Origin of the sequence: Streptomyces sp. RG80 (assembly GCF_040446465.1) — a bacterium.
Classification (GTDB): Bacteria; Actinomycetota; Actinomycetes; order Streptomycetales; family Streptomycetaceae; genus Streptomyces.
The window spans coordinates 395,464-507,138 of sequence record NZ_JBEAAJ010000001.1 but is presented as its reverse complement, the minus strand read 5'-3'; the positions used below and the strand labels follow the sequence as shown (position 1 = coordinate 507,138).

Below are 111,675 nucleotides of genomic sequence, written 5' to 3'. Positions count from 1 at the left end.
CGGGAGGACGCGGGACGGGCGCTGGTCCGGGGGTACGCGGAGGCCTGCCGGGCGGTCGCGGGCGGCTGACGGGGCATCCCGCTCGCCCCGCACCGGGACTGTCTACGATCACCGCATGAGCGCGTGGAACAAGGCCCTGGACGCCGCGGGGATCCGGGAGCCGGAGTTGCGGGACGACTACGGCGCCCAGCGGCGGCTGGTGGCGCGTTTCCGACGCAGTTCGTATCTGGCGGCCCGGGTGCTGCTGCCTCGCCCGATGCTGCCGCACGCCGTCGCCGCGACGGCGGTGATGCACCACGGGGACGACCTCCTGGACACCGGTCCGAAGGAGCAGCGGGTCGCGGCCTGGGCGTCCTGGGAGCAGCGGGTGCGCAAGGTGCGGGCCACGGGGGTGGGCGACGATCCGCTGACCCGCGCGCTGGCGCACACCCTCACCGCGTACCCCCGGCTGGGTACGACGGTGGAGGAGTATCTGGCCACCGCCGAGGCCGAGTTGGAGTTCGCCGGCTTCGCCACCGAGGCCGATTTCCAGAGCTACCTGGACGCCTACTCACTGCCCGCCTTCATGCTGGTCGGCGAGTTGCTGGCGCCGGAGGCCGACGACGGTCGGTACCGGGCGATGTGCCGGACGCTCATCGAGGGCAGCCAGCGGCTGGACTTCGTCAACGACCTCGCGGAGGACCTTCCGGAGGGGCGGCTGGGCATCCCGGCCGAGACGCTGGAGCGGTTCTCGGTCACGGAGGCGGAGTTGCGGGCGGGTCATGAGTCGCCGGGTCTGCGCGCACTGGTGGACCACCAGGTCCGTGCCGCCCGCGGCGCCCTGGAGGCGGCACGCGAACTCCCCGCCCTCGCAGCGCCCTCGGGCCGCGCCCTGGTGAGCGCGGTCATCGAGATCGAACTCCTCACCGCGGACGCGGCGGCGGCACGGGGAGCGGGACTGCTGCGCGGTTCGGCGAGCCCGTCACCGGTGGGCCTGCTGCGGGCGCTGCGCGATGCCCGCAGGCGGCGCCTGACCACCTTCTGAAGGCGGCCCCCTCTACGACGATCCCACCTGCGAGGACGCCGAGTTCGTGGTCGGGGCGCTCCGGGCGGGGCGAGCGCCGAATCGCTACGGTTGGCGGTATGGCCGAACTGCCCGACTGGATGCGTCCGCCGCGCGAGGAAGGCTGGTTCGCGGAGGACCTGGACCGCCTCGCGGAGGCGCCGCGCCACACCGAGGTGGTCGACGGCTATCTCGTCTTCATGCTGTGGCCGCGGCCGTGGTGGCACAGTCGGCTGGTCACCGAGCTCGCTGTCGCCCTCATGGCGCAGGCGCCGGCCGGTGTCAGGGTCGGCGGTGAGATGACCGTAAGGCTGGACGAGCGAAACCGGCCGGAGCCGGATCTGGGACGAGGTCCAGCTCGTCGTCGAGGTCGTCTCCCCGGAGTCCGCCCACCGGGACCGTACGGTCAAACTCCGTAAGTACGCGGAGGGCGGCATCCCGCACCACTGGCGCGTCGAGGCCGAGAGCGGCGCCCCGGTCGTCCACGTCTACGAACTCGACAAGCTCACCCCGGCGCGTATGTCGGGGTGAGCCGTCGGTCGGGCTTCGGGGTCAGACGTTGAAGCGGAACTCCACGACGTCGCCGTCCTGCATGACGTACTCCTTGCCCTCCATGCGGGCCTTGCCCTTCGCGCGGGCCTCGGCGACCGAGCCGGTCTCGACGAGGTCGGCGAAGGAGATGACCTCGGCCTTGATGAAGCCCTTCTGGAAGTCGGTGTGGATGACACCGGCCGCCTCGGGGGCCGTGGCGCCCTTCTTGATGGTCCAGGCGCGGGACTCCTTGGGGCCTGCCGTGAGGTAGGTCTGGAGGCCGAGGGTGTTGAAGCCGACGCGGGCGAGGGTGGCGAGGCCGGGCTCCTCGGCGCCGACCGACTCCAGGAGCTCCATGGCGTCCTCCTCGTCGAGCTCGGCGAGGTCCTGCTCCAGCTTGGCGTTGAGGAAGATCGCCTCGGCGGGGGCGACCAGGGCGCGCTGCTCCTCCTTGAAGTCGTCGTCCACCAGCTCGTCCTCGTCCACGTTGAAGACGTAGAGGAAGGGCTTGGTGGTGAGGAGGTGCAGGTCGTGCAGGAGTTCCTCGTTGCCGGAGCCCTGGACGATGCCCGCGGAGAACAGGGTGTCGCCCTTCTCCAGGATCTCCTTGGCCGCCTCGACCGCGGCGACCTTCGGCGCGATGTCCTTCTTGATGCGCGACTCCTTCTGGAGGCGCGGGAGGACCTTCTCGATGGTCTGGAGGTCGGCGAGGATCAGCTCGGTGTTGATCGTCTCGATGTCGTCCTTGGGCGAGACCTTGCCGTCGACGTGGACGACGTTCTCGTCCTTGAAGGCACGGATGACCTGGCAGATCGCGTCGGACTCGCGGATGTTCGCGAGGAACTTGTTGCCCAGGCCCTCGCCCTCGGAGGCGCCGCGCACGATGCCCGCGATGTCGACGAAGTCGACGGTCGCCGGGAGGATCCGCTGCGAGGAGAAGATTTCGGCCAGCTTGGTCAGACGCGCGTCCGGGACGCCCACCACGCCGACGTTCGGCTCGATCGTGGCGAACGGGTAGTTGGCCGCGAGCACGTCGTTCTTGGTCAGGGCGTTGAACAGGGTCGACTTGCCGACATTCGGCAGACCGACGATTCCGATCGTGAGCGACACGTTGCGACTTCCCGTACGTGAGAGGAGGAGGACGAGGCGGTGGACTGCGAGGGCAGGGCCTGCCCTGGGGGCCGATCCACCAGTCTACGGCGTGCCCGGCCCCGCCCTCTCGACGCGTCGAACACTTGGCCAAGCTCCGCTCGTCGGCGTGTCTGAGGGCCGATTCTGCACATAAACCGACCTAAGTTGGTCCAGTGGAGCAACACAGGACCCGACCCCCGCACCCGCGAGCACGACGCGAGACGCCTTCCCTGCCCCCGCAGGCGGCCCGCGGCGGGCGCCGTCCGGCGGCCGTACGACGGCCCGCTCCCCCGGTCGTGCAGGCCGTCCGCCGCTTCCCCGACCCCCGGCTCACCGGGCTCGGCGGCGGACTGTTCTGCGGCGCGGCGATGTTCCTGCTCGGCTCCCTCGACGCCCTGCTGTTCGGATCGTCCCTGACGGCCTACGGCGTGCTGTTCCTGCCGGTCTGTGTGCTGACCGCGGTCTGGGTGCGGCGGGGCGACCTGGCGACCGCACCGGTGGTCGTGCCGATCGCCTTCGCCGTGGGACTCCTGCCGATCGCCGACGGCGAGGGGTTCGGCAGCCGCCTGATGGGCCTGGTGACGGCCCTCGCCACCCAGGCCGGATGGCTGTACGGCGGAACGCTGGTCACCGGTCTGATCGTGACCGTGCGCAGGATCCGGCTGCTGAACCGACGCCGCCGGGCGAACCGCCGACCCGTCTGAGCTGCTCCTTCTGGGCTACTCCTTCGCCGCCCGCATCGCCGCCCCCACGATCCCCGCGTTGTTCTGGAGCTGCGCCGGGACGATCTCGGCCTTGATGCCCTCGATGTGGTGCAGGAACTTCTGTGACTTGCGGCTGACGCCGCCGCCGATGATGAACAGCTCCGGCGAGAAGAGCATCTCGACGTGGGCGAGGTACTTCTGGACGCGGTGCGCCCACTGCTCCCACGACAGCTCGCCGTCCTCCTTGGCCTTGCTGGAGGCGCGCTTCTCCGCGTCGTGGCCGTGCAGCTCCAGGTGGCCCAGCTCGGTGTTGGGGACCAGGACGCCGTCGACGAACAGGGCGCTGCCGATGCCGGTGCCGAAGGTCAGCAGGAAGACGGTGCCTCTGCGGCCGTGACCGGCGCCGAACTCCATCTCGGCGACGCCCGCCGCGTCCGCGTCGTTGACCACCGTCACCGGCAGGCCGCCGAGCCGCTCGCTGAACAACGCGCGCGCGTCCGTGTCGATCCAGCCCTTGTCCACGTTGGCCGCCGTACGGATCGTGGACCCGCCGGTGACCACGCCCGGGAAGGTGAGCCCGACCGGCCCCGTCCAGCCGAAGTGGTCGACGACCTCCTTCACGCCGTCCGCCACCGCGTCCGGCGTCGCCGGGTGCGGGGTGAGCACCTTGCAGCGCTCCTGGGCGAGGTCGCCTCTGGCCAGGTCCACCGGGGCGCCCTTGATCCCGGATCCGCCGATGTCCACACCGAAGATCTGCATGGCTCTACGTTACGACGGACGACTGACAGTCACTCGGCCGAGGTGCCCTTACGCCCCGCGACCAGCGCCGCGGCCTCCTCGCGCAGATCGCGGCGGAGCTCCTTGGGCAGCGAGAAGGTGATGGACTCCTCGGCCGTCTTCACCGTCTCGACGTCCCCGTAGCCGCGCTCGGCCAGCCACTCCAGGACGCCTTCGACCAGGACGTCCGGGACCGAGGCGCCGGAGGTCAGACCGACCGTGGTGACGCCCTCCAGCCAGGCCTCGTCGATCTCGTCGGCGAAGTCGACCAGGTGGGCGGCGGGGGCGCCGGCGTCCAGGGCGACCTCGACCATGCGGATCGAGTTGGAGGAGTTCTTGGAGCCGACGACGATGACCAGCTGGGCGTCCTCCGCCAGCTTCTTCACCGCGATCTGGCGGTTCTGCGTGGCGTAGCAGATGTCGTCGCTGGGCGGCGAGATCAGGCCCGGGAACTTGTTCTTGAGGGCGTCGACCGTCTCCATGGTCTCGTCGACGGAGAGCGTGGTCTGGGAGAGCCAGACGACCTTGGACGGGTCGCGCACCTCGACCTTGGCGACGTCCTCGGGTCCGTCGACCAGCGTGATGTGGTCGGGGGCCTCGCCGGAGGTGCCGATGACCTCCTCGTGGCCCTCGTGCCCGATCAGGAGGATGTCGTAGTCCTCCTTGGCGAAGCGGACGGCTTCCTTGTGGACCTTGGTGACCAACGGGCAGGTCGCGTCGATGGTGGCGAGCTTCCCGCGCGCGGCCTCCTCGTGGACGACCGGGGCGACGCCGTGCGCGGAGAACATCACGATGTTCCCCTCGGGGACCTCCTCCGTCCGCTCGACGAAGATGGCGCCCTTCTTCTCCAGGGTCTGCACGACGTACTTGTTGTGGACGATCTCGTGCCGGACGTACACCGGAGCGCCGTACTGCTCCAGGGCTTTCTCGACGGCGATCACGGCGCGGTCCACACCCGCGCAGTAGCCCCGGGGGGCGGCGAGCAGGACACGGCGGCCAGGCGAAGCAGTCATGCGTCCCATCGTAAGGCCGCGCCGGACGGGTCAAAGATCGCGTAGTTGGCGAGACTGGCCGGGAAGTGTGAAGGGCGGGGAACCGGCGACGGCAGACGACAGATGAAGCACCGGCGGAGGCATCGATGTCCGAGACCGAGACGACGACCAGGACCGCCGAACCGGGCCATGACCTGCGGCGCAGCCTCGGATTCCGGGATCTGGTGGTCTACGGGCTGCTTTTCATCGCCCCCATGGCGCCCGTCGGCGTGTTCGGCGCGCTCGACGCCCGGTCGCACGGCGCGGTCGCGCTGGTGTACGTCGTCGCCACGGTCGCGATGGCGTTCACCGCTTTCAGCTACGCGCAGATGGTGCGGGTCGTCCCGCGCGCGGGCTCGGTGTACGCCTACGCGCGCGTGGCGCTCGGCAAGGAGGTGGGGTTCGTCGCGGGCTGGATGGCGATGCTGGACTACCTCCTCATCCCGGCGGTCGCCTACCTCTTCTCCGGCATCGCGATGAACGCGCTGGTCCCGGAGGTCTCGCGGTGGGTGTGGACGACGGTCGCGGTGGTCGTCACGACCCTGCTGAACCTGTGGGGGGTGCGGGCCGCGGCCCGGGTCGGCTTCCTGGTGCTGGCGATGGAGATCGTGGTCCTGCTGGTGTTCATGGTCTCCGCGGTCGTCGTCCTCGCCCGCGACGGTGCCCAGCGGGGCTGGCTGTCGCCGCTGTCGGGGGACGGCACGCAGGGGGCGTTCGCGCTGTCGGCGGTGCTCGGGGCGGTGTCGATCGCGGTGCTGTCGTATCTCGGCTTCGACGCGATCGCCTCCTTCGCGGAGGAGGTGACCGGCGGCTCGGCGAAGGTGGCGCGGGCGGTGCTGTTCTGTCTCGCACTGGCGGGTGTGCTGTTCGTGGCGCAGACCTACCTGGTGGCGCTGCTGGAACCGACGTCGTCGGCGGAGCTGGCGGCGCATCCCGAGAAGCAGGGGTCCGCCTTCTACGACGCCGTGGACGTGTCGGTCGGGACCTGGCTGCACGACCTGGTGGCGGTGAGCAAGGCGATCGGCGCGGCGTTCGCGGCGCTGGCGGGACAGGCCGCGGCGGGCCGGCTGCTGTTCGCGATGGGGCGCGACCGGCGGCTGCCGCGGGCGCTGTCGAGGACCGACTCCGGGGTGCCGCGCGTGGCGTTGCTCTGCGCGGCCGTGATCACGCTGGTGGCGGCGGTCTGGGCGGCCCGGCGGGACGACGGGATGGACCACCTGGTGTCGGTGGTCGACATCGGCGCGCTGACGGCCTTCACGTTGCTGCACGCGAGCGTGGTCGGGTGGTTCGCGGTGCGGCGGCGGGGTGGGCCGGTGAGCTGGTGGCGGCATGTGCTGGTGCCGGTGGCGGGGGCGGCGATCACGGTCGCGGTGATCGTGGAGGCGTCGGGGGCGGCGCAGGTGGTGGGGGCGGTGTGGTTCGTGATCGGACTCGCGGTCCTGCTGGGGCAGCGCGGCCGGGCGGAGGTCGCAGGGTGACCGGCGGACGTGGGCCGCATTGTCACAACCGGCCACTACGCTCGGCGCATGGCTCTCAACACGTCCGCGGAAACGCCGCTGCCCGTCGGTGAGGTCTCCCGGCTGATCGGGGGGTGGATCGACCGCCTCGGCGCGGTGTGGGTGGAGGGTCAGATCACCCAGCTCTCCCGCCGCCCGGGCGCCGGTGTGGTCTTCCTGACGCTGCGCGACCCGTCGTACGACATCTCCGTGAGCGTCACCTGCTACCGGCAGGTGTTCGACGCCGTCGCCGATGTGGTGAGCGAGGGTGCGCGGGTCGTGGTGCTCGCGAAGCCGGAGTGGTACGCGCCGCGGGGGCAGTTGTCGTTGCGGGCCGCCGAGATAAAGCCCGTGGGGGTGGGTGAACTGCTCGCCCGGCTCGAGCAGTTGAAGAAGGCGCTGGCCGCCGAGGGGCTCTTCGCGCCCGAGCGGAAGAAAGCGTTGCCGTTCCTGCCGCAGCTGATCGGCCTTGTCTGCGGGCGGGCCTCCGCCGCCGAGCGGGACGTGCTGGAGAACGCCCGGCACCGCTGGCCCGCCGTCCGCTTCGAGGTGCGCAACGTGGCGGTGCAGGGCGTGCACGCGGTGCCCCAGGTCGTACAGGCCGTCAAGGAGCTCGACGAGAACGACGACGTCGATGTGATCATCGTGGCCCGCGGCGGCGGCAGCGTCGAGGATCTGCTGCCCTTCTCCGACGAGCAGCTCGTGCGGACCGTCGCCTCCTGCCGTACGCCCGTGGTCTCCGCGATCGGGCACGAGCCGGACAACCCGCTGCTCGACCATGTCGCCGACCTGCGCGCCTCCACGCCGACCGACGCCGCCAAGAAGGTGGTGCCGGACGTGGGCGAGGAGTACGAGCGGGTGCGGATGCTGCGGGACCGGGCCCGGCGGTGCGTGGAGGGGTTCATCGAGCGGGAGGAGCGGGGGCTCGCCCACGCGCTCGCCCGGCCCTCGATAGAGGATCCGCACCGGATGATCGACGAGCGGGCCGACCATGTCGCCTCGCTGGTGGAGCGTTCGCGCCGCACCCTCGGCCATCTCCTGGACCGCGCCGACTCCGAACTGACGCACACGCACGCGCGCGTGGTCGCCCTCTCCCCCGCCGCGACTCTGAAGCGGGGATACGCCGTGCTCCAGAAGGCCGACGGGCACGTCGTACGGGATCCGGCGGAGGTCAGCGGCGACGAGGTGCTGCGGGCGCGGGTCTCCGAGGGCGAGTTCCGCGTGACCGTCGATGTCCGAGCCGATGCTTAGGGTGGGCGCATGACCAGCAAGGTGGATGAGGCGCTCGGGTACGAGCAGGCGCGGGACGAGCTGATCGACGTCGTACGACGGCTGGAGGCCGGTGGTACGACGCTGGAGGAGTCCCTCGCGCTCTGGGAGCGGGGCGAGGAGCTGGCCAAGGTGTGCCGGCGGTGGCTGGAGGGGGCGCGGGCGCGGCTGGACGCGGCGCTGGCCGAGGAGGCCGGGGACGAGGCGGCGGCGGAAGAGTCCGACTCCGAGTGACGGACTGCGGTGATCTGTGAAGCGGGTCACCACGCTCCGCTTATTGTTGAAGCTTCAACCTATGCCGCGTACAGTCATGTGTGTCAGCCGATCCGGCACCCGGATTCGACGTACGTCCCCCGAGAAGGTTCACGCATGTCTCTCGTCCTTGACCCCGCCGCCCAGAACCTCCTGTTCCGCGAGGCCCACACCGCGAACGCCTTCACCGACGAGCCGGTGACCGAGGAGCAGGTGCAGGCGATCTACGACCTGGTCAAGTTCGGCCCGACGGCCTTCAACCAGACCCCCCTGCGCATCACGCTGGTCCGTTCCGCCGAGGCCCGTGAGCGTCTGGTGCGGCACATGGCCGAGGGCAACCAGGCCAAGACGGCCGCCGCCCCGCTGGTCGCGATCCTCTCCGCGGACAACGAGTTCCACGAGGAGCTGCCGACCCTCTTCCCGGCCTTCCCCCAGGCCAAGGACGTGTTCTTCAGCGAGCGCCCCGCCCGTGAGGCCGCCGCCGGCATGAACGCCGCCCTCCAGGCCGCGTACTTCATCATCGGCGTCCGCGCCGCCGGTCTGGCCGCCGGCCCGATGACCGGCGTCGACTTCGAGGGCGTCCGCAAGGAGTTCCTCGACGGCGACCACACCCCGCTGATGGTCGTCAACATCGGCAAGCCGGGCGACGGCGCCTCCCACCCGCGCTCCCCGCGCCTCGCCTACGACGAGGTCGTCACCACGGTCTGAGCGAACCGGACACAGGAGAAGGGCCCCCGTGATCGGGGCCCTTCTCCTGTGTCCGGAGGTCCCGGGCGCCGAGGGCACCTAAGGCACCGGGGTGCTCACTTCGCCTGGAGGGCCTTCGCCATCTGCGTCAGCTGGGCGTACGAGCCCGTGCCCGCCACGACGGTCGTCGCACCGTCGGCCTGGTGGACGAGCGCGTCGTAGCGGCCGCCGGTGTAGCGCGTCCAGGTCCGGTCGCCGATCTTCTCGGTGGTGTCGGTCTTCTCGCCGCCCTGGCTGGCCTCGTCGATGAACTCGGCGGCCGGCTCATGGGTCGACTGCTCGATCTGGACGTAGTCGTCGCCGGAGAGGTGGAAGCCCAGATGCCAGGCGTCGGAGTCGGCCGCGTCGAACCGGACCGAGGTGGCCTTCCAGGTGTCGGGCAGCCCCACCGGCGCCAGCACGGGATAGGAGGCGGCACGTCGGGCGGTGAGCAGCTCGACACGGTAGTCGACCCGCTTGACCTCCTGAGGGGAGTCGTCGTGCGGGATGAAGAGGTAGATGACCCCCGCCGCGAGGCTGATCAGGCCCAGCGAGAGAACCATGTCCCGGACCGTCTTCTGCTTACCGTTCGAACCTGCCACGCCCCTATCGTCGCAGGTGCCCTGGTCCGCTCATCCGTGGGGTCCCCTGCTCATTTTGTCTGCCTGACGATAGAGTCGACGGCATCACCCTCATCCGGCCGTCGTCGTATCAGAAAGGTGCGCCTCGATGACCGAGCATCATCATCTGCCGTCCGAACTCGAAGTCCCCAGTGAAGCCCCCGACCGCAACCTCGCCCTCGAACTCGTCCGGGTGACCGAAGCCGCCGCCATGGCCGCGGGCCGCTGGGTCGGGCGCGGCGAGAAGAACGGCGCCGACGGTGCCGCGGTGCGCGCCATGCGGACCCTCGTCTCCACCGTGTCGATGAACGGCGTGGTCGTCATCGGCGAGGGCGAGAAGGACGAGGCCCCGATGCTCTTCAACGGGGAGCAGGTCGGCGACGGCACCGGGCCCGAGTGCGACATCGCCGTCGACCCGATCGACGGTACGACCCTGACCGCCAAGGGCATGCCGAACGCGATCGCCGTACTGGCGGCCGCGGACCGCGGGTCGATGTTCGACCCCTCCGCCGTGTTCTACATGGACAAGCTGGTCACCGGCCCCGAGGCCGCCGACTTCGTCGACATCAACGCGCCGGTGTCCGTGAACATCCGGCGGGTCGCCAAGGCGAAGCGGTCCACGCCGGAGGACGTGACCGTGGTCATCCTCGACCGGCCCCGGCACGAGGGCATCATCCAGGAGATCCGCGAGGCGGGTGCGCGCATCAAGCTGATCTCCGACGGTGACGTGGCGGGTGCCGTGTACGCGCTGCGCGAGGGCACCGGCGTCGACATGCTGCTGGGTATCGGCGGTACGCCGGAGGGGATCATCTCCGCCTGCGCCGTGAAGTGCCTCGGCGGCACGATCCAGGGCAAGTTGTGGCCCAAGGACGCGGAGGAGCGGCAGCGGGCGATCGACGCGGGGCACGATCTGGACCGCGTGCTGATGACCGACGACCTGGTGTCGGGGGACAACGTGTTCTTCGTCGCCACGGGGATCACCGACGGTGAGTTGCTGCGGGGTGTGCGGTACCGGTCGGAGACGGCCACGACGGATTCGATCGTGATGCGGTCGAAGTCGGGGACGGTGCGCAGGATCGAGTCCGAGCATCGGTTGAGCAAGCTGCGGGCCTACAGCGCGATTGACTTCGATCGCGCCAAATAGCTCGGGGGCTTAGGAGCGTTGGCGACTGCGGGTGCGTTGTGGCTTGTCGCGCCCACGCGGCGGAGCCGCAAATCGACACAGCCCCGCGCCCCTGACTGTCGGTCCGCGTTCCCCCTACTCAAAAGGGCGCCCCCGGTGCGGTGGGGGCGCCCCTTTTGGTTGGTTGGTTGGTCAGCCGGCCTGGGCTATGCGGGCCGCCCTGGCCGCCTTCTGGAGTTCCATGTCGCGGCGCCTGCGGCGGGCGAGGACCACGCGGCGTTCCGCTGCGGTGAGGCCGCCCCAGACGCCGTAGGGCTCGGGTTGCAGGAGTGCGTGTTCGCGGCACTCGACCATGACCGGACAGCGGGCACACACGCGCTTGGCGGCTTCCTCGCGGGAGAGCCGGGCCGCGGTGGGCTCCTTGGAAGGGGCGAAGAACAGTCCGGCCTCGTCGCGCCGGCACACCGCCTCGGTGTGCCAAGGCGCGTCTTGGTCCCTGTCTCGCACTGGCACCCGCTGAGCCGGAACAGCAGCTACTTGCAGGGACGAATGCGGCGGTTGCAGCACGGTCTACTCCTGACGACGGCTTCGCGAGCGAGAGACGATGCAGCAAGCCCTACCCGCTGTGCGCGCGCCTATGCACTGAGTCCCGAACCGCTGGATTCCGGGTGGTCCCGTGCTGGGATGTGAGTGGAACGGATCGCTTCGCATCCGGTCCGATTCACAACCGTCAACGATCCAGATGCTTGCGCAAACTCTTGTCGACCTTGTGCTGAACCCGATCGAGAATGTCCGCGACGAGCTTGCCCCGCTTCGGCCTTCCCTCGATGTTGCCCAGCACGGCCCAGCCGTCGACGTAGACCACCGGAGCCGCGGGGTCGTCCGAGTCCAGGGTGTGCACCTCGAAGTTGCCGAGGACGCCGCCGCCGGTGCCACGCAGCGAGACGTTCTCCGGGACGCGCACCTCGACGTTGCCGAAGACCGAGATCGCCTTGATCACGACCTGCTGGTACTCGAAGAGGGCCTCGCTGAGGTCTATCTCGACCGAGCCGAAGATCGCGTACGCGTGGATACGGCGACCCGCGCGCCAGCGGCCCCTGCGGACGGCGCTGCTGAACACCGCCACCACGTTCTCGTCGGGGTCGATCGGGACGGCGCCGTCGGTGGGGCGACTGGGGGCCGAGGGCGCCCGGCGGGGCTGGTGGGCGGCGGGCAGGTCCCGGATGAAGGCGTCCAGCTCGCCGACCGTCTTGGCGGCCAGCACCCCCTCGACCCGCTCGGCGTGCTCGTCGGCGGTGAGACGGCCCTCGGCCAGGGCCTCGCGCAGAATGTCGGCGACACGGTCGCGGTCGGCGTCCGAGGCGCGCAGCTCGGTGGTGGCAGCGGGCGGGGTCTGCTTCTCAAGGTCCACGGCAGCAGCGTACCCAAACGCGATAGATCGCGACTAGGCCCTGTGGACAACCGACCCTGTGGACAACCAACTGAGCCTTACCTCACAAGCTCCCGGCCTCGGACAGGTTCTACGCTGGGGAGGCTCGCCAACGGAGGCGGGTCGCCGTCTGCCGAGTGAGGAATGGGCTGAGATGCCTGAGTTCGCGTACACCGATCTGCTCCCCATGGGAGAGGACACCACCCCGTACCGGCTGGTGACCTCCGAGGGTGTCTCCACCTTCGAGGCCGACGGGCGGACGTTCCTCAAGGTCGAGCCGGAGGCGCTGCGCAAGCTCGCCGAAGAGGCGATCCACGACATCCAGCACTACCTGCGCCCGGCCCACCTCGCGCAGCTGCGCCGGATCATCGACGACCCCGAGGCGTCGAGCAACGACAAGTTCGTCGCGCTGGATCTGCTGAAGAACGCGAACATCGCCGCGGCGGGCGTGCTGCCGATGTGCCAGGACACCGGCACCGCGATCGTCATGGGCAAGCGCGGACAGAACGTCCTCACCGAGGGCGGTGACGAGTCGGCGCTGTCGAAGGGCATCTACGACGCGTACCTGAACCTCAACCTGCGCTACTCGCAGATGGCCCCGCTGACGATGTGGGACGAGAAGAACACCGGGTCCAACCTGCCGGCCCAGATCGAGCTGTACGCCACCGACGGCGGCGCCTACAAGTTCCTCTTCATGGCCAAGGGCGGTGGCTCGGCCAACAAGTCGTTCCTCTACCAGGAGACGAAGGCCGTCCTGAACGAGGCCTCCATGATGAAGTTCCTGGAGGAGAAGATCCGTTCGCTCGGTACGGCCGCGTGCCCGCCGTACCACCTGGCGATCGTGGTCGGCGGTACGAGCGCCGAGTACGCCCTCAAGACCGCGAAGTACGCCTCCGCGCACTACCTCGACGAGATCCCGGCGGAGGGCTCCGAGCTGGGCCACGGTTTCCGGGACAAGGAGCTGGAGGAGAAGGTCTTCGAGCTGACGCAGAAGATCGGGATCGGCGCGCAGTTCGGCGGCAAGTACTTCTGCCACGACGTGCGCGTGGTCCGCCTCCCCCGCCACGGTGCGTCCTGCCCGGTCGCCATCGCCGTCTCCTGCTCGGCGGACCGCCAGGCGGTGGCCAAGATCACGGCCGAGGGTGTCTTCCTGGAGCAGCTGGAGACGGACCCGGCGCGGTTCCTGCCGGAGACGACGGACGAGCACCTGGACGAGTCGTCGGACGTGGTGAAGATCGACCTCAACCAGCCGATGGACACGATCCTCGCCGAGCTGACGAAGTACCCGGTCAAGACGCGGCTGTCGCTGTCCGGCCCGCTGGTCGTGGCCCGTGACATCGCGCACGCCAAGATCAAGGAGCGTCTGGACGCGGGCGAGGAGATGCCGCAGTACCTCAAGGACCACCCGGTGTACTACGCCGGCCCGGCCAAGACCCCCGAGGGCTACGCCTCCGGCTCCTTCGGCCCGACCACGGCCGGCCGCATGGACTCCTACGTCGAGCAGTTCCAGGCGGCGGGCGGCTCCAAGGTGATGCTGGCCAAGGGCAACCGGTCCGCCCAGGTCACCAAGGCGTGCGACACCCACGGCGGCTTCTACCTCGGCTCCATCGGCGGCCCCGCCGCCCGCCTCGCCCAGGACTGCATCAAGAAGGTCGAGGTCGTCGAGTACGAGGAGCTCGGCATGGAGGCCGTCTGGAAGATCGAGGTCGAGGACTTCCCGGCGTTCATCGTCGTCGACGACAAGGGCAACGACTTCTTCCAGGACCCGGCTCCGGCGCCTACGTTCACGTCGATTCCGGTGCGGGGCCCCGGGCTGGCGTAGCGCCTCTGGTGCGGCGGGGCCGGATCTCGCCCCGCCGCTGGTAGTTCCCGTCGCCCCCTGCCCGCCCGGTGAGCCGAGCCGCCGTTCGGCGCAGTTCCCGGAACATCGCGGCGCCCCCGATCGCTGTACAGGGCATGAGCGACTACCGCATCGAGCACGACTCCATGGGCGAGGTCCGCGTCCCCGCCGAAGCCAAGTGGCGGGCACAGACGCAGCGTGCCGTCGAGAACTTCCCCATCTCGGGGCAACGCATCGAGCGTGCCCATATCGAGGCGCTCGCGCGGATCAAGGGGGCCGCGGCGACGGTGAACGCGGAGTTGGGGGTGCTCGACAAGGACATCGCCGAGGCCGTGCGGGACGCGGCCGCGGAGGTCGCTCAGGGGGACTGGGACGAGCACTTCCCGATCGACGTGTTCCAGACCGGGTCCGGGACCTCGTCCAACATGAACACCAACGAGGTCATCGCCACGCTGGCGACCGAGCGGCTCGGCCGGGACGTGCATCCCAACGACCACGTCAACGCCTCGCAGTCGTCCAATGATGTCTTTCCGTCCTCCATCCACATCGCCGCCACCGCCGCCGTCACCCGGGATCTGATCCCCGCGCTCGAGCATCTCGCCGACTCCCTCTCCCGCAAGTCCGAGGAGTTCGCCGATGTCGTGAAGTCCGGGCGGACCCATCTCATGGACGCCACCCCGGTGACCCTGGGGCAGGAGTTCGGCGGGTACGCCGCCCAGGTGCGGTACGGGATCGAGCGGCTCCAGGCCTCCCTCCCCCGGCTCGCCGAGCTGCCCCTCGGCGGCACCGCCGTCGGGACCGGGATCAACACGCCGCCCGGGTTCTCCGCCGCCGTCATCGCGGAGGTGGCCCGCGCCACCGGGCTGCCGCTGACCGAGGCCAGGGACCACTTCGAGGCTCAGGGGGCGCGGGACGGCATCGTCGAGACCAGTGGGCAGCTGCGGACCATCGCGGTCGGGCTGACCAAGATCGCCAACGATCTGCGGTGGATGGCCTCCGGGCCGCGCACCGGGCTCGCCGAGATCTCGCTCCCCGATCTTCAGCCGGGTTCGTCGATCATGCCCGGCAAGGTCAACCCGGTCATTCCGGAGGCCGTCCTCATGGTCGCGGCGCAGGTCGTCGGGAACGACGCGACCGTCGCCACCGCCGGAGCCGCCGGCAACTTCGAGCTCAACGTGATGCTGCCGGTCATCGCCAAGAACGTCCTGGAGTCCGTTCGGCTGCTCGCCAACGTCTCGCGGCTCCTCGCCGACCGGACCGTCGACGGGATCGTCGCGCACCGCGAACGCGCGCGCGAGTACGCCGAGTCGTCACCCTCCGTGGTCACGCCGCTGAACAAGTACATCGGCTACGAGGAGGCCGCCAAGGTCGCCAAGAAGGCTCTCGCGGAGCGGAAGACCATTCGTCAAGTCGTCGTGGAAGGCGGGTACATCGAGCGTGGGAACCTGACCGCCGAGCAGCTCGACGAAGCGCTGGATGTCCTGCGTATGACGCGTCCGTAACCATTGTCGTCCCGGGCGCGAACCGTGACGCGCACCGCAGCGTCGTATGCCCATGGCACCTAATATCTGTGCATGGCAGACGGTGGAGCGGTGAGAGCGGTGAAAGCTGGTACGTCGACGTCCTTCTGGGAGCCCGGGAGTCAGATCCTGTGGCGGTACCGGGAGAACGGCGGCGCGCGCTTCCACATCGCACGCCCTGTGACCGTCGTCCGGGACGATCACGACCTGCTGGCCGTGTGGATGGCCCCCGGCACCGAGTGTGTGAAGCCGGTGCTCGCCGACGGCACCTCGGTGCACGCGGAGCCGCTGGAGACCCGGTACACCAAACCGCGCACCGTGCTGCGCGACCACTGGTTCGGCACCGGTGTGCTGAAGCTGGCGCGACCGGGCGAGCCGTGGTCGGTGTGGCTGTTCTGGGAATCGGGCTGGCTGTTCAAGAACTGGTACGTGAACCTGGAGGAGCCGCTGGTCCGTTGGGACGGCGGGGTCGACTCCGAGGACCACTTCCTGGACATCTGCGTGTACCCGGACCGCAGTTGGGACTGGCGGGACGAGGACGAGTTCGCGCAGGCCCAGCGGGACGGGCTGATGGACGCCGCGCGGGCCGAACAGGTGCGCCAGGCGGGGCGTTCCGCGGTGGAGGTGATCCGCGCCTGGGGCCCGCCGTACTCGGATGGCTGGCAGCACTGGCGCCCGGATCCGTCCTGGTCGGTACCGTTGCTGCCGGAGGACTGGGACCGCACTCCCGCGCATGTGTCCTCATGAGACCCTTGATGCGCCCCCGGGCAACAAACGTAGGATCGTCCTCCGCAAGAGCGCGCGGCGGCAACTGGCGGAGCGTGCATCGAGCTTGACCATTCGTCACCGAGGGGCGGCAGGACGTGAGCGAGGGGTACGAGGGCAACACCGGCACGAAAGCCAGACGGCCCGCCGGTGGCACAGGAACAGCCTCTGACCACGCGGGAATTCCGTTCCTGGGGCACGTATACCGGGTATCGGCATTTCGGCGGGACGAACTGGGCGCGCGGCGCTCAGCCCCCAACGGACGGATTCGACACGCGTGACGGAGCAGCCCATCTCCTTCGAGCGCCCCCAGCCGGGCGCCGACCCCGCGGACCCTCGCGGGGCGCTCCTGCGTGCCTCCACGCCCCCGCACAGCGCCTTACCGGCACAGGCCCGGGCCGGTGAGACACCGCCCTCCGGGTCCGACACCACGACACCGTCCACGCCCTCGATGCCTGCGACACCTTCGATGCCCGCGATGCCCGCGACCCCTTCGCCCGGCGGCGATTCCGAGCACTCCCAGCCCACCGTCGCCGCCGAGCCGGACACCCACCGGCCGCGTCCGGTGCCCGAGGGTGTCCCCGGTCCGCCGGAAGCCGCGTCCGACGGCCCCGAACGGCGTACCGGGCAGGGCCTGACGCCGGGCCGGCCCACGCCCATGCGGCGGGACGGCGACCGGCTGCGGTTCGTCGGCGCCGCCACCCGGCGGATCGCGCGCGGCATCGACCTCGACGAGATCGTGATGGGGCTGTGCCGGGCGACCGTGCCGACGTTCTCGGACGCGATCCTGGTCTACCTCCGCGACCCGCTGCCGGTCGGCGACGAACGCCCCACCGGCCCGCTGGTGCTGCGGCTGCGCCGCACGGACCGGATACCGGAGGAGCGGGACACCGAGGGCGGTTTCGCCACGCCCGCACTCCAGCCGGAGCCGACCGAACTGACCGAACTGGCGGCCGTCACCGCCGAACTGTGCGAGGTGCGCACCGGCGGTGCGCTCGCCGAGGTGCTGCGCGGTGTCCGCCCGGTCTTCACGGACTCCCCGGCGGCCCACGCGGCGCTGCCGGAACTCCTCGGCGAGGGCGGCGAGTTGATCGTCCCCGGCGGCCGGCGCGCCATCCTCGCCCCGCTGCGCGGCCGGCGCCGGGTGATCGGCGCCGCGCTGTTCCTGCGCCGCCCGGAGCGCATCGCGTTCGAGCCGGACGACCTCCTGGTCGCCGCCCAGCTCGCCACGCACAGCGCGCTCGGCATCGACAAGGCCGTGCTGTACGGCCGTGAGGCGTACATCGCCGACGAGCTCCAGCGCACCATGCTGCCGGAGACCCTGCCGCGTCCGACGGGTGTCCGGCTGGCCTCGCGCTATCTGCCGGCCGCCGAGACTGCGCGGGTCGGCGGCGACTGGTACGACGCGATTCCGCTGCCGGGCAGCCGGGTGGCGCTGGTCGTCGGTGACGTCATGGGGCACTCCATGACCTCGGCCGCGATCATGGGCCAGCTGCGGACCACGGCCCAGACCCTCGCGGGCCTCGACCTGCCTCCCCAGGAGGTCCTGCACCACCTCGACGAGCAGGCCCAGCGCCTCGGCACCGACCGCATGGCGACCTGCCTGTACGCCGTCTACGACCCGGTGTCGCATCGGATCACGATCGCCAACGCCGGCCATCCGCCGCCCGTCCTGCTCCACCTGGGCGGCCGGGCCGAGGTCCTCCGGGTGCCTCCGGGCGCCCCGATCGGTGTCGGCGGCGTGGACTTCGAGGCCGTGGAACTGGACGCGCCCGCCGGAGCGACCCTGCTGCTGTACACGGACGGGCTCGTCGAGTCCCGGCTGCGGGACGTGTGGAGCGGCATAGAGCAACTGCGCGAGAAGCTCGCCGCGACCGCGCAGCTGACCGGGCCGGATCATCCGCCGCCGCTGGAGGCGCTGTGCGACGAGGTGCTCGACATGCTCGGTCCCGGCGACCGGGACGACGACATCGCGCTGCTCGCCGCCCGCTTCGAGGGCATCGCGCCCAGTGATGTGGCGTACTGGTTCCTGGAGCCCGAGGACGCGGCACCCGGGCGGGCCCGGCGGCTGGCCCGGCGTGCCCTGTCCCGGTGGGGACTGGAGGAAATGAGCGACTCCGTCGAGCTGTTGGTCAGCGAGGTCGTCACCAACGCCGTGCGGTACGCCTCGCGGCCGGTAACCCTGCGGCTGCTGCGCACCGATGTGCTGCGCTGCGAAGTCGGGGACGACGTACCGCAGTTGCCGCGGCTGCGGCAGGCCCGGGCCACCGACGAGGGCGGGCGGGGGCTGTACCTCGTCAACAAGCTCGCCCGGCGGTGGGGGGCGACCCGGCTGAGCACCGGCAAGGTCGTCTGGTTCGAGTTGAACCGGAACTGAAGGGCACAACCGAAGGACACAGAAGGGGCGCCCGGCTTCTGCCGGGCGCCCCTCTCCTTACTGCTCGTTCGCCGGGTCCACCGGATCCTCCGGGATGTCATCCGTCGGTGGCTTCGTCGTCGGGGTCTGGGACGGTGTCTGGGACGGAGTCTGCGACGGCGTCTGGGACGGGGTCTGCGAGGGCGTCTGCGACGGTGTCTTGGACGGCGTCTGCGAAGGCGTCTGCGACGGTGTCTTGGACGGCGTCTGCGACGGCGTCTGCGACGGGGTGAAGCTCGGTTCGACCGCGGCGCCCTGGTCGGTGTCCAGGTCGAACTCGGCAGACGTGGACGTCACTCCGAACATGTACGCCGCCCAGATCTCCGCCGGGAAGCCACCGCCGTTGACGCGGGGCTCGCCGCCGGCGCCGTACATCTTGGCCTGTCCGCCGACCTTGTACTTCTCGCCGAACAGGCCCACCGAGGTGACCAGGTCCGGGGTGTAACCCGTGAACCAGGCCGACTTGTTGTCGTCGGAGGTACCCGTCTTGCCCGCGACCTCCTGGCCGTCCCGCGCGGAGTTGTCGCGCACCGACCGCTTGGCCGTACCGTCGTCGACCACGCCGGTCAGCACCGAGGTCACCGTGTCGGCGGTCTCGCGGCTGATGACCTGCTCGCCGATCGGGTCGGGCATCTCGACCTCGCTGCCGTTGCGCTCGGCCGACTTGATGATGGTCGGGGTGACCTTCTTGCCGTGGTTGTCGAGGGTGGCGTAGACGCCGGCCATCTGGATCGGGCTCGCCCCCATGGTGCCCAGGGTGTAGGCGGGCAGCGCCTTCAGGTCCGCGGTGTCCATGCCGAGGTCGGTGGCCGTCTCGAGGACCTTGTCCATGCCGACATCGACGCCCATCTGCGCGAAGACGGAGTTGATGGACTTGTTCATCGCCGTCTGGACGGTGACGGGGCCGTAGTCGGTGTCGTCCTCGTTCTCCGGGGCGAAGGCGATGTCGCTGCCCTTGACCGGACGCTTGCTGGTGCCGTCGTAGACCGTGCGCGCGCCGATCTTCTTGCCGTCCTGCGTCTCGGCCTCGTGCTCCAGGGCGGCGGCCAGGATGACCGGCTTGAAGGTGGACGCGGGCTGGTAGTCGGTGCGGTTGGCGTTGCTGAAGTAGTGCGTGGTGTAGTCCGCGCCGCCGTACAGGGCGACGATCTTCCCCGTCTTGGGGTCGACGGAGGCGGCGCCGGCCTGGATGTTCTTGTCGACCTTGCGCTTGTCCGGGTCCAGTTGCTCGGTCAGCTGGGTCTTGACGGCCTTCTCCAGCTGCTTCTGCTTCTTCTTGTCGATGTTCAGGGTGATGGTCCAGCCACCCCGGTCGACCTGGGCCTCCGCGTCGTCCTTGGAGAGGCCGTCCTGGTCCATCAGCTGCTGCACGAGCTGCTGCTTGGCGAGCTTGACGAAGTAGCCCTTCTGACCCTTGAGGCCGGACTCGGCCTGGGGCTCCTCCGGGACCGGGAACTCCATGTCCGCTCGCGTGGAGGCGTCCAGCCAGCCTTCCTCGACCATGTTGTCCAGGACGTAGTTCCAGCGGGCCTTCACGAGCTTCTTGCCGGTGGGCGAGGCGGCCGTCCAGTCGTACTGGCTCGGTGCCTGGAGCACCGCGGCGAGGTAGGCGCCCTGCGCGACGGAGAGCTTCTCGGCGTCGACGCGGTAGTAGGCCTGCGCGGCGGCCTGGATGCCGTAGGCGGTCCGGCCGTAGTAGCTGGTGTTGATGTAGCCGGCGAGGATGTCGTCCTTGGACGTCTGGCGGTCCACCTTGAGGGAGATCACCAGCTCCCTGAGCTTGCGGGTGACCGTCTGGTCCTGGGTGAGGTAGTAGTTCTTGACGTACTGCTGGGTGATCGTCGAGCCACCCTGCTTGCCCTTGCCCGAAAGGGTGTTGAGCAGACCTCGGGCGGTGCCCTTCAGGTCGATGCCGGAGTCCTCGTAGAAGGACTTGTTCTCGGCGGCGACAAAGGTGAGCTGGACCTTCTTGGGGATCTTGGCCAGGTCCACGACCTCACGGTTGACCTTGCCGTCGGTGACCAGGACCGAGCCGTCGCTGTACTTGAAGGTGTTGGTCTGGAGCTGGGCCTGAGCGTTGCCCTCGGGGACCTGCACCATCATGTACAGCACGATGAAGGCGCCGATGCCGAGCAGGCAGGCGCCGAGGAACGTGCCGAGGATCTTCTTCCAGGTGAAGAGCCGGCGTATGAAGCTCTTGCTGCCGCCACCGGAAGCACCGGTCGCCCCGGCCGCTCCGGAGGCCCCGCTCGTCCTGGAGACCGCGGCCGCCCTCGACGAACGGCCCTTGGGTGCGGCGCGGCGACCGCCGCGCTGGCGCGCTCGTCTTTCTTCCGCTCGTCCCATGGGCCCGTTCCGCTCCGCTTCGTTCATGTGTGCTCATCCGTCACACAGGTTCGCCGCTCAGGTCAGCTCAGAAAGCTAACACCGGGAGATGTGACAAAGGGCTGCCGATCCGGTCTTTTGCGGACGTGACAATCAGCACCCGTTCCTATGGAACCGACGTACGAGGGCTGTCCAAGGTTGCCCTGAGAGGTTAAAGTGATATCACTTAGCTAGACCAAAGCTATGCCGTACGAGACGGGGGACCCCCATGACCACACACGACGACACCATCGCCGACGTACCCGAGATGCCCGCCCCGCGGGTCCGCGAGTTCACCGCGCACAGCATCGGCGGCGGACTCGCGCTGCTGCTCGGACTGCTGGGGCTGTTCGCCGGCGCCGGGATGATCGTGGCCGCCACGGCGGTCTCGGCGACCGGCGGGAAGGCCGCGCTGATCGTCGGCGGGATCCTGGTCGCTCTCGCCGCGTTCCTCGCGATGTGCGGGCTGAACACGGTGGCGCCGGGCGAGGCCCGGGTCGTCCAGCTCTTCGGGCGCTACCGGGGAACGATCCGGCAGGACGGGCTGCGCTGGGTGAACCCCTTCACCTCGCGCACGAAGATCTCCACCCGGGTGCGCAACCACGAGACGGCCGTCCTGAAGGTCAACGACGCCTACGGCAACCCGATCGAGCTCGCCGCGGTCGTGGTGTGGCGGATCGAGGACACCGCGCAGGCCACCTTCGAGGTGGACGACTACCTCGAGTTCGTCTCCACCCAGACCGAGGCGGCCGTCCGGCACATCGCCATCGAGTACCCCTACGACGCCCATGACGAGGGCGGCCTCTCGCTGCGCGGCAACGCCGAGGAAATCACCGAGAAGCTCGCGCTGGAGCTGCACGCGCGCGTGGAGGCGGCCGGCGTGGAGATCATCGAGTCCCGCTTCACGCACCTCGCGTACGCTCCCGAGATCGCCTCGGCGATGCTCCAGCGCCAGCAGGCCGGCGCGATCGTCGCGGCCCGGCGGCAGATCGTGGACGGAGCGGTCGGGATGGTCGAGGCGGCGCTGGCCCGGATCAGCGAGCAGGACATCGTGGAACTGGACGACGAGCGCAAGGCGGCGATGGTGTCGAACCTGATGGTGGTGCTCTGCGGGGACCGCGCGGCGCAGCCCGTCCTGAACACCGGGACCCTCTACCAGTGACGGATTCGACGCAGGAGCCCGCGCCGAAGCGGCGGCCGCAGCAGCAGCGCAAGCAGGTGCTGCTGCGGCTGGACCCCTCGGTGTACGAGGCGCTGGCGCGCTGGGCCGGGGACGAGCTGCGGTCGGCGAACGCGCAGATCGAGTTCCTGCTCAGGAAGGCCCTGGCGGACGCGGGCCGGCTGCCCGGCGAGGCCCGGCCGATCCCGCGGCGCGGGCGGCCCCCGGTGGATCCGGAAGCCTGAGATCCCGTGTAGCAGAACCGTGACAATCGGCCCCGACCTGCGGCTCGTCACCCACCCACGCGATCTACACACTCGGCGTATACATGCCGGGTATACACCGCGTGTACAGTCCTCCCCATGTCCATCGGTCACACCCTTTTGGGACTCCTGGAGTCCGGGCCCCGCCACGGCTACGACCTGAAGCGGGCCTTCGACGAGAAGTTCGGTCACGACCGGCCCCTGCACTACGGCCAGGTCTACTCGACGATGTCCCGCCTGCTGAAGAACGGGCTCGTCGAGGTCGACGGCATCGAGGCCGGCGGCGGTCCGGAGCGCAAGCGGTACGCCATCACCGAGGCCGGCATCACCGACGTACAGCAGTGGCTGGCCACGCCGGAGAAGCCCGAGCCGTATCTCCAGTCGACGCTGTACACGAAGGTCGTCCTCGCGCTGCTGACGCACCGGAACGCGGCGGACATCCTCGACACCCAGCGCTCCGAGCATCTGCGGATGATGCGGATCCTCACCGACCGCAAGCGCAAGGGCGATCTCGCCGACCAGCTCATCTGCGACCACGCCCTCTTCCATCTCGAGGCCGATCTGCGGTGGCTGGAACTGACCGCCGCGCGTCTCGACAAGCTCGCCCAGGTGGTGACCGCATGACTCCCGCAGGCTCCCTGCTCGTGGCCGACGACCTGCGCAAGGCGTACGGCCCGACCCTGGCGCTCGACGGCGCCCAGTTCTCCATCCACCCCGGCGAGGTCGTCGCCGTCATGGGCCCCTCCGGGTCCGGCAAGTCGACCCTGCTGCACTGTCTCGCCGGGATCGTGACGCCCGACTCGGGCTCGATCGTCTACAACGGGCAGGAGATGGCGACGATGAACGACGCCCAGCGCAGTGCGCTGCGGCGGAGCGAGTTCGGGTTCGTCTTCCAGTTCGGCCAGCTCGTCCCGGAGTTGACCTGTGTGGAGAACGTCGCCCTGCCGCTGCGGCTGAACGGCACCTCCCGCAAGGAGGCCGAGAAGACCGCGCTCGGCTGGATGGAGCGGCTCGAGGTCGACGACCTGCGGAAGAAGCGGCCCGGCGAGGTGTCCGGCGGTCAGGGGCAACGCGTCGCCGTGGCACGGTCGTTGGTGACCAGTCCCCGCATGCTGTTCGCGGACGAGCCCACCGGCGCGCTCGACTCGCTCAACGGCGAGCGCGTGATGGAACTGCTCACCGACGCCGCCCGGTCCACCAACGCGGCCGTCGTGCTGGTCACGCACGAGGCACGGGTGGCCGCCTACTCCGACCGCGAGATCGTCGTACGGGACGGCAAGTCCCGGGACATGGAGCGGGTCGTATGAGGCAGTGGGCACGGGACCTGGGCATGGGGGTCCGATTCGCGTTCGCGGGGGGACGCGAGGGCTGGATCCGGGTCCTGCTGACGGCCGTCGGGGTGGGGCTCGGGGTGGCGCTGCTGCTCCTGACGACCGCCATCCCGAACGCGCTGGCGACGCGCGACCAGCGGGAAGAGGCCCGCAGCGACATGTCGTTCAGCGCCGAACCGATGAAGAAGGCCGACAACACCCTGCTCATCGGGTATGCCACCACGACCTACCACGGCAAGAGCGTGCGAGGCCGGGCGCTGGAGCCCGAGGGATCCAAGGCACCTCTGCCGCCGGGGGTCTCCGACTTCCCCGCACCGGGCGAGATGGTGGTCTCCCCCGCGCTGAAGAGGCTCCTGGACTCCGACGACGGGAAGGTGCTGCGGGAGCGGCTGCCGGACCGGATCGTCGGGACCATCGGGGAGAGCGGACTGATCGGCTCGGCCGAACTCTCCTTCTACCGTGGCGCCGAGGGACTCGAACCGCAGATCAACGGCGCCAACGTGGACCGCATCAAGCGGTTCGGGACCCCGGACCAGGACCAGAGCTCGGAGCCGCTGGATCCCGTACTGCTCCTGCTGATCCTCGTCGTCTTCGCGGTGCTGCTGACGCCCGTCGCCGTCTTCATCGCGGCGGCCGTGCGGTTCGGCGGCGAGCGGCGCGACCGGCGGCTCGCGGCCCTCAGGCTGGTGGGCTCCGACGCCCGGATGACCCGGCGGGTCGCGGCGGGCGAGGCGATGGCCGGGGCCCTGGTGGGCCTGGTCCTGGGCGCCGGGTTCTTCATGGCCGGGCGGCAGGTCGCGGGCTCCGTGGAGGTGTTCGACTACAGCTTCTTCCCGAGCTATCTCAACCCCTCGCCCCTGCTGGCCCTGCTGGTCGCCGTCGCGGTGCCCGCGGCCGCCGTGCTGGTCACGCAGTTCGCGCTGCGCGGTGTCGTCATCGAGCCGCTCGGCGTGGTGCGTACCGCGAAGCCGTCGCGGCGCCGGCTGTGGTGGCGGCTGCTGCTGCCGGTGGGCGGTCTCGCGATGCTGTACCCGATGATCGGCCAGGGCCGTGACAGCGGGAACTTCAACCAGTACCTCACCGTCGGCGGCGTCATGCTGCTGCTGGTCGGTGTGACCGCGCTGCTGCCCTGGGTCGTCGAGGCGGTCGTCTCCCGGCTCGGCGCGGGCCCGGTGGCCTGGCAACTCGCCGTCCGCAGGCTTCAGTTGAGCAGCGGCACGGCGGCCCGGATGGTCAACGGCATCGCGGTGGCGGTGGCCGGCGCGATCGCCCTGCAGATGCTGTTCGCCGGCGTCGACGGCCAGTACACGGAGCGGAAGGCCGAGGACACCGCGGGGTCCCAGATGGCCATCATGCTGCCCTCGGGCAGCTCGGCCGCCGCCGTCGAGAAGAAGTTCGCGCAGACCCGTGGCGTCGAGCTGGTCTACGACCTCGCCGACGGCTACCTCAGCAACGCCCGCGTCGAACCCGAGCACTTCGCCCCCGTGTCCGTCGGTTCCTGCGCGTCCCTGCGCAAGGTCGCCAAGCTCTCCTCCTGCCGTGACGGCGACGCGTTCATCCTGAAGGCCGGCGACTACGCCTATGACACGGACAAGCTGATCAAGGCCGGCGCCCGGGTCTGGTTCGAGGACTCCGACGACGACAAGACGACCAAGCCGCTCGCCTGGACCGTCCCGAAGGACCTCACGACCGTCCAGAGCACCGAGGACTCGACCAGGGTCGGCCGTGCCGGCCTGCTGATGACTCGGGCGGCACTGCCCTCGGGAGCCGACCGGCTGCTCACCCCGGAGCTGTATCTGAGGCTCGACGCATCGGAGCCGGAGGCCCTCGAGTACGTCCGCAACACGGCGGCGCGCATCAACCCGTACGAGGAGCCCATCACGTTCGCGTCCAGCGTGCGCGACAAGAACTACGCCGCCATCCGCGGCGGCCTGTTCGTCGGCGCCACCTGCGTCCTGATGCTGATCGGGGCGAGCCTGCTGGTCTCCCAGCTGGAGCAGCTGCGCGAACGCAAGAAGCTGCTGTCGTCCCTGATCGCCTTCGGCACCCGGCGCTCCACGCTGAGCCTGTCGGTGCTGTGGCAGACGGCGATCCCGGTCGGACTCGGGCTGTTGCTGGCGTCGACGGTGGGACTGACGCTCGGCGTGGTCCTGCTGAAGATGACGGACACCCCGGTGTCCGTGGACTGGGCGAGCGTGCTGTCGATGACGGGCGCGGGCGCCGCGGTCGTCCTGGTGGTGACGGTGCTCAGCCTGCCGCCGCTGCTGCGGCTGATGCGACCGGACGGACTGCGCACGGAGTAGTCGTACGACGGTGAGGGCCCCTCCGGATCAGGAGGGGCCCTCTGTCATGTGCTCAGAGGCTGTACTCCCGTACCACCCGCCGCACTTGGGCGAAGAGCATGCCCACGTTCACCGACTTGCGGCACACGACCACGGCCACCACGTCCTGTTGCTCGGTCAGCCGTACGAACAGGTGCGTGAGGTTCTCGCTGTTGACGAGGATCTCCTGGAAGAAGTGGTTGTCGCTGCTGTTCCCGCGACGCTCCTTGAAGACGTCCTCGATCATCACCACCGTCCGCCCCTGGAAGAGGTCGAGCGTCGCGCCCGCCAGCAGGTCCAGCACCTCCGGCGGATGGTTCTCGACGGTCTCGTAGGAGAGCAGCATGCCGGTGGACATGTCGACGACGCCCGAGGCGACGCAGTCGGGGGCATCGGTACGCAATGACTTGACCAGGCCCATCACCTGGTCGGAGAAACCGGGGGTCATACGCTTCGTCGCCATCCCTTCAGACTCCTTCCGCTGCCTTGTGCGTGAGGATCGAGCCGATACGGTCGAGAGCGGGCTGGGTCGCCCGGTGCAGTCGGTCGACATCCATGCCCTCGTCGCCGAGGACGACCATCAGGGCGGTGTCGCCGACCGCGTAGAAGGCCGCGCAGCCGTGACTGCCGTACGTCACGGTCTGGCGCAGGGTGCCGCGGTCGGTGGCTTGGGCGGTGCGGCGGGCGAGCCCGAGGCCGGCCGCGGCGAGGGCGGCGAGGCCCTCCGGGTCGATGGAGTCGGCGGTGTCGGCGGCGATGAGCAGTCCGTCGGCGGCGGCGAGCGCGGTGTCGGTGATGCCGGTCACCTGTTCGCGCAGTCCTCGCATTTCCAGTGCCAGGGCTTCATGATCCATGTATTCAACTCCCCAATTTCTGTTCACATCTGTTCGGCTTCGTCATTTCGGGGCTCCGTTTCGCATCCGAAAGAATCCGCCGGGTTTACGGCGGGGCAGGGTGCCGGGGACGAGTGGGGGCGCGGCGGGGGGCGTCGGTTCGCGCTGCCGGACGCCCTGACCGTCGGGAAAGGGACGGACCGGGATCGGGGTGGGCTCGTCGCCGCATTCCAGGAGCCCCTCGTCGAGCATCCGGGCCATCTCGACGGTGACGGTGTAGACGCCACGTCCGGTGCGGAAGGCCAGGTCGCGGGCGGTGCTGCGGCCGTCGGCCTGGGTGAGCAGGTCGCGCTGGAGCGCGGTGACGGGGCCGGAGTCCGGCAGTGGGACCGGGGTGGGGCGTTCCCGGTCGGGGTGGACCGGGCGGGGCAGCGCGGCCAGGGCGGTGAGCCGTCGCAGGGCGTCCTGCAACAGCCGCCTCGGGGCCTCGCCCACGGCGACCGTGGCGAACGGCTCGGCCTCGGCCACGCGCTCACAGCCGTGCACCCGGCCGGCCAGGATGGCGAAGGCCGCGTCGTGCAGCGCCATCACGCAGACGACCCTGAGCTGGGCGGCACCGGCGTAACCCCGGGCGATCAGCCCGGCCGCGGGCCAGCGCGCGCCGCCCGACTCCCGTACCAGGGCGGCCCACTCCTCGCCGCTGACCCGGCCGGAGCGCAGCAGCAGCGCCTCGGGGCCGGGGGCGCCGGGGCTCTCGGCGCCGACGACCAGCCCGCCGCGCAGATGGAGGGTGCCGCCGGGGGCTCCGGTCACCCTCAGTTCCCCGGTGAACTCCTCGCTCCCGCACAGGGCCAGGGCGCGCGCCAGCAGGTCGTGTCCGACCCGGTCGAGGTCGAGGGAGTCGCGAAGGCCCGCCATCACTCCCCCTGGCATTTCGCACATACGCCTGGCGCGTAGCACTGAGGGGGGTATGTGTATCAGCCGCGGGGCATATCCCGGCCGGGTTATTCCGAGCTGCTCCGACCTGACGGAATTTGAATCGTAGAGCCGTTCAATTCGCTTTGTTCGGTGGCCATTTGAACGATTTCGAGACGACCGTGGCTATGCCTGCTTGTCCGGCGCCGGCGGCTCCACCGGGGCCACGTCGACCGCCGTGGCACCCCTCGGCCGCGGCGACTGCTTCAGCGCCTGTTCCCGGGAGTACGACCGCAGATAGCCGACCACGGTGTTGGTGACGGCGACCAGCGGCACCGCCACCACCGCGCCGCCGATCCCCGCGATCATGCCGCCCGCGGCGACCGACAGGACCACGGCGAGGGGGTGCACCCGGACCGCCCGGCCCAGGATGAAGGGCTGGAGGATGTGGCCCTCGATCTGCTGCACCGCCAGGACGACGACCAGGGACATGACGGCCGTGAACACGCCCTGCGTCACCAGTGCGACCACCACCGCCAGCGCGCCCGAGACCACCGCGCCGACGAGCGGGATGAAGGCGAACAGGAAGATGAAGACCGCCAGCGGAACGGCCATCGGGACACCCAGGAAGTAGATGCCGAGGCCGATGAAGATGGCGTCGATCAGAGCCACTATCACCGTGCCGCGCACATAGGCGGTCAGCGTCCGCCAGGCCCGCGGCCCCGCACCGGCGACGCCCGGCCGCGCCGCCGCCGGCACCAGCTTCAGCGTCCACTCCCAGATGCGCTTGCCGTCGTAGAGCAGGAACAGCGTGGAGAACGCGGCGAGCAGGATGCCCGTCAGCGCCTCGACCACCACCGTCACGCCTTCCAGACCGGCCGACGTGATCTGGTCCGTGTTCGCCCCGATCGCGTCCCGCAGGTTCTCGGCGATGTCGTTGATCTGCTTGTCCGTGACATGGAAGGGGCTGTTGAGCAGCCAGTTCCGCAGTTCGTCGATGCCGTCCTGGACCTGGTCGGAGACGTTGTCGATGTTCTCCATGACCTGCCAGGTCACGAACCAGCCGATCAGCCCCATCACGACGAAGCCCAGGATCGCGGTGAGCGCGGTCGCGAGGCCCCGCGGGAAGCCGAAGCGCCGCAGCCACGCCACCGTCGGCTGGAGCAGCGCGGTGATCAGCAGGGCGGCCACGAAGGCGAGTACGACGAGTTGTACGGCGCTGATGACCCGCATGAGGACCCAGACCGTGCCCGCCAGCACCAGCAGCCGCCAGCCGGCCTCGGCGGCGACCCGCATGCCCCACGGCACAGCCTGCGCGGGGTCGGGGCGGGGTACAGGCTCGGGGACCACGTCATCGACGGGCGGCGGGGGCTCCTCGGGAGGCTCGGCCTCCTCGCGCTCCGCCTCCGCACGGCGCTCGTCCCACCGCTCTCCCACCTCGGTCAGTCCGTGGCCGAGCCGACCGAGCCACCCAGGCACTCGCGACATGATCCGTATCCGTCCCTTTCCCCCGTCTTTCCCCACCACTCTCCCCTGGAGCCTGTGAGTCGTCCGTCAGACCGTACAACAGGCGAAAGCCCCTCACCGTAGGACGGTGAGGGGCTGCGCGAGGTTGAGCGGCGGCCGGGGCCTGAGGCTCTAGTACCAGTGGTTGGCCTGCCAGAACGACCAGGCCTCGCACGGGCTGCCGTAGCGGCTGTCCATGTAGTTGAGGCCCCACTTGATCTGGGTGGCGGGGTTGGTCCGCCAGTCGTCCCCGACCGAGGACATCTTCGAACCCGGCAGTGCCTGGAAGAGGCCGTAGGCGCCGGAGGAGGGGTTGACCGCGGTGTACTTCCAGCTGGACTCGTGGTCCACGATGTTGCTGAAGCACTGGAACTGGGCGCTGGGCACCATCTGGCGTGCCATCGCCTGGATCTGTGCGATGGAGTACGAGCTCTGGACGGGGAAGCTGGAGGCGTCCCGGGAGGCCGCGGTCTTGGCCTCGGCGCGCTCCTTGGCTTCCTTCGCCGCCTTCTCGGCCTGTTCCTTCTTCTCGACGGCCGACTGGGCGGCGGCCTTGCGAGCCGATTCCTCGGCGTCCTTCTTGGCGCTCGCGTCGGCGGCGATGGCCTGGACATTGGCCTGCTGCGTCAGGGACGCGGTCTGCACCTGGGCCTGCTGGCCCGCGGGTATGTCCGCGAGGAGCGTCGAATCGGCAACTGCCGCCTCGGCGTCGTTCGTCTGCGCGGTGCTGCCCGAGGCAACGCCGACGACGCTTCCGACAGCGGTGACCGCGGTGGCAGAGGCCACTGCGAATCCCCGGACCGAAATCGGACTCACACGGTTTCCTTCCAGCATCGCCCGCTTCGGTGACCCTGGCGGACGCAATCTTGCCCCTTGGCGCTGGCCTCCCAACTGCGGGTCACGGGAAGCACGGGCCCGGTGGGCAACTCCCGTGAGGGAGGCGCCGCGTGTAGCTCGGGCGGCATACGACGTCGACTATGGAGTTGAAGCTGGTGTTGCTGTGGTGCCGTACCGCTGGGGGTACAGGTGTGTCGTATGCGGGGCCTGACAGGAGTGAGACTCTGCCGTAACCCGACGCCGGGTGGCAATTCTGAGTTGCGTGTGAAAGCTCACACCTCGTTTGTCCCAGGTGATTTCAGGAAACCCGCACACGCCAAGGCGCCGCCCGGCTAGGCTCACTGGCTTTCCGGACGGCGCCAACTACTGCGTAACCCCTGTGAAGTTGGACGAGAGGGTCAGATCTGACCGTCCTCCAGCATTTCGGTCACAAGGGCGGCGATCTGGGACCTCTCGGACCGCGTCAGCGTGACGTGGGCGAAGAGCGGATGCCCCTTCAGCTTCTCCACGACGGCGACGACACCGTCGTAGCGCCCGACCCGCAGATTGTCCCGCTGGGCCACGTCATGGGTGAGCACCACCCGCGAATTGGCGCCAATTCGGGACAGAACGGTGAGAAGTACATTCCGTTCCAGCGACTGGGCCTCGTCCACGATCACGAACGCGTCGTGCAGCGAGCGGCCGCGGATATGGGTGAGGGGCAGGACCTCGAGCATCCCGCGCGCGGTGACCTCCTCGATGACCTCGCGGCTGGTGACGGCGGACAGCGTGTCGAAGACCGCCTGCGCCCAGGGGCTCATCTTCTCGGCCTCGGAGCCCGGCAGATAGCCCAGCTCCTGCCCGCCCACCGCGTACAGCGGACGGAAGACCATGACCTTCTGGTGCTGGCGGCGCTCCAGGACCGCCTCGAGCCCCGCGCACAGCGCGAGCGCCGACTTGCCGGTGCCGGCCCGGCCGCCCATCGAGACGATGCCGATGTCCGGGTCGAGCAGGATGTCCAGCGCGATGCGCTGCTCCGCGCTGCGCCCCTTGATGCCGAACGCCTCCCGATCACCGCGCACCAGGCGGATGTTGCCCTCGGGACTGACCCGCCCCAGCGCCTTGCCGCGCTCGGACTGGATCGTCAGACCCGTGTGCACGGGCAGGTCGGCGGCCTCGGGGACGTGGACATGGCCTTCCTCGAAGAGGATGTCCACCTGTTCGCCCGGCAGGGTCAGTTCGGACATTCCGGTCCAGCCGGAGGAGTCCGTGATGGCGAGCTCGGCGCGGTACTCCTCGGCGAGGAGCCCGACCGAGGACGCCTTGATCCTGAGCGGGAGGTCCTTCGACACGACGGTGACGTCGAACCCCTCGGCCTGCAGGTTGCGGGCGACCGCGAGGATGCGGGAGTCGTTGTCCCCCAGGCGGTAGCCGCTGGGCAGCACGCTGGGGTCCGAGTGATTGAGCTCGACACGGACGGTTCCGCCGAGTTCCCCGATCGGGAGGGGGGCGTCGAGGCGACCGAACCGGACCCGGAACTCGTCGAGCAGCCTGAGGGCCTGCCGGGCGAAGTAGCCGAGTTCGGGATGGTGCCGCTTGGCCTCCAACTCCGTCACCACGACGATCGGGAGCACGACCTCGTGCTCGTCGAAGCGGCTCAGGGCGTTCGGATCGGCCAGCAGAACGCTGGTGTCGAGAACATAGGTGCGCCGGTCTGGCATACGGCGCTTTGTGCTGGTCACCACGGAAGGACGTACCCCCTCGGATGAGGTCGGGGAGCGACGGAGTGGAGCTGGACCGGTCGACGGCCCGATTGCACGGGCCGGAAACCGGCCCTCCACTGCTTCTTCCGTGCTGGAACCGCACGGTCGAGCTGGTGCAAAGGGCCTCCCGGGCGAACGGCTCCGGTGCCGCCCGCTGAGATCCGACACCCGTGGTTCGGGTGTCGACCTGCTTGGCTTATGCCCTCGAACATGCGCCGCCATGCCCCTGCGGATGACGGCGCGCTGGTGAACTCCTTGTTACTTCCGCCCCAAACGGGGTACGCGGGCGGTTTTCTCAGCCGCCGAAACGCCGGTGGCGCGCCGCGTAGTCACGCATGGCGCGCAGGAAGTCGACCTTCCGGAAGGCCGGCCAGAAGACCTCACAGAAGTAGTACTCCGAGTGCGCCGTCTGCCACAGCATGAATCCGGACAGCCGCTGTTCACCGCTGGTGCGGATGACGAGGTCGGGGTGGGGCTGGTCGCCGGTGTAGAGATGACGGCCGATCGCGTCGATGGTGACGGAATCGGCGAGCTCCTCCAGCGAGGTGCCCTTGTCGGCGGCGTCGAGCATCATCGACCGCATGGCGTCCACGATCTCCTGACGACCGCCGTAGCCGATGGCGAGGTTGACGAGTATCCCGTCGATATGGGCGGTGGCCTCCTCCGCCTCCTTCAGCGCCATCCGCATCGGCGAGGGCAGCAGGTCGGGCGTGCCGACGTGGTGCACCCGCCAGCGGCCGTCCGCGGCGAGCGTGCGGACGACGTCCTCGATGATGCCCAGCAGCGGGCCGAGTTCATCCTGGGGCCGGTCGAAGTTGTCCGTCGACAGCAGCCAGAGGGTGACGACCTCGACGTCGGTCTCGGAGCACCAGCCGAGGAACTCCTCGATCTTCTCGGCACCCGCGCGGTGACCGTGCACGGTGGTGGCCTTCGCGGCCTTCGCCCAGCGGCGGTTGCCGTCCATGATGACGCCGATGTGCTTGGGCACCTGAGCGTGGTCCAGGTGGCCTTCCACCCGGCGTGCGTACAACCTGACCAGCAGGCCGCGCAGCTTGTCGCGCAGGTTCACGTTCTTGTCAGCCCCTCCGTACGGTGCGGTCCCCGCGGGCGGAAGCCTACCGCTGTGGTGGAGGGGGACTTGAGCGCGGGTCGAGGGGCTGGGGTTGTGGCTGGTCGGGTGGCCGGGGTCGCGGGAGAGGGCGGCGGGGCGGGGCGTGGACGGTGCGGCGACCGGCCGGATGCACGGGCGGCTCGTTCATGGAGCCGGGCGGGCGACTCGCCAGGGGCTGATCCGGCGACTGGTCCGGCAGCCGGCCGCGGGCACAAAAAAACGGGCCGGTCCGTGGGGGGGAGACGGACCGGCCCGAGGGGGGGTTTCCACCATAACCCTTCGTAAGTGATGCTGCGTGCATCGGCGTGCCACAACTACTCTCCGGAGTCGGGCGGCGACGGGCCGAGGGCGGGGGAACGGCCCGTTCAAGGGGGATTCATGGCCGGAACACGGCGGATTCCCTGGGCATTCGGGTGGCATCCACGGAGAACCGGAGGATTCGGTACGGCGTGAGGGTTGCTCGGCGACTTGCTCTCGCATCCCCCGCATGGGTGACCCCGGCCGAGAGCCCCCGCTTGACGCGATGAGCTGGGAAGGCACGGCACCGCGCGGCCCCCTCCACCGCGCGGTACCACCCCGCGCAGCTTTGCTGACGCGAATTGCCTTGGTCTGAACTTACGTGAGAGCAGGGTAAGAAGCGAGCCAATGGTGATAACGATGTGGAAACCTCGTGAATCCCATGGATGCGAAGGGGGAATGGGGAGCTGATGCGCCGATTGCCCGATTTGCACGAAGCCAGGATTCTTCACCTAGCGGCGGCATAGAGGTCAATATCTGACCTCATTCGGGCCTAGCGTCGGCTCATGACGGTGAGAATCACATGGACCGAGGCAAGCGCACGCCGACTCGACCGGCAGTTCCTGGCCACTTCCGCGAAGCAGGGCACTCCGGTCGCCGAGGTGGTCTCCGCGATGCTCGGGGCGCACGCGCAGGTGCTGTCCGCGGCCGAGCTGTCGGTGGGGGTGCGGACCACGGGGGTGACGCGGGCGGACGTGCGCGGGGCGCTGTGGGAGGACGGGTCGCTGGTGAAGACGCACGGCCCGCGCGGAACCGTGCATCTGCTTCCCGTGTCCGAACTCCCGCTGTGGTGCGCCGCGTTGCCGGCCGTCCCGTCCGCCCCGGTCTTCGCGCAGGACGTGCGGGTGACCGAGGAGCAGGCCGACCTGATCGTGGCGGCGATCGCGGACGCCCTGGAAGGGGTGTGCCTGACCGTGGACGAACTGAACGAGGAGGTCGTGGCGCGCACCGGCGCGTGGGCCGGTGACCTGGTGATGCCGGCCTTCCAGACCCTGTGGCCGCGCTGGCGGCAGGTCCTGCACCGGGCGGGCTGGTCCGGCGCGCTCTGCTTCGGCCCGAACCGGGGCCGCAAGGTGACATACACCCGCCCGCCGCACTTCGACCCGCTGCCCGCGGAAGAGGCGGTACGGACTCTCGTACGCCGCTATCTGCACGCCTACGGACCGGCGACCCCGGCGTGGTTCGCCAAGTGGCTTGCGGCGCCGGGTGGTTGGGCGTCCGCTGTCTTCGCGCGCATGGCGGAGGCCGGGGAGATCGAGGAGGTCGACCTCGAGGGCACGGTCGCGTGGGTGGAGAGGGACGACACCGAGTTCTCTCGGGACCCTCGCGACAGGCTGCAGGGCGTCCGACTGCTCCCGTACTTCGACGCGTACGGCATCGCCGCCCAGCCGCGTGAGCTGCTGTTCCCCGGCGCCGCGTACCGACGGGCCCTGGCGGGCGGCCAGGCGGGCAACTTCCCGCTCCTCCTCGTCGACGGCGTGGTGGCCGGCGTCTGGCACCAGCGGCGCCGGGGACGTCGTACGACGGTGACGGTGGAGCCACTGGGGCGGCTGACGGCCCTGCAGGAACGGGAGTTGGGCGAGCGGGTGGAGCGGGTGGGTGAAGTGCTGGAGGCGGAGGCGGAGTTGGTGATCGGGGAGGTGACGGTGGGGCCGCACGCGTGAGGGGGTGCGCGGCATGGGCAGGTCGTACAGGTCACTCGGGCTTGCGCGCGTCGAAGAGGTGACGGGTGCTGTGGGCGACGAAGGGGCCCTCGGACTCGATCCGCTCGTGCAGGGAACGGAGTTGGGCGTCGTACGCCTCGACCGTGAAGTCCGGGACCATCCACACCACCTTGCGCAGGAAGTGCACGACGGCCGCGATGTCATGGAACTCGATCCGCAACCGCTCCGCCCGCAGGTCGACGATCTCGAGCCCGGCGGCCTCGGCGCCGGCGCGCTCGCGGTCGGGGTGCCGGTCGGAGCTCTGCTCGGCCGGGAGCGGGCCGAGGAAGTGCTCGACGAGCTCGAAGACACTGCGCGGGCCGACGTGCTGGGCGAAGTACGTGCCGCCCGGCTGGAGCACGCGTGCGATCTCGGGCCAGTTCGGGGCGACGGGGTGCCGGCTGGTGACGAGGTCGAAGGCCGCGTCGGCGAAGGGCAGGGGCGCGTCCTCGGGCGACGCGACGACGGCGACGCCGCGGGGGCGGAGCAGCGCGGTGGCCTTGGCGACGTTGGGCTCCCAGCCCTCGGTGGCGACGACAAGCCGCGGCGCCTGCGCTCCGGCCCGGCCGAGAGCGAAGCCCAGGACCTCCCCTCCCCCGGTCTGCACATCGAGCGCGGCGGTGGCCCGCGCCAGCCGGGCCCCCTTCGCCACGGCATACCCCCACGAGGGCCGCACCTCGCTGGCCCGCCCCTCGAACCAGGAGAAGTCCCACCCTTCGGTGGGCACGGCGGCGCCTTCGGCGATGAGGTCGTCGTAGGTGGGGTGGTGATCGGCTGCCATGGGGGGATCGTGTCAGGGGGGTGGGGTGGGCGCCGCTGATTTAGCCGCTGCCGGGTCGTGGTCGCAGTCGGCTCTCCTGCGCGGCCTGGAGCGGGCCGCGGCAGTGTTCGACGAGATCGACGGTGCCGTCCGCGAAGGCAGCGGGGCGTCCTCGGGCGCGGCGACGACGGCAACGCCCCCTGGGTGGGGCTTCAGCTCACCGCTCAAGGGCGGAGTCGCGCACCCCTGCACAGGTCAACGATGCGGCCGGTCTTCACCATGCCAAGTTGCGCCAGCACAGCAGTGATGGGAGAGGATGCAGCAGCTGGCATGGCCGCCCCTCGTGATCATCTGGCTGGGAGCGGGAAGGAATTTGCGGTGACTGTGCTGGTGAGTTGAGTCCAACGAGAGCGTGCCCGACACGCAAGTGCAAACGGAGAGGCCTATGGGTGAGTACGACCGCCTTGTAGTCGACTACGCACTCCTGGAGTCTTCGAAGACGAATCTGAAAGACATCAAGAAAGCCCTCAAAGACATCGACAAGCACCGCGCCGACGTCCATGACATCTGGGGCCATGACAGCATCGCCGGCAAGATGGACGATTTCGTCAGCAACTGGGACAACTACCGGCGCGAACTACTGGAGAACGTCGAGGACTTGGGCAAGCAAGTAGAGACCGCGCTCAAGAGCTTCGAGAAGCTGGACCTCGATCTCAAGAAGGCAAGCGAGAAGAAGCACGGCAAAAGCGGGGGAAAATAACCAATGGGTACGGGTAAGGGCAGGCGCCGACCGGTCGACTGGCACCCGCTGGCAGAGAAGGACCCGATCCCCGGCGATCCGGAAGACATCCGCGACGAGGTCCGCAGAATGAAGGACCTCGCCTCGACCCTCCGCAACCAGGCTCGCATCCTGCGCAAAGCTGCCGACGGCGACGCACTGCAGGGCAAATACGCCGACAAGATCCGCGACAAGTCCGGCGACCTCGAAAAGCGCTTCCGTGAGACAGCCGGTCGCTACGAGCGTGTGGTCGGCGACCTCGGCAATTGGGCCAACGAACTGGAAGGCTTCCAAGAACGGGCCGACGGCGTCCTCCGAGCGGCGAAGCGAGCCGACGAGGAACACGCTGCCGAGGTGAAGAAAAAGGAAGCCGAGGCCAAGACGGACGGCAAGGACGGTGACAAGAAGCCGTCGGAGGACTCCGATCCCAACAGCCACTTGGCGCCGTACCACAAGCAGCTCAATCAGGTCATCTCCGACCGCGACTCCCGTGCCCAGCACTATGCCGGGAACATCGGCGATGACATCTCGGATGTCATCAAGGACAGCAGGTGGGAGAACTTCAAGGACTGGGTGCACGAGCATGCGGATACGATCAAGACCGTCGTTGAAGTCCTGAGTTGGGCAGCGACCATCATCGGAGTCGTGGCCCTTCTCTTCACGCCGGTCGGATGGCTGGCAACCCTCATCACGGTGACCACCCTCAGTCTCACGGCGCTCGTCGGCGTCGGGCACACCATGCTGGCCCTCTCCGGTGACGGGAACTGGGCGGACGTCGCCATGGACGTCTTCGCACTTTCGACACTGGGATTCGGCAGCATCGCGTTGAAGGGCGTGAAGGCCGCAGCGGCAACCCTCAAAACCGCAAGCAGGGCGGGACGCTTCCAGCGGTACGCGAACCTGCGCAAGCTGCTCAACAAAAACATCATGCGATATGGCACCGACTCCGCCCGCGGCGCGAAAGCGGTGCGGGCGAAGGACGCGCTGCGCCAGATCGGGGCGAAAGAAACACGGCCGGGGGCTACTCGGCTGGAACGCCTGCTGGGCGGTGAGGGGGAGGTCGTCAGCGCATCCAAGTTCGCCAAGGCGATGCGGACCGAATTCGGCGGGAATCCCGATGTAGTGAGGGCGGCCGACGCAGCGGACCAGGCCGTAAGGAAATTCCGCTTCAATTACGGAGCAGCCGCCTTCGTAGACCTCGGAGACAAGGCCGGAGAAAAGCTTGGCGGGGATGCGTATGGAGACGCCAAGGATGTTCTGACACGTGAAGTCGGGAGTCGTTGGTGAAATATCCCCTGTAGGGTTCGATCGGCAATAATCAGGCAGAGCAAAGTTCCACGCTAATTTTTCTGGAGTGGGAGACAGTGGCAACAGTCCCAGCGAAAAGCCCAGAAGAGTCTCGGGCCATGAAATTCCTTGCCGCGTTCACCTTGACACCGATTCTCTGTTTCGCCTTCCAAGACCTCGGAAGCAAGTACGGAGGGATGGACTGGCTTACCACGGGCTACGCGGCTTGGCCAATGATGATTGCACCTGTTCTGATGCTGCTTCTGTTCATCCAGAACCGAGAGCTGATCCGCGACCCGCGGAAGGGTGCCAATTTCTCCCAGACGATCAAAATCGTTTCCTGTCTCTTTCTGATCCCGAACGTATTCGCGGCATTCGGCTACAGCTGGCTGGCCGTGATTTCGGTGCTCTCCACCCTGACGATCCTGGTGGCCGACCGGCAACTCAAGAAGCAGGCCCGCGCGTGAGCACGTCGACCGCTCCCCGCCGCTATGAGCTCGTCCTGCCACCCGGCTGGGTCCGCATCCCGCTGCGCGAGGGCACGAAGGAGGCGCTTGAGAGCGTCCTCTTCTCACACATGGGGCAAGTCCCGGAGGGCATTCCCCGGGACGACGCGATGCGCTTCCGACTGGACATGCGGCGCCAGCTGGAGAAGCAGGCACGCGCAGCCAGAAGAAACGGTGGCCTTGACCTATACCTCCCGGCGCTTCCGCGCGGAGGCATCTTCCTCATGGCCTCTTTCATCGTTGCCGAGATGCCGATCGGCCAAGGTCATGCGGTTCCTCCGCATGCAGTGATCGATCAGTTGACCGACGAGGGTGTCCGCGATGGAACGGCGACGAAGGTCGACGTGGCAGGGGCGCCCGCACTCCGCCGCGACTACCGCTCCATCCCTGACGAGGAAGAACTGCGTTCCGCGCCCGAAGCCGTACAGCAGGCCGCCCTGCCGACGCGGCGGGTCGACTATGTGCTTCCGGTGGCGGACGATCCCGGTCGCTGGATCAGCATCAACTTCTCCACGCCGGGTGACGGCGACATCGACAGTGAATTCACCGACGTGTTGGTCGAGTTGTTCGACGCGGTGGTCGGCACGTTCAAATGGAGTTACGAGTGAGCTGGCTCAACGTCAAGCACGCCATGGATCTGTCCCCTTGGATCCGCATCCCGCTCATGTGGCCGGAACCCGGGCTTGAGGACGTGGAGGAGGCGCAAACACCTGAGGCGTGGGCGCGCTACTTCGCCGAGGGTCTCTGGGAGGACTTCGCGTCGGAGAAGCCCGAGCCGGGCGAAGTCGACCTTCTGACCGACATCCTGTTGATGTACGCCATCAGGGCTCCGGCAGCGTTTCCGGACTTTGAGGTCTTCCTCCATCTCCCACACCCACGGGAGATTCCGCTTCCCGCGTACGTCGATCTGGTGGAGATCGAAGAGGGTGAAAACCGGCAATCGGCACTGCGTGAGCTGACCCACGCCGATGCGAGCTACGCCGTCGAGCCCCCTGTCGTCGAGGACTTCGACTCCCCGTATCTGGGCGCCGGCCTGCGGGTGTTGCGCTACTACCAGGACGAGGACAGCAACGAGGTGCACGTCGGCCTCCGTTACGCCTGGCGCTACGAGAAGGGCACGGAAGCCGCAGACGTTTTGATCATCCTGGCCGATCCGGACGCCGGCCGGATCCTCCGTGCTCTCGACGATGTCGACGAATTCGCCTGCACCATCCGGATCAGCCCGGATGAGGAAGCGGATACCTGGAAATCCTCTTGAGCCTGCACACGGTGTGCAGGTTGGTCCTTGTCCGAGCAGGCCCCATGAGTTCGACAACGGCTGACCTAGGCCCTGCGCGAACCCGGGTCAACCGCCGTCGTCGTCACGACCGCTCAGCGGTTGACGGCCTGAATCTCCTGTACGACGACATCCTGGTCCGCGCCGAACGTGCCGTCAGGCAGCGGCTGGTCACCGTTGACGTCGGTTCCGGTCCAGTGAATCTTCCAGGTCACGGTGGCCTTCAGCTGGTACGAGCCGTTGCCGGAGGAACGCAGGTATTTCACTCCGCAGGGCGGCGTGTCGCCAGCCTTGCCTTTGGCGTATGGCTCACCGATACGACCGTTGTTGATCTCGCACACACCGGAGGCCGGGTAGGTCACGGCATCCGACGTGCCCGGCTCGATCTTCACCGAGACCGGCTCGGCGGTCGTCGTGGCCGTGATGCCCAGCACCTGGACGCTCGCTGTGACCGACACCGGCTTGAACTCGGCGGCGTCCAGCCATGACCAGGTCGGGAGGTTCACCTTCGTGGTGCCCGCGGGAGCAAGGTCCATCTTTGTGGACGGGACGCGGATCTCGTTGTAGGCCAGCTGCGCGAGGACCTCTGGCGTAATTGCCTCAGGGATGTCGGCCGGCGGATCGTCGCCCGTGTCGACCCAGAAGATGTCCTTGGTACAGCTCAGCGCACCAGGGTCGCCCTCACGGCCGGGTGTGACGAACGAGTCCCACCAGTAGCCCTTGCCGGTCTTGTCCTTGTTGAAGCCCTTCTCTTCGTCGTTGGCGTTGTACTTCTTCCGCTGCTCGGCGTCCCACTCATAGCCCGTCGATCCGGCCTCCCAGATCGGCTCCAGGTACTTCTGGAGCTGTTCGGGGGTGTACTTCGGGGCGTAATAGCAGGCTGGCGGGGTCCATGTCGATGTCGTGGAGGTCACTGGGCCCGCCGACTTACCGGAGCCGTTCTTCGAGGTGTCGAAGACGACGGCCTGCGCGTAAAGACTGCCGTCCTTCTCCCCGCCTCCAGTGTCCGTGTCCTTGCCATTGGTACTACCGCCATGTCCGTAGCCCGCGAACGCCTGTGCCGGACTCAGCAACAAGGCGGCTATTGCAGCGAAAACGACTGCGGCCGCACTCCGATTCTTCACTACTGGCATACCGCACTTCCCCGTTGCGATGTCAGCTTCTCAGTGACCCAGACGCCCTGCTTGTTGACCTGAAGCACGCTGTTGTAAAGGACGTAGTTGTCCTTCGAATTCGACGTCACGTCGGTCTTGCCGGTCTTGAGGCTCTTGTTGTAGGCCTTGTTCTGGTCCTCGCAGTAGACCAAGCCGGCCGTTCCGTTGCTGTTGATCTGAACCTTGGCGCCGTAGTAGCGCTTGGCTCCAGTAATTCGGTCCTTGTAGTCCACAAATTCCTGGATGAACTTCTGGCTTCCCGCCGCCGCCTCTCCCTCGGAGTAGTAGAGGTAGGCCTTGCTCAGTGGATCCTGGTCAGCGATAGCCATGTCGACGGCTTTGATGAACTGCTCGCTGTCGGCCAGCACCGCATCCTTCTTCTCGTTGCCCGTCTTGGGCCAGTCGAAGGTGTACGTCAGATCCGACGGCAGCTCGATCTTCGGACGGTCCGCTGATGAGGTGGACGCAGTCGGCGAGGCAGACGGCTTGCTTCCGGTGTCGGCTCCCGCGATCTTGTCGTTGTCGTCCTTTGAGCTGTCACCGCTCCCGCACGCGGATAGCGTCAGGGCCGCGGTGGCGGTCAGGGCGAGCGCTGCGAGCAGCGTGGGGCGGCGGCGGTTCACGGTCGGCTCTCCAAGTGAGGGCGAGGCTTCTCTTGAGCGAACCAACGCTATCCAGGGGGCAGCGGAGATACCAGGGTGAAGGTTGTCAATCGACGGGGTGTATGCGCCCAAATCGACCGTGTGCGGGTGGGGTTGGGGCGTAACGGTTGCATAACGCGGCCCGCCGTGTGCGTGAGTGAGTGGTTCCAGTTATGAACAAGCAAAGGAGGGGCGGTTTCGATGGGGCGGTTTCGGGACGGGCGGGGGATGTTGGTCGTACGGCGGGAGGCTGGGGGCGCGGTCACCGTGCCCCTGGAGATCGCGGCCTCTTATCGGGCCCGTACCCGGGGGCTGTTGGGGCGGGACTCCCTCGACGGGGCCATCCTGCTGTCGCCCGCCGGCGGGGTGCACACCTTTCGTATGTGCATGTCCATCGACGTCGCCTATCTCGACAAGGATCTCGTCGTCATCGCCGTACGGACGATGAGGCCGGGGCGGCTCGGGCTGCCCCGGCTTCGGTCTCGGCATGTGCTGGAGGCCGAGGCCGGGGTGATGGCGGGGTGGGGGGTTCGCAGCGGAGTGCGGGTGGAGGTCGCCGTGAGCGACGACTCCGCCGCCGGCCGCTAGCGGGACTCCGTCCCGGCCTCGGGGCGGCGGGCGTAGCAGAAGAAGTGGGTTTCCGGGGCCTGGTGGTCGCCGGATGGGTGGAACGTGGTGGTGTCGGTGAAGAGGACGTCCAGGCCGTGGGTGCCCAGGCGGTGCACGTAGTCGTCGGCTGTGAGGCTGCTGACCGTGACGTGGTGGCCCATCCAGGTCATGTCGATGTTGTCGTAGTCGCCGGGGACCGTGGCCATGACCAGGTAGCCGCCCGGTGTGAGCCAGCCGCACATGCGCTTCAGGGACGACTCGACCTCCGCGCGGGACATGATGAGGAGCGGGAAGAAGGCGCACACCGCGTCGAAGCCGTGGGGCGGGGCCTCGTAGGTCCGTACGTCGGCCAGCTCGAAGCGGGCTTCCGGGACCTGTGTCCGGGCGAGTTCGACCATCGCGGGTGATACGTCGATGCCCGTGACCGCGCAGCCCGCCCGCGCCAGGACCTCGGCCACCGGTCGGCCCGTGCCGCTGCCGACGTCCAGGACCCGGGCCCCGCGCGGCAACCGTTCTGTCAGCCATCGCAAGGCCGCCTGCTGGCCGGTCAGGCCCTCGAAGGCCCGCTCGTACCGGGCGCCCAGCGCGTCGAACACCGCCGCCGCCTCTTCCGACATCCGCTCGTCCATGCCATGCCCTTCCGTCCGCCCGCCCGAGCGCCTCTGCGCCGACCGCAGCTCAGCAGCACACGCGTCGGACATCTCTCCACGGCAGGCCACTGGGACCCATCGGGGGCACGAGATCAACTCGGAGGGAGTACGTCGGGGCCGGGGAGACGCGCGTCACATCCCGGGCCTGTCACATCTCTGGGAGGTCATTTCGTCAAAGGGGCGTAGGCATCGACACCAAGCCACAGGAGCTCACCATGGAAGCCCGCCTCAACCTCTTCGAGAACCCGCTCGCCGGCAAGGTCATCCGGTACGTCAACTCGGCGGGCAAGGCGGTCTCGGACTCCACCCTCCCCCACGCCACCCAGGAACTGGTCAAGCTCCGCGCCAGCCAGATCAACGGCTGCGGCTTCTGCACCGACATGCACACCAAGGACGCCGTCGCCGCCGGCGAGACCCACGAACGCCTCCACCTCGTCGCCGCCTGGCGCGAGGCCAAGGTCTTCACCGAAGCCGAACGCGCCGCCCTCGAACTCGCCGAGGAAGGCACCCGCATCGCCGACGGCGCCGGCGGCGTCAGCGACGAGGTCTGGGCCAACGCCAAGAAGCACTACGACGACGACCAACTCGCCGCCCTCATCGCCTCCATCGCCCTCATCAACATGTACAACCGCTTCAACGTCATCATCCAGCAGCCCGCCGGCGACTACCAGCCCGGCATGTTCGGCTGACCGAAGCGGGGCGAACGCGCTCTGGGCGCCGGGGAGTTCATTCTCCCCGGCGCCTTGTCGTCAGCCCTGGGCCCGACGCGTTCGGCCCCGGTCAGCTCTCCGTGCGGGGGAAGGAGACCTCCACCCGGCGGTTCTTCTTGCGGCCGGACTCCGTCGAGTTGTCGGCGATCGGGTACTGCTCGCCGTATCCGCGTACCTCGTAAGTGACGTTCGCGTCGTTCAGTTCGGATTCCAGGATGTCCTGTACGGCGTTGGCGCGCTGTTTCGACAGGACGTCTCCGTGGGCCGAGGTGCCGAGGTTGTCCGTGAAGCCGAAGACGCGGATCCTCGTCGCGTTCTGCTTCTTGATCTCGTCGGCGATCGCGGCGATGCGCGCCTTGGACTCGCCGCTGAGTTTCGCACTGTCCTTGCCGAAGAGGACCTCGGCCTGGAGCGCGAACTTCACGTCGGCGTTGGTGTCTTCACGGCGTTCCTCGCCGGCCTCGTCCTCCACGACCTGCTTGATGTCGAGAACCTTCGGCTCGGCGAGCGTGCCGCCCTCGGGGAGCTTGAGGTCGGGGTCGTTCGGGTCGACCTCCACGGGGGCGGAGGCTGAGGCCTCGGTGCCCGGCGGAACGCTGGGGTTGTCCTCGGCGTGGGCCGTGACGGCGCCGTAGAGGTTCGTGGCGACCATGACCGTGGCGGCGGTGAGGGCCAGGGCGAGGCGTGGGGTCGCCGCTCGGGTGTGGGTGCGGGTCATTGCCGGCCTCACCCGGAGATCTTGATCGTGGCGCTGGAGAAGGTGGGGAGTTGGAGGGAGACGTCCGTGGTTGTGCTCGGGGGGGCGGGGAACTGCATGAATACAGGGAGCTTTTCGCCTGACTTGAGCGTCGTAAGTCCCGTTGTCGTCAGCGGGCGCCCCTCGGTGTCTCGCAGGACGTAGTAGCGCTTCTTCTCCTTGGAGTCCACAAGTGTGGCTCCGCCGAGCGACCTGCCGTGTGCAATGACCTCGGTCTCGTCACCTCGCAAGAGCATCGGAACCGTGACCGACTTGGCGCTGTCATTCGTCAGCGTGCCATTCACGGTGACGAATCCGCCAGAGTCGCGTTGGGCGGTGGTGATCTGCAACATGAGGCCACTCGAGCCCTTCAACTCAGCCTGGACATCGTCCGACTGGCCTTCCTGCGGGCTCGGGTCCGATCCTTCACTCTTGGGCGCAGACGCCGTCGACTCCGGCTTCTTGTCGTCGTCTCCCCCGCCACCGCAGCCGGCCACGCCGAGGGCCAGACCGGCCGCAACGGTCAACGCGACCATTCCCCTGCGGGCCTTCGCCGTGAACCGAATGTCCATGCTCCGCATCCTTCACCAGTCGTCGTTCGCTTGTCAGTCGGCCAGATGGACTTCGAAAAGATCCTCAGGTTCGGGCAGAACTGTGAGGTCGTCCGGGTCCAGATCCCAGTCGCGGTCCTCGCATTCGAGACGCGGCAGTACATCGTCCGCCGCGTCGTCGGCGGGAGGCTCGAACTCGCAGAGGGGCTCGATGTCGGCAGTGGCGGACGCCTTGGACTTCTTGTCCTCCGTGCCGGGGATGACTGACTCCCCCACGGTCTTGTTCGTCTCGACCTCGATCGTGTAGGACAGCGGCCCGTTCGGGCCGCACGCCAGCACCGTGGCCTCGTTCTGGGCCGCCAGCTGGTCCGCGCGCCCGCACGACTGGTCGGGGCCGGTCGCGATGCCGTCGAAGATGTCCTGCCACTTGGTCGGGTCGAGCACGTCCACCACCCACTGTGCCGCGAGCTGGTCCCGCCGCTCCTGGGCCGCCGCGAGGGCCGCCGCGTCGGCGGCCGTCTGCGCTCCGTTCCGGTTTGCCGCGGCCTGGCCGACCGCAAGATACGCGAACGCGAGAAAGAGCAGGCCCCCCACCACCGTGATGTAGATGGGGAACGCCTGCCCTGTGTCTTCGCGAATGCGCCTGCGCATCAGCCGCCCGTGATCTCGCCGATCTTCGTGGTGATCGCATCGGAGATCTGGGCTCCAAAGTCCGTGCTGAGGAGAACGAGAATGATCGCCACCACCACTGCGATGATGCCCAGATACTCCACAGCCGTCTGTCCCCGATCGTCCCGCCCCGCTCGGGCCTTGAGGTACGAGACCGTGGTGTTGATCCAGTTGCTCATCGTGCTCCCCTTGGGTGTCGGCGTGACTAGCGACACGAGGAACGTACGACGAAGCACCCCTCTCGTCACAGGGTCCCAGGGCCCAATTCCGGGCCCAATGCGTGCTCATGACGGCCCCCGGCGTGAATCGGGCGCCGTTCCGAGCCACTTGGCCGCCGCCTCCGCGCGGTTGGTGCTGTGGAGTTTGGCGAAGATGCGGTTGATGTGGTTCTTGACCGTCTTCTCGCTGATGAAGCAGGTGGCGGCGATCTGCTGGTTGGTCATGCCGGAGGCGATGAGGTCCATGATCTCCGCCTCCCTCGTACTGAGTTGGTATCGCGACTTCGAAGACTGTCCCACATCTGGTTGCATTCGCGAAAGCCCTTCCGCAGAACTCAGTGGGTGCTTGGGTTGAGCCACGAATGATTCGTATGCAGTTGCACTTGCCCGGCCCAGGCCCTCGGGGAGGGGCGGACCGTCCGAACCCCGTAGTCCGGCCACCACCGCATGGGCCGCGGACGTCGTGAAATGGGCACTGCCGCTCTTGATGTCCCGGACCGCCGCGATCAGTTGGTCGGCGGTGAACTCGCCGTGGACCAGGTACCCGGAGGCGCCGCGGCGCAGGGCCTCGTGGACGATCTCCGACTCGCTGCTGTACGTGAGCATCAGCACCGGGGCGAGCGGCACCAGGTGCGGGAGGGCCGAGATGCCGTCGACGCCCGGCATGCGGACGTCCAGGAGGACGACGTCGGGGTGGTGTCGGCGTGCCGCTTCGTAGGCCTGTCGGCCGTCTGCCGCCGACGCCACGACCGTTATGTCCTCGCGGCCGGAGAGGAGGGCCGTGAGGCCCGCGCGGACCACCGGGTTGTCGTCCGCCACCAGGACCCGGAGCGGGGCGGGCGGCGGAGCGGGGGGCGGGAAGTCCTCGAAGGGGTCGGGGGGTGTCGTCGTACGGTCGGGCATCGGGGCTTCCTCCTCTCGTGGTCTGCGTGTGGGGGTGCTCGTGGGGGTCGGTACGGCGTGCTCAGGCGTCCCGGGGCGTCAGCGCGGCCAGCGGGAGCTCGAGGCGCACCTCCGTACCTCGGTCGTGGCAGCCGCGGCCGATGTGGATGCGGGCGCCCACCGTGGCGGCTCGCTCGACCATGCCGATCAGGCCGAAGTGGCCGGTGTGGCGGAGTTGTTCGAGGCTGGTGCCGGGGGCGAGGCCGCAGCCGTCGTCGGACACGCTGATCCGGAGGAGGTCGCCGTGGACTCCGGCGCTGACGTCCACGTGGTTCGGGGCCGCGTGGCGCTGGGCGTTCTCCATGGCTTCCGAGGTGATGGTGAGGAGTTGGCGGGCCACGGCAGGGGGCAGTCCGGGGAGTGCGTGCTCGCCTGTGGGGTGGTAGGTGGCCGCCAGGCCGGTGCGGCGACTGAAGTCCCTGGTTCTGGCGGCGAGTTCGGTGAGGACGTCCGTGCCGTCGTCCGGGTCCGTTTCACGACGTAGGTCCGCCAGGAGTTCCCTGGACTCGGCGGCAGCCCTGCGGGCCGAGCGGGCCACGAGTTCCGCCTGTTCCTTCACCAGGGCCGGGTTCGCGGCAGCGGCCCCCGCTCCGGCCGAGGCCGCCAGGCCGTCCGCCGCCAGGGCCACGCCGTACAGGGTCTTCGCCACCGAGTCGTGCATCTCGCGGGCCAGGCGGGCGCGTTCGGCGCCGACCGCCTCCGTGACGGCGAGGCGGGCCTGGACCGAGGTCAGGGCCTGGGTGGCGGCGCCGAAGCGGAACATGAGGTTGCGCAGCGTCACTCCCATGGCTCCGGTGACGACACAGAGGCCGGGGAGCAGCAGGGCCTCGGCGACCGTGGGGTGGAGGTCCTTCGAGCTCGCGTAGACGGTGACGAGGATGAGGCCCTGGAGCGAGGCGAAGCAGCCCGCTCCTCGCCAGCCGTAGACGAGGCCGGCGAGGAGGGGGGTGCAGACGCTGACGTAGGCGAGGGTGGTGTCCGGGCCCGCGGAGATCAGGAGGAGCGCGCCGAAGAGGGTGTCCACCGCCAGAAGGGTGGGGTGGCGGAGGAGGAGCGGGCCGAAGCGTTCCCAGTCCCGGAACAGGACGTACGAGGTCATGAAGGTGACCAGTACAGCCGCGGCGACCAGGCGGGCGCCGAGGCCGGGGGCGGCGTTGAGGAGGGCGGAGGGGGAGGCCAGGGCGATCATGGCCAGACGGAAGCCGAAGACCTGGCGGCACATGGCCTGTAGCGCGTTGATCTGGATGGGGAGGGCGGGTGCGGGCGGGTCGAGGGGTGCAGCTGGGGCGAGGGGTGGCACCAGGTCCTCGGCCGGGGGCCGGGCAGCCGTCTGCCCACGGCCGTCAGACCCGCGCGGTGCCGGCACCGCCGGCAGCGGCCCCCGTACCCCCCATGCCCCCCGTACCCCCCGTACCCGCGGAGCCCACTGCCTCCCCAAGCGTTCCGCTGTCGGTTTCGTCATCGCCATGGCCGCCCTCCCTCCCCGCGCCTACTTGCCCGTGATCGAGCCGAAGTCCGTGCCGGAACCGAGGATCAGGCCCGCGCCGAGGAGCAGCATCGTGGCCGGGACCATGAAGGTGGTGATCATCATCGTGGCCTTGGGAACCGCGCGGGCCGCCTTGCGGCGGGCGTTCTGGGCGTCCGTGCGGCGCATGTCCTTGGCGAGGGCGATGAGCGTGTCGACGATGGGCGCGCCCAGTTCCTCGCCCTGTTGCAGCGCCGTCACGAACATCGCCACCTGTTCGGAGTCGTTGCGGCGACGCAGTTCCGCGAAGGCCTGGCGGCGGCTCATGCCGAGGTCCATCTGGCGCAGGGTGATGCGCAGTTCGTCCGCCCAGGGACCCTCGTACTTCATGGCCACCCGGTCCAGGGCCTGGCGGAAGCCGAGGCCCGCGCTCACCACGACCGCGAGGACGTCCAGGAAGTCCGGCAGCGTCCGCTCGATGACGTCCTTGCGGATGCGGATCGCCGACCAGATGCCGACCTCCGTCCAGAAGACGCCGAACGCGAAGAGGAGCAGGGCCATGACGGGGATGCCCCGCATCAGGAAGACCAGGCCGCCGAACCCGCCCAGGAACCCGTACACCGCCCGCCGGGCCGCGTAGCGGTCGATCGTCAGGCCGCCGGGGTTTCCCGCGAGGTCGATCTTGCGGCGGTACTTCGCCACCTGTTTGGGGCCCATGAGCCGTAGGACGGCGGGGGCGTAGCGCATGCCGAGGCGGTCGATGACGGAGTCCACCGCGCCGGTCCGGGTGGCGCCGACCTCCAGGGCCAGGGCGAGGTCGCCGGGGAGTTTGGCGTCGGCGCGGTACATGCGGATGCCGGCGAAGACGCCCCAGACGCCGAGGCCCATCAGCAGGGCCAGAAGAAATGCCATGTCCGTGGCCCCCTCAGACGTCGATCCGGGACAGGCGCCGGATCAGGATGAACCCGACCGCGTAGAGCGCGAAGGCGATGATGACCGCGGCCTGGCCGGCCGGGGAGCCGGTCATGCGGTCCAGGGCGCCGTCCTTGACGCCGTTCATGAGGAAGAGTGAGCCGACGCCCAGGACGGGGACCGCGTACGAGGTCATGTTGACCTGCGCGAGTTGGGTGCGGACCTCCCTGCGCGTCTCCTTGCGCTCCTCCAGGGTCTCCGTCAGGTTCCGCAGGGCTCCCACGACCTGGCCGCCCGCCCGGTTCGACAGCACCAGTGTCGTCACCAGGACGACCAGTTCGCGGGACGGCAGCCGCTCCGCCATCTCGCCCAGGGCGTCGTCCAGGGAGGCGCCCAGGGCCAGTTGGTTGGCGACCTTGCCCAACTCCTCGCCCGCGGGGGCCTCCAGCTCCTCCGCCGCCATGCCGATCGCGGTGCGCAGGGCGAGGCCGGCCTGGGTGGCGTTGGCCAGGATGCGGGCGAGTTCGGGGAGTTGGTTGATGAACTTCTCGATGCGTTTCTGGCGTTGCCAGTTCAGGAACTGGAGTGCCACCCAGATGCCCAGCAGACCGGCGAGCGGGCCGAAGAAGGGGGCCAGGGCGGCCTGGCTGATCAGGAACAGGCCGGCCGCGGTGGCCATCATGTAGACGAAGAACTCGCCCGGTGTGATGTCCATGCCCGTCGCCGCCAGGCGCAGTTCCAGCTTCCTGCCGAGTTTCGTGCGGCGCAGCCGGCGGTCCAGGCCCGGGAAGCGGCGCCGGCGGCCGCTCGCCGGTATCTGGCCCGCCGCCGAGAGCCGGTCGACCAGGGCCCGGCGCTGGGCCTTGCCCATGGCGTACGCGTGCAGGCCGGCCACCGCCAGGACACAGGTCAGCAGGGCGATGCCCGTCGTGAGCTTGATCAGGGCTTGCAGATCCATCTTCAGATCCATCCCAGCTCCGTCTCCAGGTCCGGCTTCAAAGCCGGATCGAGGTCCGGCGCGAGGTCCGGTTTCCTGTCCGTCGTCACGTTCATCGGGCGCCCTACCTGGCCTCTCTGGTCGTCAGTTCGGCCACGGTCCGGGCCACTCCGAAGGCCTGCGGGATCGGCTGGCTCGCCATGTAGAGGCGGTCGGCGGTACGGCGTGGGAGCGGGAAGTACTCGAAGTTGCCGTAGACGCGGCCGTCCGCCGCCATCGGCTGGGAGTGGAAGCGGGCCACCGTGGCCAGGCGGTACGGCTCGCCGCCGTGGCTGTCGAGGATGGCGATCTCGGTGATGCGGCGGGCCCCGTCGGGGAACCGGGTCAGCTGGATGATCACGTCGAGCGCGCTGTTGATCTGGTCGTGCAGTGCCTCGAAGGGGACCCCGACCTCGGACATCGACGCCAGGGTCTTCAGACGCATCAGCGCGTCCTCGGTGCTGTTGGCGTGGACCGTGGCCAGGGAGCCGTCGTGGCCCGTGGACATGGCCTGGAGCATGTCCAGGGATTCGCCGCCTCGTACCTCACCGACGACGATCCGGTCCGGGCGCATACGAAGGGAGTTGCGGACCAGGTCGCGGATGGTGACCTGGCCCTTGCCCTCGACGTTCGGCGGGCGGGACTCCAGGCGGATGACGTGGGCCTGCTGGAGCTGGAGTTCCGCCGAGTCCTCGATGGTGATGATGCGTTCGACCTCGGGGATCAGGCCGGAGAGGGCGTTGAGGAGGGTCGTCTTGCCGGTGCCCGTCGCGCCCGACACGATGATGTTGAACTTCGCCTGCACCAGGCCCGCGAGCAGATACAGCATGTGCTCGTCCAGGGAGCCGAAGCCGATCATCTCCTGGAGGGTGAAGGAGCGGGGGAAGCGTCGGATCGTGAGCGTCGCGCCGGTCAGGGACAGCGGCGGGATGATCACGTTCACACGCTCGCCGGACGGGAGGCGGGCGTCGACCATCGGGTTCGACTCGTCCACCCGGCGGTTGACCGTCGAGACGATCCGCTCGATGGTCTGCATCAGCTGGTCGTGGGAGGGGAAGCGGATCGGGAGCTGTTCCACTCTGCCGCCGCGTTCGACGAATATCGCGTCCGGGCCGTTCACCATGATCTCGGTGATGGACGCGTCCTCCAGCAGGGGCTCCAGGATGCCCAGGCCCAGCGCCTCGTCCACGACCCTGCGGATCAGCTGGGAGCGTTCGACCGTCGACAGCACGGGGCCCTCGCGGCTGATGATGTGCCCGAGCACCCGTTCCAGCCGGGCCCGGCGCTCGGCCGCCGCGAGCGAGCTCATCTCCGCGAGGTCGATCTCCTCCAGCAGCTTGGCGCGGTACGAGGCGACCAGGTGGCCGTCCTCGCCCCGGCTGCCGTTCTCCTCGGGGGTGGTGATGCGTGCGCGCAGACTCATGGTCGTACCTCGTTCAGTGGTCGAGCGGCATGGTCGCGGTCCTGGTGGCGTCGCCGAAGTTCCAGAAGGGGACCACGTTCGGGATCTGGACGGTGGCGGTGACGGTCACCGAGTCGTCGCCCTGCGCGGCGGAGCACGCGACGGTCAGCCAGTCGCTGACGGCGGTCGAACAGCCCTCCTGCGCGCTGCGCTCCAGCGACGCGGCCCGCGCCCCGGCCCTGGCCGCCGTACCGGCCTGCTGGGCGGTGTAGGCGATGAGTCCGACCTGTACGCCGGCCAGCGCGACGAGGAGCAGGATCGGGATGAACCCGAGGTACTCGATGGCCACCTGGCCACGGTCGCGGACTTTCCTGTCGTACGACATCTCAGTCCGTCTCCTCCTCCACCGCGCCCGCGTGCCCCTCGACCGTGAACGGGAAGCCGATCGAGCCCGGGAAGAGGACGGGGACCGTGAGTGAGACGTCGGCCGTGACATAGCCGCCGCCCGTACCGCAGCTCACGGTGCCGTCCCACGCGTCCGGCAGCTTGTCCAGTCCCGCCTGTTCGCACGCGCCCTGCCGCTCCCCCGGACTCGCCGCCGTCCCCGCCCGTACCGCCTCGTCCGCAGCATTCCCCGCCAGCGTGAACGTGTATCCCACCAGCACGAACTGCCACACCAGCACCAACGTCAGGATGATCAGCGGGGTCATGCCGAGGAACTCGATGGTGACCTGGCCGTCATCCCGTTTCTTCATCGCTCCAGCTCCTTGCGTCGCCGGAAGCCCACGGCGGCGCGGTCACCGCTCGACCGGCCGCCCCTGCGCGCACCCTTGTGCGTGCCCTCGGCCGACTTGACCAGTCCCAGTTCCCCCGCCAGCCGCCACAGGGCCTGTTTCACCACGCTCTTGCTGTCGAGTTCGTGGACGCGTCCGGCGTCCACCACCCCTTGCAGCTCCTTGAAGTTGGCGGGGACCGCGATGCCCGCGACCGCCGTGCCGGTGATCTTCTGGATCAGCGGGGGCTGGATCTCGGTGCCCCGGGTGTGCCGGTTGACGACCACCGTGGTCTCCTCCGCCTTGCGGATCTGGAGCCGGTCCCACATGCGCACGGTCCGTTTGGCGCCGCGCACCGAGATCACGTCGGGGGTGGTGACGAGCAGGGCGGTGTCGGCCATCTCGACCGCGGCCGCGCCGGCGCCGCCGATCTGGGCGCCGCAGTCGATGACAACGATCTCGTAGCGGGAGCGCAGGGCGCTGACGATCTGGCGGGCGGCGCGGTCGGTGACCTCCTCGCCGCGTTCGCCCTCGCCGGGGGCGAGCAGCAGGGCGAGGCCGGTGTCGTGGCGGAAGACGGCGTCGGCCAGGACGCGTGGGGAGATGTCCGTGATGGCGGCCAGGTCGACCGCCGAGCGGCGGAACTGGACGTCCAGGAAGGAGGCGATGTCCCCGGCCTGGAGGTCGAGGTCGAGCAGCGCGGTGCTGCGGCCGGACGCCTGGGCGGCCAGGGCGAGCTGGATCGCGGTCAGGGTCGTCCCCACGCCTCCCTTGGCCCCGCTCACCGTGACGACGGTGCCGCCGACGCCGGTGAAGACGTCGACGCTCGCGCCCAGATGACGCCGTACGCCGACGGACCACTGGGCGACCGCCTGGACCCGGCTCGCCAACTCCTCGTAGCTCAGCGGGAGGGCGACCAGCCCTCTGGCGCCGTAGTCCATGGCGGCCTGGAAGAGGCCGGGGCTCGCGTCGGAGGTGACGAGGATGACGCCGACCGCGGGGAAGCGCAGGGCGACCTCGCGGATCAGCTCCAACGCGGGGACCGGGCCGATGCGTTCGTGGACGACGACGACCTCGGGCAGTTCGTCGACCGACTCGGCGGCCAGGCGCGCGAGGGTGTCGACGAGCTGGGTGGAGTCGACGACCGGCGCCACCGGTTCGGCGTCCGGGAGCTGGCTGAGCAGCGTGGTGATGGAGCGGACCGCGTCCGCGTCGCCTACGGCCGGCAGGATCCTCGTGGGCATACGGCTCTCACTTGTCCTTCGCGAGTTCGTACGTGCGGTCCTGCTCGGGGACGGTGCCGGTCTCGCCCGGGGCGACCAGTGCGAGCCGGACGCGCTTGGCGAAGGACTCGGCGTAGGTGATGCGCTGGGCGTCGATGGCGGAGAGCGCGAAGGTGATGGGGACGGCCTCGGTGGCCTCGCGGGTGCGGTCGTCGGCGTCAGGCTGGAGCGGGGTGAGGTCGCCGACGTCGAGGACCTTGGCGTTCGTCACGATGACCTTGGACTGGGCGGGGGTGCCCTGCTGTTCGCCCTCGAAGGTGGCGTACACGTTGACCGTGGAGCCCGGTGTGATCTTGCCGGCCACCCCGGTCGCCGCGTCGATCATGATGGCGACCTCCTGCTGTCCGGGCCGCAGGGCCGGCTGCGCCACGATCATGTCGCTCTGGAGGAGGGAGCCCTTCTTGAGGGTGGTCACCGCGATCTTGCCGTCGATCTCGCGGAGGTCGGTGACGGCGGTGGACGACAGCCAGCGCTCGGGCATCCGCGTCTTCTCGAACTGGCCCGCGCTGAGTGCCGTATAGGGATCGATGTCGCCCTTGAGCCGGTACGCGGTGACCTCGGGGCCGACCTTGGACTTCACGTCGCTGATGACGGACAGGACGCCGGCGAAGGCCGCGAGGGCGCAGACGGCCGAGAGGATCAGGAGTATGACGCCGCGGCGCTGACGGGAGTTCATGAACCGTACAACCTCATTGGGGGATATCGGTCGACAGGGCTCACCCGGCGGTGAGTTGGTTCTGCTGGCTGTGCTGCTGGTTGTTGTGCTGGCTCTCGGTGAGCGGTGACGTGGCGGAACAGAAGACACAGCGGTCGCCGATCACCTCGATGCCGCACCAGTGACAGGCGCCCTGGCGGACCGAGGTGACCAGTTGGTAGAGAACCGAGAGGTCGGGCAGGAAGGAACAGAACTCGATCAGTCTCGGGGTGCCCCACCAGGTCGCCGACTCGGCGGGGAGCGGGGCCTCGCGCAGGCCCTGGACGTTCCAGGACGGGGCGAGGGTCGTGGTGACCCAGTCGGACTGGAGCTGGCCCTTGGCGACCAGCATGGCGGTGGCGAACTCGGGGCCGGACAGGGCGGCCTCGGGGCCGATCCGGACCAGCTGCGGCTCGGGGTGGGCGATCACCCCGAACTGGCTGCCCGGCACCCATGACTTGGCGTGCGCCTTGAGCCCCACGGGGACGCGGTCCAGCTTGGTGACGGAGCCGAGGACCGCGCCGGCGTGGATGTAGTGGGTGAGCAGCCGGCCCGCCGAGGCGAGCACCCCGGGGCTGAGGTCGCAGGAGGCGAGCTGGCGCAACTGGCGGGCCAGGACGGCGAGTCCGAGTGGTGGCAGATCGGGGCGGAACAGGGCGATACGGTCGCTCTCCAGGAGGGACCGTACGGTGTGCAGGCGCCGTTCGACCGCCTTCGGCACCGCCTGGGAGCAGACGACGATCACATGGCCGTGCTGGTCGACGAGCGACTGGAGGACCGCCAACGAGCGTTCCAGCGGCTCCTTGTCGAGGTCCGGCAGGACGACCGCGGGCACGGTCCGCTCGTCCTGTGGCGGCAGCGCCATGTCGGCACCGGTCACGGCAATGGCAGTTGGCACGCGCAGCTCCCCGTTCCCATGCCCCGCCGGCCCGACCGGCGTTACTCCGGCACACCCAGTCGACTTCACTGCGTGACTACGTCAGCACTCTAACCACGCCCATGTGACCGGAGAACAGCGTTTCTTCAGCTGATGGCAACTGTTATTGCGCAAGGTTCCCCAAATCAGGGCGGATTACATATGCCGAGGGGTGGTGAAGGGGTCGCGATTCTACGGAGAGATGGTCTGGACCTATTGACGGACCTGATTGGTCTGGACCACTCTGCTTGTCATGGCCATACTCAGACGACGCTCGTTCCGTTTCTGGTCGGCAGCGGTCCTCGCAGCCCTCACCCTCGGCGTGTCCGGCACAGGCCAGGCCTCCGCCGCGGACGTCAACAACGCCAAGAACGCCGGCTTCGAGTCCGGCCTGACCAACTGGACCTGTTCGGCGAGCAGCGGTACGACCGTCTCCTCGCCGGTGCACGGTGGCGCGGCCGCGCTGAAGGCGACACCGGCCGGGCAGGACAACGCCAGGTGCACCCAGGCCGTCGCGGTGAAGCCCAGCTCGACGTACACGCTGAGCGCGTGGGTCCAGGGCGGCTACTCCTACCTCGGCGTGACCGGGACCGGCACGACGGACGTGTCGACCTGGACGCCGGACTCGGCGAGCTGGAAGCAGCTGTCGACGACCTTCACCACCGGCGCCTCGACGACCTCGGTGACGGTCTACACCCACGGCTGGTACGGGCAGGCCGCGTACCTCGCCGACGACGTCTCCGTGTACGGCCCGGACGGCGGCGGAGGCACCGACCCGGCCCCGACGGTCCCGGGCACGCCGGGCGGGCTCGCGGTCTCGGGCCGCACGTCGTCCTCGGTCTCGCTGGCCTGGAGCGCGGTCTCCGGCGCCACGGGGTACAACGTCTACCGCGGCGGTACGAAGGTGACGGCGGTGACCGGCACATCGGCGACCGTGACCGGGCTCGCGGCGTCGACGTCGTACTCCTTCCAGGTCACGGCCACCAACTCGGCGGGCGAGTCCGGGAAGTCGGCGGCGGTGACGGGGACGACGACGGCGACCCCGACGGGACCTGCCCTGCCCAAGCACGCGGTGACCGGGTACTGGCAGAACTTCAACAACGGGGCCAAGGTCCAGAAGATCTCCGACGTCCAGTCGCAGTACGACATCATCGCGGTGGCCTTCGCGGACGCCACGACCACTCCGGGCGCGGTCACCTTCAACCTGGACTCGGCGGGCCTCGGCGGCTACACGGTCGACCAGTTCAAGGCGGACATCGCGGCGAAGAAGGCGGCCGGGAAGAAGGTCATCGTCTCGGTCGGCGGTGAGCGCGGGACAGTCGCGGTCAACGACTCGACGTCGGCGGCGAACTTCGCGAACTCGGTGTACGCGCTGATGCAGACGTACGGCTTCGACGGCGTGGACATCGACCTGGAGAACGGTCTCAACGCGACGTACATGACGCAGGCGTTGCGGTCCCTGTCCACGAAGGCGGGCTCGTCCCTGATCATCACGATGGCCCCGCAGACGATCGACATGCAGTCGACGTCGAACGCGTACTTCCAGACCGCGCTGAACGTGAAGGACATCCTCACGGTCGTCAACATGCAGTACTACAACAGCGGTTCGATGCTCGGCTGCGACGGCAAGGTCTACTCCCAGGGCTCGGTGGACTTCCTCACCGCGCTCGCCTGCATCCAGCTGGAGGGCGGCCTCTCCCCGTCCCAGGTCGGCCTGGGCCTGCCGGCCTCCACGAGCGGCGCGGGCAGCGGGTACGTCTCCCCGACGGTGGTCAACAACGCCCTCGACTGCCTCACCAAGGGCACGGGCTGCGGCTCCTTCAAACCGTCTCGGACCTACCCCGACCTGCGCGGCGCGATGACCTGGTCGACCAACTGGGACGCGTCGGCGGGCAACGCGTGGTCCAACGCGGTGGGACCGCACGTGCACGGGTTGCCGTAGCGGAAGTGGTGGAGCGTGGGGGCGGGCGGACCGCCCCCACGCTCACCGCCTGAGCAGAACCCCGATGACCTTCAGCACGTCCTCGGCCTCGCGGATCACGACGTCGGCGTTTCCGTCCACCGGGTTGTCATGGCAAAGGCGCTGCCATTCCTCGATCAGCTCAGGGGAGTGCCGAAGGCGCTGCGTGACGGCTCGGGCGAACTCCGCCGGATCCAGCTGCGGTGGATCGAGCTCCTCGATCAGGTCGCGCAGGCTGCCGTACCCCGCGATGTAGTCGCTCGGGAGAAACAGCAGCCGGTCGAGCCAGTCTCGCGGGCCGAAAGCGTCGTCCAGATCCGCCCGCCAGTCGGCATGCCCCAGTCCCGCCGACATGAACAGGTCCCGCCAATCGATCTGCATCTCCTCGATCGCACGGAAAACCCTGTCCACGTCGCCCTTCGCCAGGATGACCATGGCGGCCGTCACTCTCTCCGCGCCGACCCTGCGAAATTTCTCTTTCTCAGCTTCCTTCAGCAACCAGATGACCGTCTCCGCCTCGGCCCCGTACTGTTCCGCGATCCTGACGGCGATGCGCTGGGTGACTGCCACCGCTCACCCCATCGGCCGGTAGAAGGTCAGGACCGCCGCCAGCCCCGCGAACCACTCCCCCAGGCGTTCCCGAGGCTTCGCTTCCACCACGGACTCGTAGAACTGGCCGTCGAGGTGGACGACCGCGACCATCAGGGACTTGCCGTTGGGGCTTGCCTTGTAGTGGACGCTGCGTATTTCCTGCCAGTCGAACTCGGCCTCCACGCCGTTGACTTCCAGGGTGACGCCGGACGCGTCGACGGCCACCGAACTGCGCCGGTCCACGGCGAGGAACTCCGGGCCCACCGGCGGGCCGAAGCCCTGGGGCGGGTGGTGCGGGTACGGCGGGTGCGTCATCGTGGGTCCCCCGGTGTGGCGTGCCTAGGTGTGTGCGTACGGCAACTTACCGGCCGGGCCGCTCCCAGGCTCTCGGCCGTGGCCCCGCTCGCAAGATCCCCTGAATCTCGTGTGAAACATTTCCGGGGGGCCGGCGCATCAATGTAGTGAGAGCGCGAAGTGAGCGCGCGCCACCAGCAGGGGGAAACAAGATGAGGCAGGTCCTTGCGGACCAGTACGCGGAGTTCGCGGCGGCACGCGCGGGGCATCTGTACCGCTCCGCGTGTCTGCTCACCGCCGGGGACACCCACCTCGCCGAGGATCTGGTGCAGGAGACCCTGGGCCGGCTGTACATCAGCTGGCACCGCGTGACCCGGGTCGGCAACCCCGCCGGGTACGCGCAGACCGTCCTCACCCGGGCGTTCCTCGCCCACCAGCGGCGCCGCAGCAGCAAGGAACGCGCCACCGACGAGTTCCCGGAGCAGGCCTACCCCGACCACGGCGACGTCCCGCTGCGGTTGACGCTGCTGGAGGCGCTGGCCCGGCTCCCCGCCAAGGACCGGGCGGTGGTCGTCCTGCGCTACTGGGAGGACCGCTCGATCGAGGAGACCGCCGACGCGCTGAACGCCACCTCCGCCGCGGTCCGCACCCGCTGCACCCGCGCTCTCGGCCGGCTGCGGGAGCTGCTGGGCGAGGACCTCGGCGAATACGCACGCTTCTGACGGCCCCACCCGTCCCTATGACCGCACCTCACCCACACCTCTGACTTCTCATCCTTCACACCTCGGGGAAACGGTGGTTAGCCATGCCCGCTCAACAGCACAGCGATCCCTTCGAGGACCGCGTCGCCGCCGAACTGCGTGACGTCGGCGGCCGGTTCAGTACCGATCCGCACGCGCTCACCGCCGCCGGCCTGTCCCGTGGACGCCGGTTGCGGCTGCGGCGCCGGGCCGCCGTCGTGGGCGGCGCGGCCTCCCTCGCGCTCGTCGGGGTGGGCGGTGCGCTGCTTCTGCCCGGTGACGGTTCGGACCCGCAGAAGTCCTCGGTGGCCTCCACGCCGAGCGCCTCGTCGTCCGTGCCGCCGGTCTCCGACCAGGAGCTGATCAGCACCCTCGAGGAGCTGCTCGGGCACGGGAAGTTCACCGAGCAGAGCGGCACCGGTACGTCGGCCAAGTGGGGGCCGGCCGCACAGCTCGTGTGGGACGACGGGAACGGGGGTTCCGCCGTCTCGGTGAGCCTGCGCCGGGTCACGCCTGGCAGTGAACAGGCCCGCGCGGTGACCGAGTGCCCGGACAAAGCGCTGACTCCGTACGACAGTTGCAAGACCAGCCGGCTGGACAACGGCTCGCTGCTCACGGTCTTCCAGGGATTCGTGTACGCCGACAAGCGCGAGGACACCAAACGGTGGACCGCCGACCTGGTCACCCCGAAGGGTGAGCATGTCTCGGTGAGCGAGTTCAACGCCGAGGCGGAGAAGGGGGCGCCGACCACCCGGCCAGAACCGCCTTTGAACGCACAGCAGTTGAAGGAGCTGGTCAGCGCGCCACAGTGGCTGTCGGTGATCGCCGCCATCCCGAGTGAGCCCGGGTCCGGCGCCGAGCCGGAAGAGACCCTCCCCGTCACCGACATCCGCAAGACACTGGTGGATCTGCTCCCCGACGGCCTCGATCCGGTCTCGCGGGGCGGTGACGAGTCCGGTTGGGGCTACGTCGTGGTCGACGACGGCAAGGGCAAGAGCATGGTCGAGATCAACGTCCAGCCGAACATGGGGGACCTCATCGGCGAGAGCTTCTTCGAGGGCGCCAAGGAGGTCGGCGACGGCACCATGCTCGTCACCCGCGAGGACGCCGGCGACAAGGACGTCTCGGGCGCGGTCAGGTGGACCGTCGACACGATTCGCACCGACGGTCTGCGGGTCGTGGTCAGCGCCCTCAACGCGGGCGGTCCGCACGACTCCCCCAGCCGCGCGAAGCCGGCCCTGACGATGGAGCAACTGGAGAAGATCGCGCTCAGCCCGAAGTGGCGGTAGCTCAGAAGAACTCCGACCAGGGCTGATCCCAGATCTGCTTCACGCACAGCACCAGGAACAGCAGCCCGGCGATCACCAGCATCGCGTTGCTGACCAGGCCGTTGCGCCATTCGGCGGGGGTGCGTGCGGAGTTGAGGAGCCAGAGCAGGGTGCCGGCGAGGAAGGGGAGGAAGGCCGCGCCCAGGACGCCGTAGAGGATGATCAGGCGGAAGGGCTGGCCCTGGAAGAGCAGGACGATGGGCGGGAAGGTCAGCCACAGCAGGTACGCGCGGAAGGGCCAGGAGCGTTCGCGCGCACCGGAGGCGACCTCCTCGCCCGTCCCCTCTCCCGCGCTCCCGCCGCGGAAGCGGGCGACGAAGTCGGCGAACATCAGGCTCACACCGTGCCAGACGCCGATGAGGGAGGTGTACGAGGTGGCGAAGAAGCCGATCAGGAAGAACTTGGCGGTCGCCGAGCCGTACTTGTCCTCCAGGATGTCGCCGAGCTGGATGAGCCCCTTGTCGCCGCTGGCGATGGCGATGTTCGCCGAGTGCAGCATCTCGGCGCCGACGAACAGCATGGAGATGACGAAGATGCCGGTGGTGGCGTAGGCGACGCGGTTGTCGAGCCGCATGACCTTCATCCAGCCGGTGTTGGTCCAGCCCTTGGCGTTGACCCAGTAGCCGTACGCGGCAAGGGTGATGGTGCCGCCGACGCCGCCGATGAGGCCGAGGGTGTTGAGGATCGAGTCCTTCTCGTCGGGGAGGACCGGGAGCAGGCCGGCGAAGGCGTCCCCGAGGTTCGGGGTGACCCGGATCGCGAGGTAGACGGTCACCACGAACATGACGCCCACCAGGACCGTCATGACCTTCTCGAAGACCTCGTACTTGTTGAACCAGACGAAGACCAGGCCGGAGAGCCCGCACAGCACGGCCCACCACTTGAGGTCCATGACGTCCGGGAAGAGCGCCTGGAGCGGGAGCGCGCTGGACGACATCGCGGCGGCGCCGTAGACGAAGCCCCAGATCACGACGTAGACGACGAAGAACCAGGTGGTCCAGCGGCCCAGGCTCGCCCAGCCGTCGAAGAGGGTGCGGCCGGTGGACAGATGCCAGCGGCCGGCGGCCTCGGCGAGGGAGATCTTCACCAGGCAGCCGAGGACGGCGGCCCACAGGAGCGTGTAGCCGAAGTTGCTGCCCGCGATGAGCGTGGCGACCAGGTCGCCGGCGCCGACGCCGGTGGCCGCGACGACGATGCCGGGGCCGATGTAGCGCCAGCTGGACTTGCGGGGTGTGGGGTGGGTGTCGGATGAGGCCGGGGAGTCAGTGGGGTTTCCGGTGGTGTCCGCCATGGTGGTCAAGTAACCGCAAAGCAGCCGAGCTCACAAGAGGGCGTGACTGGATCAACCTCAGGGGCGCGGGGAACTGCGCGACCAGCCACGACGTACCGGCAGACGACAACGGAGCTACAGTCGCCCGCAGTCGTCGCCGCAGGTACCCAGCTCGAACCACACCGTCTTGCCCGGCCCGTCCTGGTGGCAGCCCCAGCGCCGGGCCAGCGCGTCCACCAGGAACATCCCGCGGCCGCTCTCCGCGGTGCCCGCCCGGAGCACCTGGGGAGTACGGCGGCCGACGTCGGCGACCTCGCAGCGCAGCACGCCGTGCGAGGCGAAGAGGGTGAGGCGGAAGCTGCTGGCGCAGTGCAGCAGGGCGTTGGTGGCCAGCTCGCTGACGAGCAGCTCGGCGGTGTCCACCAGGTCATCGTGATCCGCGAGCCCCCACCCCTCCAGCTGTCGGCGGACCGCGGCGCGGGCCTCGCGGACGGCGGCGGGGCGGGGGGTGTACTCGACGCTCAGATGGCCTGCCCCCAAGGGGGGTTGGGGGTACGAGGCGTACCGAGGATCGACTTCCAGCATGGGATCAGGATGTCCGCCGCCACGGTGGCGCACACGGGGAGGAATACCCGATTCACTACCTACGGACACCAGTTCGGGATCGGGCCACGGCCGCCGGGTTCCGGCCACCGCGCCTTTATTGACTCTTGACCTGCTCATGCCATAGGCGCACGATGAGCGCCGCACCCGCACCTGTGAGTCACCTGTATCCCCACTTGCTTCAGGCCCGGCGACCCCGGAATCCCTGGAGAAACTAGGAGACTTCATGCGACTTCGCATACGAGGCTCAGGCGCCCGCGGTGGAAGACGTACCGCCGTGTTCGCAGCCCTCCTCGTCCTCGCGCTCGCGGCGCCCCTCTCCCCGGGCGCGAGTGCCGACAGCACCACCGAGGCGGCTCCCGCGGCGGACGACATCCGCCAGTACGAGGTCCACACGCACGCGACGGTCAAGGAGCGCACGGCCCTCCAGCAGGCCGGCGTGGCCATCGACGAGGTGGACGACCACGGTGTCGTGATCTCCGGCCGGGCCGACCAGATCAGGAAACTGCGCGCGCAGGGCTACGACATCACGGCACTCGGCGCGGTCCCCGACCGGTCCTCCGCCGCGGACGGCGAGGCCGGAATCCTCGACTTCCCCTCGGCCGACTCGCGGTACCACAACTACGCGGAGATGACGAGCGAGATCAACTCGGTCGTCTCCGCCAACTCCTCCATCGTGAGCCAGCGGGTGATCGGCACCTCGTACCAGGGCCGGAACATCGTCGCCATCAAGATCAGTGACAACGTGGCCACGGACGAGTCCGAGCCGGAGGTGCTGTTCACCCACCACCAGCACGCCCGTGAGCATCTCACCGTCGAGATGGCGCTGTACCTGCTGAACGAGCTGACCTCGGACTACGGCACCGACTCCCGGGTGACCAACCTGGTGAACAGCCGCGAGATCTGGATCATCCCGGACCTCAACCCGGACGGCGGCGAGTACGACGTGGCGACCGGCTCCTACCGTTCGTGGCGCAAGAACCGGCAGCCCAACTCCGGTTCCTCCAACGTCGGTACGGACCTCAACCGCAACTGGGCCTACCGGTGGGGCTGCTGCGGCGGCTCGTCGGGGTCCACGTCCTCGGAGACGTACCGCGGACCGGCGGCCGAGTCGGCGCCCGAGGTCAAGGTCGTGGCGAACTTCGTGCGCGGCCGGGTCGTCGGCGGGGTGCAGCAGATCAAGGCCGGCATCGACTTCCACACGTACAGCGAACTGGTGCTGTGGCCCTACGGGTACACGACCGCGAACACGGCCACCGGGATGACCGCCGACGACCGCAACGCCTTCGCCACGGTCGGCGGGAAGATGGCCGCGAGCAACGGTTACACGCCCGAGCAGTCCAGCGACCTGTACATCACCGACGGGTCGATCGACGACTGGCTGTGGGGCAGCCAGAAGATCTTCGGGTACACCTTCGAGATGTACCCGTCGTCGAGCTCCGGGGGCGGTTTCTACCCGCCCGACGAGGTGATCGTGCGGGAGACCTCGCGCAACCGGGACGCGGTGCTACAGCTGCTGGAGAACGCCGACTGTATGTACCGATCGATCGGCAAGGAAGCGCAGTACTGCGCCTGACCGCTACTCGGCGTCGTCCTCTTCGCTCTCGGCCTTCGCTTCGCCCTCTTCGAAGTAGGCGTCGAGGACGGCGTCCAGCTGCTCGTCCCACTCCTGGAAACGCGCCCGCGAGGTGGCCTCGATCTCGATCGGGTACCAGCGGCGGTCGGGGGTGTGCACCGTGATGGTGAACCGCTTCCCGAAGCGGGGGGACTCCGTCTCCACCGCGCCGATCTCGTCCCAGCGGAATTCGCACTTCTCCTCGTCGAGGCTCAGGCGTACGCCCTTCGCGTCGGCGACGATCTTCGCGCGACGGTCGGCGGCCTCGAAGACGGGACCGTCGACCGGGTCGGCGTCCGCCTCTGCCTCGCCGTCCGTCTGCGGTGTGTCGGGGGTCGTCTCCTCCTCGGGGGCGGTCTCCTCCTGCGCCAGGGGCTCCTCAGCCGCCTCCGGCTTGCCGTCCTCCGGCTCGCCGGACGCGGGCGAGGTGAGCCCGGGAATGAAGGCCGGGTCGAACCCGGCACCCTTCAGGGGCTTGCTGCTCGAACCTATGCGCTGCTCCACAGCGGGAATTATGGCGGACGAAGCTGTGCCGTGGGGCGCCGGGGGCAGAAGGTGTCGTACGACTACACGAACAGGCTCAGCGCCGCCGCCACCGCGAACCCGGCAACCGACAACACCGTCTCCAGCACCGTCCAGGTCTTCAACGTGTCGCGCTCGCTGATGCCGAAGTACTTGGCGACCATCCAGAAGCCGCCGTCGTTGACGTGGGAGGCGAAGATGGAGCCTGCGGAGATGGCCATGATGACCAGGGCGACGAAGGCCTGGGAGTGGTCGCCCTCGGCGAGCAGGGGGGCGACGATGCCCGCTGTCGTCACGATCGCCACCGTCGCCGAGCCCTGGGCCACGCGCAGGACCACCGAGATCAGGTAGGAGAGGACGAGCACCGGCAGGCCGACGTCGTTGAAGGTGTCCGACAGGGCCTGGGCCACGCCGCTCGCCTTGAGGACGGCGCCGAAGACCCCGCCGGCGCCGACGACGAGGAGGATGTTGCCGACCGGCTTCAGCGACGCCGTCGACACCGTCTCCAGGGACTTGCGGGACCAGCCCCGCCGTATGCCGAGCAGGTAGTACGCCATCAGCAGGGCGATCGTGAGGGCCACGAACGGGCTGCCGAAGAACTCGACGACCGAGCGGCCCGTGGAGGGCTCAAGGGTGATCGAGGAGAAGGTCGCGGCGAGGATCAGGACCAGCGGGGTGCCGATGATGCCCAGGACCGTGCCCAGCGGCACCGGCCGCTCCTGCGGCTCGACCCCGGACGCGCGCTGTTCCTCGATGACGGCGAGCTTCGCCTCCGCCGCCGCCTCGACCATGTCCTGCGGTACGGCGACGAAGATGCGCCGGCCGATCCACGCCGAGAACGCCCACGCGGCCAGTACCGCGGGGATGCCGCAGACCACGCCCATCAGGATGACCCAGCCGAGGTCCACGTGGAGCAGGCCGGCCGCCGCCACCGGGCCGGGGTGCGGGGGCAGGAAGGCGTGGGTCATCGACAGACCGGCGAGCAGCGGAAGGCAGTAGAGCAGGATCGACTTGCCGCTGCGCTTGGCCGCCGCGTACACGATCGGCGCGAGCACGAAGATGCCGACGTCGAAGAAGACCGGGATGCCGAAGATCAGGCCGGTGAGGCCCATGGCGAGGGGTGCGCGCTTCTCGCCGAAGAGGTTGAGCAGCCGGGACGCCAACACCTCGGCGCCGCCGCTGACTTCGAGGATCGCGCCGAGCATGGTGCCCAGGCCGATGATGATCGCGACATGGCCGAGGATGCCGCCCATGCCGGACTCGATGGTCGACACCGCGTCCGATCGCTGGACGGTGCCGAAGAGTTCGGTGACCGACAGCCCCGCGAGCAGGCCGACGGCTATGGAGACGGCGAGCAGGGCGACAAACGGCTGGAGTCTGACCTTGATGATCAGGAAGAGCAGCAGGGCGATACCGATGGCGGCGACCGTGAGCAGTCCCGCGGTGCCGTCGATGAGGAGGAGCAGGCCTCCGGTGTGGGGTGGAGTTGCGGCGGGGGTCGTCGCGGCGAGCGGAAGGGACATTCGGGGGTCCTCTGCGTAAGTTCATGCAGCTTTCGGGCAGGGGGGATCGCGGCACGGCGCCTTGTGGGGCGCCGTGCCGGTCACGGCGTGCGGGAGTTGCGGAAGGGCCGGCTCGCGCGTCAGCCCAGAACGGCGAGCGCGTCGATCTCGATGAGGAGTCCGGCGGGCAGGCCGACGTAGACCGTCGTGCGGGCGGCCGGGGGCGCGCTGAGGCCCTGCTCCTCGAAGTAGGTGTTGTAGATGCCGTTCATCTCGGCGAAGTGGTCGACGTCGGTCAGGTAGACGCGGATCATCATCACGTCGTCCCAGCTCGCGCCGCCCTCCTCCAGGATCGCTTTGACGTTGGCGAGGGTCTGGAGGGTCTGTTCGCGCAGGCCCGGGCCGGCCGGCGTCGGCGCCTTGCCCTCCTCGGCCGGGAGGAAGCCGACCTGGCCGGCGACCTGGAGGATGTTGCCCTTCTTCACGCCGTGCGAGAACTTCGCGGGCGGGGTGGTGTGGGTCTTGGGGGTGAGCGCGATCTTCTCGGTCATGAGGTGGCTTCCTTGACGGGGGTTCTGCCGGAGTACTCGCCGGTGATCACATCCGCGGTACGGCGGACCAGCGGGAGCAGGGAGAGGAGTTCCTCGGCGGTGACGACGACGTTCGGCGCCGAGACCGACATCGCGGCCACGACCCTGCCGTCGGCGCCCCGGATCGGTGCGGCGACGCAGTTGATGGACTCCTCGTGGCCGCCGAGGTCGGTGGCCCAGCCCTGTTCGCGCACCTGCTCCAACTCACGTAGGAAAGCGGGCGCGTTGGGTGTCGAACGGGACGTGTACAGGGGGTATTCGAGCTTGTCGGCCAGCGCCCGGCGCTCGGACTCGTGCAGGTCGGCGAGGAGCAGCTTGGCCACGGCGGCGACCGTGATGGCCACCGGCTTCCCGATCCGCGAGTACATCCGCACCGGGTAGCGGCTCTCCACCTTGTCGATGTAGAGCACCTCGTCCTCTTCGTACACCGCGAGGTGCACGGTGTGCCCGATCTGCTCGTTGAGGCGTACGAGGTGGGGGTGGGCGATCTCGCGGATGTCGAGGTTCTCCATCGCCTCCTGGGCCAGCGCGATGAGGCGGGCGCCGAGACGGTAGCGCTGGTCGGACTGGCGGTAGACCATGCCGTGCTCATGGAGGGTGCGCAGCAGGCGCAGGGCCGTGGACTTGTGCACACCGAGGCGGTCGGCGACCTGTCCGAGGTCGGCGGGGCCCTCCGCGAGCAGCGGCAGGATGCTGAGCGCGCGGTCGACGGTCTGGCTCATGGGGTGCGTACCTCCTCCGGGGCCCTGTCGGCTTGCGTCCAGCCGGGGCCGAGTCGAAGTCTCCCCCACGCGTCGTCATCGAGGGCCGCGAGCCGGTCGGCGTGTGCACGGGAGGGCGGCACGGCGAGGTCACCGGGGGTGGTGAGAGCGGCGGCGGCCCAGAGGTGGGCGTGCCGGAGCCTTTCGCGAACGGGGAGCTCTCGGAGGGTGGCGGAGAGGAACCCGGCGGCGAAGGCGTCCCCGGCGCCAGTGGTGGCAACGACGTCAACTTCCAAAGCAGGGGCAAACGTGACTGACCCAAGGGGCGCGGGGAACTGCGCGACCAGCCCCCGCCGGGCCGCAGACGAGACGAAAGCAGTGGCCCCCCTGTCTCCTTGCTTCACCACCAACACACCCGGCTCCGGCAACGCATCCCGGACCCCCTCCGGCCCACCCGAAACCCCCCACGCCTCCCCCGCCTCGTCCTCCCCCACGAACACGACATCCGCCCGCCGAGCCAGCTCCAGCACCACCCCCGCCCCCTCGGCATCCCGCCAAAGGTCAGGCCGATGGTTCACGTCGAAGGAGACCAGCGGCCGCCCCGCGCGAGGCGCCGTCAGCTCCCGCATCAGCTCCAGGCAGCTGCCGGACAGTGCCGCCGTGATCCCGGACAGATGCAGCACCCGGCTCGGCACCAGATCCACGTTCGCCACGGACATCGCCGACGCCGCGGACCCCGCCCGGTAATAGGCGACCTCGTGCGCGACCGTCCCCCGCTCCCCCGCCGTACGGAAGTACACCCCCGTCGGCCGCGAAGAGTCCCTCCGTACCGCCGACACATCGACGCCGTACCCCCCGATCGCCTCGACGAGATGGTCACCGAAGCCGTCGGCACCGACGCGGCTGATCCAGCGCACCGAGTGGCCCGCCGCCGCCAGCGCACACGCCACGTTCGACTCCGCGCCCCCGATCCCCCGCTCGAACGACGGCACATCGGCGAGGCGACCGGGTCGCGTGGGCAGGAACGTGACCATGGACTCGCCGAGCGCGACGACGTCCACGACGTCGGGGGCATTCACGATGGTCGTGGCTCCTTGTCGTCTCGGGTCGCGGCGGCTCCATTGACCCGGCGTTGGCGTGGATGTTAGACAGCTGTAAGCGATATACGCAATGGGTGTTGCACACAATGCAACACACCTGATCAGGGAGGCCCTGTGTCCGTCGATCCCGGTACCGAAGCCCTCGCCCGTCTCGCCGAGGAACGTGTCGACCACCGCTTCAAGGGCCTCCCCGCGGACGCCGCCGGCCTCACCGTCGGTGAGCTGACCGCCCAGCGCCGCAACCTCTTCACCGACGGCTTCTCGACCCCGGTCCTCGCTCTGTCCGCCGAGCGCCTGGAACACAACCTGAAGCTCATGGAGACGTACTCGGTCCGCCACGGGCTCGCGTTCGCCCCGCACGGCAAGACCTCCATGGCACCCCAGCTGTTCCAGCGGCAGATCGAGCACGGCGCCTGGGGCATCACCGTCGCCGTCCCCCACCAGGTCCGCGTGGCCCGCGCCTTCGGCATCCGGCGCGTCTTCCTCGCCAACGAGCTCGTCGACCCCGCCGCGCTCCGCTGGATCTCCGCCGAACTCGACGCCGACCCCGACTTCCGGCACATCTGCTACGTCGACTCCGTACGCGGCGTCGAGCTGATGGACGCGGCTCTGCGCGGCGCCGCCCGCCCCCTGGACGTCGTCGTCGAGCTCGCCGCCGGCGACGGTGCCCGTACCGGGGTGCGCACCGAGGCGGAGTGCGCGGCCGTCGCCGACGCCGTGGCCGCCGTACCGACGCTGCGGCTCGTGGGGGTCGCGGGGTACGAGGGGGAGGTACCGCAGGCGGACCCGGAGCGGGTGCACGCGTGGCTGCGGCGGCTCGTGGCGCTGGCCGTCGACTTCGACAAGGCGGGCCGCTTCTCCGGGCTGGACGAGATCGTCGTGAGCGCGGGCGGCAGCGCCTGGTTCGACGCGGTGGCCGACGTCTTCGCCGAGATCCCCGAACTCTCCCTGCCCGTACTGAAGTTGTTGCGCTCCGGCGCCTACGTCTCGCACGACGACGGCCACTACCGGAAGATCACCCCCTTCAACCGGGTCCCGGAGGAGGGCGCCCTGGAACCGGCGTTCCGGCTGTGGGCGCAGGTCGTCTCCCGCCCCACCCCCGAGCAGGCCTTCGCCAACGCCGGCAAGCGGGATGCGGCCTACGACCTGCATCTGCCGTTCGCCCAGGTCGTACGGCGCGAGGGTGTCGAGCGCCCGGCGGACGGCATCGAGGTGACCGGCCTGTCCGACCAGCACGCCTGGCTGCGCACCGGGCCCGAGGCGGAGCTGGAGGTCGGGGACTGGCTCGGGATGGGGTTGTCCCATCCGTGCACGTCCTTCGACAAGTGGCAGCTGATCCCGGTGGCCGAGGCGGACGGCACGGTCGTCGACTACATCCGCACCTACTTCTGACCACATCCGCACCTACTTCCAGGAGGGCTGTCGCTGATGGAGGAACTCGTCATCCGGGACGCGGACGTCGTGGACGGCAGCGGTGAGCCGTCGTACCGGGCGGATGTCGTGGTCGACGGCGGACGGATCGTGTCGATCGTCAAGGAGGCCGCCGACGCGGGGTGCCAACGCCCCAAGGCGCGCCGCGAGTTGGACGCGGAGGGGCTCGTCCTCGCCCCCGGCTTCATCGACATGCACGCCCACAGCGACCTCGCCCTGCTGCGCGACCCCGACCACAGCGCCAAGGTCGCGCAGGGGGTCACGCTCGAAGTCCTGGGCCAGGACGGGCTGTCGTACGCCCCGGTCGACGACCGCACCCTCGCCGAGGTCCGCCGCGCGATCACCGGCTGGAACGGGTACGGCGACGACATCCACTTCGACTGGCGGTCGGTGGGCGAGTACCTCGACCGTCTGGACTCCGGTTTCGAGGGCCGGGGCATCGCCGTCAACGCGGCGTATCTGGTCCCCCAGGGCACGGTCCGGATGCTGGCTGTCGGCTGGGAGGACCGCGAGGCGACTCCGCGGGAGCTGGACCGGATGCGCGAGCTGGTCGCCGAGGGCATGGAGCAGGGCGCGGTCGGCATGTCCTCGGGGCTCACCTACACGCCCGGCATGTACGCCAAGGACGCCGAACTCACCGAGCTGTGCCGGGTGGTGGCGTCGTACGGCGGCTACTTCTGCCCGCACCACCGGTCGTACGGGGCGGGCGCGCTGGAGGCGTACGCGGAGATGGTGGCCCTGACGAGGGAGGCGGGCTGCTCCCTCCATCTCGCGCACGCCACCATGAACTTCGGCGTGAACAAGGACCGGGCGCCGGAACTGATCCAACTGCTGGACGAGGCCCTGGAGTCCGGCGCCGACATCAGCCTCGACACCTACCCCTACACCCCCGGCTGCACAACGCTCGTGGCGATGCTGCCGAGTTGGGCGAGCGAGGGCGGCCCGGAGGAGATCCTGCGGAGGCTGGCGGACGACGAGAGCGCCGAGCGCATCCGCCACCACCTCGAGGTGATCGGTTCGGACGGCTGCCACGGGGTGCCGATGGAGTGGGACACGATCGAGATCTCGGGTGTCACGGATCCCTCGCTGACGCACTACGTGGGCCGTCGCCTGGACAGTTGGGCGACCGCCCGCCACCTGCTCCTCGCCGACCGGCTGGCCCCGTCGATCCTCCAGCACGTCGGCCACGAGGAGAACGTCCGCACGATCATGCGGCATCCCGTGCACACCGGGGGCTCCGACGGAATCCTCCAGGGTGCCAAGCCGCACCCACGCGCGTACGGCACCTTCCCGCACTATCTCGGCCACTACGTACGGGAGTTGGGCGTCCTCTCCCTGGAGGAGTGCGTCGCCCACCTCACCTCACGCCCGGCGGCACGACTGCGCCTGCCGGACCGCGGGCGGGTGCGCGAGGGATACCGGGCCGACCTGGTCCTCTTCGATCCGGGGACGGTGGCGGCGGGCTCGACGTACGAGAACCCGCGCACACTCCCGACGGGCATCCCGCACGTCCTGATCGACGGCCGTTTCGTGATCGAGGACGGCCGCCGTACGGATGTGCTGGCGGGCAAGGCGGTCCGTAACAGTCCCGTGTGACGGAACGCCCACCTCGACTCGCCGGAAGCCGTTACGGCTTAGGCAGGGTGCACGTGCTCGCGCTCAGGTTCAGCTGGTTGCGCGTGGTGAAGCAGGCCGGGATGTTGTAGATCTCCTGGGCGTAGTTGATGCCCTGGCGGACGGTGACGGCGCCGGTCTGGCTGACCTCGCACGGGTTGTTGACCGTGCAGGACTCGCCGTCCTCGTTGCCGGTGTTGTTGACGGCGACGACCTTGCCGGTGGCCTGGTCGATCACCGGCGAGCCGGAGGTGCCGCCGATGGTGTTGCACGCGGAGGTGTAACGGACCGAGTCCTTCCAGGTCCAGTCACCCTCCTTGAGACGGTAGGCGAACCCGTCGATGTTGCAGTTGTAGAGCGTCTTCCAGTAACCGGAGGCCACGGTGATGGCGGTGCCCGCCGTCGGGTGCGTGTCCTGGACGGTCAGCGGGGAGATGTTGTACGAGCTCTTGATCGTGGCGTAGGTGCTGGTGAGCTGGTAGATCGAGACGTCCGTGTCGGTCATCGTCGCGTAGGCGAGCTTGCTCGCGCGCAGCGTGGCGACCCGGGTGCCGGAGGAGTTGAGCAGGCCGAAGGTACGGGTGGAGGCCTGGTTGGTGATGACCTGGCCCGGCGCCGGGAAGCCCGAGGTCAGGCAGTGACCGTTGGAGAGCACCAACGCCGGGTCGCTGTCCAGGGAGTTGGGGAACCGGATGACCGAGCCGGAACAGTTGCTCAGCGAGACGGTTCCGGCGAGGGTGACGGCCTGAAGCGTGGGCGAGGGCGTGGTGGCCTGCTTCAGGGCCGAGGTGGTGGAGGTGACCAGGTCGTGCACGACGGACGTGGCCGTCTCCGTGTCCACGCTCTTGCCGACGCCGGCGGCCGACGATTCGGCGGCGACCGCGGGTGCCGTACCCATCCCGGCGAGTGCCAGGACACAGAGCGCGGCGACGAGAGGCTTTCTCATGTGGGGGTCCCCTCTTGCGACTTGGACGACCGGAAATCTTCCGGCCGCCCGTGATTTTGTCATGCGCATTGTGAAGAGGGGTGGGCAACGGGGCAAGAAGTTGTGTCGAGCCTGCTCGCGTGCGGCGACCGGGATGTGACCGGCTCGTCGTCCGGGCCTACCTACCCAGAACGGCCGCTACTTAGGGGCCTTCGTGTTGCCCTGTCCGCGTCCCTTGCCGACGGAGTTGCCCGGGCCGGTCCCGCCGGAGGCGGAGGCCGTCGGCGTGGCGGAGGAGGGGGCGCCGGAGGAGGTGGCGGTGGGGGCGGCGGAGCCCGCGCTCGCCTTCGGGTCGTCCGGTGCGGAATCGGTGGGCGCCGGCACCGAGGCGCTCGTGCCGCTCGCCGGTCCGGCGGATGCGGTCCCGTCCGGGGACGCCGGGGCGGCCGAGGACGCCGGGTCCGTGACCCCTGCCGTGCCCGACCGGTGCGGTGAGGGCTCCGAGGAACCCGAGAACGACAGGCCCCCGATCAGCGCGGCCACCGACACCGCTCCGACCGCGCCGGCGGACACGGCCAGCCGGCGGGAGCCCGCTTTCCGCGCCCGGCGGGCGGCGGCCCGCCGCCGGTCCGCCCGGCCGGTCGGCACCGGGGCGGCCGGCCCCGAAACAGCCGGTTCCGGGACGGCCGGCTCGGTCCGGGGCAGCTCGGCCGTCTCGTCGTACGCGTTCTGCCAGCCGTGCGCCGTCGCCGGATCCGCGTACGCCGGGACCACCTCGCCCCGCGGCTGATACACCATCGGCGCTCCCTGCGTCCCGTGCACGCCCAACGCTCCGTCTTCCTGCTCCGTCGGCCTCGACATGGCCGCGGATTGTAGGGACGCGTGGGGCCCCCGGGACAGCTACCGGCGATAACCACCCAAACCGCGACCACCCCACGTGGCGGAAAACACGGCCCACGGAGCGTTACCCGGCCGTAAGCTCCCTGACATGCAGGTGATCCAGTCGACCAAGCTCGCCAACGTCTGTTACGAGATCCGGGGCCCGGTTCTCGAGGAGGCCATGCGGCTGGAGGCGGCGGGGCACCGCATCCTCAAGCTCAACACCGGGAACCCGGCCGCGTTCGGCTTCGAGTGCCCCCCGGAGATCCTCGAGGACATCCTCCGCAACGTCTCCTCGGCCCACGGCTACGGCGACGCGAAGGGCCTGCTGGCCGCTCGCCGGGCCGTCGTCATGCACAACCAGACCCTCGGCATCGAGACCGACGTCGAGCACGTCTTCGTCGGCAACGGCGTCTCCGAGCTGATCGTGATGGCGATGCAGGCCCTGCTGGACGACGGCGACGAGGTCCTCGTCCCGTCCCCGGACTACCCGCTGTGGACCGCCGCGGTCTCCCTCTCCGGCGGCACCGCCGTCCACTACCGCTGCGACGAGCAGTCCGACTGGATGCCGGACCTCGCCGACATCGAGCGCAAGGTCACCGACCGCACCAAGGCCATCGTCATCATCAACCCGAACAACCCCACGGGCGCGGTGTACGACGAGGCGATGGTCCGGGGCCTGACCGACATCGCCCGCCGCCACAACCTGCTGGTCTGCTCGGACGAGATCTACGACAAGATCCTCTACGACGGCGCCACGCACACCCCGACCGCGGCGGTCGCGCCGGACCTGCTGACCCTCACCTTCAACGGCATGTCGAAGGCGTACCGGGTGGCGGGCTACCGGGTCGGGTGGATGTCGCTCTCCGGGCCGCGCGCGCACGCGGACTCCTACATCGAGGGCCTCACCATCCTCGCGAACATGCGCCTGTGCGCGAACATGCCGGGTCAGCACGGTGTCGTCGCCGCGCTCAGCGGACGCCAGACGATCAACGACCTGGTGCTGCCGGGCGGGCGGCTGCGCGAGCAGCGGGACGTGGCGTACGAGCTGCTCACCCAGATCCCGGGCGTCAGCTGTGTGAAGCCGAAGGGTGCTCTCTATCTCTTCCCGCGTCTCGACCCCAAGGTCTTCAAGATCAAGGACGACCGGCAGATGGTCCTGGACCTGCTGCGCCGCGAGAAGATCATGGTCGTCCAGGGCACCGGCTTCAACTGGACCGAGCCCGACCACTTCCGGGTCGTGACCCTGCCGACGGCCCGTGATCTGCGGGACGCGGTGACCCGGATCGGGAACTTCCTGGACGGGTACAGCCAGCCTTAGTCAAGGTTTCCCCGCGGCTTCTACTTTAGACTCAATCTAAGCTAGGATGTTTTCCTGACAGCACAGGAGGCCATCCCATGTACGAGCCGATCCGCACCAAGTCGGTCCACAGCACGATGGCCGGCACCCCGTCCGACTTTCCGCACCGGACCCGCGAGGAAGAGCTGGACATCCAGCTCGCGGGGCATCTGGCGGCGCTGCTGGCGGTGACCGACGAGCTGCGGGCGGCTGCGCCGTCCGACGGCTTGGACGCGGCTGCGGAGCGGCTTGCCGAGCAGGTCACGCGGTTGCGGGGTGGCGGTGTACCGACCCGCACCTCCTCCGGCAAGGGCGACGGCCCGCTCGCGTCTCTGCACCAGCGGGCGCATGCCCTGGCGGGGCGTGCGCTGGTGGTGGCCGCGTCGCGTGCCGACACGGCGGTGGCGATTCTGGCGGCCGAGCAGATGGACGCGCATGCGGCTGCGCTGGCTGAGCGGGCCGAGTTGGTTGTGGCCGGCTGACATCCCTGGACGGCCCCGGTCCGCGTGCATCCGTTGAGACGCGCGGACCGGGCGCCACATAGCCCGGGGGTTCGCGTTGCACAGCGACTGCGGGCTCGTCGTGGCTTGTCGCGCAGTTCCCCGCGCCCCTGTCGGGGCGCGTTGCAGTACTGGAGTGGGTATGACACCTCCCGTTCACTCCCCCCGCCGGGGAATGTTGGGTTCCGCGAGCACTCTGCCCGTGTGAGACGAATCGTTGGAATCGTCCTCGCGGTTCTGCTGATCGGTGGCGTGGCGGTAGCCGTCGCAGCGGGCCGGGACACCGGGGACAAGGGCACGGCAACGAAGACCGTGCGAGGAGTGATCGGGTCGGAGAAGGCGGAGTTCTTCGCCGACCCGGATGTGGTGAAGGCCCTGGCCGCCAAGGGGCTCACCGTGAAGGCCGAGACCTCCGGGTCCTGGGCCATGGAGGGGCTGGACCTGGAGGGGTACGACTTCGCGCTGCCCTCCAGTCAGGCACCGGCCGTCGAACTCGCCGCGAAGTACAAGGTGCCGGGGACACTCCCCCGCCCCTTCTACTCGCCCCTCGTCGTCGTGGCGCACAAGAGCGCCGCTGAGGTGCTCGCGGGCAACGGGCTCGCCACGCTGGACGCCGAGCACCGGGGGACGCTCAGGATGGGCGCCTATCTCGACGCGGCCGCCGACGACTGTACGTGGCAGCAGCTCAAGGGGGCCGCTAAGTACGGGGAGTTGAACGGCACGCTCTACCTCTCCAGCACCGACCCGGAGTCCTCCAACTCCGGCGCCCTCTATCTGGCCGCCACCTCCTACGTCGCCAACGGCGGCAAGGTCGTCGCCAGTGACGCCGAGGTCCGGAAGACCTCGCCGTTGCTGCGCAAGCTCGTCAGTGTGCAGGGGGCCCAGCAGTCCAGCACGGACGCGGCGTTCCGGGACTTCGTCAGCGGGGCCGGCAACCCGCTCGTCCTCGTCTACGAGTCGCAGGTCGCCTCGCTGCTGGCGGACGGGCAGCGGCCCGACGACCTGGTCGTCCTCTACCCGGACACCACGGTCAACAGCGACCACACCGTCGTACCGCTGACGGAGAACGGCCAGACACTCGCCGAACTCCTCGCGAGCGACCCGAAGTTGCGTGAGCTGGAGCTTCGGTACGGGTTCCGTCCGCAGGGCGTGGCCGCCGAGTTCGCCTCGGCCGGCGCCTATCTCAAGAAGGAACTGACCGGCGTACGGCAGGCGCCCGTGCCCACCTCCAAGGTGCTGCACGAGCTGGCACGGCGGGCACGGGGATGAACGGGGGGATCGTATGAACGGCTTCAACAACACCAGTCAGAACAGCAGTCAGAACACGCTCAGCGGGGACGACGTCTTCACCCTCACCCCGCCGGAGGCCGTCGCCCCCGTACCGCGGGACAAGGCCGGGGGGCTCGTGCCCGTCGACGAGAGCGTCCGTACGGGCATGGCGCAGAAGGCCGCCGACTATGTCGCGGGGCTCGCCGCGCTCGACGCCCGCTCGCCCGAGTTCGCGGGCAAGGTCGGGGAGATCACCGCGCTCGGCGCCGGGGAGATGCGGACCGCCGCCGCCCAGTCCAACCGGATGCTGGAGCGGACCGTCCGCAGCCTGCCCGACAAGGGCGGGGACGCCCAGTCGAAGGTCGCGGGCTCGCTCGTGGAGCTGCGGCGGGTGGTGGAGGATCTCGACCCGCGCGAGCTGCCCATGGCCAAGGGGCGCAAGCTTCTGTCGCGGCTGCCCGGTGGCAACAAGGTGCGGGACTACGTCGCCAAGTACGCGTCCGCGCAAGGCACATTGAACAAGATCGTGGGTTCGCTGCGCGGTGGCCAGGACGAACTGCGCCGGGACAACGCCGCGTTGCAGACCGAGCGGGTCCGGCTCTGGGAGAGCATGGGCAAGCTCCAGGAGTACGTGGTGCTGACCGAGGCCCTGGACACGGCCGTCGAGCGGCACATCGACGGCGTCCCCGATCCGCAGGCCGCCGACTCGCTCCGCGCCGACGTGCTCTTCCCCGTCCGGCAGAAGCACCAGGACCTGCTCACCCAGCTCGCGGTGTGCGCCCAGGGCTACCTCGCCATGGACGTCGTACGCCGTAACAACGAGGAGCTGATCAAGGGCGTCGACCGGGCGGCCACCACGACCGTGTCGGCGCTGCGGATCTCCGTGATGCTGGCGTCCGCGCTCGACAACCAGAAGAAGGTCATCGAGCAGGTCAACGCCCTTCGGGGGACCACCGAGGACCTCATCCGGGGCAACGCCGAGATGCTCGCCACACAGAGCGGGGAGATCCAGCGGATCGCCGCCGACCCGGCCGTGGGCGCGGAGACGCTGCGGACGGCGTTCCAGCAGATCTACCGCACCCTCGACACCATCGACACCTACAAGGTGCAGGCGACCGAGGTGATGGCCTCGACCGTGGAGTCGCTCACGTCCGAACTCCAGCACGCCTCCGCGTACTTGGAGCGCAGCCGGTCGCAGGGCGCGCTGGAAGGGGGGCTCGGATGAGACGACGACTGATCGCCCTCCTCGCGGCGGCCCTGCTGACCGGCTGCACCTCGGAGGGGACGAGCGGCGACACCGGCGACCCCGAGCCCGGCACCCTGCGCGTCCTCGCCTCCAGCGAGCTCAGCGACATGACCCCGGTCCTCGAACGGGTCGAGAAGGACACCGGCATCAAGGTCCGCCCCACCTACATGGGCACCCTGGACGCGGTGGACCTGCTCGCGCGCGGCAAGGCCGACGGGCGCTACGACGCCGTGTGGCTGGCGTCGAACGACTATCTGCGACTGCGCCCCGAAGCGGCGCGGAAGGTCGTCTCGGAGACACCCGTCATGACGAGCCCGGTGGCCATCGGCGTCGAGACGGACACGGTGTCCGAGCTGGGCTGGAAGCCCGAGGACGTCACCTGGTCCCAGGTCGAACAGGCCGTCCGGGACGGCAGGCTGACCTACGGCATGACCGACCCGGCCCGCTCCAACTCCGGTTTCGCCACGCTCGTCTCGGTCGCCTCCGCCCTGTCCGGCGCCCAGTCGGCCCTCACGGACAAGGACGTCGTGAAGGCCACTCCCCGTCTCAAGGAGTTCTTCCAGGGACAGAAGCTGACGTCGGGTTCGTCGGGCTGGCTGGCGACGGCGTACAAGCGGCGCGGGAACGTCAACGCGCTCCTCAACTACGAGTCCGTCCTGCAGGGCATCCAGGGCCTCACCGTGATCCGCCCCCGCGACGGTGTCGTGACCGCCGACTACCCGCTCTCCTCCTTGGCCTCCGCCGACGCCACGGCCCGCGAGGACGTCCGCCGGCTGACCGAGGCGCTGCGCGCCCCAAAGACCCAGGGTGAGATCACCACGCTCACCCACCGCCGCCCGGTGGTCCCCTCGGTGCCTCCCGCGGCCGGTCTCGACCCCACCCGGCGGCGTGAACTGCCCTTCCCCGGCAGCCGTTCCGTGGCCGACGGCCTTCTCGACTCGTATCAGAACAAGCTGCGGCGCCCCTCCAGGACGGTCTACGTCCTGGACACCTCGGGCTCGATGGAAGGCGACCGCCTGGAGAAGCTCAAGTCGGCCCTCACGGATCTCACCGGCGACTTCCGTGAACGCGAGGAGATCACCCTGATGCCGTTCGGGTCGGGGGTGAAGAGCGTGCGGACGCATGTGGTGGACCCGGCCGATCCGCGCGCCGGCCTCGATGCTATCCGCGGGGACACCAAGGCGCTCTCCGCCGAGGGCGACACCGCGATCTACACCTCGCTGGAGAAGGCGTACGAGCATCTGGGCACCGACGAGCGTGACACGTTCACGTCGATCGTCCTGATGACGGACGGCGAGAACACGACGGGAGCGAAGTCCTGGGAGTTCGACTTCTTCTACGAAGATCTGGACGCGCCCGCGCGGCAGATCCCGGTCTTCCCCATCCTCTTCGGCGACTCCGACCGCACGGAGCTGGAGCACATCGCCGAACTGACCGGCGGCCGTCTCTTCGACGCCCAACAGGGCTCGCTGGACGGCGCCTTCGAGGAGATCCGTGGCTATCAGTGAGTACCTGGAGTCCCGTAAGAACATCGCGGGCAGCGTGTGCGGACTCGTCGGACTCGGGATGACCTTCACGGGGGTGGCGGGCCCGTACTGGCCGGTCGTCGTCGCGGGACTGTACGGCGCGGGCGCTCTGATCGCCCCGCCGGAGCGGCCGCCGCTGCCGGACTTCCCGGACCCGTCGGCCCAACTGGAGGAACTGCGGGGCGACTTCGACAAGCTCGGCGGCTACCTCGCCGAGGTGGAGCTGCCGCCCGCAGCGGCCGGCCGCCTCACCGAACTCACGGAACTGCTCGGGGCGTTGCTCGACCCCGGCTGGTCGGGCGAGCTGCTGGCCCAGGACCCGGAGGGCGTGCACACGCTCTCCCGGACCGTACGGCAGGACGTTCCCGAGGCCGTCGACACCTTCGTACGGACCCGCTGGTGGACGCGTCTGGCACCGGGTCAGGAGTCTCCGGAACGGCATCTGGAACGGCAGCTCACGCTCCTCCAGGAGGAGGCCGAGCGGCTGGCGGCAGGGCTGCGGGAGACGGAGGCGCGGCGCCAGGAGTCGCACACGCGATATCTGGAGGACCGCGCGAACTGAGCTCAGCCACTGGCCTCCGACACGATCGCGATGATCAGCACCAGCACGATCAGCAGGCACGCCACCTTCAGCCAGCCGTACCGGGAGCCCGTCGGAGGAATCTCCTGCGGGACCGGCGGCGGGGGTGGCAGCGGTACCGGGCGCGGTCCGTTGAAGACGTCGTGGCCGGTGTGCGCGGCCCGGGTGCACCAGGGGCAGTCCGGCAGATGGGCGCCGTAGGCGTGCAGCGGACGGGCCTGGCACAGCTGGATGTGCGAGCGCTGGTTGTCCAGGGCGCGCAGCCAGGCCTCCGCCGGCGGGCGGGCGGCGGGGGCGTGGACGCCGGGGCCGAAGGCGGCGCGGGAGAGGGTGAGCAGGTCGGGCGGGAGGACGGACGGGTCGACGGTGCCGCGCGGGATGACGACCTGCTCGGGGCGCACGACGTAGGAGCAGCTGGCGGCGATGTTGTCCTTGACGGTCGACTCGGAGGTGCTGTCGTGCGGGACGCCCCCGAAGGGGTGGTTGCCGGCGGTGAGCAGCTGGTAGACGAGGACGGCGAGGGCGAAGTCGTCGCTGGCCCGGGTGGCGGGGCCGCCCGCCTGCCGTTCCGGGGCGGAGTAGTCGGTGGTGTGCATCAGGCACGGGAACGGCTCGCCGGTGACGGGGTCGGTGAAGGCGATGGAGTCGCAGTCGAGGAAGGTCACGAAGCCGTTGGGGTCGACGACCACGTTGCTGCTGGAGAAGTCGCCGATGACGAGGTGGTCGTGGTGCATGCGCGCGGTCATGAACGCGAGGTTCCAGGAGACGCCGACCAAGAACCGCCAGTCCGCCTGGGGGAAGAGCCTGAGGCGCTGGGCGCGGGTGAACAGGCCGACCAGCTGGACGTGTTCGGGCTCGCCGAAGCGGTGCATGGCGTAGCCGAGGAACTCGCCCTCGGGGCTGCGGGCCATCGCGGTGGGCCAGGCCAGCTCGGGCGGCTGGGAGCGGTCGGTGGGGCGGGCGGCGAGCGGGGACATGGTCAGCATGCGGGCGAGCCGGCGCTCCTGGTCGGGGCCGGGCGGGTCGCGGTAGAGCTTGACGACGGTGCCGTGGTCGCCCTCGACGGGGAACACGGCCGCCTGGCCGCCGCCCTTGAGGGGCTGCTCGGCGAGCACGACCGGTTTTCCGTCCAGGTGGACGACCCGGCCGCTCATGACCGTGCCGTCCTGCGCACGGCCCGCAGCAGCGTCTTGTCGTCGGCGTTGAGCGCGGTCAGCCGGTCCGACCTGAGCAGGGCGGCCAGGTTGTCGTGGGCGGCGTCGGACACCGGTCCGGCACCGTCGAGGGAGCGGAAGACGGCGTCGGCGAAGGAGGGGTTCGGGGTCGGGGCGCCGGTCCCGGAGCGGGAGAGCGCGGCCTGGGCGAGGCCGTCGGTGGAGAGCAGGACGCCGTCGATCCCCGGGTCGGACACACAGTCGGTGCGCACCCAGCGGGCCGCGTCGGGCGAGGTGAGGAAGACGGTCTCGTTGCTGTACTCGCTGGCGTCCGCGGCCTGCGGCAGCAGATGGAACTGCGGTTCGCCGTCCTCGACCCCGGCGCGCAGTACGACGAACCCGTCGCCGACGGTGAGATGGCCGAGCCAGTCCCGGGTCAGGACGACGACGGTGAGGGTGGTCGCGAAGTCCCCGGCCGCGGCGCCCGTGGTCTCCAGGAACGCCATGGTGATCTCGCGGTAGGCGTCCGCGAGCAGGTCGTGCACGGCCTTGCCCGGCGCACTGTGGACGGCCTCGCCGGCCCGGCGTACGAAGTGCTCGGCGGCCAGCTCCACGGCGAGCCGTGAGCCCTCGTCGGAGCGCGGCCGGCTGCCGGCGCCGTCCGCGACGGCGAGCACGGCGAGCGGCCCCTCCTCGGCGTGGGCGCAGGCGTCCTGGCAGGGCAGGCCGTCCCGGCGGTGCCGGTAGCCCTCGACGCTCATGCCGTGGATCCGCCAGCCGTGACCGCCCATCGCTCAGCTCTCCCAGGCGGGGCGCTGGGTCTTGAACTGGCTGAAGATCTTCTCGAACACCTCGTCACCGGCACCCTTCTGCTCGGCGTTGGCGCTGGCGGACATCATCTGAAGCAGTTCACGGAACGGGAAGCCGTGGATGGTGGCGTTGAACTTGGGGGCGAAGGCCTGGAGCACCTGCTCGCCGAAGTCGGTGATCCCGCCGACGCCGATGGCGTACAGCCGGAAGCGCCGGGCGTTCTGTTCCTCGGCGAGGACGGGGACCAGCCGGTGCCAGGAGTCGGTGCGGCGGCCGGTGGCGTCGGTCGGGATGCCGTCGGTGACCAGGCAGATCTGCGGGCGGTAGTACTGGAGTCCGGAGGCGCGCAGTTCGGCCTTGCGGGCGGCGACGATATGCATCGACAGCTCCAGGGCCTCCGTCATCAGGGTCACGCCCGCGGCGCCGAGCTGCGGCGGCCGGAACATGTGCGCCGGCACGAAGGGGCTCACCGGGGTGCCGGGGGCGAGGGGCTGGGGGCCGCGCCAGGCGGCGACGCCCTGCCCTCCGAACGTGACGACGGCGACCTCGACGCTGTAGCTGAGGGCCACGTCGTCGTGCAGCTCGCGGGTCCACTCCACGAGGGCGTTGTTGAGCGTCTGGATGGGCGGGCCCGCCATGGAGCTGGAGGTGTCGAGACACAGCACCAGCGGCAGCCGCTGGGCGTTGTTCTCGAACTCGATGTCGGCGTACTCCGCCGGCACGGTGGGCGGGTATTCGCTGGACATGGCTTCTCCCGGTGGAGCGGTGCTGGTACGGCTAACGGGCGTGGGCATGGCGCCCGGCGGCGGGCGGGAAGGCATACAGAACGTCGGACTCCGCCTCGGGCGCGTCGGCCACGTCGACCCGCGAGCCGGGCGGAGGGGGCACCTGTCCGGGCTCGGCCCACACGGCTCGGTACAGGACACGGTCGAGTTCGACGTATCCCTGGGGGTGGAGGTCGGTGCGGACGACGGCGGCGCGGGACGGGCCGGGGCGGGGGGTGGCGGCCCGGCCGTGGGGGACGACGCGGAGGCGGGTGGTGCGCTCGGGTTCCTGGATGCCGCGCGCGGGGGCGGCGGTGGCGAGGGCCAGGGGGCGGTGGGTACGGCGGACGGCGAGGAGCAGGGCGGCGAGCAGCACGGCGAGCAGGGCGCACATGCCGATCAGCAGCCAGTCCCTGGAGCCGAGGTCGGAGCCTTCGTCGCCGGCGAGGGAGTGCTCGGACTTGGGGAGGGCCGCGATGCCGTACTTTCCGACCAAGGTGGTGCCGGACACCGCGCCGGTCCCTCCGCCGAGCTCGTCGCACAGGTCGCCGAGCCGTGGGGTGCAGGCTCCGGCGGTTTCGAGTTGCCCGACCTGGGCGGTCGTCAGCCGGGTGATGCGGGCCTTCGGGTGGATGTACCGGTGGCCCGCGAGGACAAGCAGCGCGGTGCCGCCCTGCCCGGTCGCCTTCACTTCCGGTACCCGCACTTCGAGGTTGCGGAGCTGGTCCGCCATGCCGACGCCGAGGGTGCCACGGAACGGCAGTTCCTGGTCCACGATGACCGTGATGCCTCTGCCATCGAGTCCCTTGGTCCAGCAGTTCACTCTCGCCGGGAGATCCCCGTCGCATTCCTCGGCACTCGCCGGCACCGCCGAGAGCAGGGCGATCAGCGCCCCGAGAAACACGGTGAAACACAACCAACGCCTCATTCGCACCCCCGTGGCCCGAAATCGGCCCCCGCTCATATTGGAGGCAACAAGCCCGTTCCCGAAAGGGGTTGAAGCAATTCACCCGTTTCACTTCTACAACTGGAACACCTGATGGCAACGGGTGAACATCTGCCGCGCCCGTTCCACCCAATCGCTGGCCAACGCATCGAAGTCCGCCTGAGTGACCCGGCAGGTCAGCGGCAGATCGCAGACCCCGGCGAGACACGGCCGCGGCCCCCGGACGTCCCACACGGAAAGCATGGGATTCAGTTGTTCGGTATTCCACGCGTTCGACGCGGCCGCGGCGAGGGCCAGTTGGTCGTGGCGCAGGAAATTCCCGTCCGTGACAAAGGCGACGAGCAGCCGCTTGGTGGTCATGAACCGGACCGTGAGCGTGCGCCCCGTCTCCTCGAGATCGAATTGCAGGGACACGGAATCCGGGTCGGTCACGGCATGGAAATTCCGCCCCACACCCCAGCTCCGCACCAACTGCCGCCAGTGCGTGCCGATTTCCAGGACCGGCCCGACGGCGGGCTCAGACGGTGCCACGGCCCACCGCCCGGGTGACCATCGCGTCGGTCAGCCCGGCGTCCAGCAGGGCCTGCGCGTGCAGCATCAGACAGGACGGCACGGACACGCCCGTCCCGGAGGCGCGCCGGGCGGCCAGCTCGTCCACCCGGATCTCGATGGTGCGCCGCACCTTGGGCGGTGGCCACGAGGGTGCGGGCGGGGCCTCCTCCAACAGGTCCGTCAGCAACTCGTCCAGCCGGGGCCGCTCCTCGGGCCGCTTGGCGAGGCAGCGCCCGATCAGCGGGCGCAGCCCGGGCGGTACGCCGTCGAGGTCGGGGTCGCCGAAGACGACCTGGTAGCGCACCGCCTCCCCGGTCCCGTGCGGAGGGCGCCCGGAGAGTGCGTAGACCAGCACCCCGCCGAGGGAGAACACATCGCTCTCCGGCCCGACCCGCGCGCCCTTCATCTGCTCCGGCGACATGAACGGCGGGGTGCCGACGATGAGTCCGACCCTGGTGAGGCCGGGCGCCCCGTCGACGCGGGAGATCCCGAAGTCGATGACGCGGGGGCCGTCGGAGGCGAGGAGCACGTTGGACGGCTTGAGGTCGCGGTGCACCACTCCGGCGGTGTGCACGGCCTGGAGCGCCTCGACGAGGAACGCGCCGAGCGGACGTACCTGTTCCTCGGGCAGCGGTCCGTCGCTGCGGACCGCCTCCGCGAGCGAGGGGCCTGGCACGTACATCGTGGCCAGCCAGGGCAGTTCGGCCTCGGTGTCGGCGTCGATCACCGCCGCGGTGTAGGCGCCGCTGACGATCCGGGCGGCCGCGACCTCGCGGGCGAAGCGTTCCCGGAACTCGGGCTCCGCCGCCAGTTCGGGGCGCACCACCTTCACCGCCACCTCGCGCCCGGCGGGCGAACGGCCGAGATACACCCAGCCCATGCCGCCGGAGCCGAGCCGTCCGACGATTCGGTAGGGCCCCACCTTCAAAGGGTCGCTGACCGGTGTGCGCACCCCGCTCACCTCATTTCGGGGTTCGTTGCAGGATGTCCCGAGTGTCCCGCGAAATCCCGGTCCGCACAGGGGTGATGAAGGAAAACACCCCGAGGTGATGCCCGAGGTGATGCCCAAGGTCGTGGGGGAAAGGACGAGGGCCCGGCCCCGCCTCCCGTCGAGGCGGACGGGAGGTGGGGCCGGGCCCATGGCTCCGTACGCCGTTGTACGGAACCTCGTCGGATCACACCGCGGCCGGCCGTGACGATCGCTGGTCAGGGCATATCCCAACCGGCCGCGGAGTCTTTCCCGGTGGGCTCAGCCCAGGCGCTTCACCAGCGCGTGGTACTCGTCCCACAGCTCCTTGGGCGTGTGGTCGCCGAAGGTGTTGAGGTGCTCGGGGACCAGCGCGGCCTCCTCGCGCCAGACCTCCTTGTCGACGGTGAGCAGGAAGTCGAGGTCCTTCTCGGCCAGTTCGAGGCCGTCGGTGTCGAGCGCACCCTTGGCCGGCAGCACGCCGATCGGGGTCTCGACGCCCTCCGCCCTGCCCTCCAGGCGCTCCACGATCCACTTCAGGACACGGGAGTTCTCACCGAAGCCGGGCCAGACGAACTTGCCCTCGTCGTTCTTGCGGAACCAGTTGACGTAGTAGATCTTCGGGAGCTTCGCCTGGTCCTTGTCCTTGGCGACGTCGACCCAGTGGCCCATGTAGTCGCCCATGTTGTAGCCGCAGAACGGCAGCATGGCGAAGGGGTCGCGGCGCAGCTCGCCGACCTTGCCCTCGGCGGCGGCGGTCTTCTCGGAGGCCACGTTGGCGCCGAGGAAGACGCCGTGGTTCCAGTCGAAGGACTCGGTCACCAGCGGTACGGCGGTGGCGCGGCGGCCGCCGAAGAGGATCGCGGAGATCGGCACGCCCTTGGGGTTCTCCCACTCGGGCGCGATGATCGGGCACTGCGAGGCGGGGGTGGTGAAGCGGGCGTTGGGGTGCGCGGCGGGCACGCCGGACTCCGGCGTCCAGTCGTTGCCCTTCCAGTCGGTGAGGTGGGCGGGAGTCTCCTCCGTCATGCCCTCCCACCAGATGTCGTTGTCGTCGGTGAGGGCGACGTTGGTGAAGACGGAGTTGCCCCACAGCGTCTTCATCGCGTTGGCGTTGGTGTGCTCACCGGTGCCGGGCGCGACGCCGAAGAAGCCGGCCTCGGGGTTGATGGCGTACAGGCGGCCGTCCTCGCCGAAGCGCATCCAGGCGATGTCGTCGCCGATGGTCTCGACGGTCCAGCCGGAGATCGTGGGCTCCAGCATGGCGAGGTTGGTCTTGCCGCAGGCGGACGGGAAGGCGGCGGCGACGTACTTGGACTCGCCCTGCGGGGGCGTGAGCTTGAGGATCAGCATGTGCTCGGCGAGCCAGCCCTCGTCGCGGGCCATGACCGAGGCGATGCGCAGGGCGTAGCACTTCTTGCCGAGCAGGGCGTTGCCGCCGTAGCCGGAGCCGTAGGACCAGATCTCGCGGCTCTCGGGGAAGTGCGAGATGTACTTGGTGCTGTTGCACGGCCACGGGACGTCCGCCTCGCCCTCCGCGAGGGGCGCGCCGAGGGTGTGCACGGCCTTGACGAAGAAGCCGTCGGAGCCGAGCTCGTCCAGGACCGGCTGGCCCATCCGGGTCATGGTGCGCATGGAGACGGCGACGTAGGCCGAGTCGGTGATCTCGACACCGATGGCGGAGAGGTCCGAGCCGAGGGGGCCCATGCAGAACGGGACGACGTACATCGTCCGGCCCTTCATGGAGCCGCGGAAGATTCCCTTGTCGCCGGCGAAGATCTCCCGCATCTCGGCGGGGGCCTTCCAGTGGTTCGTGGGGCCGGCGTCCTTCTCCTGCTCGGAGCAGATGAAGGTGCGGTCCTCGACGCGCGCGACGTCGGTGGGGTCGGAGGCCGCGTAGTAGGAGTTCGGGCGCTTGATCGGGTCGAGTTTCTTGAAGGTGCCCTTCGCGACGAGCTCCTCGCACAGGCGCTCGTACTCGGCCTCGGATCCGTCACACCAGACCACGTTGTCCGGCTGCGTCAGCTCTGCGATCTCGTTCACCCACGAGATCAGTTCCTGGTGCTTGGTGGGGATGACGGGGGGAGCCGCGATGTCGCGCGCCACGATTGCTCCTAAATGAGGGATTTTTTGTTGGAGGCCCCGTGGGGGCTGCGACCCGGATGCTGCGCTCATCCGGTGCCGACCGCACTCATCTGATCATCCGTCTCGGGTGCCCATCTGTCCAGAAGGCATCACAGGTGAGCGGAGTGAGGATTGCCACGTGTCGGAGTGTTGCCATCCGTGCACTTTGAGTTCGCTTGACGCTTCCTTGACCGAGGGCCCGATACCGTCAACTACCTTGAGATGATGGCCACTCTCGGCCCGTTCCGGGCCCGCGCTCATCCGCGACTTACGGGCCCGTAGGTACGATGGCGCACATGACTGCGTCCGCCTCCGACGCGCCCCTGGACTCGCCGGCCGCCGGCCGCGGTCCCGTCGCGCACTCCCTGTCGCAAGAGATCAAGCCCAAGCTCCGTGGCTGGCTGCATCTCGGCATGTTTCCGGCCGTACTCATCGCGGGCCTGGTGCTCACCGCCCTCGCCGACTCCACCCGCGGCCGCATCGCCTGCGGGATCTTCGCCCTGACGGCCTGCCTGCTGTTCGGCGTCAGCGCCCTGTACCACCGGGGCACCTGGAGTCCACGCATGGACGGCATCCTGCGCAGACTGGATCACGCCAACATCTTCCTGATCATCGCGGGCTCCTACACCCCGCTGACCATGCTGCTGCTGCCCGGCGCCAAGGGGCAGTGGCTGCTGTGGGGCATCTGGGGCGCCGCGATCGCCGGCATCGCCTTCCGGGTCTTCTGGGTCGGCGCCCCGCGCTGGCTCTACACCCCCTGCTACATCGCGATGGGCTGGGCGGCCGTGTTCTTCCTGCCGGACTTCATGCGCACCGGCGGCATCGCGGTCCTGGTCCTGGTGATCGTCGGTGGCCTGCTCTACAGCGCGGGCGGCGTGATCTACGGCCTCAAGCGCCCGAACCCCTCCCCGCGCTTCTTCGGCTTCCACGAGGTGTTCCACTCGTTCACGCTGGCGGCGTTCACCGTCCACTACGTCGGGATCTCGATGGTGGCGTACCAGCACGGGTAGCGACGACACCGCTCTTCAGGGCCACGGCTTCGAGCCGTGGCCCTCTTTTTGTTGACGGGAACTCCTTTTTGAGAGTTACTCTCATTTCATGGACACTTCCACTTCGGGTACTCCTGCTCCGGACCCCCACCGCTGGTGGGCACTCGGCGCCCTCGTAGCGAGCATGCTGACCCTCGGCTTCGACACCACGATCCTCAACGTGGCGCTGCCGACCATGGCCGCCGAACTCGGCGCCACCACCGGCCAGCAGCAGTGGATGGCGGACGCCTACGTCGTCGTCTTCGCCGCGCTGATGCTCCCCGCCGGTCTCCTCGGCGACCGCTTCGGACGGCGTCTGATGCTGATCACCGGGCTCGTGGTCTTCCTCGCCGGCTCCCTGCTCGGCGCGCTCGCCGGGGACGTGACCGCGGTGATCGCCGCCCGTGCCGTGATGGGCGTCGGCGCCGCCCTGGTCACCCCGCTCGCGCTCTCCGTCCTGCCGACGCTGTTCACCCGCGACGAGCAGCCCAAGGCCACCGCCATCGTCTCCGCCGCCTCGGCGCTCGGCCTGCCGCTCGGCCCGATCATCGGCGGCTGGCTGCTGAACCACTTCTGGTGGGGCTCGGTCTTCCTGATCAACGTCCCGATGGCCGCGCTCTCCATCCTGGCCTGCGTGTTCCTGCTCCCCGAGACCCGCGACCCCGCCTCCCCCAAGGTCGACACGATCGCCACCGCGCTCACCGCCACCGGCCTCGGCGCCCTGATCTACGCGATCATCGAGGCGCCCGTCCGCGGCTGGGGCGACCCCCTGGTCCTCGCCATGCTCACCGCGTCCCTCGCCCTGATCGCCGCCCTGGTGCTGCGCGAACGCCGCGCCGAGCGCCCCATGCTCGACATGACCCTGCTCGCCCACCGCGGCTTCCTCTTCAACACCGTCGCCGCGACCCTGGTGATGTTCGTCCTGTCCGGCCTGCTGTTCATGCTGCCCCCCTACCTCCAGGCCGTCCTCGGCAACGACGCCCTCGGCACCGGCGTACGGCTGCTGCCGATGATGGGCGGCATCCTCATCGCCTCCCGGACCGCCCCGCAGGCCGCCGTACGCTTCGGCGGCCGCGCCACGGTCAGCGCGGGCCTGGTCGTCCTCGCCTTCGCCGCGTTCCTCGGCAGCCGTACGACCGTCGACTCCGGCTACGGCTACACCGCGCTGTGGCTCTCGATCACCGGCCTCGGCTTCGGCTTCTCCCTCATGCCGGCCATGGGCAACGCCCTGGGCACCCTGCCCCGCGACCGGGCCGGCAGCGGCTCCGGGCTCCTGATGACCCTGCGTCAGGTCGGCGGCGCGATCGGCATCGCCCTGCTCGGCAGCCTGCTCTCCGGCACCTTCCGCGACCGGCTCGACGTCACCGGCCTGCCGGCCAAGGCAGCCGACACCGCGGGCGAGTCCGTGGTCGCCGCACACCTCGTCGCCGAGCGGACCGGCTCGGCGGAGCTGCTGGCCTCCGCCGACAGCGCCTACGTCCACGGCATGGCCGTCGTCATGCTGGTGTGCGGGGTCGCGGCCCTCGTCGCCGCGCTGCTGGCGGCCGCGTTCCTGCCGGGCGCACCCCGTCCGGACGAGACCTCCACGCCGCCGGACATGGCTGAGGCGCGAGCCGATGTCGGACAATGAAGCCCATGACGGCCGCACACTCACCCCTCTCCCCCGCCGACCGCCCCCAGCTGGGCCTGCGCGAGCGCAAGAAGATCAAGACCCGCGAGGCGATCCGCACCGCGACCTACGCGCTGATCAAGGAACAGGGGTACGACGCCACGACCGTCGAGCAGATCGCCGAGCGTGCCGAGGTGTCGCCGTCGACCGTCTTCCGCTACTTCCCGACCAAGGAGGACATCGTCCTCACCGACGAGTTCGACCCCCTGATGGTCGAGGAACTACGCGCACGGCCCGCCGACGAGTCGTGGATGGACTCGCTGCGGCACGTGATGCGCCTGGCCGTCGACGGGAACATGCGCGAGAACCCCGAGGCTGTCCGGCTGCGGGCACACCTCGGGGTCCAGGTCCCCGCCGTCCGCGCCCGGATGGTCGAGAGCATGACGGAGACCACGCGCATGCTCCGCGAGGCGCTCGCCGCCCGCTCCGGCCTCGACCCGGACGGCGTCCAGGTCCGCGTCTACTCGATGGCCCTCATCGGCGGCCTGATGGAGGCCTCCCTGTACTGGGCGGAGCACGACTTCGAGGGCGATCTGCGCGACCTCGTGGACCAGGCCCTGACCGTCCTGGAACACGGCCTCCCCACGAAAAACAACTGAGGCACACCCCCGGGCCCATGACATCCTGACCGGGTGAACGGACCGGAGATCCACGTCGAATTCGCCCCCAGGCCGGCCCTCTTCGTCCCGCACGAACGCCGCCACGGCACCACCACGGTCACCACCGACGGCGTCTCGACCCTCGGCCATGTCGTCGAGTCCCTCGGCGTCCCGCTGACCGAGGTCGGCACGCTCGTCGTCGACGGCCGCGAGGTCCCGAGGTCGTACGTCCCCGTCCTGGGCGACTGCGTCGAGGTACGGGAGGTCGAGCGCCCCCAGCGGGTCCCGGGGGCACCGCTGCGCTTCCTCCTCGACGTCCACCTCGGCACCCTCGCCCGCCGGCTGCGGCTGCTCGGCGTGGACACGGCGTACGAGTCGACGGACATCGGCGACCCGGCCCTGGCCACCCTTTCCGCCACCGAGCGGCGGGTCATGCTCAGCCGCGACCGGGGCCTGCTGCGGCGCCGCGAACTGTGGGCCGGCGCCTACGTCTACAGCACCCGCCCCGAGGAACAGCTCCGTGACGTCCTCGACCGCTTCCGCCCCGACCTGAGGCCCTGGACCCGCTGCACCGCCTGCAACGGCCTGCTCCACGAGGCAACCAAGGAGGAGGTCGCCGACCAGCTGGCGGGCGGCACGCACCGGTCGTACGACGTCTTCGCGCAGTGCACGGACTGCGGGCGCGCGTACTGGAAGGGCGCGCACCACGAACAGCTGGAGGCCATCGTGGAACGCGCCCTGGCGGAGTTCTCGAGGAGCTGAGCGGGCCGGGTCCCCCAAAGGGGCGCGGGGAACTGCGCGACCAGCAACGACGGCGCCGCGGACGAACGACTACGCGTCCACCGCCCTTCCAGCGGAGCGCTCAGCGGCGGCGTCCGGCCGTGCTCAGCTCAGCGCCGCCCGCAGCCGGTCCTCGTCGGTCGTCGGCGCGTCGCAGGTGAAGTTGCGGCAGACGTAGGCGGTCGGGGCGCCACCGACGAGCGGCCGGTCGGCGAGCAGCGGCAGCTCGTCGCTCCCCTGGGCGCCCACGGCCACCACGGCCCCCGGGGCGGTGCCCAGAAGTGCCGTACGATGCAGGGCCTTTGTCCCCGGGTCGTCCAGCGCGGGCCCGACGATCGCAACCTCCCGGGGCCCGTCGAGGAGCGCCTCCGCGACCGCGAGCCCCCATCCGATGAACCGGGGCACCCGAGGGCCGAGCGCCTTCACGACCCCCAACGCCCGCTCGGCGGCGGTGCGATGGGGCTCGGCCCCGGTCTGGGCGGCGTAGCTCAGCAGCGCACCGGCGGCGGCGGTCCACCCCGAGGGGGCCGCGTTGTCGGTGGGGTCCTGGGGCCGGCGGATCAACTGCTCGGCGTCGGAGGCGGTGTCGAACAGCGCACCGGACTCCTCGTCGACGAACCGCGCGAGGACGTGGTCGAGCAGGAACCCGGCGAACTCCAGCCAGACGCCCTCCCCGGTGACGGAGGCGAGCGCGAGGAACCCCTCGGCGACATCGGCGTAGTCCTCCAACACCCCCGCGTTGGGGCCGACATGCCCGTCCTTGCTGGTACGGGAGAGCCGCGCCTGCTCGTCGAGATGCACCCGCACGAGCAGATCGGCGGCCCCGAGCGCGGCCTCGACCAGGTCGGGCCGGTCGAAGTAGGCGCCGGTCTCGGCGAGCGCGGCGACGGCGAGGCCGTTCCAGGCGGCGACGACCTTGTCGTCCCGGCCGGGGGCGGGCCGCTGGGCCCGGGCGTCGAGCAGCCGGCTCTTGACGGACTCGACCTTCTCGGCGTCGAACACGCCCTCGTGCTGGGGCAGTTGGAGCACCGAGGCGCCCTCCTCGAAGGTGCCCTCCTCGGTCACCCCGAAGTAGTGGGCGGCGAGTTCGGCGTCCTCGCCGAGGACCTCACCGAGCTGTCCGGGTGTCCAGACGTAGTACGCGCCCTCGACGTGCTTCCCCGTGCCGTCGTCGCTGTCGGCGTCCAGCGCCGAGGCGAACCCGCCTTCCGCGGTGCGCAGTTCCCGCACCATGAAGTCGGCGGTCTCCAGCGCGACCCGGCGGGCGAGCTCGGAGCCGGTGGTGCGCCACAGGTGGGCGTAGACACGGCACAGCAGGGCGTTGTCGTAGAGCATCTTCTCGAAGTGCGGCACGACCCAGTCGCGGTCGACGGAGTAGCGCGCGAACCCGCCGCCGAGCTGGTCGTAGATCCCGCCGCGCGCCATCCGCTCACAGGTGTCGCTCGCCATCTGAAGAGCCCCTTCGGACCCGGTGCGCGCGTGGTGGCGGAGCAGGAACTCCACGACCATGGACGGCGGGAACTTCGGCGCCCCGCCGAACCCGCCGCGCTGCGCGTCGTATTCGCGGGTGAGCCCGAGGAGCGCGGCGGCCGGCTGCTCCTCCCCCGGCGCCTGGGTGTCGCCGTAGGAGATCTCCCGCCCGGCGAGATCCCGCACGATCTTCCCGGCCACCTCGGCGACTTCGTCCCGCCGATCGGTCCACGCACTGCGCACCCCCTCCAGCACCTGCCGGAAGGACGGCATCCCGTGCCGGGGCGCGGGCGGGAAGTACGTGCCGAAGTAGAAGGGTTCGGCGTCCGCCGTGAGGAACACGGTCATCGGCCAGCCGCCCTGGCCGGTGGCGGCCTGTACGGCCTCCATGTAGACGGCGTCGACGTCGGGGCGTTCTTCTCGGTCGACCTTGATGTTGACGAAGTGGGCGTTCATGTAATCGGCGACTGCTTCGTCCTGGAAACTTTCGCGCGCTAGCACATGACACCAGTGGCAGCTGGAGTACCCGACGCTCAGGTGCACGGGCAGGCCTCGCTCCCGCGCCTCCGCGAACGCCGCTTCCGACCAGGGCCACCAGTCGACGGGATTGTCGGCGTGCTGGAGGAGGTAGGGGGACGTCTCATGGGCCAGTCGGTTCGGCATGTCCCCATCCTGCCTGAGAGCACCGCTGGACCGGGGGACGGACCGGCCTCAACGCCAGGAGGGCCGCACGCGCGAGTGGTCCCAGGCCTGCCGGCCCTTCACGCCCGGTTGTACGACACAGCCGGTGAGCGCGGCCGCGAGGATCTTCCGCTTCTCCTCGAGCCCCACCTCACCGGCATGCCAGCGGTCCCGCATGGCCGCGGACGGCTGTGCGGGACCGGCCGCTTCGGAGAACAGGAGTCGCTCAAGAGCTTCGTCGGCCAACGGTCCGCTGATGCTGCATCGCCTGCAGTCGCGACAGGAGTAGACGTAGGGGCTCTTCCTGCTCCTTCCCTTCTGGGCGCACAACGCGCCGTGACACACCGTGCCGTCGTCGCGCTTCGCCCCACACCGGAGGATTCCACTGCCGAGCTGACGGGGAGCGGCCTTCCCCGCGGTGCGCCTTGGAGCCCCGGTTCCTCTGTGCATGTACAGGTTGCCTGCGGAGAACGTCGCGCACACCGCATGCCACTGGTCCGGTGCCACGATGGGTTCCCACTGCCCCAGCACTGGCTGCCGGGTCTCCGGCACGAGCAGCAGTTCACCCCTATTGGCTCGGTAACCGCACACCCTGGGAGCGGTCATGATCTGGGTGACGGTCTGGGGGTTGGGCCTGCCACCCCGGGTTCCGGTCACCTTGAGGTCACACCATTCGCGTGCGATGGCCCGGACCGATTTCCCGCTCACCCGGTCGGCAATGGCCTTCTGCACCAAGGGCGCTTCCACGGGGTGCAGGGTGATCCGGTTCTCCAGCCATCCGAAGGGGCGGGGTCCGCTGTGCGGCACACCTTCGACGGCCCGCGCCCAGTGCCAGTTCATCAGCCTCTGGCTTCTGACCCGTGTCTCCATCACCGCCACATCCAGCGATCGCACGGCCTGTAGAAGTCCTTCCTGCGAGTACGGGTCCCGGACGCCGTGTGGGTCGACGTAGATCCGGTCCGGGTGGCTGGTCAGTGCGGTGAAGAAGCGCGTGAGATCGTCCGCGCGGCGATACAGCCGGTCGTCCGCGACGCAGACGACCCCGTCCAGCACCTGGCCGTCGACGGTGTCACCACGTCCCAAGTCCTCCACCAGAAGGTCGAATCCGGGTCTCGCCGCTCCCCGCTTGGAAGCACTGCAGCCGTTGTCGGTGTATGTCGCTACGACTCGGCACCCGTACTCGCGCGCGGTCCGCTCATTGATCCGCAACTGGTGGCGTACCCCGTGGCCGTCCTTCTGCCGAAAGTCCTCGGACGTGCGCGCATAAGACGCCACCGGAATCAATCCGGCTGGTTCGTTCGCCAGACCTTGGCTCACAGCTCCCCCATTCGACAGTTCGCCCGACAGTCATAGAAACGATCGAGTGATCTATAGGTCACCGGACCGCATCCGTTGATCGCCGCCCCCTCGCGTTCGCGCGCCTCCCGAAGGACACTCATAAGCAAAGGAGTTGTCACCGGAGGGGGACGGGACATGCGGGACAGCCATCGGGTGGACGCCGAGCGGCTGTTGGCCCGGGCCGTGGAGGAGGAGGTGCGGCGCTCCGGCGGGCGTACCGACGGCCCGGTGCTGATGGCGCGGGGGCGTGGCGCGTTGGACGCCATGGCACAGACCGCCGCGGAGGAGTACGAGGCTTATACGCGCGCGTTGGACGAGGCCGCGGCCGGACAACTCACGTTCGGGCAGCGGTACGCGAAGGAGGGCGGCGGGACTCCGCTGATGGTGGCGGGGGTGGCGGCGCTCGCGGCCGTCGTCACCGACCTGGTGCTCGGCACCGGCACGGGCACGGCGCTGGGCGCCGGCGCGGCCGTCGGCGTGGTGGGTGCCGCGGCGACCGTGGTGAAGGTCGCCGGTTCGCATCTGCCGGCCGCGCATCATCAGGCGGGCGCGGCGAGCCAGCCCGGCGGGCCCGAACAGCTGCGGCTGGCCTGGCTGACCGCGCTGGAGGTGCGCGGCATCCGGCCGTTCCTCGACCAGCAGCGGGTGCGGAGCGCCTCGACGGGGCCGAAGAAGACGGGGCCACGGCTCAAGGGCGCCGACAAGAGCGCGGCGGCGCGCGGCCGGAACCTGCTCCAGCAGTCGTTCGGTCAACTCCCGGAGCCGGTCGCCGCGTTCGCGGGCCGACGGCAGGAGCTGGGGCGGATCCGGCAGTGGGTGCAGGCGGCCCGGGCCAGTACGGAGACCCGCCCGACCGTCGTCGTACTGCACGGCTCGTCCGGCAGCGGCCGCACGGCCCTCGCGCTGCACGCGGCCCATGACCTCAAGGACTACTTCCGCGGCGCGTGCGTCGTGGACCTGCGCGGCGACAGCCCGGAGGAACCGCCGCTGTCCACCCGGGACGCCCTGCTGCATCTGCTCAACCGGCTCGGCGCCCCCCGTGAGCAACTGCTGTTCCGTGAGCGTTCCTCACCGGACCAGCAGGTCAAGCGGCTGGGCGAGCTGTACCACCAGCATCTGACCGGACTGCCGGTGACGATCGTCCTGGACGACGCCTGCGACCCCGAGCAGATACGTACGCTCGTCCCCGAGCGCTCCGACAGCCTGGTCCTCGTCACCGCCCGCACCGCTCTCGACCTGCCCGCCGACCTGCCCGCCTGGGTGCACCAACTGCCGGTCGACGCACTGGACGCGGCCGGCGCCGAGGAGCTGCTGGGAGCGGCGGCCCAGGACTCCTCGGGTCCCTACGACGCCGAATCGACCGAGCGGATCAGGGAGTTGTGCGGCGGTCTGCCGCTGGCGTTGCAGGTGGCGGGCTCGTCCCTCGGCCCCCGCTCACCGCGCGCGCTGGCCTCGGACCTGGGCGCGTACGGCCCGGTGGAGCCGGTCGAGCGGGTGCTGTGGCTGCGCTACACCGACCAGTCCGACTCGGCCCGCCGACTGCTGCGGCGCCTCGCGCTCGCCGGACGGGCGTCCCTGGGCGCGGCCGCGGCCGCGGCGCTCCTCGCCACCGATCAGGCGGAGGCGACCCGCCAGCTGGTCGCGCTGTCCCGGGCCGGGCTGCTCGACCACGTCCGCGGTGACCGCTACCGCCTGCACGACCTGGTCCGTGCCTTCGCCCAGGCCCGCCTCCTGGACGAGGAGGAACCGGCCGAGCGCACCTCGGCGCAGGAACGTCTCATCGTGAACTACGCCGAGCTCGCCGACTCGGTGCTGCGCCTGGTCGACGGCAACATGTCGACCCGCTCGGACCGCTTCAGCCCACACGGCTTCACGTCCCTGGACGAGGCGCTGCGCTGGCTGGACGACGAGTCCAGCTTCATCACCTCCACGCTGCGGCACGCGGAGGGCGTGAACCAGGCGGCGGTCCTGAACCTGCTCGGCGCCCTGTGCGACTACTGCCTGCTGCGCGGCGACCTCTACCGCCTGGGCGAGATCAGCGAGCTGGCGCAGGCGGTGGACCAGGGGCTGCTGGTGCGGTCGGTCCAGTGGCGCACCGGTATCGCGGCCCGTCAGCTGGGCGAGCTGGACAAGGCGCGGACCACCCTGACCTCGGTGGTCGACCTCTACATGGAGGCCCATCACGACGCGGGCGCCGCACGGGCCCTCTGCTCCCTCGGCATCACCCTGCACCACCAGGGCAACCTGACGGAGGCGGCCACCAAGCTCCACGAGGCCCTGGACCTCCAGGCGGCCCCCGAACTGGCCACCGACCGCGCCTGGACCATGCACGCCCTGGCCGCGGTGGAGCGCGACCGGGCCCGGCTCACGGAGGCCATGGACCTCCTCACCCGGTCCCTGGTCCTGCACCGCGCCGGCGAGTCCGTGCACGGCGAGGCGTGGGCCCACTTCCAGCTCGGCCAGCTGGGTCTGCGCATGGGCGACGTCCCGCGCGCGGAGACCGAGCTGCGCAGCGCCCTGGACCTCTACGGCCGTACCCGCGACGCCCGCGGCGAGGCCTGGGCACTGACCCAGCTGGCCCGCGCCCGCCTGGTCGCCGGCGACCCCTCCCCCGCGGTGGACGGCCTGCGCCAGGCGGCCTCCCGGCACCGCGACAACGAGGACGCGCGCGGCGAGGCCTGGTCGGTGTACTACCTGGGCCAGGCGCTGGAGGAGACGGGCAACCTGGACCTGGCCGTACGGGAGCTGGAGCGCTCGCGCACGATGTTCTCCCGGATGCGCGACGTCTACGGCCTGGCCTGCGCCCGCCATCACTCGGCGCGGGTCACCCGGGACCAGCGGGCCTCCCAGACCGGCTCGCTGCGCAACTCCGGCTTCGCCCGCCAGCTCCTGGTGGACGCCCGCGCCGACTTCCAGCGCATCGGCGTCGCCCACGGCGAGGCGTGGACATGCCTGGAGCTCGCGGTGGTGGACGCGGGCAACACCCGCACACCGCAGGCGCTGACGTTGTGCGACGAGGCGATCGGCCTGTTCACCTCGTACGGCGACCGCCGCGGCGAGGACTGGGCCCGCTTCCTGCGCTGCACCCTGCTGCCGTACGCCGCCCCGGGCGGTGTGGAGATCGGTACGGCGGTGGCGCAGGAGGAGCTGAAACAGCTGTCGCGGGCCGGGCATCCGTCCCGGGACGAGAAGCTCGACGACTACGTCGAGGCGTATCTGCTGCTCCTGGAACGCGGCGTGAACCTGGAGGCGGGCTGGCAGGCCTGGCGGCTGGGCATGGTGCCGAACCGGCATGCCCGGGAAGTGATGGGGGTGGCGGTGCCGGCGGCGCGGGGATGAAAGGCGCGTTCCGCTGGCCGAGGGCGCTGCCGCCTGGAACCCTGGGGGTGCGAGTCAGGGGTCAACTGCCGTGATCTTACGGCGGGTTGGGGGCTGCCATGGAAGATGCGCTGCGTTCGCCGAGGCCGCTGCCCTGGCTGCCGGAGCCGTTCGTGGGACGGGACGGGGATGTCGTACAGCTCGCCGATCAACTGCTGGCCCTGGACGCCCCACAGGTGATAGTGCTGCACGGTCCGGCCGGCGTGGGCAAGTCGGCGCTGGCCGCAGCGGTGGCGCGGCGGGTGGGCGAGCGGGACCTGCCGGTGCACTGGATCACGATGACCGGGGCGTGCCGGGTGGAGGATGCCGAGCGGGTGCTGCTGCGGCTGCTGGCGGAACGGCGGGCGCCACGGCGGGCGATCGTCGAGGCGTACGTCAGGGGTAACCGCAAGCCGTTCAACCGTGAGCTGCGCCGGCAGTGCGCGGAGTACACGGCGGGCTCGGTGGTCGTGCTTGATGACGCGGCGGCGAAGGTCGGTCGCCGGGTGCTGGACCGGTTCGACCTCAGCCGGACCCGGGTGCTCGTCACCTCGCGGCAGCGGGCGGCCTGGGAGGGGAGCGGTGCGCGGCTGCATGCGGTGCGGCCGTTGGGTGCGAGGAAGGCCGCGCGGCTTGCCGAGGCCGTCGCAGGGTCCGGCGGCGGGACCCGACCGGACAGCGATCTTCCGGCCCTCCTGTCGGCGGTCCGTGGTTCACCGCCTCTCGTACGGGTCGTGGGTGCCGTCGCGGCCCGAATACCCGGCGCGCGGGTCACGGGCGTCCACGGCGCCGGGGGTCTGCTCGCCCGCGTCCTCGAACATGTCGGTACGGCGGACATCCTGCGGCGGCTGTCCGTGCGGGAGACTCCCGCACCGTTCACGCTGCGTACCTTGCAGGCGCTGTCCGGGGCGAACTCCGACCTCCTGCGCAACACGCTGGAACTGCTCGCGGGGTACGAGATCGTCACCCGGGTCGGCGAGGACCGTTTCACACTCGCCGCACCGGTCGCCGAGGCGGTACGGACCGGGATGCCGGGGCACGAACTGCGCACCCTGGCCGAGGAGGTCAGCCGCGCGCTGTACGTCGCCGCGTCCGCCGACCTGTGGGACACGGCGATACGGCTCGACGGACGCCCGCTGCCGGGCCCCCACCCTCGCGTCCTCTCGCCGCTCTCTCCCCTCGAACTCATCCCGTATGCCGACGACTTCATAGATCTGCTGTCGCGCCATCCCCGCCCCGGCGACGAGTGGCGACAGTCGATCGACGCGCTGGGCCTCCTGCTGGCCGTCAGGGGCGACACCCACCGCCTCGTAGCCCTCCACCGGGACTTCCCCGTGGCGGCATGCCATGCGCTGAGCGTCGCCCTGCGACAACTGGGCCTGCCAAAGCCGTCGTTGCGTCTGCTCCGGGACGAACCCAACGACGCCCGCCTCACCTACGCCTACGCCGACGTCGCATATCTCTCGGGGCAGTTGGACATCGCGCTGATGGCACTCGCCGACGAACCGCCCGCCCAGGCCGCCGACAACGCGTGGCACGCCGTCGTCCGCGGTGCCGCCCTCTGCGACCAGGGCCGTCCGGTCGAGGCGAAGGCAGAGCTGCTGCGGGCCGGGGAGACGCACCGGCAGGCGGGCTGCACGCGCGGGCGGGGCTGGGCACTGCTGCACCAGGCGCGCGCTTCGCTGCTGATGGGTGAGGCGAACGGGGCCCAGCACCTGCTGAGCCAGGCGGAGGCGGCGTTCCGTTCGGTGGGAGACGCCCGCGGCCGGAACTGGGTGGCGACGGAACAGATCAGGGTGGGCCTGCTGGACCGGCCGTCCGCCGAGGACGAACTCGACACCGCACAGCGCGCCCTCACCGCGCACGAGGCGATGGAGGACGTCCGCGGAATGGGCTGGACCTGTCAGTACCTGGCCCTGATCCACGCACGTCACGGACGTACGAGAGACGCCATCGTGGCGCTGCGCGCAGCCGCCCACCACTTCGGCGACTGCGCGGACACCTTGGGGGCCGTCTGGGCCAGGCACCGGTTGGCGGTCCTGGGCCCGCCCGCCTATGCGAACGCCGAACTGATCGCGGCCGAGCGGCAGTTCAAGGCGTCGGACTGTCCGCTCGGCCAGGCCTGGTCACTGCTGGAGCTGGCGCTGCGCGTCAAGCCGCGAACGGCCATCGCCGACTTCCTGACCCGCGCCGAACACCACTTCGACGAACTGGACGACGAATCCGGCCTCCTGTGGACGCAGATCGTCGGCGGCGTCCGCTCAGGCGTAGGGCTGGGCCTGTCGATGTTCCCCGGCGATCTCCCCGCCGACCTCGGCGGCCGCGCACGGCGCCTGGAGGATCTCGCGCACTTCCGCTCCGCCTTGACCAGCGGCCACCTGAGGGATCCGCTGAGCGGCGACTGGCAGGCCATCCCCTTCCGCGCCCGCGACCTGGTCGCCGTCTCCGCCCGCCGCAGAGACCGCCGGACCCGCTCCGCCGCCCCCACCCCCCACTGCCAGGTCCGTCTCACCCTCCTCGATGACCCCCGCGCCGTCGACTCGACCGCCCGCATCCTCCTCCGCGTCGTCCCGGCCACCGGCCACCCCTGGCTCCACCCCGACGGCGGCCCGCCCTGGCTGACCGCCGTGGCGATCCCCCTCACCCCCGCCTCCCTCGAACCTCCCACCGCCCTCCTCCGCCCCTCCGAACTCCCCGTCCATGGAGCCGAGTTCGACTTCACCGCGCACCGACCCGGCGTCCACGTCGTCCGCTTCACGATCGCCCTGGAACGCACCGGCACCGTCCTGCAACAGGTGGAGACAGAACTGGAAATCCTCGACACGGACGGGACGGGCGCGCATGCCGCCCCGCAGACGTATGCCGCCAGGCAGATCGTCGCCGGGCAGCGAGGGCGGTAGCGCGGATGGCCACAGAACTCCGGGTCCGTGTCGTCCAGGACCCCAGCCGCGGCTTCAGCACCCTCCCCGGCGAGCTGACCCTCGCCCCCGACATCACCGTCGCCCTCGACATCCTGGCCGGCGACCGCGTCAGGGCCCGGCTGTACGGCCCCGAGGTGCCCTCCCTGTACGGCACCGAGCACCGCGTCGACCTTCCCGCCCGCCCCGCCGAAGTACGCGCTGCCGCCGCCCGGTTGTGCCGCCTGTGGAAGGAACTCCTCGTCGATTACCAGCCGTTGCAGACCGACGGCCGCCCGGCACCCGGCGCACCGTCACGGCCGTACGCCTCCCTGGTCGACCTGCGCGACCGTCCGCCCGAAGAGCTGCACGGCATCCTCGACGAACTCGCCCTGGCTGGATCGGAGTTGCTTTTCGGCACGCTGCTCGGCGGAGTCGATCCGCGAGTGGAGCGGTTCCGTACGTGCCTGGCGGAGGCGTTGGCCTCCGCCGAGGGGCTACGGGTCCGTTTCGACTCCGAGCTGCACATCCCGTGGCCGATGGTGTGTCTGCGCCCCGCGGACATCGACGGGCAGGGCGGCCCTGACCCGACCTCGCTCTTCTCCCTGTTCCTGGGCCACCGGCACCAGATCGAGCAGACCGGCGGCGCCTACCCCTGGCTGGCCGGCCAGGTCACAGCCCCCGCGGTGCCCGCCGTCAGCCTCAACCACGACACGGGCATCGATCGCAAGGGCCTCACCCGGGCCGCGGAGGTCGCTTCCCTGCTTGCCGAGGACACCTGCTTCGTGGAGCGCACGACGCGCCGGGAGCTGGTGCACGCCCTGGCCGACCGCACTCTGTGCGAGCAGTTGATGTACTTCTGGTGCCACGGCCACTTCGTCCCCAACGGCTCCCAACCCGCCGTCCTCGCCCTGAAGTTGACTGACCAGACCACCTTCGACGGCGAGACGGTACGAGAGCGGCGGCGAGCCTTCGGCGACGGAAGTCCGTTCCAGCCCTTCGTCGTTCTCAACGCCTGTCACGCCGGAGTGCCGGAGGGCGGCGGCGATCTGGCGTTCCTCGGTGCGGCGCTGATCCACTCGGGTGCACGGGGCGTACTGGGCCCGCAGATCGAGATGCCGCAGATCTTCGCGGCCGAGTACGCGCTGCAGTTCCTGACCCGCTATCTGCGCGGCGACGGCAGCGCAGGAGCGATCGCCCACAGCGTCGCCCGCCGCTTCGCCGACGAACTGCACAATCCGCTCGGCTTCGCCTACGCCCTCCACCACGGCATGGACACCCGGCTGGCGCGCTCCACCGCGCCGGCCGCCGACAGTGACCGGGAGATCGCCGTATGACCGCGTCCAGGGAGATCACCGTATGAGCGCGACCGACGTGCACGCCGTCGACCTCGCCCCCGATGGCTGGCTCCTGGAACGCACCTCCGCCGGCCCCCGCCCCGTCCCCGCGAACCGTCTCGACGAGCACTTCGCCGAGGAACTGGCCCCACCCGCCTGGGCCACCGACCTGCTCGTCTACGTCCACGGCTGGCAGACCAAGCCGGATTCGGCATGCGCGGCGGTACGGCGACTGCTGGAGCTGACGGCCACGCGGTACGCCCCCGATCGCTACCCGAATCTCAAGCCCTGGCGCCCCTGGACCGTCGTCGTGCGCTGGCCCTCCCGCTCGCTGCCCTCACTCGGTGGGTACCGACGCATCCGCGACCGCGCGCACGCCATGAGTACGGCCGGACACGCGGCCCGAGTGATCGGCCGACTCCTCGGCTATCTCGACACCCGTCGCGCCGACCCGGGCGCGGCTTCGGTGCTGGCCAACCGCGACGGGCAGTATCTGCACCTGCTCGGCCACTCCTTCGGCTGCCGCCTCCTGTGCGAGGCCGTCCAATGGGCCGCCGACGGGCCGGACACGCTGGGCTGGAGCACTCCCGAGCCACCTGGACGCCCGTTCACCGTGGACTCGATGCTGCTGCTGCAGATGGCGGCGCCGCGCGACGCCTTCGCCGCGATGTTCACCACGCTCGGCGAAGCACCGCTGCGCGGCCCGGTGGTCGCGACGTACTCACAGCACGACCGAGCGACCGGCTTCTGGCACCTGCGTGCCGAGAAACGGGCGGGCATCGGCTACGCGGGCATCGGTACGGCGCCCGCTCCGGTGTCGGCGATCCGGATGCTGCCCGTCGAGGAGCCCTATCCGCTCGCCGTCCTCGACCACCGGTTCGTCAGCGTGGACGCCAGTGACGTCTTCGTCCGCGGTCACGGTCCCGCGGGCGCCCACTCCGACCATGTCCGGCCGGAGTCGGCGCACCTGCTGCTGTCACTGGCCGACCACTCCCGGTGAGCGGCGGCTAGCCCTTCTGTGGCTCAGCCCGGTCTGCGGCCTTGGCGCCGGACGCACCGGCCTCCGCCTCCGGGGACTCCTTGAAGTCGACCTTGCCCATGTGCTTGTTCATCGACTTCATCAGGACCCACACGGCCAGGGCCATCGCCGCGAAGACGACGAAACCGAGGACGCCGGGGGTGACCTTGTCCTCGTCGACCTCCTTGGCGAAGGTCGCGAAGTGGGTCATTGCCAGGCTCACGCTTGCGCTCATGTCAGGCATTGTCCCGGATGCCCGCGAAGAGGTCGTCCTCGGGGAGGGAGGTATCGACGAGGGACTTCGCGAGCTCGTACTCCTCCGTCGGCCAGACCTCCCGCTGGATCTCCATCGGGACCTTGAACCAGCCGCCGTCGGGGTCGATCTGCGTGGCGTGCGCGATCAGCGCCTTGTCGCGGATCTCGTAGAAGTCGTCACACGGGATGTGCGTGGTCAGGGTGCGCTCGACCCGCTCGATCTCGCTCCAGCGCTTGAGCCACTCCCCGTACGGCGACTCCAGACCGCGGTCCAGCATCGCCTGGTGCAGCGCCTCGGTGCGCTGCCGGTTGAAGCCCTGGTTGTAGTAGAGCTTGCTCGGCTGGTACGCCGTGCCGAACTCGCCCTCCGGGTACTTCTCGGTGTCCGCCGCGCCCTCGAACGCCACCATCGAGATCTTGTGGGTCATGATGTGGTCGGGGTGCGGGTAGCCGCCGTTCTCGTCGTAGGTCGTGATCACCTGCGGACGGAACGCGCGGATCTTTCTGACCAGCTCACCGGCGGCCTTGTCGACGTCTTCCAGGGCGAAGCAGCCCTCGGGGAGCGGGGGCAGCGGGTCGCCCTCGGGCAGACCGGAGTCGACGAAGCCGAGCCACTCCTGCTTGACGCCGAGGATCTCGCGGGCCTCGTCCATCTCCTTCTTGCGTACCTCGTGGATGTGCTCCTCGATGTACTTGTCGCCCTGGAGCTTCGGATTGAGGATGGAGCCGCGCTCCCCGCCCGTGCAGGTCACGACCAGCACGTCCACCCCCTCGGACACGTACTTCGCCATGGTGGCCGCGCCCTTGCTCGACTCGTCGTCGGGGTGCGCGTGTACGGCCATCAGTCGCAGCTGGTCAGTCAAGACACAATCCTCAGTAGTCGGCGCCCCTGATGTGAACCGGGGCGATCGGCGCTTCTATAGTGACCGAATCGGGGGGCGAATAATTCCGGTGTCCGGAGGACGATCATGAGTACGGCGAGCACGCGACTGCCCGAGGGCCGTTACGGCCGTTCCTCGGACGAGCGCGCCGACCACAAGCTCAAGATCGCCGGTGCTGTTCTGGGGGCGCTGCTCCTGGCGCTGATGGGGTATTTCGCCTATCACTACGTCGGCCAGAACAAGATCAGCGCCGAGGTGATCTCCTTCGACGCCGGGCCGAGCGGCGTGCAGGTGCATCTGGAGGTCCGCAAGGACTCCGGCGCGAGCGGCTACTGCACCGTACGTTCGCAGGCGGAGAGCGGTGCCGAGGTCGGCCGGGCCGACTTCCGCTTCGACGGTGACGCCACCCGTATCGACAAGGTCGTCACCCTGCGTACGACGTCACCGGGCACGACGGCGGAGCTGCTCGGCTGTCACGCCGACTGACTCCGGCCGACTCCGACTGACATAGTCCGCATTACGTACTCGCTGACCTGCGTTGACGTGATTCTGATGGCTTATGTCCTCCCCCTTGGGCCGCTGAATTGTTAGGCTCGTGGTTTCGCCCTTCCGTGAAGGAACATTCTTCTGGGTAGGGCGATGCTTTGTATTCCCAGTACCTACGAGGAGCACCTGTGACCCAGACCAGCGAAGACGTCACCTGGCTTACGCAGGAGGCGTACACCAAGCTCAAGGAAGAGCTGGCGTACCTGTCTGGTCCCGCGCGCGAGGAAGTCACCGCGAAGATCGCGGCCGCGCGCGAGGAGGGCGACCTGCGCGAGAACGGCGGGTACCACGCGGCCAAGGAAGAGCAGGGCAAGCAGGAGCTCCGCATCCGACAGCTGACCCAGCTCCTGGAGAAGGCCAAGGTCGGCGAGGCTCCGGCGTCCGCCGACGGCACGGTGGCACCCGGCATGCTCGTGACGATCGCCTTCGACGGCGACGAGGACGACACGACCACCTTCCTGCTGGCCTCCCGCGAGTACGCCAGCACCGAGATCGAGACCTACTCGCCGCAGTCCCCGCTGGGCTCCGGCGTGATCGGCCAGAAGGTCGGCGAGGACGCGGAGTACGAGCTGCCGAACGGCAGGAAGGCCTCCGTGAAGATCCTCAAGGCCGAGCCCTACAGCGGCTGATCCTTTTCCCGGCCACCCCGCATTGCCTCGACAGGCCCCCGGCGTCCCACCGACCCCGGGGGCTTCGTCGTGCCGCCTCAGGCTGTCGCGGAGCGGTACTTCCGCACCGCCAGCGTCCTGAACAGGACGATGATCAGAATCGAGTAGATCAGCGACGCCCACACCGGGTGCTGCATGGGCCAGGCGTCGGAGGTGGACACCCCGGGGTTGCCGAAGAGCTCCCGGGACGCCTGGACCGTGGCACTGAAGGGGTTCCAGTCGGCGACATGCCGCAGCCAGGGGGTCATCTGCCCGGAGTCCACGAACGCGTTCGACACGAACGTGACCGGGAAGAGCCAGATCAGCCCGCCCGAGGTGGCCGCCTCCGGCGTCCGCACGGAGAGGCCGATGAGGGCACCGACCCAGGTGAAGGCGTACCCGAGCAGGAGCAGCAGACCGAAGGCGCCGAGCACCTCACCTATGTTGGTGTGGGTGCGCCAGCCGACCAGCAGGGCGACCATGGCCAGCACGAACAGGGTGAGCGCCGTCTGCACCAGGTCGGCCAGGGTCCGCCCGGTGAGCACCGCGCCGCGCGCCATGGGCAGCGAGCGGAAGCGGTCGATGAGCCCCTTGTGCATGTCGTCGGCGATCCCGGCGCCCGCGCCCGCGGTGGCGAAGGTGACGGTCTGGGCGAAGATGCCGGCCATCAGGAACTCGCGGTAGACCGAGGAGTCCGTGGTGCCGCCGATGTTCATGGAGCCGCCGAACACATAGCTGAACAGCACCACGAACATGATCGGCTGGATGAGCCCGAAGATGACCATCTCCGGGATCCGGGACATGCGGATCAGGTTCCGTTTGGCGACGACCAGTGAGTCCCGGATCGACTGGCTGACCGGGTTGGTGGCGGGTGTGACGCGTACGGCGTCGGTGATGGCGCTCACTTGCCGGTCTCCTTCTTCTGGCGGCGGTCCTTGGCGTCCTCGGCCGCGCTCGCCGTACCGTTCGCGCCGTTCCCCTCCGCCTCGGCGTGATGGCCGGTGAGGGAGAGGAAGACGTCGTCGAGGGTGGGGCGGCGCAGGCCGATGTCGTCTATCTCGATGCCGCGCACGTCGAGTTCGCGGATGACCTCGGCGAGGAGCTTGGCGCCGCCGGTGACGGGCACGGTGAGCATGCGGGTGTGCTCCTCGACGGTGGTGTCGCCCTTGCCGAAGCCGGCCAGGACCTCCCGGGCGGTCGGGATGTGCTCGCGGTCGTGCACCACGACCTCGACGCGCTCGCCGCCGGTGCGGGCCTTGAGCTGGTCGGAGGTGCCGCGGGCGATGACACGGCCGTGGTCGACGACCGCGATGTCGTGCGCGAGGTGGTCGGCCTCCTCCAGGTACTGCGTGGTGAGGAGCAGGGTCGTACCGCCGGAGACGAGCTGTTTGATGACCTCCCACAGCTGCTGGCGGTTGCGGGGGTCGAGGCCGGTCGTCGGTTCGTCCATGAACATCACGGGCGGGGAGACGACCAGGGCGGCCGCGAGGTCGAGGCGGCGGCGCATGCCTCCGGAGTAGGTCTTCGCGGGACGGTCGGCCGCGTCCGCGAGGTTGAACTGGTCGAGCAGCTCACCGGCCCGGACCTTCGCGTCCTTGGCCTTCATCTGGTAGAGCTGGCCGACCATCTGGAGGTTCTCACGGCCGGTCAGATACTCGTCGACCGCGGCGAACTGGCCGGACAGGCCGATCGAGCGCCGCACCTCGTTGGGATGCTTGAGCACGTCGAGGCCCGCGACGACCGCCTTGCCGCGGTCGGGCCTCAGCAGGGTCGTCAGGCAGCGGACCGTCGTGGTCTTGCCCGCGCCGTTGGGTCCGAGCAGGCCCAGGACGGTGCCCTCGGGGACATCGAGGTCGACGCCGTCCAGAGCCTTTACGTCGCCGAAGGTCTTGACCAGACCTTCGGCATAGATGGCGCCTGGCATATGAGTCTCCACGTCTTCGGGGATTCTTTGGAAAGTCTAGGTTTGGGTGATTTCTCGCGCTCGGGCTCTCCGTCGACACACCATAACGCGATATATCGCGTCTCTCAACGGGCTTACTCGAACGAGTGAAGGAGAAGCTCCTGAGCTGGGAGTTCGGTGCTCCGGCGCTCAGTCGATGACCGTGTAGCCCGCGTTCCGCAGGGCCTGGCCGACCTCGGCGCAGTGCTCCGGACCCTTCGTCTCCAGGTGCAGCTCCACCTCCGCCTCCGTGAGCCCGAGCCGTGGGTCGGTCCGTACGTGACTCACATCGAGGACGTTAGCGTCCACCACTGACAACACCCCGAGGAGCGTGGCCAGGGCGCCCGGCCGGTCCGTCAGTCTGAGCGTCACGGCCAGGTAGCGTCCCTGCGCGGACATGCCGTGACGCAGCACGCGTTGCAGGAGCACCGGGTCGACATTCCCGCCGGACAGCACCGCGACCAGCGGGCCCTCGAAGGCACCCGGGTCGCTCAGCAGCGCCGCCACCGGGCTCGCCCCGGCGGGCTCGACGACCAGCTTGGCCCGCTCCAGGCTCAGCAGCAGCGCGGCAGACAGCTCGTCCTCGGTCACCGTACGCACTTCGTCGACCAGTTCGCCGATAATTTCGAACGGTACGTCGCCGGGGCGGCCGACCTTCATGCCGTCCGCCATCGTCGCCGGGTTGTCGATCGACACCGGGCGCCCGGCCGCCAGCGAGGGCGGATACGCGGCCGCGCCCGCCGCCTGGACGCCGACGATCCGCACATCGGGCCTGACCGACTTCACCGCGATGGCCACCCCGGCCGCGAGACCGCCGCCGCCGATGCCGAGGACGATCGTGCGGACCTCCGGGCACTGCTCCAGGATCTCCAGGCCCACCGTGCCCTGACCGGCGATGATGTCGGGATGGTCGAAGGGGTGGATGAACACCGCTCCGGTCCGCTCCGCGTACTCTTGCGCGGCGGCCAGCGTCTCGTCGACCACCTGCCCGTGCAGCCGGACCTCGGCGCCGTACTCCCGGGTGGCGCTGATCTTCGGCAGCGGGGCGCCGTTCGGCATGAACACCGTGGAACGCACACCGAGCAGGGACGACGCCAGCGCCACACCCTGCGCGTGGTTGCCGGCGCTCGCGGCGACGACGCCGGCGGCCCGCTCCTCCGGCAGCAGCCCGGCGATCCGCACATACGCGCCACGCAGCTTGAACGACCCCGTGCGCTGGAGGTTCTCGCACTTGAAGTGCACCGGCGCGCCCACCAGCTGGGACAGGTGCCGGCTGCCCTCCATCGCGGTCACCCGCGCCACCCCCGTGAGCATCTTCTGGGCGCCGCGCACATCGTCGAGAGTGACGGGCCGCAGGGAGTGCAAGGAGTCAGCCGTGCCGTAGCTCATGACACAAGCATCGCAGTTCACAGGCGCAAGCGGCCGCTGTGACCAACCTCCGAGACCGGTTTACGCAGCCCCGGTACGGCCCGCCTTCCGGCCGCGTACCCTGTCCCCCAACCCAGCACCCCTTATCTGAAGTGAGCCCCCGGCCATGCCCACAACACCTGAAATGTCGATGGACATGACGACCGTCGGTGACACCGGTCTCCTCGACACGTTGCAGCACGAGGTGGCGGTCTTCGCCCGTCGTGCCGAACAGACCCGGCTCGGCGGAGTCGGGCAGGTGCGCAACTCCATGGACCGCGCCGCATACCTGCTGCTCAACCGCCTCGACAAGGAAGGCCCGATGGGCGTCAAGGCGCTCGCCGCGAGCATGGGCATCGACTCGTCGACGGTCACCCGGCAGGTGGCTCCGCTCGTGGACACCGGGCTCGTCAAGCGCACCTCGCATCCCGAGGACGGCCGGGCGGTGGTGCTCCAGCTGTCCCCGCGCGGGCTGTCACGACTGGAGGAAGTGCGCTCCTCCCGGCGTCAGTTGATGGCGGAGCTGACACACGACTGGGCCCCGGAGGAGCGCGAGGCCTTCTGCACGCTCCTGACGCGCTTCAACACCGCGCTCTCCTCCCGGATGGCGGCCCAGGGCCTGCCGGGCGCGGAGCCGCCGTCGGCCTCCTGAGCCCGCTGTCACGCGCGCGTGGCGCACGTGGTCGCCGCTCGACGCGCCATTCTCGGTGTGCGCGGCTCTTGACCGAAAGGCCACCCCTGGCCTCATATGAGACCGGGTCCTCAACTCGTACACGGTTCCGTATCCCGTTCCCGTACGCGGGTCGGATCCCGTGAGCGGGTCGGGTCCTGTTCCGTCACAGATCGCCCTCAGGCGGGAGGCGCGGTGCGACAACGGCAAGCGTCCCAGGACGCCCGCCGGGCCCGGGAGTTCGAGGCGTTCGTCGCGGGTGCCGGCGGGCGGCTGCTGCACGCCGCGACCCTGCTGACGGCGGAGGCGCCCGACGACAACCCGCGCGCGCGGCGGCTGCTGACCCTGTCGCTCGCGCACACGTACGCGTGCTGGGACCGACTGCGCGGCGAGGACCCCTACGACCGCACCCGCCGGTACCTGGCCACCCGTTTCGCCCATGGTGCCTGGCACCAGTACGGCGGCCTGGGCGGCGCCCGCCCCCACCCCTCCAGCCCGCTGGCCGCGCTCGCCCCGCAGGAACGCCTCGTCCTCGTCCTGCGCCTGTACGAGGGCGTCGCCGAGGAACAGACGGCAGCCCTGCTGGGCCTCGCCGCGGAACGCGTCCACACGATCTGCGACCGGGCGGCGGCCACACTGCTGCACCCGCCGCGCGGACCGGCGCCGGCGATGGGAGGCGCGAAGGTGGTGGCGTCATGAGGACGAGCGGCCGTACGGGAAGGGACCTGCCGTGAACCGGCCCGAACGCGAGGCCGCGGTGCGCCGCATCATGGAGCAGGTGTCGCCGCCCGTACCGCCGGAGCTTCACGACGAAGCCGTGCGCCGGGGCGGGCGCGCGCTGCGTAGGCGGCGGGTGGCGCTGCGGCTGATGTGGTTCCTGATGTTCGCGGCGAGCGTCGCGTTCGTGGTGTGGGCGGTGATGGCCCGCCCTTGGGTGGAGCCGCCGTCCGAGACGACTCCACCGGTGACCGGGTGGTGATCCGGCGACAGGGCTAGCCAAGGGCCTGCTGAAGGTCTTCCAGCAGGTCGTCGACGTTCTCGATGCCCACCGACAGGCGCACGAGGTCGCCAGGGACCTCGAGGGCCGAGCCGGCCACGGACGCGTGCGTCATCCGGCCGGGGTGCTCGATCAGGGACTCGACGCCGCCCAGTGACTCGCCGAGCGTGAACACCTTGGCGCGGTTGCAGACCTCGACGGCCGCCTCCTCACCGCCGTCGACCCGGAAGGAGACCATGCCGCCGAAGGCCCGCATCTGCTTGGCAGCGACCTCGTGACCGGGGTGGTCCTCCAGACCCGGGTACAGCACCTTCGTCACGCGCGCGTGCCGGGTCAGCATGTCGGCGACCTTGGTGGCGTTCTCGCTGTGCCGGTCCATCCGCACCGACAGCGTCTTCGTGCCGCGCAGCACCAGCCAGGAGTCGAAGGGCCCGGCGACCGCGCCCATCGCGTTCTGGTGGTACGCCAGCTCCTCGCCGAGCGCCTCGTCCCCGGTGATCAGCGCACCGCCGACGACGTCCGAGTGGCCGCCCATGTACTTGGTCAGGGAGTGCACCACCACGTCGGCGCCGAGCGACAGCGGCTGCTGAAGGTACGGCGTGGCGAAGGTGTTGTCGACGACGAGCCTGGCTCCCGCGTCCCGGGCGATCTGCGCGACGGCGGCGATGTCGGTGATGCCGAGCAGCGGGTTGGAGGGGGTCTCCACCCACACGGCCTTGGTCTTCGGGGTGATCGCGGCCCGTACGGCGGCGGCGTCGCTGGTGTCGGCGACCGACCACTCGACGCCCCACCGGGCGACGACCTTGGCGAAGAGACGGAACGTGCCGCCGTACGCGTCGTTGGGGATGACCACGTGGTCACCGGGGCTGAGCAGCGTACGCAACAGGCAGTCCTCGGCCGCCAGTCCGGACGCGAACGCGAGACCTCGTCGGCCGCCCTCGAGGGCCGCGAGGTTCTCCTCCAGGGCGGTGCGCGTCGGGTTGGCGCTGCGGCTGTACTCGTAGCCGCCCCGCAGACCGCCGACGCCGTCCTGCTTGTATGTCGAGACCTGGTAGATCGGCGGGACGACCGCACCGGTGAGGGGGTCCGCCGTGTTGCCCGCGTGGATGGCGAGCGTCTCGAAGTGCTGACTGATGTGCCTGTCGCTCATGGGGACCGAGCGTAGTCCGCTCGCGGGGCAGGTGTCGTACGACGAAGCACAAGCAGGGTTTTCCCCAGGCGCCCGGGGGCGGGACGGGAAGTTTTCCACAGGCCGGGGACCGGGTTGGCCAATTGTCGGCGGCGTCTGGAACGCTTGAGCCATGGAAATTCTCTGGGTCCTGATGGCGCTGGTCATGCTCGGCTTCGTGCTGCTGCCTGTGATGCGGCGCAGGCGGGGCATGATCGAGCAGGTCGCGCCGGGCCACCCGGACGCCGCCGACCCCGCGAACTACGGCTTCGTACGGCAGGAGGAGCTGGACGTCCGCATGCCCGGCCCCGACCAGGACCTGCTGGACGTCCTGGACCTGGTGCAGCGCACCCAGGACTACCGGGCGGCCTCCCAGCTGCTGGCGGGCACCGAGGCGGCGGGCGAGCTGCGCTGGCAGCGGGTGCAGGCCTTCGCGGGCGCGGCCTCGCTGGAGCTGGCGCAGCGGCCGGGCGGGGTGAGCGACTCGCCGGGCGGCCAGTGGCTGCGGGTGTGGCGGGCCGAGCAGCCCAAGGACGCGGGCGGCGCGGCCGTGCACGCGGAGTTCCTGGTGCAGCAGGCGTGGC

Annotated in this window: 109 protein-coding genes and 1 pseudogene (2 of these 110 cut by a window edge); 52 read left to right on the top strand and 58 right to left on the bottom strand. The window is 69.7% G+C overall.

Features of this window, described 5'->3' with window-relative positions; translation table 11 throughout:
- From ABKA17_RS02435 to ABKA17_RS02425, 3 genes and pseudogenes are all read left to right on the top strand, one after another.
- Positions 1–69, top strand: partial view of a LysR family transcriptional regulator gene (locus ABKA17_RS02435; protein ID WP_353690123.1) — the end only. Its footprint begins 840 nt before the window's first position; only the last 69 of its 909 coding nucleotides appear in the window; its start codon lies off the left edge, out of view; its stop codon occupies positions 67–69.
- Between the two features lie 46 nt (positions 70–115).
- Complete coding sequence (locus ABKA17_RS02430) at positions 116–1,024, top strand: squalene/phytoene synthase family protein (protein ID WP_353690122.1); 909 nt, start codon at positions 116–118, stop codon at positions 1,022–1,024.
- Between the two features lie 98 nt (positions 1,025–1,122).
- Positions 1,123–1,552 (top strand): annotated as a pseudogene (locus ABKA17_RS02425) (Uma2 family endonuclease); the annotation flags it as partial.
- 42 nt (positions 1,553–1,594) lie between these two features.
- On the opposite strand, the gene ychF reads toward ABKA17_RS02425, so the two are convergent.
- The gene (gene ychF, locus ABKA17_RS02420) at positions 1,595–2,683 is read right to left on the bottom strand and encodes a redox-regulated ATPase YchF (RefSeq protein ID WP_353690121.1); all 1,089 of its coding nucleotides are present in this window, start codon (positions 2,681–2,683) and stop codon (positions 1,595–1,597) included.
- A 194-nt stretch (positions 2,684–2,877) separates the two neighbouring features.
- Between ychF and ABKA17_RS02415 the strand changes: the two genes are divergently transcribed.
- Positions 2,878–3,408: a DUF6542 domain-containing protein gene (locus ABKA17_RS02415; RefSeq protein ID WP_353690120.1), complete on the top strand. Its 531-nt coding sequence runs from the start codon at positions 2,878–2,880 to the stop codon at positions 3,406–3,408.
- 15 nt (positions 3,409–3,423) lie between these two features.
- On the opposite strand, the gene ppgK is transcribed toward ABKA17_RS02415, so the two are convergent.
- Positions 3,424–4,167 carry a polyphosphate--glucose phosphotransferase gene (gene ppgK / locus ABKA17_RS02410; protein WP_353690119.1) on the bottom strand — a complete coding sequence of 248 codons (744 nt, stop codon included), beginning with the start codon at positions 4,165–4,167 and terminating at the stop codon, positions 3,424–3,426.
- 29 nt (positions 4,168–4,196) lie between these two features.
- Positions 4,197–5,207: a 4-hydroxy-3-methylbut-2-enyl diphosphate reductase gene (locus ABKA17_RS02405; protein WP_353690118.1), complete on the bottom strand. Its 1,011-nt coding sequence runs from the start codon at positions 5,205–5,207 to the stop codon at positions 4,197–4,199.
- 116 nt (positions 5,208–5,323) lie between these two features.
- Between ABKA17_RS02405 and ABKA17_RS02400 the strand changes: the two genes are divergently transcribed.
- The 4 genes from ABKA17_RS02400 (at position 5,324) to ABKA17_RS02385 (ending at position 8,941) form a co-directional block, all read left to right on the top strand.
- Positions 5,324–6,694, top strand: a complete 1,371-nt coding sequence (locus ABKA17_RS02400; RefSeq protein ID WP_353690117.1) for an APC family permease — start codon at positions 5,324–5,326, stop codon at positions 6,692–6,694.
- 48 nt (positions 6,695–6,742) lie between these two features.
- A complete protein-coding gene (gene xseA / locus ABKA17_RS02395; protein ID WP_353690116.1) occupies positions 6,743–7,963 on the top strand; it encodes an exodeoxyribonuclease VII large subunit in 1,221 nt (406 codons plus the stop codon).
- Between the two features lie 9 nt (positions 7,964–7,972).
- Positions 7,973–8,215 (top strand): exodeoxyribonuclease VII small subunit, encoded by a 243-nt coding sequence (locus ABKA17_RS02390; RefSeq protein ID WP_353690115.1) that lies wholly within the window; start codon positions 7,973–7,975, stop codon positions 8,213–8,215.
- A gap of 135 nt (positions 8,216–8,350) precedes the next feature.
- A complete protein-coding gene (locus tag ABKA17_RS02385) occupies positions 8,351–8,941 on the top strand; it encodes a malonic semialdehyde reductase (RefSeq protein WP_353690114.1) in 591 nt (196 codons plus the stop codon).
- 95 nt (positions 8,942–9,036) lie between these two features.
- On the opposite strand, the gene ABKA17_RS02380 is transcribed toward ABKA17_RS02385, so the two are convergent.
- Positions 9,037–9,561, bottom strand: coding sequence for a DUF4245 domain-containing protein (locus ABKA17_RS02380; protein WP_353690113.1), 525 nt, complete (start codon positions 9,559–9,561; stop codon positions 9,037–9,039).
- A 127-nt stretch (positions 9,562–9,688) separates the two neighbouring features.
- On the opposite strand from ABKA17_RS02380, the gene glpX reads away from it, so the two are divergent.
- Positions 9,689–10,723, top strand: a complete 1,035-nt coding sequence (glpX, locus tag ABKA17_RS02375) for a class II fructose-bisphosphatase (protein ID WP_353690112.1) — start codon at positions 9,689–9,691, stop codon at positions 10,721–10,723.
- A gap of 171 nt (positions 10,724–10,894) precedes the next feature.
- Here glpX and ABKA17_RS02370 read toward each other — a convergent pair whose 3' ends face one another.
- Positions 10,895–11,269 (bottom strand): WhiB family transcriptional regulator, encoded by a 375-nt coding sequence (locus tag ABKA17_RS02370; protein WP_123991425.1) that lies wholly within the window; start codon positions 11,267–11,269, stop codon positions 10,895–10,897.
- 163 nt (positions 11,270–11,432) lie between these two features.
- The gene (locus ABKA17_RS02365; protein WP_353690111.1) at positions 11,433–12,113 is read right to left on the bottom strand and encodes a DUF1707 SHOCT-like domain-containing protein; all 681 of its coding nucleotides are present in this window, start codon (positions 12,111–12,113) and stop codon (positions 11,433–11,435) included.
- 172 nt (positions 12,114–12,285) lie between these two features.
- On the opposite strand from ABKA17_RS02365, the gene ABKA17_RS02360 reads away from it, so the two are divergent.
- The 4 genes from ABKA17_RS02360 to ABKA17_RS02345 all read left to right on the top strand — a co-directional run bounded on the left by ABKA17_RS02360 (position 12,286) and on the right by ABKA17_RS02345 (position 18,633).
- A complete protein-coding gene (locus ABKA17_RS02360) occupies positions 12,286–13,953 on the top strand; it encodes a fumarate hydratase (protein WP_353690110.1) in 1,668 nt (555 codons plus the stop codon).
- A 134-nt stretch (positions 13,954–14,087) separates the two neighbouring features.
- Complete coding sequence (locus ABKA17_RS02355; RefSeq protein ID WP_353690109.1) at positions 14,088–15,473, top strand: class II fumarate hydratase; 1,386 nt, start codon at positions 14,088–14,090, stop codon at positions 15,471–15,473.
- A gap of 72 nt (positions 15,474–15,545) precedes the next feature.
- Positions 15,546–16,238, top strand: a complete 693-nt coding sequence (gene fomD, locus ABKA17_RS02350; RefSeq protein ID WP_353690108.1) for a cytidylyl-2-hydroxypropylphosphonate hydrolase — start codon at positions 15,546–15,548, stop codon at positions 16,236–16,238.
- A 295-nt stretch (positions 16,239–16,533) separates the two neighbouring features.
- Positions 16,534–18,633 (top strand): SpoIIE family protein phosphatase, encoded by a 2,100-nt coding sequence (locus ABKA17_RS02345; RefSeq protein WP_353690107.1) that lies wholly within the window; start codon positions 16,534–16,536, stop codon positions 18,631–18,633.
- 57 nt (positions 18,634–18,690) lie between these two features.
- On the opposite strand, the gene ABKA17_RS02340 is transcribed toward ABKA17_RS02345, so the two are convergent.
- Positions 18,691–21,018: a transglycosylase domain-containing protein gene (locus ABKA17_RS02340; protein WP_353690106.1), complete on the bottom strand. Its 2,328-nt coding sequence runs from the start codon at positions 21,016–21,018 to the stop codon at positions 18,691–18,693.
- A 247-nt stretch (positions 21,019–21,265) separates the two neighbouring features.
- Between ABKA17_RS02340 and ABKA17_RS02335 the strand changes: the two genes are divergently transcribed.
- The 5 genes from ABKA17_RS02335 to ABKA17_RS02315 all read left to right on the top strand — a co-directional run bounded on the left by ABKA17_RS02335 (position 21,266) and on the right by ABKA17_RS02315 (position 26,092).
- Positions 21,266–22,198 (top strand): SPFH domain-containing protein, encoded by a 933-nt coding sequence (locus ABKA17_RS02335; RefSeq protein ID WP_353690105.1) that lies wholly within the window; start codon positions 21,266–21,268, stop codon positions 22,196–22,198.
- Complete coding sequence (locus ABKA17_RS02330; RefSeq protein ID WP_353690104.1) at positions 22,195–22,440, top strand: type II toxin-antitoxin system antitoxin; 246 nt, start codon at positions 22,195–22,197, stop codon at positions 22,438–22,440. Before ABKA17_RS02335 ends, ABKA17_RS02330 begins: the two co-directional genes overlap by 4 nt.
- A 117-nt stretch (positions 22,441–22,557) precedes the next feature.
- A complete protein-coding gene (locus ABKA17_RS02325) occupies positions 22,558–23,082 on the top strand; it encodes a PadR family transcriptional regulator (protein WP_353690103.1) in 525 nt (174 codons plus the stop codon).
- Complete coding sequence (locus ABKA17_RS02320; RefSeq protein ID WP_353690102.1) at positions 23,079–23,765, top strand: ABC transporter ATP-binding protein; 687 nt, start codon at positions 23,079–23,081, stop codon at positions 23,763–23,765. The genes ABKA17_RS02325 and ABKA17_RS02320 overlap by 4 nt, the downstream gene beginning before the upstream one ends.
- Positions 23,762–26,092: an ABC transporter permease gene (locus tag ABKA17_RS02315; protein ID WP_353690101.1), complete on the top strand. Its 2,331-nt coding sequence runs from the start codon at positions 23,762–23,764 to the stop codon at positions 26,090–26,092. The genes ABKA17_RS02320 and ABKA17_RS02315 overlap by 4 nt, the downstream gene beginning before the upstream one ends.
- Before the next feature lie 52 nt (positions 26,093–26,144).
- Here ABKA17_RS02315 and ABKA17_RS02310 read toward each other — a convergent pair whose 3' ends face one another.
- From ABKA17_RS02310 to ABKA17_RS02280, 7 genes are all read right to left on the bottom strand, one after another.
- The gene (locus ABKA17_RS02310) at positions 26,145–26,573 is read right to left on the bottom strand and encodes a hypothetical protein (protein ID WP_353690100.1); all 429 of its coding nucleotides are present in this window, start codon (positions 26,571–26,573) and stop codon (positions 26,145–26,147) included.
- 4 nt (positions 26,574–26,577) lie between these two features.
- Entirely contained in the window at positions 26,578–26,964 is a 387-nt protein-coding gene (locus tag ABKA17_RS02305) for a roadblock/LC7 domain-containing protein (protein WP_353690099.1), read from the bottom strand.
- 42 nt (positions 26,965–27,006) lie between these two features.
- The gene (locus ABKA17_RS02300; protein ID WP_353690098.1) at positions 27,007–27,861 is read right to left on the bottom strand and encodes a MarR family transcriptional regulator; all 855 of its coding nucleotides are present in this window, start codon (positions 27,859–27,861) and stop codon (positions 27,007–27,009) included.
- A 183-nt stretch (positions 27,862–28,044) separates the two neighbouring features.
- Positions 28,045–29,346, bottom strand: a complete 1,302-nt coding sequence (locus tag ABKA17_RS02295; protein WP_353690097.1) for an AI-2E family transporter — start codon at positions 29,344–29,346, stop codon at positions 28,045–28,047.
- Between the two features lie 150 nt (positions 29,347–29,496).
- Entirely contained in the window at positions 29,497–30,198 is a 702-nt protein-coding gene (locus ABKA17_RS02290) for an aggregation-promoting factor C-terminal-like domain-containing protein (protein ID WP_353690096.1), read from the bottom strand.
- 401 nt (positions 30,199–30,599) lie between these two features.
- Positions 30,600–31,925 carry an RNA 5'-3' helicase PhoH2 gene (phoH2, locus tag ABKA17_RS02285; protein WP_353690095.1) on the bottom strand — a complete coding sequence of 442 codons (1,326 nt, stop codon included), beginning with the start codon at positions 31,923–31,925 and terminating at the stop codon, positions 30,600–30,602.
- 313 nt (positions 31,926–32,238) lie between these two features.
- Positions 32,239–33,012 (bottom strand): isoprenyl transferase, encoded by a 774-nt coding sequence (locus ABKA17_RS02280; RefSeq protein WP_353690094.1) that lies wholly within the window; start codon positions 33,010–33,012, stop codon positions 32,239–32,241.
- An 845-nt stretch (positions 33,013–33,857) separates the two neighbouring features.
- Here ABKA17_RS02280 and ABKA17_RS02275 point away from each other — a divergent pair.
- Positions 33,858–35,015, top strand: a complete 1,158-nt coding sequence (locus ABKA17_RS02275; protein WP_353690093.1) for a winged helix DNA-binding domain-containing protein — start codon at positions 33,858–33,860, stop codon at positions 35,013–35,015.
- Between the two features lie 31 nt (positions 35,016–35,046).
- On the opposite strand, the gene ABKA17_RS02270 is transcribed toward ABKA17_RS02275, so the two are convergent.
- Positions 35,047–35,835 carry a class I SAM-dependent methyltransferase gene (locus ABKA17_RS02270; RefSeq protein WP_353690092.1) on the bottom strand — a complete coding sequence of 263 codons (789 nt, stop codon included), beginning with the start codon at positions 35,833–35,835 and terminating at the stop codon, positions 35,047–35,049.
- A 424-nt stretch (positions 35,836–36,259) separates the two neighbouring features.
- Between ABKA17_RS02270 and ABKA17_RS02265 the strand changes: the two genes are divergently transcribed.
- From ABKA17_RS02265 to ABKA17_RS02245, 5 genes are all read left to right on the top strand, one after another.
- A complete protein-coding gene (locus ABKA17_RS02265) occupies positions 36,260–36,574 on the top strand; it encodes a hypothetical protein (RefSeq protein ID WP_353690091.1) in 315 nt (104 codons plus the stop codon).
- 3 nt (positions 36,575–36,577) lie between these two features.
- Positions 36,578–37,879, top strand: a complete 1,302-nt coding sequence (locus ABKA17_RS02260) for a putative T7SS-secreted protein (protein WP_353690090.1) — start codon at positions 36,578–36,580, stop codon at positions 37,877–37,879.
- A gap of 119 nt (positions 37,880–37,998) precedes the next feature.
- Complete coding sequence (locus tag ABKA17_RS02255) at positions 37,999–38,346, top strand: hypothetical protein (RefSeq protein WP_353690089.1); 348 nt, start codon at positions 37,999–38,001, stop codon at positions 38,344–38,346.
- Positions 38,343–38,993 carry a hypothetical protein gene (locus tag ABKA17_RS02250; RefSeq protein ID WP_353690088.1) on the top strand — a complete coding sequence of 217 codons (651 nt, stop codon included), beginning with the start codon at positions 38,343–38,345 and terminating at the stop codon, positions 38,991–38,993. Before ABKA17_RS02255 ends, ABKA17_RS02250 begins: the two co-directional genes overlap by 4 nt.
- Positions 38,990–39,643 (top strand): hypothetical protein, encoded by a 654-nt coding sequence (locus tag ABKA17_RS02245; protein ID WP_353690087.1) that lies wholly within the window; start codon positions 38,990–38,992, stop codon positions 39,641–39,643. Before ABKA17_RS02250 ends, ABKA17_RS02245 begins: the two co-directional genes overlap by 4 nt.
- A 113-nt stretch (positions 39,644–39,756) precedes the next feature.
- On the opposite strand, the gene ABKA17_RS02240 is transcribed toward ABKA17_RS02245, so the two are convergent.
- The gene (locus ABKA17_RS02240; protein ID WP_353690086.1) at positions 39,757–40,794 is read right to left on the bottom strand and encodes a hypothetical protein; all 1,038 of its coding nucleotides are present in this window, start codon (positions 40,792–40,794) and stop codon (positions 39,757–39,759) included.
- A complete protein-coding gene (locus tag ABKA17_RS02235; RefSeq protein ID WP_353690085.1) occupies positions 40,785–41,438 on the bottom strand; it encodes a hypothetical protein in 654 nt (217 codons plus the stop codon). The genes ABKA17_RS02240 and ABKA17_RS02235 overlap by 10 nt, the downstream gene beginning before the upstream one ends.
- Before the next feature lie 219 nt (positions 41,439–41,657).
- On the opposite strand from ABKA17_RS02235, the gene ABKA17_RS02230 reads away from it, so the two are divergent.
- Positions 41,658–42,044, top strand: a complete 387-nt coding sequence (locus tag ABKA17_RS02230; protein ID WP_353690084.1) for a DUF192 domain-containing protein — start codon at positions 41,658–41,660, stop codon at positions 42,042–42,044.
- Here ABKA17_RS02230 and ABKA17_RS02225 read toward each other — a convergent pair.
- Positions 42,041–42,694: a class I SAM-dependent methyltransferase gene (locus tag ABKA17_RS02225; RefSeq protein ID WP_353690083.1), complete on the bottom strand. Its 654-nt coding sequence runs from the start codon at positions 42,692–42,694 to the stop codon at positions 42,041–42,043. The genes ABKA17_RS02230 and ABKA17_RS02225 overlap by 4 nt on opposite strands.
- 236 nt (positions 42,695–42,930) lie before the next feature.
- Between ABKA17_RS02225 and ABKA17_RS02220 the strand changes: the two genes are divergently transcribed.
- Positions 42,931–43,404 carry a carboxymuconolactone decarboxylase family protein gene (locus ABKA17_RS02220; RefSeq protein ID WP_353690082.1) on the top strand — a complete coding sequence of 158 codons (474 nt, stop codon included), beginning with the start codon at positions 42,931–42,933 and terminating at the stop codon, positions 43,402–43,404.
- 91 nt (positions 43,405–43,495) lie between these two features.
- Here the strand turns inward: ABKA17_RS02220 and ABKA17_RS02215 are convergent, their stop codons facing one another.
- The 14 genes from ABKA17_RS02215 to ABKA17_RS02150 all read right to left on the bottom strand — a co-directional run bounded on the left by ABKA17_RS02215 (position 43,496) and on the right by ABKA17_RS02150 (position 54,944).
- The gene (locus ABKA17_RS02215; protein ID WP_353690081.1) at positions 43,496–44,143 is read right to left on the bottom strand and encodes an OmpA family protein; all 648 of its coding nucleotides are present in this window, start codon (positions 44,141–44,143) and stop codon (positions 43,496–43,498) included.
- An 8-nt stretch (positions 44,144–44,151) separates the two neighbouring features.
- Entirely contained in the window at positions 44,152–44,733 is a 582-nt protein-coding gene (locus ABKA17_RS02210) for a hypothetical protein (protein WP_353690080.1), read from the bottom strand.
- A 33-nt stretch (positions 44,734–44,766) separates the two neighbouring features.
- Positions 44,767–45,363, bottom strand: a complete 597-nt coding sequence (locus tag ABKA17_RS02205; protein WP_353690079.1) for a pilus assembly protein TadG-related protein — start codon at positions 45,361–45,363, stop codon at positions 44,767–44,769.
- The gene (locus tag ABKA17_RS02200; RefSeq protein WP_353690078.1) at positions 45,363–45,560 is read right to left on the bottom strand and encodes a Flp family type IVb pilin; all 198 of its coding nucleotides are present in this window, start codon (positions 45,558–45,560) and stop codon (positions 45,363–45,365) included. The genes ABKA17_RS02205 and ABKA17_RS02200 overlap by 1 nt, the downstream gene beginning before the upstream one ends.
- 105 nt (positions 45,561–45,665) lie before the next feature.
- On the bottom strand, positions 45,666–46,502 hold the full coding sequence (locus ABKA17_RS02195; RefSeq protein ID WP_353690077.1) for a response regulator: 837 nt from the start codon (positions 46,500–46,502) through the stop codon (positions 45,666–45,668).
- A 61-nt stretch (positions 46,503–46,563) separates the two neighbouring features.
- A complete protein-coding gene (locus ABKA17_RS02190; protein WP_502994143.1) occupies positions 46,564–47,763 on the bottom strand; it encodes a sensor histidine kinase in 1,200 nt (399 codons plus the stop codon).
- 267 nt (positions 47,764–48,030) lie between these two features.
- Positions 48,031–48,918 carry a DUF5936 domain-containing protein gene (locus ABKA17_RS02185; RefSeq protein ID WP_353690075.1) on the bottom strand — a complete coding sequence of 296 codons (888 nt, stop codon included), beginning with the start codon at positions 48,916–48,918 and terminating at the stop codon, positions 48,031–48,033.
- A 13-nt stretch (positions 48,919–48,931) separates the two neighbouring features.
- Complete coding sequence (locus ABKA17_RS02180; protein ID WP_353690751.1) at positions 48,932–49,876, bottom strand: type II secretion system F family protein; 945 nt, start codon at positions 49,874–49,876, stop codon at positions 48,932–48,934.
- Between the two features lie 103 nt (positions 49,877–49,979).
- Positions 49,980–51,317 carry a TadA family conjugal transfer-associated ATPase gene (locus tag ABKA17_RS02175; protein WP_353690074.1) on the bottom strand — a complete coding sequence of 446 codons (1,338 nt, stop codon included), beginning with the start codon at positions 51,315–51,317 and terminating at the stop codon, positions 49,980–49,982.
- 13 nt (positions 51,318–51,330) lie between these two features.
- A complete protein-coding gene (locus ABKA17_RS02170) occupies positions 51,331–51,681 on the bottom strand; it encodes a TadE/TadG family type IV pilus assembly protein (RefSeq protein WP_353690073.1) in 351 nt (116 codons plus the stop codon).
- A gap of 1 nt (position 51,682) precedes the next feature.
- Entirely contained in the window at positions 51,683–52,051 is a 369-nt protein-coding gene (locus ABKA17_RS02165; RefSeq protein WP_353690072.1) for a TadE/TadG family type IV pilus assembly protein, read from the bottom strand.
- Entirely contained in the window at positions 52,048–53,313 is a 1,266-nt protein-coding gene (locus ABKA17_RS02160) for a CpaE/TadZ family protein (RefSeq protein WP_353690071.1), read from the bottom strand. The genes ABKA17_RS02165 and ABKA17_RS02160 overlap by 4 nt, the downstream gene beginning before the upstream one ends.
- 7 nt (positions 53,314–53,320) lie before the next feature.
- Positions 53,321–54,028, bottom strand: coding sequence for a Flp pilus assembly protein CpaB (gene cpaB / locus ABKA17_RS02155; protein ID WP_353690070.1), 708 nt, complete (start codon positions 54,026–54,028; stop codon positions 53,321–53,323).
- A gap of 40 nt (positions 54,029–54,068) precedes the next feature.
- Positions 54,069–54,944 carry a hypothetical protein gene (locus ABKA17_RS02150; protein ID WP_353690069.1) on the bottom strand — a complete coding sequence of 292 codons (876 nt, stop codon included), beginning with the start codon at positions 54,942–54,944 and terminating at the stop codon, positions 54,069–54,071.
- A 271-nt stretch (positions 54,945–55,215) separates the two neighbouring features.
- Here ABKA17_RS02150 and ABKA17_RS02145 point away from each other — a divergent pair, with 271 nt between their 5' ends.
- The gene (locus ABKA17_RS02145; protein WP_353690068.1) at positions 55,216–56,904 is read left to right on the top strand and encodes a chitinase; all 1,689 of its coding nucleotides are present in this window, start codon (positions 55,216–55,218) and stop codon (positions 56,902–56,904) included.
- A 42-nt stretch (positions 56,905–56,946) separates the two neighbouring features.
- Here ABKA17_RS02145 and ABKA17_RS02140 read toward each other — a convergent pair whose 3' ends face one another.
- On the bottom strand, positions 56,947–57,492 hold the full coding sequence (locus tag ABKA17_RS02140; protein WP_353690067.1) for a hypothetical protein: 546 nt from the start codon (positions 57,490–57,492) through the stop codon (positions 56,947–56,949).
- A gap of 3 nt (positions 57,493–57,495) precedes the next feature.
- Complete coding sequence (locus ABKA17_RS02135) at positions 57,496–57,828, bottom strand: hypothetical protein (RefSeq protein WP_353690066.1); 333 nt, start codon at positions 57,826–57,828, stop codon at positions 57,496–57,498.
- Positions 57,829–58,019: 191 nt separating this feature from the next.
- Here ABKA17_RS02135 and ABKA17_RS02130 point away from each other — a divergent pair, with 191 nt between their 5' ends.
- Together ABKA17_RS02130 and ABKA17_RS02125 are read left to right on the top strand one after the other, a co-directional pair.
- A complete protein-coding gene (locus ABKA17_RS02130; RefSeq protein WP_353690065.1) occupies positions 58,020–58,529 on the top strand; it encodes a SigE family RNA polymerase sigma factor in 510 nt (169 codons plus the stop codon).
- Positions 58,530–58,612: 83 nt separating this feature from the next.
- Entirely contained in the window at positions 58,613–59,836 is a 1,224-nt protein-coding gene (locus ABKA17_RS02125) for a hypothetical protein (protein WP_353690064.1), read from the top strand.
- Between the two features lies 1 nt (position 59,837).
- On the opposite strand, the gene ABKA17_RS02120 is transcribed toward ABKA17_RS02125, so the two are convergent.
- Together ABKA17_RS02120 and ABKA17_RS02115 are read right to left on the bottom strand one after the other, a co-directional pair.
- Positions 59,838–61,166, bottom strand: coding sequence for an Nramp family divalent metal transporter (locus tag ABKA17_RS02120; protein ID WP_353690063.1), 1,329 nt, complete (start codon positions 61,164–61,166; stop codon positions 59,838–59,840).
- A 114-nt stretch (positions 61,167–61,280) separates the two neighbouring features.
- Entirely contained in the window at positions 61,281–61,730 is a 450-nt protein-coding gene (locus ABKA17_RS02115) for an ATP-binding protein (protein WP_353690062.1), read from the bottom strand.
- 244 nt (positions 61,731–61,974) lie between these two features.
- Here ABKA17_RS02115 and ABKA17_RS02110 point away from each other — a divergent pair, with 244 nt between their 5' ends.
- On the top strand, positions 61,975–63,324 hold the full coding sequence (locus ABKA17_RS02110; RefSeq protein ID WP_353690061.1) for a M14 family metallopeptidase: 1,350 nt from the start codon (positions 61,975–61,977) through the stop codon (positions 63,322–63,324).
- A gap of 3 nt (positions 63,325–63,327) precedes the next feature.
- On the opposite strand, the gene ABKA17_RS02105 is transcribed toward ABKA17_RS02110, so the two are convergent.
- The 5 genes from ABKA17_RS02105 to ABKA17_RS02085 form a co-directional block, all read right to left on the bottom strand.
- The gene (locus ABKA17_RS02105) at positions 63,328–63,867 is read right to left on the bottom strand and encodes a hypothetical protein (RefSeq protein WP_353690060.1); all 540 of its coding nucleotides are present in this window, start codon (positions 63,865–63,867) and stop codon (positions 63,328–63,330) included.
- A gap of 62 nt (positions 63,868–63,929) precedes the next feature.
- Entirely contained in the window at positions 63,930–65,408 is a 1,479-nt protein-coding gene (locus tag ABKA17_RS02100) for a GntP family permease (protein ID WP_353690059.1), read from the bottom strand.
- Between the two features lie 119 nt (positions 65,409–65,527).
- The gene (locus ABKA17_RS02095; RefSeq protein ID WP_353690058.1) at positions 65,528–65,938 is read right to left on the bottom strand and encodes a RidA family protein; all 411 of its coding nucleotides are present in this window, start codon (positions 65,936–65,938) and stop codon (positions 65,528–65,530) included.
- Positions 65,935–66,699 (bottom strand): IclR family transcriptional regulator, encoded by a 765-nt coding sequence (locus ABKA17_RS02090; RefSeq protein ID WP_353690057.1) that lies wholly within the window; start codon positions 66,697–66,699, stop codon positions 65,935–65,937. The genes ABKA17_RS02095 and ABKA17_RS02090 overlap by 4 nt, the downstream gene beginning before the upstream one ends.
- Complete coding sequence (locus ABKA17_RS02085; RefSeq protein WP_502994142.1) at positions 66,696–67,712, bottom strand: sugar kinase; 1,017 nt, start codon at positions 67,710–67,712, stop codon at positions 66,696–66,698. The genes ABKA17_RS02090 and ABKA17_RS02085 overlap by 4 nt, the downstream gene beginning before the upstream one ends.
- Before the next feature lie 180 nt (positions 67,713–67,892).
- On the opposite strand from ABKA17_RS02085, the gene ABKA17_RS02080 reads away from it, so the two are divergent.
- Both ABKA17_RS02080 and ABKA17_RS02075 read left to right on the top strand, forming a co-directional pair.
- Positions 67,893–69,170: an amino acid deaminase gene (locus ABKA17_RS02080; RefSeq protein ID WP_353690055.1), complete on the top strand. Its 1,278-nt coding sequence runs from the start codon at positions 67,893–67,895 to the stop codon at positions 69,168–69,170.
- A 36-nt stretch (positions 69,171–69,206) separates the two neighbouring features.
- Positions 69,207–70,805, top strand: coding sequence for an N-acyl-D-amino-acid deacylase family protein (locus ABKA17_RS02075; RefSeq protein ID WP_353690054.1), 1,599 nt, complete (start codon positions 69,207–69,209; stop codon positions 70,803–70,805).
- 31 nt (positions 70,806–70,836) lie between these two features.
- Here the strand turns inward: ABKA17_RS02075 and ABKA17_RS02070 are convergent, their stop codons facing one another.
- Both ABKA17_RS02070 and ABKA17_RS02065 read right to left on the bottom strand, forming a co-directional pair.
- Positions 70,837–71,769, bottom strand: coding sequence for a S1 family peptidase (locus tag ABKA17_RS02070; protein WP_353690053.1), 933 nt, complete (start codon positions 71,767–71,769; stop codon positions 70,837–70,839).
- Positions 71,770–71,946: 177 nt separating this feature from the next.
- The gene (locus ABKA17_RS02065; protein ID WP_353690052.1) at positions 71,947–72,546 is read right to left on the bottom strand and encodes a hypothetical protein; all 600 of its coding nucleotides are present in this window, start codon (positions 72,544–72,546) and stop codon (positions 71,947–71,949) included.
- 190 nt (positions 72,547–72,736) lie between these two features.
- Here ABKA17_RS02065 and ABKA17_RS02060 point away from each other — a divergent pair, with 190 nt between their 5' ends.
- The 6 genes from ABKA17_RS02060 to ABKA17_RS02035 all read left to right on the top strand — a co-directional run bounded on the left by ABKA17_RS02060 (position 72,737) and on the right by ABKA17_RS02035 (position 79,069).
- A complete protein-coding gene (locus tag ABKA17_RS02060) occupies positions 72,737–73,948 on the top strand; it encodes a pyridoxal phosphate-dependent aminotransferase (protein WP_353690051.1) in 1,212 nt (403 codons plus the stop codon).
- 77 nt (positions 73,949–74,025) lie between these two features.
- Complete coding sequence (locus ABKA17_RS02055; protein WP_353690050.1) at positions 74,026–74,448, top strand: SCO4983 family protein; 423 nt, start codon at positions 74,026–74,028, stop codon at positions 74,446–74,448.
- A 222-nt stretch (positions 74,449–74,670) separates the two neighbouring features.
- Positions 74,671–75,735, top strand: a complete 1,065-nt coding sequence (locus tag ABKA17_RS02050) for a hypothetical protein (RefSeq protein ID WP_353690049.1) — start codon at positions 74,671–74,673, stop codon at positions 75,733–75,735.
- Positions 75,736–75,748: 13 nt separating this feature from the next.
- Positions 75,749–76,960 carry a toxic anion resistance protein gene (locus tag ABKA17_RS02045; RefSeq protein WP_353690048.1) on the top strand — a complete coding sequence of 404 codons (1,212 nt, stop codon included), beginning with the start codon at positions 75,749–75,751 and terminating at the stop codon, positions 76,958–76,960.
- Entirely contained in the window at positions 76,957–78,489 is a 1,533-nt protein-coding gene (locus tag ABKA17_RS02040) for a substrate-binding and vWA domain-containing protein (RefSeq protein WP_353690047.1), read from the top strand. The genes ABKA17_RS02045 and ABKA17_RS02040 overlap by 4 nt, the downstream gene beginning before the upstream one ends.
- Complete coding sequence (locus ABKA17_RS02035) at positions 78,476–79,069, top strand: hypothetical protein (RefSeq protein ID WP_353690046.1); 594 nt, start codon at positions 78,476–78,478, stop codon at positions 79,067–79,069. The genes ABKA17_RS02040 and ABKA17_RS02035 overlap by 14 nt, the downstream gene beginning before the upstream one ends.
- 2 nt (positions 79,070–79,071) lie before the next feature.
- Here ABKA17_RS02035 and ABKA17_RS02030 read toward each other — a convergent pair whose 3' ends face one another.
- From ABKA17_RS02030 to ABKA17_RS02000, 7 genes are all read right to left on the bottom strand, one after another.
- Complete coding sequence (locus ABKA17_RS02030; RefSeq protein WP_353690045.1) at positions 79,072–80,241, bottom strand: hypothetical protein; 1,170 nt, start codon at positions 80,239–80,241, stop codon at positions 79,072–79,074.
- Positions 80,238–81,032 (bottom strand): PP2C family serine/threonine-protein phosphatase, encoded by a 795-nt coding sequence (locus ABKA17_RS02025; RefSeq protein WP_353690044.1) that lies wholly within the window; start codon positions 81,030–81,032, stop codon positions 80,238–80,240. The genes ABKA17_RS02030 and ABKA17_RS02025 overlap by 4 nt, the downstream gene beginning before the upstream one ends.
- Before the next feature lie 3 nt (positions 81,033–81,035).
- Positions 81,036–81,797 carry a vWA domain-containing protein gene (locus tag ABKA17_RS02020; RefSeq protein WP_353690043.1) on the bottom strand — a complete coding sequence of 254 codons (762 nt, stop codon included), beginning with the start codon at positions 81,795–81,797 and terminating at the stop codon, positions 81,036–81,038.
- Positions 81,798–81,828: 31 nt separating this feature from the next.
- A complete protein-coding gene (locus tag ABKA17_RS02015; RefSeq protein ID WP_353690042.1) occupies positions 81,829–82,719 on the bottom strand; it encodes a hypothetical protein in 891 nt (296 codons plus the stop codon).
- A gap of 117 nt (positions 82,720–82,836) precedes the next feature.
- Positions 82,837–83,292, bottom strand: a complete 456-nt coding sequence (locus ABKA17_RS02010) for a hypothetical protein (RefSeq protein WP_353690041.1) — start codon at positions 83,290–83,292, stop codon at positions 82,837–82,839.
- The gene (locus ABKA17_RS02005) at positions 83,279–84,235 is read right to left on the bottom strand and encodes a serine/threonine-protein kinase (RefSeq protein WP_353690040.1); all 957 of its coding nucleotides are present in this window, start codon (positions 84,233–84,235) and stop codon (positions 83,279–83,281) included. The genes ABKA17_RS02010 and ABKA17_RS02005 overlap by 14 nt, the downstream gene beginning before the upstream one ends.
- Before the next feature lie 327 nt (positions 84,236–84,562).
- On the bottom strand, positions 84,563–86,386 hold the full coding sequence (locus tag ABKA17_RS02000; RefSeq protein WP_353690039.1) for a phosphoenolpyruvate carboxykinase (GTP): 1,824 nt from the start codon (positions 86,384–86,386) through the stop codon (positions 84,563–84,565).
- Between the two features lie 314 nt (positions 86,387–86,700).
- Here ABKA17_RS02000 and trhA point away from each other — a divergent pair, with 314 nt between their 5' ends.
- The 4 genes from trhA to ABKA17_RS01980 all read left to right on the top strand — a co-directional run bounded on the left by trhA (position 86,701) and on the right by ABKA17_RS01980 (position 90,462).
- Positions 86,701–87,414 carry a PAQR family membrane homeostasis protein TrhA gene (gene trhA / locus ABKA17_RS01995; RefSeq protein WP_353690038.1) on the top strand — a complete coding sequence of 238 codons (714 nt, stop codon included), beginning with the start codon at positions 86,701–86,703 and terminating at the stop codon, positions 87,412–87,414.
- 88 nt (positions 87,415–87,502) lie between these two features.
- Positions 87,503–89,062, top strand: a complete 1,560-nt coding sequence (locus tag ABKA17_RS01990; protein ID WP_353690037.1) for a DHA2 family efflux MFS transporter permease subunit — start codon at positions 87,503–87,505, stop codon at positions 89,060–89,062.
- Positions 89,063–89,067: 5 nt separating this feature from the next.
- Positions 89,068–89,700 carry a TetR/AcrR family transcriptional regulator gene (locus ABKA17_RS01985; protein WP_502994095.1) on the top strand — a complete coding sequence of 211 codons (633 nt, stop codon included), beginning with the start codon at positions 89,068–89,070 and terminating at the stop codon, positions 89,698–89,700.
- 33 nt (positions 89,701–89,733) lie between these two features.
- On the top strand, positions 89,734–90,462 hold the full coding sequence (locus ABKA17_RS01980; RefSeq protein ID WP_353690035.1) for a Mut7-C RNAse domain-containing protein: 729 nt from the start codon (positions 89,734–89,736) through the stop codon (positions 90,460–90,462).
- Positions 90,463–90,585: 123 nt separating this feature from the next.
- Here ABKA17_RS01980 and ABKA17_RS01975 read toward each other — a convergent pair whose 3' ends face one another.
- Both ABKA17_RS01975 and ABKA17_RS01970 read right to left on the bottom strand, forming a co-directional pair.
- Positions 90,586–92,613 (bottom strand): thioredoxin domain-containing protein, encoded by a 2,028-nt coding sequence (locus ABKA17_RS01975; RefSeq protein ID WP_353690034.1) that lies wholly within the window; start codon positions 92,611–92,613, stop codon positions 90,586–90,588.
- 48 nt (positions 92,614–92,661) lie between these two features.
- Positions 92,662–93,906, bottom strand: a complete 1,245-nt coding sequence (locus tag ABKA17_RS01970) for a recombinase family protein (protein ID WP_353690033.1) — start codon at positions 93,904–93,906, stop codon at positions 92,662–92,664.
- Between the two features lie 198 nt (positions 93,907–94,104).
- On the opposite strand from ABKA17_RS01970, the gene ABKA17_RS01965 reads away from it, so the two are divergent.
- The 4 genes from ABKA17_RS01965 (at position 94,105) to ABKA17_RS01950 (ending at position 102,560) form a co-directional block, all read left to right on the top strand.
- A complete protein-coding gene (locus ABKA17_RS01965; protein WP_353690032.1) occupies positions 94,105–97,308 on the top strand; it encodes a tetratricopeptide repeat protein in 3,204 nt (1,067 codons plus the stop codon).
- Between the two features lie 98 nt (positions 97,309–97,406).
- Positions 97,407–100,226, top strand: coding sequence for an AAA family ATPase (locus tag ABKA17_RS01960; RefSeq protein ID WP_353690031.1), 2,820 nt, complete (start codon positions 97,407–97,409; stop codon positions 100,224–100,226).
- A 5-nt stretch (positions 100,227–100,231) separates the two neighbouring features.
- Positions 100,232–101,560 (top strand): CHAT domain-containing protein, encoded by a 1,329-nt coding sequence (locus ABKA17_RS01955; protein ID WP_353690030.1) that lies wholly within the window; start codon positions 100,232–100,234, stop codon positions 101,558–101,560.
- 22 nt (positions 101,561–101,582) lie between these two features.
- Positions 101,583–102,560 carry a hypothetical protein gene (locus tag ABKA17_RS01950; RefSeq protein WP_353690029.1) on the top strand — a complete coding sequence of 326 codons (978 nt, stop codon included), beginning with the start codon at positions 101,583–101,585 and terminating at the stop codon, positions 102,558–102,560.
- Between the two features lie 7 nt (positions 102,561–102,567).
- Here ABKA17_RS01950 and ABKA17_RS01945 read toward each other — a convergent pair whose 3' ends face one another.
- Entirely contained in the window at positions 102,568–102,822 is a 255-nt protein-coding gene (locus ABKA17_RS01945) for a hypothetical protein (RefSeq protein WP_353690028.1), read from the bottom strand.
- Complete coding sequence (gene mca, locus ABKA17_RS01940) at positions 102,815–103,696, bottom strand: mycothiol conjugate amidase Mca (protein WP_353690027.1); 882 nt, start codon at positions 103,694–103,696, stop codon at positions 102,815–102,817. The genes ABKA17_RS01945 and mca overlap by 8 nt, the downstream gene beginning before the upstream one ends.
- A gap of 105 nt (positions 103,697–103,801) precedes the next feature.
- Between mca and ABKA17_RS01935 the strand changes: the two genes are divergently transcribed.
- Positions 103,802–104,200 (top strand): DUF4307 domain-containing protein, encoded by a 399-nt coding sequence (locus ABKA17_RS01935; protein WP_353690026.1) that lies wholly within the window; start codon positions 103,802–103,804, stop codon positions 104,198–104,200.
- 188 nt (positions 104,201–104,388) lie between these two features.
- Positions 104,389–104,889: a transcription elongation factor GreA gene (gene greA / locus ABKA17_RS01930; RefSeq protein ID WP_353690025.1), complete on the top strand. Its 501-nt coding sequence runs from the start codon at positions 104,389–104,391 to the stop codon at positions 104,887–104,889.
- Positions 104,890–104,966: 77 nt separating this feature from the next.
- On the opposite strand, the gene ABKA17_RS01925 is transcribed toward greA, so the two are convergent.
- From ABKA17_RS01925 to ilvA, 3 genes are all read right to left on the bottom strand, one after another.
- A complete protein-coding gene (locus ABKA17_RS01925) occupies positions 104,967–105,812 on the bottom strand; it encodes an ABC transporter permease (RefSeq protein ID WP_353690024.1) in 846 nt (281 codons plus the stop codon).
- Positions 105,809–106,831, bottom strand: a complete 1,023-nt coding sequence (locus ABKA17_RS01920; RefSeq protein WP_353690023.1) for an ATP-binding cassette domain-containing protein — start codon at positions 106,829–106,831, stop codon at positions 105,809–105,811. The genes ABKA17_RS01925 and ABKA17_RS01920 overlap by 4 nt, the downstream gene beginning before the upstream one ends.
- A 168-nt stretch (positions 106,832–106,999) precedes the next feature.
- Complete coding sequence (gene ilvA / locus ABKA17_RS01915) at positions 107,000–108,238, bottom strand: threonine ammonia-lyase (RefSeq protein ID WP_353690022.1); 1,239 nt, start codon at positions 108,236–108,238, stop codon at positions 107,000–107,002.
- A 163-nt stretch (positions 108,239–108,401) separates the two neighbouring features.
- Here ilvA and ABKA17_RS01910 point away from each other — a divergent pair, with 163 nt between their 5' ends.
- The 3 genes from ABKA17_RS01910 to ABKA17_RS01900 all read left to right on the top strand — a co-directional run bounded on the left by ABKA17_RS01910 (position 108,402) and on the right by ABKA17_RS01900 (position 109,905).
- Complete coding sequence (locus tag ABKA17_RS01910; protein WP_353690750.1) at positions 108,402–108,908, top strand: MarR family winged helix-turn-helix transcriptional regulator; 507 nt, start codon at positions 108,402–108,404, stop codon at positions 108,906–108,908.
- A 213-nt stretch (positions 108,909–109,121) separates the two neighbouring features.
- A complete protein-coding gene (locus ABKA17_RS01905) occupies positions 109,122–109,625 on the top strand; it encodes a sigma factor-like helix-turn-helix DNA-binding protein (protein WP_353690021.1) in 504 nt (167 codons plus the stop codon).
- 31 nt (positions 109,626–109,656) lie between these two features.
- On the top strand, positions 109,657–109,905 hold the full coding sequence (locus ABKA17_RS01900; protein WP_353690020.1) for a hypothetical protein: 249 nt from the start codon (positions 109,657–109,659) through the stop codon (positions 109,903–109,905).
- A gap of 13 nt (positions 109,906–109,918) precedes the next feature.
- On the opposite strand, the gene ABKA17_RS01895 is transcribed toward ABKA17_RS01900, so the two are convergent.
- Positions 109,919–111,073, bottom strand: a complete 1,155-nt coding sequence (locus ABKA17_RS01895) for a cystathionine gamma-synthase (protein WP_353690019.1) — start codon at positions 111,071–111,073, stop codon at positions 109,919–109,921.
- A gap of 151 nt (positions 111,074–111,224) precedes the next feature.
- Between ABKA17_RS01895 and ABKA17_RS01890 the strand changes: the two genes are divergently transcribed.
- Positions 111,225–111,675: the 5' portion of a hypothetical protein gene (locus tag ABKA17_RS01890; protein WP_353690018.1), read on the top strand. The gene runs 668 nt beyond the window's last position; the window shows 451 of its 1,119 coding nt (coding positions 1–451); the start codon lies at positions 111,225–111,227; its stop codon lies beyond the right edge, outside the window.

Bases quoted from the DNA above. Each gene is read 5' to 3' on its own strand.
- ABKA17_RS02430 (WP_353690122.1), top strand. From the start codon at position 116: ATGAGCGCGTGGAACAAGGCCCTGGACGCCGCGGGGATCCGGGAGCCG.
- ppgK (WP_353690119.1), bottom strand. From the start codon at position 4,167: ATGCAGATCTTCGGTGTGGACATCGGCGGATCCGGGATCAAGGGCGCC.
- ABKA17_RS02405 (WP_353690118.1), bottom strand. From the start codon at position 5,207: ATGGGACGCATGACTGCTTCGCCTGGCCGCCGTGTCCTGCTCGCCGCC.
- ABKA17_RS02400 (WP_353690117.1), top strand. From the start codon at position 5,324: ATGTCCGAGACCGAGACGACGACCAGGACCGCCGAACCGGGCCATGAC.
- xseA (WP_353690116.1), top strand. From the start codon at position 6,743: ATGGCTCTCAACACGTCCGCGGAAACGCCGCTGCCCGTCGGTGAGGTC.
- ABKA17_RS02390 (WP_353690115.1), top strand. From the start codon at position 7,973: ATGACCAGCAAGGTGGATGAGGCGCTCGGGTACGAGCAGGCGCGGGAC.
- ABKA17_RS02385 (WP_353690114.1), top strand. From the start codon at position 8,351: ATGTCTCTCGTCCTTGACCCCGCCGCCCAGAACCTCCTGTTCCGCGAG.
- glpX (WP_353690112.1), top strand. From the start codon at position 9,689: ATGACCGAGCATCATCATCTGCCGTCCGAACTCGAAGTCCCCAGTGAA.
- ABKA17_RS02360 (WP_353690110.1), top strand. From the start codon at position 12,286: ATGCCTGAGTTCGCGTACACCGATCTGCTCCCCATGGGAGAGGACACC.
- ABKA17_RS02355 (WP_353690109.1), top strand. From the start codon at position 14,088: ATGAGCGACTACCGCATCGAGCACGACTCCATGGGCGAGGTCCGCGTC.
- fomD (WP_353690108.1), top strand. From the start codon at position 15,546: ATGGCAGACGGTGGAGCGGTGAGAGCGGTGAAAGCTGGTACGTCGACG.
- ABKA17_RS02340 (WP_353690106.1), bottom strand. From the start codon at position 21,018: ATGGGACGAGCGGAAGAAAGACGAGCGCGCCAGCGCGGCGGTCGCCGC.
- ABKA17_RS02335 (WP_353690105.1), top strand. From the start codon at position 21,266: ATGACCACACACGACGACACCATCGCCGACGTACCCGAGATGCCCGCC.
- ABKA17_RS02325 (WP_353690103.1), top strand. From the start codon at position 22,558: ATGTCCATCGGTCACACCCTTTTGGGACTCCTGGAGTCCGGGCCCCGC.
- ABKA17_RS02320 (WP_353690102.1), top strand. From the start codon at position 23,079: ATGACTCCCGCAGGCTCCCTGCTCGTGGCCGACGACCTGCGCAAGGCG.
- ABKA17_RS02315 (WP_353690101.1), top strand. From the start codon at position 23,762: ATGAGGCAGTGGGCACGGGACCTGGGCATGGGGGTCCGATTCGCGTTC.
- ABKA17_RS02310 (WP_353690100.1), bottom strand. From the start codon at position 26,573: ATGGCGACGAAGCGTATGACCCCCGGTTTCTCCGACCAGGTGATGGGC.
- ABKA17_RS02305 (WP_353690099.1), bottom strand. From the start codon at position 26,964: ATGGATCATGAAGCCCTGGCACTGGAAATGCGAGGACTGCGCGAACAG.
- ABKA17_RS02300 (WP_353690098.1), bottom strand. From the start codon at position 27,861: ATGGCGGGCCTTCGCGACTCCCTCGACCTCGACCGGGTCGGACACGAC.
- ABKA17_RS02295 (WP_353690097.1), bottom strand. From the start codon at position 29,346: ATGTCGCGAGTGCCTGGGTGGCTCGGTCGGCTCGGCCACGGACTGACC.
- ABKA17_RS02290 (WP_353690096.1), bottom strand. From the start codon at position 30,198: ATGCTGGAAGGAAACCGTGTGAGTCCGATTTCGGTCCGGGGATTCGCA.
- ABKA17_RS02275 (WP_353690093.1), top strand. From the start codon at position 33,858: ATGACGGTGAGAATCACATGGACCGAGGCAAGCGCACGCCGACTCGAC.
- ABKA17_RS02270 (WP_353690092.1), bottom strand. From the start codon at position 35,835: ATGGCAGCCGATCACCACCCCACCTACGACGACCTCATCGCCGAAGGC.
- ABKA17_RS02265 (WP_353690091.1), top strand. From the start codon at position 36,260: ATGGGTGAGTACGACCGCCTTGTAGTCGACTACGCACTCCTGGAGTCT.
- ABKA17_RS02260 (WP_353690090.1), top strand. From the start codon at position 36,578: ATGGGTACGGGTAAGGGCAGGCGCCGACCGGTCGACTGGCACCCGCTG.
- ABKA17_RS02255 (WP_353690089.1), top strand. From the start codon at position 37,999: ATGAAATTCCTTGCCGCGTTCACCTTGACACCGATTCTCTGTTTCGCC.
- ABKA17_RS02240 (WP_353690086.1), bottom strand. From the start codon at position 40,794: ATGCCAGTAGTGAAGAATCGGAGTGCGGCCGCAGTCGTTTTCGCTGCA.
- ABKA17_RS02230 (WP_353690084.1), top strand. From the start codon at position 41,658: ATGGGGCGGTTTCGGGACGGGCGGGGGATGTTGGTCGTACGGCGGGAG.
- ABKA17_RS02225 (WP_353690083.1), bottom strand. From the start codon at position 42,694: ATGGACGAGCGGATGTCGGAAGAGGCGGCGGCGGTGTTCGACGCGCTG.
- ABKA17_RS02220 (WP_353690082.1), top strand. From the start codon at position 42,931: ATGGAAGCCCGCCTCAACCTCTTCGAGAACCCGCTCGCCGGCAAGGTC.
- ABKA17_RS02215 (WP_353690081.1), bottom strand. From the start codon at position 44,143: ATGACCCGCACCCACACCCGAGCGGCGACCCCACGCCTCGCCCTGGCC.
- ABKA17_RS02210 (WP_353690080.1), bottom strand. From the start codon at position 44,733: ATGGACATTCGGTTCACGGCGAAGGCCCGCAGGGGAATGGTCGCGTTG.
- ABKA17_RS02205 (WP_353690079.1), bottom strand. From the start codon at position 45,363: ATGCGCAGGCGCATTCGCGAAGACACAGGGCAGGCGTTCCCCATCTAC.
- ABKA17_RS02200 (WP_353690078.1), bottom strand. From the start codon at position 45,560: ATGAGCAACTGGATCAACACCACGGTCTCGTACCTCAAGGCCCGAGCG.
- ABKA17_RS02195 (WP_353690077.1), bottom strand. From the start codon at position 46,502: ATGCCCGACCGTACGACGACACCCCCCGACCCCTTCGAGGACTTCCCG.
- ABKA17_RS02190 (WP_502994143.1), bottom strand. From the start codon at position 47,763: ATGTGCCGCCAGGTCTTCGGCTTCCGTCTGGCCATGATCGCCCTGGCC.
- ABKA17_RS02185 (WP_353690075.1), bottom strand. From the start codon at position 48,918: ATGGCATTTCTTCTGGCCCTGCTGATGGGCCTCGGCGTCTGGGGCGTC.
- ABKA17_RS02180 (WP_353690751.1), bottom strand. From the start codon at position 49,876: ATGGATCTGCAAGCCCTGATCAAGCTCACGACGGGCATCGCCCTGCTG.
- ABKA17_RS02175 (WP_353690074.1), bottom strand. From the start codon at position 51,317: ATGAGTCTGCGCGCACGCATCACCACCCCCGAGGAGAACGGCAGCCGG.
- ABKA17_RS02170 (WP_353690073.1), bottom strand. From the start codon at position 51,681: ATGTCGTACGACAGGAAAGTCCGCGACCGTGGCCAGGTGGCCATCGAG.
- ABKA17_RS02165 (WP_353690072.1), bottom strand. From the start codon at position 52,051: ATGAAGAAACGGGATGACGGCCAGGTCACCATCGAGTTCCTCGGCATG.
- ABKA17_RS02160 (WP_353690071.1), bottom strand. From the start codon at position 53,313: ATGCCCACGAGGATCCTGCCGGCCGTAGGCGACGCGGACGCGGTCCGC.
- cpaB (WP_353690070.1), bottom strand. From the start codon at position 54,028: ATGAACTCCCGTCAGCGCCGCGGCGTCATACTCCTGATCCTCTCGGCC.
- ABKA17_RS02145 (WP_353690068.1), top strand. From the start codon at position 55,216: ATGGCCATACTCAGACGACGCTCGTTCCGTTTCTGGTCGGCAGCGGTC.
- ABKA17_RS02135 (WP_353690066.1), bottom strand. From the start codon at position 57,828: ATGACGCACCCGCCGTACCCGCACCACCCGCCCCAGGGCTTCGGCCCG.
- ABKA17_RS02130 (WP_353690065.1), top strand. From the start codon at position 58,020: ATGAGGCAGGTCCTTGCGGACCAGTACGCGGAGTTCGCGGCGGCACGC.
- ABKA17_RS02125 (WP_353690064.1), top strand. From the start codon at position 58,613: ATGCCCGCTCAACAGCACAGCGATCCCTTCGAGGACCGCGTCGCCGCC.
- ABKA17_RS02120 (WP_353690063.1), bottom strand. From the start codon at position 61,166: ATGGCGGACACCACCGGAAACCCCACTGACTCCCCGGCCTCATCCGAC.
- ABKA17_RS02115 (WP_353690062.1), bottom strand. From the start codon at position 61,730: ATGCTGGAAGTCGATCCTCGGTACGCCTCGTACCCCCAACCCCCCTTG.
- ABKA17_RS02110 (WP_353690061.1), top strand. From the start codon at position 61,975: ATGCGACTTCGCATACGAGGCTCAGGCGCCCGCGGTGGAAGACGTACC.
- ABKA17_RS02100 (WP_353690059.1), bottom strand. From the start codon at position 65,408: ATGTCCCTTCCGCTCGCCGCGACGACCCCCGCCGCAACTCCACCCCAC.
- ABKA17_RS02095 (WP_353690058.1), bottom strand. From the start codon at position 65,938: ATGACCGAGAAGATCGCGCTCACCCCCAAGACCCACACCACCCCGCCC.
- ABKA17_RS02090 (WP_353690057.1), bottom strand. From the start codon at position 66,699: ATGAGCCAGACCGTCGACCGCGCGCTCAGCATCCTGCCGCTGCTCGCG.
- ABKA17_RS02085 (WP_502994142.1), bottom strand. From the start codon at position 67,712: ATGGTCACGTTCCTGCCCACGCGACCCGGTCGCCTCGCCGATGTGCCG.
- ABKA17_RS02075 (WP_353690054.1), top strand. From the start codon at position 69,207: ATGGAGGAACTCGTCATCCGGGACGCGGACGTCGTGGACGGCAGCGGT.
- ABKA17_RS02070 (WP_353690053.1), bottom strand. From the start codon at position 71,769: ATGAGAAAGCCTCTCGTCGCCGCGCTCTGTGTCCTGGCACTCGCCGGG.
- ABKA17_RS02065 (WP_353690052.1), bottom strand. From the start codon at position 72,546: ATGGTGTATCAGCCGCGGGGCGAGGTGGTCCCGGCGTACGCGGATCCG.
- ABKA17_RS02060 (WP_353690051.1), top strand. From the start codon at position 72,737: ATGCAGGTGATCCAGTCGACCAAGCTCGCCAACGTCTGTTACGAGATC.
- ABKA17_RS02055 (WP_353690050.1), top strand. From the start codon at position 74,026: ATGTACGAGCCGATCCGCACCAAGTCGGTCCACAGCACGATGGCCGGC.
- ABKA17_RS02045 (WP_353690048.1), top strand. From the start codon at position 75,749: ATGAACGGCTTCAACAACACCAGTCAGAACAGCAGTCAGAACACGCTC.
- ABKA17_RS02040 (WP_353690047.1), top strand. From the start codon at position 76,957: ATGAGACGACGACTGATCGCCCTCCTCGCGGCGGCCCTGCTGACCGGC.
- ABKA17_RS02030 (WP_353690045.1), bottom strand. From the start codon at position 80,241: ATGAGCGGCCGGGTCGTCCACCTGGACGGAAAACCGGTCGTGCTCGCC.
- ABKA17_RS02025 (WP_353690044.1), bottom strand. From the start codon at position 81,032: ATGGGCGGTCACGGCTGGCGGATCCACGGCATGAGCGTCGAGGGCTAC.
- ABKA17_RS02020 (WP_353690043.1), bottom strand. From the start codon at position 81,797: ATGTCCAGCGAATACCCGCCCACCGTGCCGGCGGAGTACGCCGACATC.
- trhA (WP_353690038.1), top strand. From the start codon at position 86,701: ATGACTGCGTCCGCCTCCGACGCGCCCCTGGACTCGCCGGCCGCCGGC.
- ABKA17_RS01990 (WP_353690037.1), top strand. From the start codon at position 87,503: ATGGACACTTCCACTTCGGGTACTCCTGCTCCGGACCCCCACCGCTGG.
- ABKA17_RS01985 (WP_502994095.1), top strand. From the start codon at position 89,068: ATGACGGCCGCACACTCACCCCTCTCCCCCGCCGACCGCCCCCAGCTG.
- ABKA17_RS01975 (WP_353690034.1), bottom strand. From the start codon at position 92,613: ATGCCGAACCGACTGGCCCATGAGACGTCCCCCTACCTCCTCCAGCAC.
- ABKA17_RS01965 (WP_353690032.1), top strand. From the start codon at position 94,105: ATGCGGGACAGCCATCGGGTGGACGCCGAGCGGCTGTTGGCCCGGGCC.
- ABKA17_RS01960 (WP_353690031.1), top strand. From the start codon at position 97,407: ATGGAAGATGCGCTGCGTTCGCCGAGGCCGCTGCCCTGGCTGCCGGAG.
- ABKA17_RS01955 (WP_353690030.1), top strand. From the start codon at position 100,232: ATGGCCACAGAACTCCGGGTCCGTGTCGTCCAGGACCCCAGCCGCGGC.
- ABKA17_RS01950 (WP_353690029.1), top strand. From the start codon at position 101,583: ATGAGCGCGACCGACGTGCACGCCGTCGACCTCGCCCCCGATGGCTGG.
- ABKA17_RS01945 (WP_353690028.1), bottom strand. From the start codon at position 102,822: ATGCCTGACATGAGCGCAAGCGTGAGCCTGGCAATGACCCACTTCGCG.
- ABKA17_RS01935 (WP_353690026.1), top strand. From the start codon at position 103,802: ATGAGTACGGCGAGCACGCGACTGCCCGAGGGCCGTTACGGCCGTTCC.
- ABKA17_RS01920 (WP_353690023.1), bottom strand. From the start codon at position 106,831: ATGCCAGGCGCCATCTATGCCGAAGGTCTGGTCAAGACCTTCGGCGAC.
- ilvA (WP_353690022.1), bottom strand. From the start codon at position 108,238: ATGAGCTACGGCACGGCTGACTCCTTGCACTCCCTGCGGCCCGTCACT.
- ABKA17_RS01910 (WP_353690750.1), top strand. From the start codon at position 108,402: ATGTCGATGGACATGACGACCGTCGGTGACACCGGTCTCCTCGACACG.
- ABKA17_RS01895 (WP_353690019.1), bottom strand. From the start codon at position 111,073: ATGAGCGACAGGCACATCAGTCAGCACTTCGAGACGCTCGCCATCCAC.